Origin of the sequence: Paenibacillus litoralis (genome assembly GCF_046244365.1) — a bacterium.
In the GTDB taxonomy this organism is placed as follows: domain Bacteria; phylum Bacillota; class Bacilli; order Paenibacillales; family NBRC-103111; genus Paenibacillus_V.
Genome location: NZ_CP176395.1, coordinates 8,489,488 through 8,604,830 on the forward strand (window position 1 = coordinate 8,489,488; position 115,343 = coordinate 8,604,830).

The following is a 115,343-nucleotide window of genomic DNA, read 5'->3' on the forward strand; positions in this document are numbered from 1 at the left end:
GTCCCGCATCGATTATCCGGCCCGGTTCCCGCATACGCTGTCCGTCGGCGCTACGAACAAAAAAAGCCAGATCGCATCCTTCAGCAATAAAAGCAAATATATCGACATCTACGCGCCCGGCGAAAAGATCGTGTCGACCTGGCTCCGCGGCGAGTACCAGGAATTAAGCGGCACCTCGATGGCCACATCGCACGTATCGGGCGTCGTCGCCCTGCTCTTGTCCGCCAACCGCAAGCTGACGCCGCGCAAAATAAAGTCGATCATACGGCGAAACGCGTCGCGAATGACGTCCAAACGTCTCTCGTCCGACACGGGAGAGCTAAACGCCTACCGAAGCGTAAAATCGTCCCTTTAAACCGAGCGCCGGATAAGTCCGAGGCCGGTTTTTCCGGTTTCGCCGGATTTCTGGCCGCTCTTACGCTTCGAAAAGCGTCATCGTAAGCTTATAACGGCCGGCATGGTCGCCGCTCACGTATAGATCGTAGCTCCATTTCACGCTCGCCGGCGTTCCATCCAGATCCACCTGCAGCCGCTCCGTCTCCGTATGCAGCTCCATCATGCCTTGCGCGGTCTCGTAATAGCCGCGAAGCCGTTCCGACATCACGAACGTTTGCTCCGAGCGCGTATCGCCATGCCGAATGATCCGGATTTGCTTATGGTCAATCTTGACCGTCGTGACCGTTCGACCGAGTTCGCTTTCCTTTTCGTTATAGCGCAAAAAAACGCTCCCGGCTTTATCGTAACGGTCCGCCTTCACCCTCTGCTCGATCCGTTCGCCTCCGCTCTCGCTTACGATGAGAAGCTCTACCTGCCGTTTGTCTGTCATTACCGTTAACCGCCTTCCTCTTACCCGGCTTCCGTCATCCGGCCGCCCCTTGAATGGTTTCAAGTGTAGCGGAAGACTTGCCGCTTTTCAATGAATTCCGCTGAAATCCTGCCACCCGCTCCAAGGGACATGCTATAATACATAGCAAGGAAAAACGGCTTCGCCGTCTTTTGACGGCGCGTTTACCGAGAAGTCGAACCATCAGCATAGGATATACTTTCCGATATTTCAAAAGAAATGCCAGGCAAGGAGAAGCAAATGAACCGTAACACCTTCCCGCTGTTGACCGGCGCCGAGCGCAAGCTCCCGTTGTTCGTGACCAGCGTCGGCGGCTGGTACAACCAGGAGCGAATGCTCCGGGAAACCGGCTTTCCGGATTACCAATGGATTCAGACGCTGGGCGGCGAAGGCGTCCTGCATACCGATCACATGACCGCCGGCCTATCCAAAGGCCAAGGCATGCTGCTTATTCCGCACGAGCGCCACGAGTATTACGCGACCAAAGAGCCCTGGGAGGTCATGTGGGTGTCGTTCAACGGAAGCATGGCCAAAGAGCTGCTTGCTTCCTTGAGTTTTACGCATTCGCAAACGCTCTATGTGTCGCATCCCGACACGATTCTCAAAAAAATGCACGCCGCCCTCTCGCTGCTGGACGCGCATACGTCGCTCACCGGTTTCGAATGCTCCAGCCTCATGTATCAGATGCTGCTCGATCTTCACACTTACGCCTCCCCGCTCGAGGTCCGGACGAAACGGCAGCATTACGAGCAGCTATTTCCCGTGCTCAGCTATATCGAGAAGAACTTCCGGCAGCCGATATCGCTTGAAATGATCGCATCCCGGCTGCAATTGTCACCCCAATATACCTGCCACTTGTTCCAGCAGACGCTCGGCATGCGACCGTTCGAATATATCAACAAATTCCGCTTAAGCAAGGCGAAGGAGCTGCTGCTTGCCCAAATGGCGATGGACGTCAAAGAAGTCGCGCAGCATGTCGGGTATGAGCATGCCAGCTATTTTATCAAGCTGTTCAAACGGGAGGAAGGCGTCACGCCAAGCGCATTCCGCCGCATTCACCGCTAAAAGGCATGCAAGTTGGCTGAACGCTCTGGCCGACGGAAAAAGCGCCTGTCGCTGCTTCGATAAGCAGCGACAGGCGCTTTTTGGGTAATGGGAAATATCGCTTACTTGACCAGGTTACGTACAAAGCGCGGGAGCGCGAATGCCGCTTTATGCAGCTCCGGCGTGTAGTATTTCGTTTCGAGCTCCGGAATGGATGCTTCGTCCACTTGCAGCGGATCATGCGTTTTGCTGCCCATCGTGAACGTCCACAGGCCGCTTGGGTAAGTCGGGATGTTCGCCACATAAACGCGTACGATCGGGAAAATTTCTTTTACGTCGCGGTTCACGGTTTGGATCAAGTCCGCCTTGAACCACGGGTTGTCGGTTTGCGCAACGAAAATACCGTCTTCTTTAAGCGCTTCGTAAATGCCTTGATAGAACCCTTTGGAGAACAGCTCCACGGCTGGGCCTACCGGCTCGGTCGAATCGACCATGATGACGTCATACGTATTTTTATGGTCGTGAATGTGCATGTAACCGTCGTTAACGATGACTTCCACGCGCGGGTTATCCAGCTCGCCGGCAATTTCCGGCAAAAATTTCTTGGAATACTCGATCACTTTACCGTCGATTTCGACAAGAACCGCTTTTTTCACTTTAGGATGCTTCAGCACTTCGCGGATCACGCCGCCGTCGCCGCCGCCGACCACAAGAACGTATTCCGGGTTCGGGTGCGTAACAAGCGCAGGGTGGGCCACCATCTCGTGATAAACGAACTCGTCTTTTACCGTCGTCATGACCATGCCGTCAAGCACGAGCATCCGCCCGAACTCTTCCGTTTCGATCATCGCAAGATCCTGGAAATCCGTTTTCTCCGTCACCAGCGTTTGGCGAATTTTCGCCGTAATGCCGAACGTTTCCGTTTGTTTCTCCGTGTACCACAATTCCATCGTCCGCACCTCGTTTTCCAATGTATTTGTTGTCCGCGGCCGGGATTGGCCGATGGCCGTTATGCCGCAGAACCGTCATGCTTGCTCGTTGCCTCTTCACACCGGCTATCCGAAATCAAATAGGAAACCACCATTTGTATTATAGTAAATCACGTCAAAAAAGCAATATCGCCAAGCCTCTTCACAAAATATTTACTATTTTGGACGAACATGCGGTATAGCCGCGCAGCTCCGTTTCCATACTGGTAAAGAACCCCACAATGCGACGAACTCCAGTGCAGCGTATTCCGACTAACGTGCGGGGGAGCCCCGAAACCATAAAACATAAAGACAAAACCCGCATAGTGACGAGCAATCAGCGGAGAGGAGGCAGTCCCATGGCTACCAAAGACGAACCGAGAGCCAAGCGGCAAGCGAACGGCAGCGGTACCGCTAACGCTAACGCATCAAGAAGCGGAGGAAACGGCGGAAACGGAACAAAAGGCTCACGCCGTCCCCGCGGTAAATGGAAATCCGCATTTTCCTTTCTATTCTCCTGCTTTGTCATCGGCGGGTTCGGCATCCTGCTGGGACTGCTGTACCTTCGCTCCCAGGCGCTGCCTGCGGTAAGCGTCAGTCAAACGTCGCAGATCTATGATGCGCAGGGCAAACTCATCGGCGCCATGAACGGCGGGGAAAACCGCCAGGTCATCGCTCTCAAGGACGTGTCGTCAAACTTTTTGAAGGCGATTCTTGCGGTGGAGGACCACCGGTTCTACGAGCATGTCGGCTTCGATCCGAAAGGGATGGCGCGCGCTGCGGTGACCAACCTCAAGACGCTGTCGAAGGAGCAAGGAGCCAGCACGATCACGCAGCAGCTTGCGCGCAACCTGTATTTGAACCACGACCGGACTTGGTCCCGTAAATTCAAAGAGCTGATGTTTGCCGTCCAGCTCGAAATGCAGCTGAGCAAGGATCAGATATTGGAGCAGTATGTCAATCAGATTTACTTCGGCCATTCCACTTACGGCGTGCAAGCGGCAGCCCAAATGTTTTACGGCAAAGACGCCAAAGATCTCGATCTGGCGGAGGCCGCTCTGTTGGCAGGCGTACCGAAGGGGCCGAAGTATTATTCGCCGTATTTGGACATGGACAACGCGAAGCAGCGGCAAAAAATCATTTTGGACGCGATGGCCGGCTACGGCGACATAACGTCGGCGCAAGCGAATGCGGCTTATGCCGAGCAGCTGACCATCGTCCCGCGCAAAACGGAACAGCCTACGGAGGCGCCCTATTTTCGCGATTACATCCGCACGCTTGTTACGCAGAAATACGATATCGACGAGAAAACGTTCGATTCCGGCGGCATCAAGATTTTCACGACACTCGATCTGAATGCGCAGAAGGCTGCCGAAGAAGCGATCGCCAAGCAGCTCGACAATACGAGCGGGCTGCAGGCCGCGCTGGTAGCGATCGATCCGCGCAACGGATATATCAAGGCGATGGTCGGCGGCAAAAATTATAACGAGAACCAGTTCAACCGCGTGTTCGCGAACAGCCGTCAGCCCGGCTCGGCCTTCAAGGCGATCGTTTATTTAGCCGCCCTGCAGAATGGGTTCACGCCGGTTTCCCGGTATAAAAGCGAGCCGACCTCCTTCCCGTACGACAACAACAGGCAGACGTATACGCCCAACAACTTCGGCAACAAGTTCTTCGGCGAAATCGATATGCGGACGGCCATTTCGAAATCGGACAACATTTATGCCGTGCATACGCTGATGGACGTCGGGCCGGACAAGGTGATCGAGATGGCGCGCAAAATGGGCATCACTAGCCCGCTCGAAGCGGTTCCATCCCTTGCGCTCGGCACGTCGCCGGTCAGTCCGTTCGAGATGGCTTCCGCTTTCGGGACGATCGCCAATCAGGGCATCCGCGTCGAGCCGACCGCCATTCTGCGCATCGAGGATTCGCGCGGCCGCCTGCTCATTCAGACGTCGCCGAGCGAGCAGCGCGTATCCGCTCCGGCCTACACGTACGTGCTGACCGGCCTGATGGAGAGCGTCTTCGAGGAAGGCGGGACAGGCTTCCGCGTTTCCGACGTCATGAAGCGGCCGGTGGCCGGCAAGTCCGGGACGACGGACAGCGACGCTTGGATGGTCGGCTTTACGCCCGAGCTGTCGACCGCGGTATGGGTCGGCTACGACCGCGACCGCAACATCAGTACGCTCGAGCAGTACAAGGCGGCTCCGATATTCGCGGAATTTACGGAACGGACGCTCGAGGCGATCCCGCCGAAGCTGTTCCCGATGCCCGACGGCGTAACCAATACGTATATCGACCCGGTCACCGGGAAGCTGGCCAACGACGCCTGCCCGAACTCCCGCCTGGAAACGTTCGTTACCGGCACGGAGCCGACGGAATATTGCGCCGAATCGAAGACGGGCAGCCAGCCGGAGCCGCCGGACGGAGGCAAGCAGAAGAAGTCGTGGTGGAACGATCTGAAGCGTTGGTGGAATGAGTGACGGAACTCGTCGCGTAATCATGCAACCTATCGGCATCGAGAGGATTGTCCCTTCTTTCATTAAAAAGGGCGGTCCTCTTTGGCGTCTATTGTGGTTTCCACTATTCCCTTTGAAGTTCAACCGCTAAATAGAAAACGAATCCTTCCTCCCCGAAGCGCGTATTATGCTTAAGGACAATTCAGAGAGGATGAGCCGGATGGACAATCTTCAATCGGCGGCATTGCCGGAGACACGGGAAGCCTTGCAGAAGGAGCTGCAAGCGGTTGAAGCGTGGGAGCGAGACCAAAAGGATTTGTGGTTTTGGGAAAAGCTCGGCCGTTTGCCGTTCATGCTTCTGGACAAGGTGACACCGAAATTTCTGCAGGACAAAATCGGTCAGGCGATCGACGAGGTCGGCAGCTATGTCCAGACGGGCGGGCAATATTTAATTTCCGAGCGGACCGTGCTCCAGGAACTGAGCAGCCGGAGCGCACAAGCTGCGGGGGTGCAGCGCGTAGATACGGTCGAGGAAGCGTCCAGGCTGCCCCTGTCCGTCATGGACGCCGGAGCCGACGAGTTTGCCGGGGCGCGCGCGAAGCTTGCCGCCGTGCAAGGGGCCACCACGGGAATCGGCGGTATTTTTACACTGGCGATCGACATCCCGGCGCTGCTCGGTCTATCGCTGAAGGTGCTCCAGGAAATCGCGCTGTGCTATGGCTATAACCCGAAGGATCAGAAGGAACGGATGTTCGTCGTCCTTTGTCTCCAATTCGCTTCCTCGGATATTGTCGGAAAACGGGCGATTCTGGAGAAGCTGGCTTCATTCGACAGCGAACAAAAGCAGCATCAAGCATTCGCGCAGCTGCAAGGCTGGCGTGAGGTTGTGGCGACATATAGAGACAATTTCGGCTGGAAAAAGCTGTTCCAGATGGTGCCGATCGCCGGCATGCTGTTCGGCGCCTTCCTAAATAAAGGCACGCTGCAGGACGTTGCGGAGGCGGGCAAAATGCTATACCGCAAACGCCGCATCATGGCGCGTTTGAACGAAGAAACGGCGTAGAAGTTTCCGCTGCAAGAACGCAAAAAAGCAGACGCGAGGTCTGCTTTTTTGCTGTCCTAGTATATTGCTTCAATATACTTCACCTAGTATACATCGACCTCAGAACGCTTCACAACTACTGACACAGAATCGCCACATTTGCCGGCGGGGCTGTTCGACCGGCCGATTTTCCGAGAAACTGGTTGGTTCTACCCGGGGAGTTTTTAGTGTATGGCGCTGCGCGGGTTTATGATCGGATATTTGCCCCCAACCCATCCGCCCATAAGCAAAAACCTCCGTATGGCAAGGAGCTTTCCGGATAGACGATCGGATCGGATATAAACGCACATTTTGGCCGCAGCGTACATTCATCCAAGCCATAGCCGGATATCCCCATACTATAGGGGTGTAAAGATTCACTACTTGCACGACTCCAGCCAGCACGCTACCCGAGCTCGGTATGTACCATCCGTTAGCGAAAGGGGGTGGAACCGAATGAATCAACGAATCGACAAACGAACGGTAAACCAGATGATCGGAAAACACATTTATGCCGTCAGAAAAGACGGATCGACCGTTTCCGGCAAACTCGTCCGCCTGAGCGGCAATCGGCTTGTCCTCAAAGCGCACGACGATAATAAAGTAAGAACAAGCGCGATTATCCCCCTCGTCCTATTCGATCTGCTCGCCATCGGCACGCTGGGCGCCTGGGGCGGCGGGTTTGGCGGCGGCTGCGGCATAGGAGGTTGCGGCCCGTATGCCGGACAGGGACCGGGCTTTGACCCTTACGCAGCCGGACCGGTCGGTTATCCGGGACCCGGACAATACCCGCAACCTGGACCGTATCCAGGACCCGGAGCAGGCGGCGGAGGCTATTTCTGGTAGGCAACGCGCAAGGCGGACTCCAGGTTCGCTGCCCGCAAGCAAACCCGTAGCCGCATAAGGAAAACTCACCCTTGCTATTGTCTGGAGAAAGGCCCGGCATTTCCTGTCCGGGCCTTAGGGCATTAACAGAATGATCAAGGGATTGGGCTGTTTTCCTTGCTTTACCGCCCTTTCTACAGCAGGAAAATCCCGGCATACGGCCAATCGCAGCTGTGCTATAATGATGTCTTGATAGCCCTACCAACTACAAGGATAAACGCCTGCCGGCGTCTTATGACGCCGTGCGTTTACCGGAGAAATATAAGCGCTTATCGTGTGAAACATATAAATTCATATATTTTAAGAAACGGGTGAACCCCTTGTCGCCAGAGCTTCGCAAAATGTTGATCATGAACTTCGTTTCGGCGATTATTTTCATCTATATCGGCATTTTCGTTAACTTGTACATATGGGAAGCGAACAAGAGCATTTTCGAAGTATCCTGGTACAACTTGGTTTTGTTCACCTGCTGGGGCATATCTTATGCGCTCGGAGCCAATTTGCTTTGGCGGTATACGATTCGGCTGCTCCTCGCGCTATCGGCAGGCTGCGGAGCGATCGCCTTCCTCCTGCTCACTTACCTGACGCTGGACAATCGTCTGATCTGGATAGCGCTAATCGGCCTGCCGGTCGGCTTTATGTGGGGCTTCTTCGCATCGGCTCAGAACTTGAGTATCGCCTTCTTCGGCAAAGGCAACGATGTTGCGGTCTATTTCGCTACGGCGAGCATCATCTCGCAGACGCTGTCTATGCTCGTACCGATACTATCCGCGCAGGTCATCGAATGGTTCGGCTACGGGGGCTCGTTTACGATGATGTTCGCCTTCCTTATCGTCATGCTGGCCTATTCCTCCCTCATGCCGCGCCTATCGCTGCCGGCCGCAAGCATTGCCGAAGGCGGGTTCTGGCTGCAGATGAAAGCAAGCCGCGTATTCTGGGAGCCCGGCTCGAAATGGCTCGTATTGGCGATTTTGGTAGCCGGCATTTTTCTGCAATTCCAAAACCTGTTCGCTCTGCTGTTCACCTTCACCGTAACGCAAAGCAAGCTCTTGATTGCCTTGCTTAACGCACTGTATACCATTTCCTCCCTGCTGGGACTGCTTATGTACAAACGGATCAAATGGAGCGAAAACACCTTCCTGTGGATCGGCGTATCGCTTCTGTCGGCCGGGTTCCTGATGGCCATGTTCCCGCTGAAACCGGTGCTGATCGCCTCTAATCTGCTCACCACGCTCGGCATGTTTTTCTTCGGCACGGTGTGGAACGCGCAGCAGTTCCGTTGTATCCGGCACTACACCCCGGGACGTCAGGCGACGTTCCTTGTTTGGCGGGAAGTTCTGCTCTGCGTGACGCGATGCCTAATGCTGGTAACCATACTCTCGTTGGACGATCTGAAAGGCGGCTTGTTTTACACCTTAATCGCGATTACGCTGGCCAGCCTGCTGTCCATCCCCGTGTTCCAAACCAAAGCCTCCAAGGAAGCGGCGCGCATCCAGCAGCCAAGCGGGATCGGTCCATCCCTGTAAGGATAAACGCCTACCGGCGTCTTTTGACGCTGGCGTTTACCGTAGGTGGAGAGCCGTATCCGAGGATATACTTTCCGATACACTAAACTTAAGAAAACCCCGGCTCAGACGGTATAAGCGTCTGAGCCGGGGTTTTCCTTTGCCGATCTGACTAACGCAGCGTGTGAAGAAACAAGGTAGCGTTCAAATAGCGGCGCGCAAGTGAATTGAAGAACGAGGTTTGCACGCTGACAAGCGCGATAACGAGCATGTTGCGCAGCGCCTCTTTTTGGTCGGAAGGCAATGCCGACATGGCATCGACATACGCATCGGTTTTTTGCCGGATCATCTGCTCCATGAGGATATCGTGATTGCGCAAGCTGCCCTTGTCATGACCGCGAACGTCCAGCAGCTGATCGTTGTTCTCGTCCAATTCTTCGAATAGCGAGGAATACGTCCAGAACAATTGGACCGGAAGCATCAGATCGTCGGTATCGTCTTCCGGGCTCCGGAAAATGATATGGAACATCTTGCGGATCGATTCGAAATCCAAGTTGGATTTGAGATCTTCGACGATAAACAGCATGGCCGCCTGCTCGATCGAATATTTTTTGCCGGCTTTCGGGGATCCCAAAAATTCTTTGAAGTCCCGTTTCACCCAGTTCTGAACCGACGTAATCGAGAAGTTCGTATATTCGATTTGATTGCCGAGCGAAACGATTTCCGATAGGGAAAAGCCGTCAACGCGCTGCTGCTTGATCATTTTCTCAAATACAGGCGGAAGTGCCGTCGACAGGAAAGCGAGCAGGGAACCCCCTTTGGCCATGTCGCCCTTATGGGTGCGGATCCAAGCTTCCTGCAATACGGCAAGCGGCGCCAACTCATGCTTGCCCTGCAAAGCTAGCAATAACGAAGCGGCTTCTCGCCGGGTTAACGTAAAGGTCTCCAACCGTACCACCTCTTGCACATACAAGTTCTTTTGAACTTATCATAAAACCGGAGCAGGCCGTTGTCAAAGGAGAATCTTACAGAAGCCAAGCTCGTTTGACGCAGAAGCAACGATAACAAGATCCCGCCAGCCGTCTTTCTCCTGGAAGACCGTGCGTTTGCCAAGAAATCGACCAATCCGCGGAGCCTTGGCTTTCTGAGATTTGCAAAACGGCGCCATACGAGCAAATGAGCACATATTCGACCCATATCGAACATTGCAGCTCAATTATTAAGGTCTTATAATGAGTTCATATGAACTTATCAAAAGAAAATACGCTTCACACAGAGGGAAGGTTGTTATGGCTTTAAATTTAGTGCTAGTTGCATTTCTTATCGTATTGACCGCTTTTTTCGTCGCTACGGAATTTGCCATCATTCGGCTTCGCTCCAGCCGGGTTGACCAGCTCGTCATGGAGGGCCGCAAGAACGCGATCGCCGTTCAGAAGGTAACAAGCAATTTGGACGGGTATTTGTCCGCCTGCCAGCTGGGTATTACGATCACCGCTCTCGGCTTGGGCTGGCTCGGGGAACCGACGGTCGAGAAAATTCTTCATCCGCTGTTTGCGACTTTGGGATTAAGCGATGACATCGGCAGCTTCTTGTCCTTCATCATTGCTTTCATTAGTATTACCTATCTTCACGTTGTACTCGGCGAGCTGGCGCCCAAGACGCTGGCTATTCAGAAAGCGGAAGCGATCAGCTTTTTGACGGCCAGGCCCATTATGATTTTCTATAAAATCATGTATCCTTTTATATGGGTGCTGAACGGCTCCGCAAACGCCTTGATCAAAGCTTTCGGTCTGAAGCCGGCCAAAGAAAGCGAGGAAGCCCACTCCGAGGAGGAAATCCGGATCATTTTATCGGAGAGCCTTGAGAGCGGTAAAATCAATACAACGGAGTACGGATATGTGAGCCGGATTTTCGCATTCGACGAGCTGCTGGCCCGGGAAATCATGATACCGCGTACGGATATGGTCTGCTTGTATACGGAAAACACGCTTGAGCAGAACCTCGCGATCATCAAGCAGGAGCAGTACACCCGTTTCCCCGTCGTTACCGGAAGCAAGGACAATATCGCAGGCTACATTAATACGAAGCAGTTTTTTCTGAGATACGACAACAATGCGGACTTCGACCTCCAATCCATCCTGCAGCCCGCCATCATGGTGCCTGATGTGACGCCGGTTAAGCAGCTGCTCAAACAGCTTCAGCACGAACAGGTCCATATTGCGATCTTGGTCGACGAATACGGCGGAACGGCCGGTCTCGTAACGATCGAGGACATTCTGGAGGAAATCGTGGGAGAAATCCGCGACGAGTTCGATGCTAACGAGCGGAAGGAAATCGAGCAGCTCGACGATCGGTTGGTTGTAGACGGTATGGCCATGCTGAGCGAAGTGAACGATTTGCTCAATGCCGACCTAGACAGCGAAGACATCGATTCGATCGGCGGATGGCTGTACAGCAAAGCGCCCGACTTGAAGGTCGGACAAAAATTCGAGTTCGGGGATCTCGTCTTCGTCGTTAAAGAGCGCGAGAAAAACCGGATTCGCAAAATCGAAGTGTTCCAACTGGCCGAACGGTAATTCCTCATGCTCCTTCATTAAATAGTAAGAACATGCCGCTGCCGGCCCACGTTCAAACGGAATAAGTACGCGCACACGCAAAAGGCTCCCTGGTCGGGGAGCCTTTTGTTCGCTTATCGTTTTCGGTTGAGCTCGAAGAGCGGCCTGCTGCAGAGTGCGTATGCGCCAGGTCCGTGCATAGCCGACGATAGGGACTTCCAACCTTTACAGAGCCTGCTGAGCCGCTTCCGAGCGCGCCCACCATTCGGCATTGTGTCCGGTCAGCGCCTGCTTGAGCGCCGCCTTCTCCGCGTCGTCAAGCCCTTCCACAAGGATTTGGCGTTTCATCGCCTTATCCATCCGGTTTACGTGATCGGCAAGAATTTTCCAGCCGCGCCGTGCCTCCGAGTCGATCAGCATTTCACATGCCGCCAGCCCCGCATAATAAGCGCCTTCCTCCGTCCGGTCGACCGCCACCCAAACGATCCAGCATTTGCGTCCGTTCGGTACGTCTTCCTTGTTGGGCGAAAACTTGATGCCCTTCTCGATCTTGCTCTTCGCATGAAGCGTGCCTTCGTCTAAATACGCTTCGCCGCCGTCGATAATGATGCCCGAAACGTTGCTAAGATCGATCGCCCCGGCGCCGAATCCTTTATGATTCACTTTGCTGCTGACGATATTCAAAGCGGGAAGCTTTTTCCCTTTGTCTTGTCCTTCCATCGTTCCCACCGTCCATTTTCGAGATATGTGACGCCCCAAAAAGCATTGTCCACTTTTTTCTCTATTTTAGCTAATATTTGTCCCAATGCAAACATATACATGCTGTAGATGCTTGTCAACGGGGTGAATAATCGTATGAAACCATTTCCAGCAAACCGATCCGTCCTGTGGATCGCCGCGGTTCTGCTCGTTTGCGGCCTGACGCTAACCGTGCACGCCCTGCTGTTTCCGAAACAGACGGGACAACCCATAGCGGTAACCTCCCTGAACGAGCCTAACGGAGGGAACGCCATCCCGCTTGAGCCGCCGAAAACCCCGGAGAAAAAGACAGAAACGCCGCTCAGCAACCGCATCGTCGAATACCACCTGTCCGCCGCCCTGCAGCCCGACACCAAAACGCTGCTCGGAGCGCAAACCGTCACCTGGGAAAATCCAGGAAAAAAGCCGGTTAGCGAGCTTTATTTTCACCTGTATCCGAATGCCTTCGAATCCAAAAAAACAACCTTCAACCGCGAATCGGGGGGCAAGCTGCGCGACACCGAAATGAGAGGCGACACGATCGGCTCCATGAGCATCCAGTCGATCATCAATCAGCAAGGCATGGACTTACTATCCCGCATCAGCTACGTACAGCCCGACGACGGCAACCCGAACGACCGCACCCTGATGAAGCTGGAGCTGCCGCAAACCGTCGGCCCTGGACAGAAGGTGACGCTAACGATGAAGTACACCGTCGACCTTCCTTATGTATATGCCCGAATGGGCTATGCCGACAACGATTTCTATATGATCGGCCAATGGTTCCCCAAGGTGGCCGTCTATGAGCCTGCCGGCACGCGAGGACGCGAGGAAGAAGGCTGGAACATTCATCAGTATCACGGCAATTCGGAGTTTTACGCGAACTTCGGCATTTTTGACGTCAAGCTTAAGGTCCCTTCCGCTTTCATGGTCGCCGCAACCGGCTTTCCGACCAAACCGGCCACTGAAGATAAGGGCTACAAAACGTATTCGTTCTATGCCGACGACGTGCATGACTTTGCCTGGGCGGCTTCCCCGAACTTCAAATATTACGAGGAGCCTTTCTCGAGCCCCGACCTGCCCGGCGTGAGAATTAAGCTGTATCTCGATCCGAAGCACGAGCCCTACAAAAACCGTTACATGCTGGCGGCCAAAAAAGCGCTCTCCCGCTATAGCGAATGGTACGGCACTTATCCGTACTCGACCCTTTCGATCGTCGTGCCTCCGGAAGGCGGAAACGGCGCGGGGGGCATGGAATATCCGAACTTGATCACCGCCTGGGGAGCCTCCGACGCCAAGCCGGATCTGGAGCTCGAGCGCGTCGTCGTTCATGAAATCGGTCATCAGTTCTTCTACGGCATGGTCGCCTCCAACGAGTTCGAGGAAGCTTGGCTGGACGAAGGCTTCACTTCCTACGCCGAAGACAAGCTGATGGAAAAGGAATACGGCGTAAGATCGAACCTGCCGCTCGAAGGCAGCTATATGACGGCCCCCGCTCCGCTGAAGAAAAATGCATGGGACTACGGCCCGCACGGCCAGTACGCCGATAATGTCTACACCCGTTCCAAGCTGGTGCTGAGCGCAATGGAGAAGGAAGTCGGGGCGAGCACGATGAACAAAATCATGCGTACTTACTTCAGCCGATGGAAATTCAAACATCCGTCGACGCAGGATTTTCAGAAAACAGTTGAAGACGTCACCAAACGCAAGTGGGACGACTTCTTCAATCAATACGTCTACGGCGGCATGATGATCGACTATTCCGTGGAGAGCATCCGTACCCGCAAAGCCGAGCAGCAAGGGCAAACCGTCTACGAGAGCGAAGTGCTGATCCGCAAGCGGGGCGCGCAGCATGACGCCGTGCCGATCCGCTTCCATTTTAGCGACGGCACGAAGCTCGACAAGACGTGGAACAGCGACGGCACCGAAACGCTGTATAAGCTCAGCCACAGCGCGCCGGTCGACTGGGTCATGATCGACCCCGACCGCAACCTTATTCTCGAGAACAAACACATGAACAACTTTATGAAAGCGGAAGTCGATCCGAAATGGAACGCGCGCTGGAACATCGGCGTCGACAAAATATTGGAGACCTTGTTCGGATGGGTCGCCTGGTGAGGTGAATCGGATGATTCGATACGTGAAGGAAGGCTGGACGGAGGCGTGGCGGCAGCCGTTCGTCCTGCTGACGATGTTTGTTTACCGGTTCGCTTGGGGCTTCGCGCTCTTCTCCCTCGCCCGTTCCGTCGTGCTGCCCCTTCTGCACCGGTACCCGGGCAAGACGATTTCGGAGTCGCAGGTTCAGCTGTTCTATGCGGAGGGGCAATTTCAGCTGCTCAAAACGGACATCGCCCACTCCTACCTTTGGCTGCTGCTCGGTCTGCTTATTGCCCGCATGGCGCTTACGCCTCTGCTGAACGCCGCCGTCTACTATTCGATCGCCCGACCTGAAGAAAATGCCGGCTACCGTTTTTTTAAAGGGATCAAGAAGCTTGGCTTGCCGTTTATCGGCTACTATACGCTGCGCATAGCGCTGACGCTCGGTCCTCTTGCTTTGCTCCTTCCGAAGGTCAAAGGCATCGTGGCGCACGGCGGCAGCTATGAAGGGATTCTGAAGGAACTGCTGCCGTATGGAGTCGCCGCCTTTCTGTACGGCGCTTTGATTCATCTTTTGTTCGTCTTCCTCCAGCTTGGCCGGGCCGAGGAGCGCCCGATGGGAGCGTCGCTCGGCACCCTGTTCCGCTCCTTTCTCCTAATGATCGGCGTAGCCCTTGTATTGTTTCTCATCACTTTGCTCATCTCCAGCATCGTCGTCTTCGCATCGCTCATGTGGGCCGGACTATGGGCGCTCATCCTGTACCAGGTTTATAGGTTCGTACAGACGCTGTTCGATCTGTGGGGAATCACCTCCCAGCATCGGCTGTACGTGGAGAAAAGCGACTATTGAACGATCCCCGTGACCGCAAGCGCAAAGAATGAATAAAACCTCCAAACCGCCGAGAATGAATGCGGGCTTGGAGGTTTTTTCAGCATGCAGCCGGGTTTATTTACGGTATAGAAAATAGTTGACCTCAAGCGGCACTTCGATCGACACGAACCGCAGCGACGCGCTTCCGCTTGCCTCAAAGCGGAATGAAGATTCCGCATTCGCAGCGGTCAAGACCGCGAAGTCTGCGTATTGCAAAGGCTCGGCCCGCAGCCCCGACTGCTCCTGTACGCCGCCTTCGCCCTCGACGACGAGCAGTGCGACGGCCCGGCCCTTAGGCACCTCGTACCTGTGCATGCTCCCCGGATCCAGCGTCACATCGAGCATGATCGGCGCCGTAATCAGCGAGACCGGGGCGCCTTCGCCGATGATCGTTTTCACCTTAACGCCATCCTCATTACGCGCCGGAAACTGCTCGTGCTCGAATTGACGGTAGGTCGGCTCCAGCTTATTCGCCTCAACGAGATTCGGCTCGAACCAAATCTGGAACAGCTCCGCATCCTTCTCCAGCTTCTCGGCGTGATGCACGCCGCTGCCCGCCTGCATCACTTGCGCGCCTCCGGCGGAAACCTGCTGCGAGTTCCCGAGGGAATCGCTGTGCACCCCCGTACCTTTGAGCACGTACGAAACGATTTCGAACCCCGAATGCGGATGGGGAGGGATTTCGAACGTTTCGTTCGCCTTAGCCCACGCCCAGTAAAACAGCGGTCCTACGCGCTTTACGGCCCCCTCTTCGCGAGGGAACGCGATCGGCTTGCGCTCGCTGATTTCTCCGTTTTGGCCGAACTGCCCTCTCCCCTGCTGCTCCGTTCCGTAAATCGTTACTCCCATTTTAAATTCCTCCTTTGATTAGGTTGTCCAATACGTCCGCTTATCCCGCAGGAAAGCCTCGTTTATGTTGCCAGTCAAAAAATCTCAAAATTAAGATAATGACGTTGCGGCGGGCACCAGTAAGCTACTTGTAAGTCTCCTGTGCCGCTTTGCCCAGCTTCTTGAGCAGCCGCACCGCTTGCTTCTTCTCTTCCGGGTTTAGCCCGCTTACCGCTTGCCGGATCGCCTCCGTATGCGACGGAAACAGCTCTTGTATGAGCTTACGGCCATTGTCCGTCAGCTCCGCATAAATGACGCGACGGTCATTCGGATAAGGAACCCGATTCAACAGCTTCTTTCTCACGAGCTTATCGACCACATACGTGATGTTTCCGCTCGAAATTAATATTTTCTCTCCGATCTGCTGAAGCGGCTGCGGTCCTTTATGATAAACCAGTTCAAGCACGCCGAATTCCGTCGGATTAAGACCGTGCCTGCGAATATGACGGGTTGAATGGGCTTCCGCCCAAATGTGCGCCCGGGACAGCACTATATACAGCTCGAGCGATTCGTCCTTCCCCTCGTCGACATGTGCCATTGCTTCTTCCCTCCGATCGACCAGCGCGATTGAATTATCTTAACATTAAGATAATCGAACGCTGCTATTTTGTCAAACGCTGCCGAGTATTCGGCTTTATCCGGCCGTTCGACAAAATTCTCGGTTATTTTTAAAAAAGATGATGTTTTTTTAAAGAAAACTTAAGAAACCGGCAGGATTTTCATCCCGGATAGCGAATTCATAACGTCGGCAAGAAAAAAAAGGAAAGATGCCGAATTCCCTGATCGGGAAACGGGGGAACCAATACTGGGTGAATTGATCTCGAAAGCAAGGGATCATAGGGTACCTTCAACCGAACCCTCAGCTAACCTCGTAGGCAACGGAAGGAGTTTCGTTTTGAAGAAAGCTGTCGTATTTGTCGTTAGTATCGTCATGTTTCTGAGCTTCATGGCAAGCAGCGTCTCTGCGGAAACCCCGCTGAACGAAGCAGTGGACGAATTGATTGGAACCCCTTACAAATATGCGGGGATGTCGGAAAAGGGCTTTGACTGCTCCGGCTTTACCAGCTATTTGTTCGCCAAGTTCAACATCGATCTGCCTCACAGCTCGAAGTCCCAAAACACGGAGGGCTTCTGGGTCGACAAGAAGGATCTCCGCGCAGGAGATCTGGTGTTCTTTAACACCGACGGCAAAGGGATTTCCCATGTCGGCGTCTACCTCGGGGATGGCATTTTCGCTCATTCCGCAACCGGAGACGGCGTCATCAAAACGAAATTGTCCGATTCGTATTACGCGAAGCGGTACGTTTCGGCCCGCCGCGTGATGTGGGACGATCTTTACAATCAGTTGACCACGGACGCGAAATAAGTAAAAGCAAGCGAAAGTATAAGTATTGCCTTATCCGAGTACATACTTATATGTCGCGAAAAAGACCTTCCGGACTCATGTCCGGGAGGTCTTTTTCCGTCCCCTATTTGGATCTTAGCCAGTTATACCGCTTGAATAACCGGCCAGTGCAGCTCGACGCCCTCGGCGGCGAGCAGCCGCTGGAAGTCGGCAAGCAAAGTCGCATCGTTGCGCACCTGGCGGGGCTCTACTTGATTAAGCATGCAGAACACGGCCAGATAGCCGGCTGCTTCCCCGATGTTCCATTCCACCGGATGAAGCCGGTAGCATCCGTTCGTCAGATGGGTCGTCCCGATATTTTTGCAAGCCGGCAGCAGGTTGTTCATCCGTACCGGGATTAAGCTGCCGAGCGGAATTTGGAACGGGTAGGTCGAGCTGTCGATATACGACTGCATGCCGGTGCTCGGATGCAAGTCCATCCGATAGCAGCCGATGCCGATCGTATCCGCGAACGGCATCGCGCCTTGGTCGCCGCGGCAAGGCGCCGTAATATGCTGCTCCAGCACCGTGAACTCGGCACGGATCCGGCGAGATTCGCGGATGTATGCCGCCTTTGCCAGCCCGTCCTCCGTGCCGACTACGTCTTTGCGCAGCCTTAAGCCCGGGTAACCGAGCTTGCCGTCCGGCCGGGGCGCTTCCGTCTGCATCCAATAGAAGAACGAAAGGCTTAGCTGTCTCGCCCCTTCCAGGTGACGCTGCCGCTCCTCTTCACTGACGTCGATGACCGGGCCGAGCCAGTAATCGTGCATAATCCAGTTAACTAGCGTAATATCGCTGGCATAAGTGCCCGGAGCGAAGTTCGATTTGTCGATAATGCGCCGGTACCGCCACAGATCAGGAACGCCTTGCTGCGGCATAATCGAGTAGAGCGTCGGCTCCAGCGTAATATAGTGCGGAACAAGCATGCCCAACTGCTTGCCCGGCCAAAAATCGGCCTGGTAATCGCGCCAGAACGCATAGTCCCGCGGCTTTTCGATCGTGTGGTCTTCACCTTCGATATAATCCATGGCAAAACAGTGCGTAATCGCCTGCATATCGGTAGGATCGGCATCTCCCGTCAACGCGTGCGGCTCGCCGGTTTCCCGCTGCGATTCGGAACCCGTTACATATTCCGTGCCCGTCATCGGGAGCAAGTCGCCGCATTCGGTCGCGTCCAAAAAATAAGGCGCCGTCAGTACCGTCTCGCCGCCGGTATCGGTATGGCGAACCGTAACGGAACGGACGCGATCGCCGTCGGTCTCCGCAGCAACCGGTACGCAGTTGAGCAGCACGACAAGCTTGCCGCTATGCACATAGGGCGCCAGCATATCCTGCAGTACGGCTAAGGCGGTACGCGGCTCGTGGCATAAGCGGCTGACGTTCCCGTTGCCGGGATTCAGGTTCCGGTTGGCGCGCGCTTCCGGCGTAAGCGGCATTGTGCGCCTGTAGAAATCGCGCACGCCGTCGCGGAATTGCCGGTAAGTACGCGTACAGCCGAATTGCTCGATCCATCTGTGCTCGTCGGGCGGCACCGCTTGACTGGTCAGCTGCCCGCCGATCCAATCGGTTTCTTCGGTCATCACGACCGTCTTGCCCAATCTCGCTGCAGCTAACGCTGCGGCGCAACCGCCCGTTCCCCCTCCGATAATCACCACATCGCTCTTCCGTTCCCGCTTCATCCGTCTCCATCCCTTCAACCTTCATTTGTTCCGTCAAGTTACGTTTTTGTTTCAAATCTCAGAAAGTATAAACTCCGCTGATTGTTCGATTTCTCGGTAAACGTCTGGCACCAAAGTAGACCGAAGGGCGCTTATCCTTGGTAAATAAACGAACGATACTTCTTGATAAGATTCGACAACCCCTACATTGACATCCAATTTACCATCATTTTATAATGAGTTAATCAATGCTTCTAGTTTAGTTTTAGTTACGTTTTTATTAACTTTTACTTTACTTACGTTTATGAAAAATCCATACCGTAAATAAGGAGACCGGCCATGCCGCGAAAAAAAACGATTAAGCTGGATGATTTGGCGGAGGAGCTCGGGCTGACGGCGCATACCGTCTCCAAAGCGCTGAGAGGGCTGCCCGGAATGTCCGAGGAGACGCGCCGGGTCGTGCGCGAGCATGCGGCCAAACGCGGGTACTATACCAAAGAACAGAAACAAGCCGCCTCGCTTGAGGGGGTGCCGTTATATGCCGGAAAGCCTTACCGCTTTCTGTTTATCGTACCGACGGAGCAGCTCAAGCAATCGTATATTCACCACCTGCTGCTGCAGGGACTGCAGGAAAGGCTGGCCGAAGTCGGCCACACCGCGACCATGCTGTTTCTGCCGGACAGCGTGCAGACCGACCAGCAATTCGCCGCTTGGATGGAGCAGCACGACCTTTCTTATGCGGACGGCATCTTCATGACGCCGAACACGCCGCTTCTTGCCGAGAAAAAGCTGCTTGAGCTGCCCATGCCGCGTATCCTGCTCAACTTCCCGCCGCCCGGCGCCCCGATCGACAGCATCGTTTGGGACGTATACGATACGACGGTGCTGGCTGTGAATCATTTGCTGGCGAACGGCCACAAACGCATCATGTACATCGGGAACGTCACGCAAACCCGCGGCTACAGGCTCCGCTGGCAAGCGTTCGTCGAAGCGATGGGGCAAGCGGGACTCGGCGTCAACCCGGACGATCATCTGCTGCTCGGAAACGTCCATGCCGAAGAGCTCACGGCCCTGTTTCTCGACAAGCGCCAACGCATGCTGCCGACAGCCCTGATCTGCGCCAGCGATCTCGACTTGTCTTGGCTGTATTACGCCTACGGCACGTTACAACAGCGCATTCCGGCGGACTGCTCGCTCGTCAGTTTGGCCGTTTCGCCGCTGCCGTCCGACGTCACGCGCCCGGCCTTCTTGATCAAAGAATGCGGCCATCGCGCTGCAGACAGAATGCTATGGCGGATCGCCAACCCGCATGCTCCCTATGAGCAGGTCAGGCTGATCAGCCGGCTGCTCGAAGGCTCGACGGTCGCTCCGCTCAAGCAGCCCGGCGTCGATTCCTAGCCCGGAAGCAGCCGAGCCGAAGTTCCGCATACACGCATTTTTTTACAAACCGACAATCATACCGTTAAAGGAGCCTACACCATGACCCAGATCGTATACCTGCCTCTTGACGAAAGACCTTGCAACTTGCAGTATCCGCAGCACTTGGCCGATATGACCGACCTTCAGCTGAGCGTTCCGGACACCGCCCTGCTTGGCGACAAAAAAAAGCCGGCTGACGTTCCCGCCCTGCATGCATGGCTGCGGAACGCCGTAACCGGCGCGGATTATTTGATCGCTTCGATCGATATGCTGATCTACGGAGGGATCGTCCCTTCCCGCCTGCATGCCCTTACGTTCGAGGAATGCGTGGAGCGGCTCGATCTCCTTCGCGCGATCAAAGCGCAATACCCCGGCATCCGCATCCATGCGTTCAATCTCATCATGCGCGTGCCGAGCATGAGCACGAGCGAGGAAGAACCGGATTATTACGCCGATTACGGCTCCGACATCTTTAAATACGGCTGGCTGACCGACAAGGCAGAGCGGGGGGAACTGGCCGGGGAAGATCAAGCCGAGCTGGACGCGCTTATCCGCCATATTCCGGAGGACGTCCTGAACGATTTCGTCAGCCGCCGCGCGGTGAATGCCAAAGTAAACCGCTATGTCATCGCTCTGATGGAAGAAGGCGTGATCGATAACCTGATCATTCCGCTCGACGACAATTCGCAGTACGGCTTTTCCCCTAAAGAACAGCGCGCGCTGATCGTAAGCGTACAGGAAGCCAATCTGTTTGACCGGATCATGATTTACCCGGGAGCCGACGAAATCGGCTGCATCCTATTCACGAAAGTGTTCTGCGAGGTCAAACAATATATACCGGAAGTATTCGTCCGCTATTCGTCGACGACCGGCCCGCTCATGAAGCCTAAATACGAGGACCGCAGCCTGCAGGAAAGCATCAAGTCGCATTTGACTGCGGCAGGAGCTGTCATGGCCGACAATTCCGTCGAAACCGACGTCGTGCTGATGGTCAACGCCCCTCCCGCGGAGCAGCGGCTCATGTCCGAGCAAGGCCCGTTCGCCAATCGAAGCCGGGCTTACTTCTCGGAGATCCACTACCGGGAATTCAGCGAAGCGATCAAGCATTATTTGCGCAAGGGCAAGCTCGTGGGACTGGGCGACGTCGCCATCTGCAACGGCTCCGACGTCGTGCTGCTGAACCTGCTCGGCAAGCTCGGCTTGCTCGATCAATTGACGGCTTACGCCGGCTGGAATACGTCGGGCAATACGCTGGGTACCGTCATTTCGCACTTGATCGTCGTTTCCTATTACGAGCGCCATGCCGAAGAAGCGGACAAAGCCAAGGCTCATGCGGTAAGCCGGGCTTACTACTACAAACGCCTGATCGAGGACTGGGGCTACATGTCGATCATTCGCCAGGAAACGGTTCGCGAGGTGCTTCCGGCACTGGGCGCCAGCTACTACAACCTGTACCATGTCCGCGAAGAGCTTTACCGCATTTTGACCGACAAGCTGAACACCTTTGCCGCCGAGAAGATCGGCGCCGTGCGGGAAGGAACGCTTACGGTGGAGAACGTCTTCCTGCCGTGGAAGCGGATGTTCGAGGTCGGATTCGACGTCAAAATCGGGCAATAGCAGCAGAAGCTATCCTCCCCTCTTCACGCTCTTGCCATTTACAAGGAACGTACGTTCGCTTATAATGGTGAAATAAGGAAATGATATGCGGAGGGATAGCCTTGGAGCCGATCAAGCCTATATTCATGAAGAAAGATGCTTTCTTGCTAGTGGGCGTGGACAAGTACACCGATACCGGGTTTGCAGCCATCGAGGAGGCATGGATGGATTTCCAGGCCCGCGCCCAGGACATTCGCAACCGGGTAAACGAGCACGCCTGCTACGGATTCGAAGACTACACCCGCGGCTTCGCATGGCCGCAGGGCGCACCGCTCCCGCACTATCATTACATCGCGGCGGCCCAGGTCAGCAGTCTGGAGGACATCCCGGAAGGATTGTTCGGGCGCTCGGTTCCTGCAGCGACTTATGCCGTCTTTACCCGGCGCATGCCGCTCTCCGAATTGCACAAAGCGTTCCGGTACGTCTACGACGAGTGGCTCCCGCAATCGGGCTACGAGATCGATCCGGCTGTCGGCGCGGACTTCGAATACTATCCCGAGCCCGTTGCCGATCATGAGCATGCGCTTATCGAGATCTATTTGCCTATTGTTCCGAAAGCATAAAGAAACCTATTCCTACAAATGCAAAAGCGGCAATCTCACGATGAGAATGCCGCTTTCTTCGCGTTTACTTGCGAGCTAAAAAGGCTTTGTTCCCGGTACTTTACGTGTTCCAGGGAGCCTTCAACCCAACTGGCCGCTCAACGCTTAATTTCGATAGCCGCCGTTTACCCACTTAGCCAGATCCGTAACGATTTCCTTAGAAACGTTGGCGCTCTGCCCATATTCGGCGCCGACCGACACCCCGTCGTATTCCGTCAGCAGATGGTTCACCTTCGGATACGATTTCAGTTGAACGTCTTTACGGCCTTGCAGCGCCTGCTTCCAGCCGTCGAACTGCTTCATCGATACCTGCCAATCGTTCTCTCCTTGCGCAATGAACAGCGGACGGCTTTGGCTCTTTGCCGATTCGGCAGGCGAGTAGCCTTTTTGCTCGAACCACCAGTACGGCTGAGGTAGCGGAAACGCGGCCGGCATGCGTTCAACCGTGTTCTGCGGATCGTTAATCATCTGGGCGATCCCGGTCCAAAACGCGGCAGACTGTTCTACCTGCCCGGTAGGAAGACCCAGCTCTTTCATCCGCTTCACAAGCAGCTCCTGCTGATCGATGAGCGTATCCGAATAGCGCATGCTCGGGCCGGCCAATATGGCCGCTCCGGCAATGGTCCCCGCCGTATCGAGCTCGATCATTTTGGGAACCGCCATCCCGCCCTGGCTATGACCCGCAATAAATATTCGGGACGGATCGACTCCCTTCGTCCCCTTCAGCAACTTCACCGCCTTCAGGGCGTCGTCAACGGTTTCCCGCTGCAGCGTCGGCTTCGGATCGAGCGCGAACTTCAGGTTATGCTCTTTCGTTATTTTCTCGTAGCGCAGAACGGCAATGCCTTCGCCGGCTAAACCGACCGCCAAGTCGCGGAAAGGCTTGGCCCCGCCTATGGATGAATCCCTGTCATGCGGACCCGACCCATGCACAAGCACGACAGCGGGAAAAGGACCTTCGCCGGCCGGCATCGTAAGCGTCCCCGGTAAAGCGAAAGGACCTTCGCCTACCGCCACCTCTTGCTCCCTATATTTCGCGGCATCGTCATACGACGGCTTCATGTAAGCGGACGGCGGCTGTGCAGGGGCAAAGCTGAAATCGTCGATAAGGCCCGTTTTATCAAAACGGATCGCTACCTCGACGGGGATGCTCGTTCCCTGATAGAGGAAAGTTACATTATGATGGACGCCGTTCCCTTCATAGGCAACTGAAAGGCGTTCGCCGAGCGGTCCCGCCTGCTGCTCCGCCGCTTTCCAAATCTGCTCCAGCACCGGACCGGGTAAAGCCGCCTTCAGATTCGCCCCTAACGCCGAGTAGGCCTCGGTAAAGCTCCCGGCCGCAAGCTTTGCGATAAAAGTGGCTGCCTTAGCCACTGCCTCGCTATGAGCTCTTGTTTTCAGCGTATCGCCCCCTGCTCGTCCAGCCTGCAGCTGCTGAAGCAACGCGGCAGGAACGACCGTTTTCTCGTTCACGATTTCAATCGGCTCTCCCAACGAAATCCCCTTCCCGTTTAAGACCGCCTGTGCGCTTCCTATCGTTAAGACCAGCATACTATTTCCATACGTCGCAGTAACCGTTCCGGTTTGTCCGTCCCATTCCACAACCCCGCCCGCCTTCTCGACGGCATCGCGAATCGCGATTCGCTCCGAAACGGACATTTCCGCTGCTGAAGCCAGGCTCGCACTCCCGCCTGCGTAAGGCATCGTCATAGCCGCCGTCAGCAATACGGCCATTGCGGTTTGCTTAGCTATTTTTTTCATCCGCTTTCCACTCCTTTTGGTTATCTCGCGAATAATACGAATCAAGCGGCCAAATCGTTCGAAAACTTAAGAAATAAACATAAAACATTTTCCAGATTAGGCTCGTCTGTAACGAAGAGTTCTTGCCGCAGGCTCAAGAGAAGTACGCCAATAACGCAGCCAAGCTGCCCAAGAGAGGAGACGTACGGTATGAACAAAACCGTTAGCATGCTGATGCTGTGCGCCAATATCGGATTACTCGTGACCGGTCAAATTCTGTTTAAGTGGGGCTTGCAAAAAGCCGGCGGCTTCCAGTTGCAAAAAATCGCAACCTCGTTCCCGATTATAAGCGGACTGATTCTGTACGGAGTCGCTACGATCCTCTGGTTTGCCGTCCTGACCCGAATGCCGCTAAGCGTCGCATACCCGCTGCAAAGCACGGCTTACGTGCTCGGCATGCTCGCCGCATGGCTTGTCTTCCGGGAAGTCGTTACGCCGACGCAATGGGCGGGGATGGGCGTTATTCTGGTAGGCGTATATTTGATCGCGAAATAAAAAAGCGCCGAGGCGGATTTGCTCCTGCCTGACGCTTCTTGGTCATAAACCGCAAATGCCATTGCTTGCCACCCCTACGTTCCTGCGGCTAGTAGCTGATCAGCGCCGCCATCAGAAGGCCTGTCGCAATGCTCAGCCTGGACGTGAAAATGCCGACCGAAACGTTACCGGCCGGAATTTCCTTCACAACTTTAAACGGCGTAACAAGCTCGAACAAATAGAACACGATCACCTGAAATGCCGTGCCGAGCAGGCCCCAAATGATCAGATCCACAATACCGAGCGAATGGTACACGGCCGAAGCGAGCACCAGCGCAAGCCCGATAATTTTACCGCCCAGATCGTTGGCCACCGCTTTGGCCGCCATCGCCTTCTGTTGATCCGCACCGTTCGCGCCTTCGCGGATGATTTGAAATTCCTTGTACGGGGTCGTCACCATAAACATAAAGAAGCCGAAGCCGAGCAGCGGCACCGTCACCCCCAAATAGGTAAGAAAGTTCAAAATGTTATCCCATTGCATAGCCCTATATCCTCCTCTAATCGTTTTCCTATCCAGACGGCGACGCGAAAAAGGATAGGCACGCTACCCTTCCACGGAAACCGGCACATAACATGACAAATTGCCTGTAATCGCGCCGCCGACGCGGGCGACCACGGCGGACGGCTTGCCGCCTATGAGAAACTGCCCCCATAGCAGCTTGCCTTCATACGGACCGGAAACCGTTTCCACGCGCAGCGTTTCCAGTTCGACCAGCTGCTGGTACACCATCGGCTGCTCCCAATAAAATTCTTCGCCGTCCCTGGCGATCGTCTCGCCATCCGGACCGAACAACGTCACGCCGCCGCCTTCGCGGCCCAAAATCGGTTTGCTTACATAAGCGGCTTTGCCTTCAAACCGGTTCTCCAAATAAGTAGGAAGCATGTATCGTTCGATTGCGCGATGCTCCGCCTCGGTGAAAAATTCCCGGTCCTCGTGCAGCGTCCAAATGAGCGCCTGCAGCGATTTCGTCTGCGCCAGAAAAGCCGACGGCGGATTGATCGTCGCCAGTCTCCCCCTCGCAATCAAATCGAGCGCGTGAGCCCCTGTCGGGTATCCGTCGGTATCCGCGTCCTCCGCAAGCTTCTCGATCGCATGCAGCCGGTACAGCACATCGATCGGCTCGTGACGGCCGTCCTCCATGAGCACATGAAGACGGTCCTCGAAGACGCGCAGCTCCGAAAGAGGCACGAACGAAGCCGGAAGGCCGTACCGCTCAAGCAAGTAACGGGTCGTCGACGCATCCTCCTCGTGCCAGTCCAGCGCGCTGAACACGACGCGGTCGGTGGCGTATCCTTCCCTGCCGTAGGCGTCGACCGCTTCCCTCAGCGCTCTGCGCAAGTGATCGTCCATGCCTTCGTTCGGATCGCTGAGGCCGTAGTAGCGGCACACCTCGCCGTTCACATAGTAAGCTTCCACGATGCCGGTCGGCGTGTCGCTGTTGAATTCGAGCATTTTGACGCCATCCTTCGTGCACGCCAGATCGAACCTGCCGATCACCGTCGGCCATTCCGGCTGTACGGTCAGTCTGACCGCAGCGAGCGCCTGCTCCGGAACGCCAAGCCCCAGCAGCAGCTCGTCATCGGCCTGGCGAACGACCTCTACGGCGCGCTGAAATACCTCGCCCAGCCGCTCGGCCGCTTCGGACATCACCTTCAGCTTCCCTGCGGATACACGATGCACGTCGGCGAGCGCATACTCTTCGTCATACATATAATCCCATGTAAAAATGCCTTTGTCGCGAATGCCCTTATATAGCTGCGCACGCCGCTGCGTGTAATTCATGCTTTCCCTCCTTCAACCGGTTTCCTGCCATAGAGCTTATTGCCTGCCTTAGCTGCTGCTAGAGCCGCTAGAGCTGCCTATGCCGCCCTTCGAACCGGATGAAACGCTGTTCGAGCTCCCGCCCTTCGTCGTGAAGCTGCCGGAACCCGGCGAGGTGGTCACCGAGCTGCCCGAACCCGAGGTCGAGCTGCCGCTCGAGCCCGTCCCGGTACCGCTGGACGTTACGCCGTTCCCGCCGACTACCGTGCCCGAAGGCTTGCTGCCGCGGACATAATAGTAGCGGCCGCCGGATGAACCGGAGCTGCCTCCCGCATAGCTGCCGTCATCGTCGCAGTAACCGTCTTTATTGTCGTCGTAGCATCTGTTTTTGTTGTTCGTACAGCCTACGGAGCCGACCGTAAGCGCGGTCGTCAAGAACATCGCGGCCAGCAGCTTCGTTTTGTTCATCCCGGTTCCGGCTGCCGCCCGTTTCCCTTCATTACGCTCATCCATTCGCTCCCACCTCCCGCACATACACGGCATACCGCTTGCGGTCCTCGTCAATTTCCGTAGACGATTTCTCCCATTCCTTCCCGTCCGCATAAACGTAGTGGCTGTTCAGCTGCAGCAGCGCCTCCCGTTCGTCTTCAAAATCGCGGATGTCCAATACGGGATAATGGATCGCCTCGTCCGTAAATTTGCGGATTTCCACGCGGACCCCGCGCCAATCCGGGCGCTGTACTTGAACGGCCTCGTAAGCGTGCTCCTCTTCCGCCTTTTTGACATAGATGACATACAACTCGCGTTTCTCCATCGAGCATGACGTTTTCTCGTATACCTGCTGCTCCTTCACGAAATAATCGCAAGAAAAGCGCAGCGCGATTTCGCCTAGACCGATACGGTCATATTCATACAACAAGGGAAATTGCTCACCCTCATCCAAAACCCGGTACTCCAAACGTGCCATAACGGCATTCCCTCCCGTGCATCAAGTATGACCTTTTATACGAACATGGCGTAAAGAAGTTCCTAATTCATCGAGGAAATTGTCGGAGGAGAGCGGTAATGGCTAGTGGATTTGCGCTATAATGGGTTTAACTGGGCTATATATTCGGTTTAAGGAGGCGTTCCGATGAAATGCCGGATTCGCGAGATGAACGAAGCGGACGGCCTCGCCATTTGCGGCTGGCGTTACGAGCCGCCCTACGATATTTATGCGTGGGAGCCTTGGGAGATGATGGTCGCGGGAGGCAAAGAGTTCGCCGATCCGGAAATCCGGAAGGCGCAATATGCGTCTGTCGACGATGAGGGAGGAGAGCTGATCGGGTTTGCGCAGTTTTTCCCTCTAGTCGGCGTTACCCGGCTGGGATTGGGGCTGCGTCCCGACCGGTGCGGGCAAGGCCGCGGCTTGGCCTTCGTGCAAGAGATCGTCGCGGAAGCGAAAAGGCGGACGCCGGATCACGAGATCGATCTGGAAGTGCTGGTCTGGAACGACCGCGCGCGCAAGGTGTACGAGAAAGCCGGCTTCCGCATAACCGACACCTACGAACGCGGAACGCCGACGGGCACGGCGGAGTTTCACTGCATGGTTTACGGCGCATAACAAGGAAGGCCGATCGAGCGTTATTTGGACGATTCCACACTGCCGCTTTTGGGCTTGAACGGATTCCGCTTCCACTGTACAACAAGTTGAACGAACAGCCGCACGAAAATTTCTGCGCGCACGGCTATGGCCATGGTCAGCATCAGCCCGGACAAGGAGCCGAGTACGGAAAGCGGGACCGTCAGCACGTCGGCCGGATGAGCGAAAAAAGGCACGAAAGACACCGCCACGATCGGAGCCGCGTTAATGCGCAGCTTCTGAATGAAGATGACCGCCATAAGAGCCGTTATGAAAAAAGACAGCATGCCGGGGGACAGCGCATATAAGGCGTTCCCTATCGTAACGGCGACGACGGCGCCTGCGACGATTTTGACCATGTCCTTGAGCGGGCGGGAAAGAAACAAAAACCCGAACGCCCCGAGGGTCGGATAAAAAACCATGCGGAGCTCATCCATTTGATGCGACAACCCGTACAGCAGAGCCAGATAGAGACATAAAACGATCGAGCGGACGACCATAGAGGCATGTTCCTTTTCATAGTCATAGGATGAATTCCGGATAAACGGTTTTTATTTTACGCTTGAGCCTATTTGGAGTCAATGGTTTTTCTTGCATGTACGCGATAAATCGATGAAAGCAAAGGAGCGCATACCATGCCTACAAACGGACAACCGACATTTGCCGATCTCTACTTGCAGCAAGTTCTGAACGATTTTCAAGGCATCAAAAAGCTAGGTGACAAAGCAATGGCCCAGTTGGACGATGCGGGAATCAATTATAAGCCGGATCCCGAAGCCAACAGCATTGCCGTCATCGTCAAGCATATGCACGGGAACATGTTGTCGAGATGGACCGATTTCTTGACGACCGACGGCGAGAAGCCGACGCGGCAGCGGGACGAGGAGTTTGAAGGAGAGCTGCCGGGTCTCGCGGAGCTCCTTCGGCTGTGGGAGGAAGGCTGGGCGCTCGTCCTGTCTACCCTAGAAGAATTGACGGAAGCCGACGTACTTCGCACGGTAACGATTCGCGGCGAGCCGCATTCGGTCATGCAGGCGATTCAGCGGCAAGTGAGCCATTACGGCTACCATGTCGGGCAAATCGTGTATGCGGCTAAGCTGATCCGCAGCAGCGAATGGAATACCCTCAGCATTCCAAAAAGGAAGCCGTCGGCCCAATAGCTTTCAGGTCCTCAGGTTTCCAGCCTACAGCCTATTCCTATGACGCGTCTATTCAAAAAATCCCGATCGGGTCGCTGACTCGGCCGGGATTTTCATTTGACGAAGCTTACGCCTCCGGGTGCCTGACCGGGACGCCATTCAGCAGCAGACGCTGCTCCTCGATGCGGGCAAGCCGTTTGTGGACTTGTTCCTCGTCCGGCCTGCCGGCCAGCACTCTCTCGTAAAGCGCCTTAGCCTGTGCTGGCTTGCCGGCGAAACGCGCCGCCTCGGCAAGCAAATAATCCGCTTGCCAGCCCGCACTATCCGAGCTGGCCTCCACAGCTCCCCGGTAAGAAGGAAATATTTCCTTCGCCCTGCGCAGACGGGATTCCGCCAGCCGGATTTGCCGGTACGCCTGCTTCAGTTCGATTTGCGCCAGCATCACCAGCGCATCCGGGAAATCCGGGCTGTCTTCGAGCGCTCGTCGGCACGCCTCCTCCGCCGCTTCCAGCTCCCCCGCTTGCAGATGAACCGATGCCAGCAGAAGGCGAACCTCGACGAGCCGGCTAAAGGAAGCGGCATTCGCCGCTTTCTCCTCGGCTGCCCGCAGCGACGTCAGGCCTTTCTCCCTTTCTCCCGAAGCCAGAATCTCTCTGCCGTAAAAAAACAGCCACGCCGGGTTATCCGGCTCCTCCCGGAGCATCATTTCAAGAAGACGAATATTGCGGGCGAGCTTGTTTTTCCGCTGCATAACGGACGGCTCGTAACCGTCGTGGTCAAAACGGATCAGTAACGGCTTGCGAATCGCCATAAGCGAGTCCGCATCATCCCCTCCGCCGATCTGCTCGTGCACGCGGCCCCGATAGCGAAGTCCCCGGTTCATCGGGAACATGCGGCTTTTGTTGTACATAAGCGTCTCGGTGCCGTTTATCCGCTCCCGTATGCCTGCGCTCACTATGACGGCTTGCTCAATCCGGTCAAACAGACCGGCAGCCGTACGAATATTTGCGGCATCCTCCTGCCATAGCGATTCATCCGCATCCACCCATATCACCCAGTCGCTCTCGATATGAGGCAATCCGGCGTTCCGAGCCGCGGCAAAATCGTCGCACCAATCGAACGAAACGAGCTTTGCGCCGGGAAACGAGGCAACCGCTTCACGCGTCCCGTCCGTCGAACCGCAATCGACGACTACGATTTCGTCTACCGCCCCCTGTAGACTGTTCAAGCACCGCTCGATGCAGCGGATCTCATCCTTCGCCAAAATCGCGGCGGCCACCGTCACCCGCGGCACATCCAGCAGCACCTCGATATCGATGCGCATATCGCCGGCAGGCGCTTGGCCGACAGCGGCCTTGGCGTCATCGGTCCACGCGGCGTGAGGGTCAAGCAGCCTGGCCCGATCGAACGCAAGTCCCGCCATCCCGCCGTATCCCCGGTGAAGCAGTGCCTCGCCGAGAAACACCCAGCACTGGGCATCAAGCGGAAATTCCCGCAGAAGCGCTCCGGCGGACCGTTCCGCCCCAGCGAAATCCCGTTCCTGCAAAAGCTTCTTGATCGCCGCATAAGTTGGAACCGTCATAGCGTTCCCCTCCTCGTCTTGAACAAAAAGCGGCCAACGCAATGGTTGGCCGCCGAAAGGCCGGTTTGCGCGGCCGCAGCATTTTGTTTAGACCCCGGCAGGTCCTTCGCCTTCTCCTTCGGGATCATAGTTAGCTGGGTATCCGATCCAGGGAAGCAAGTATCGCATATCCCTGCGATCGTAGACGCCGTCCTTCGTTATGTCTTTGTCGGACAGCGGCAAATTGCCGAATTTCGCAATATCGTTGATCCGGATTAGGCCGTCTTTGATCAATTCACCTTCAACGCCGGTCTCGTACTGATCGAGGCGCTCGAGCAGCGCTACGAGATCCGCAATCAGGAAGGCTTCGGATATGCTGTTCACCTTGCCGTCTTCGCCAAGCGTGTAGAGCAGGTATTCGCCGTCGGGAATTTCTGCAGGGAGTGTTATATAGTCAGGCCACCAGCCCGTTTCGTTATCCTTGGTTATTTCATAGGTTGCATATGGGCTCGGGCCGACCTGCCCTTTGGCTACCGCGGAGGTTCCCAGGTAGACGTTGGCCGTCACGCTGTCGCCCGTCTCAGGTACGATATGGAATTCCAGCACTTCGCCCTTGCCTTTAATCGGAACGCCCTCGCCGCCTAAACCGATGCTCGGTTCGATCGTCAGGTTGAACGTAATATCCGGAGCATAAACGCCTCTGTCGTCCCACGCTCTTACGGTTACTGGAATAGATGAAGCGGCTTTCTTCGGCTCAATGTACAGCATATGTTTCTCTTCGTTGTAGTCGATCGTTGCCTTGTCGCCGTTCTCCCCTAGTTCAAGCCTATAGCTAAGTTTATCGCCTTGATTCTGACCCGGGCCGATATCGAAATCGGTGAAGTAGTCGCTCATATCGAGCGGCATCGCGAATCCGAAGGAATCGACGATCAAATCGGGAAATACCGCATCCGTTCGCACCGGCTCCTGGTTAGCCGTTACGACGATCTTAACCTCGGCGGAGGCGGCTTCCGTCGATCCGAAAGGAGTATCCCCGCGATAATCGTTGTCCCTCGCCCCTAACGTAACGGTTGCGGTGCCGGAAACCCCATCCCACAGGCTTACGTTCAATCTGGGAAGCCCGATATGAGAATCGCTGCTGCTCATAGAGTAGGACGAGATGACCCCTGCCGAGCCGTACCCGCTAACGCTAGAAATATACGGGGTTATATATTCGTCGTCCTCGTCCGCGAAAACCCCGTCCAAAGGAATGGACAGAGCGGCGCCGCTTCGCACATTGTACTCAGGCACATCGTTTACTTTAACTGGTGAAGCCGCCGTCTTCACGGAGAAAAACTCGGAATAGGTCGCTTCGCTTACGCTCGTTTTCCCCATAATCCGATACTGCCCCGGCCGCACGCCCGGATTTACGTCCGGTTTCACATACAAATACGCGCTTCCGGTTACCGTAGTCGATATGCCCAGCCAATCCGAAGTTAGAAGATTTCCGGCGTCATCGAACAGGCTGTAGGCGAACGGCCGGTTTGAGGAATCATAGAAATACGTATCGAGCGATATTTCCAGCGGCGTCTTGCCCTTGGCGGAAATAATCGTACCCGGACCAAATGTATTCGTAACCTCCGCGGCCGAAGCCTGTACCGCCCCTGCTGCCGGCGATAACGCCAGCATCGCAGCCATGGCGCCGGCCGTCCTTCTGGCCGAAAACCGTTCCAGTTTCATCTCGCTTCGTTTCATCGTGCTTCGTTCTCCCCTTCCGAATCGCGCGTTGCTGATCTATTCGTCTATCTAGTAAATTTCCCCGTCCGGTCAATTGGCGTTCCCCGCATGGAAAACGGCCCAGAATATGGGCTTTTCTAGCTATAATTTTAGCATAACCGGGGGTTGAACACTATCGTTTCTTACTAGATTCGACGCCGGAAGTCGAAACGTCCCGGGTCGTGACGAGAGATCCGTATCGAGGGATTCGGGCGGCCGCCGCATTTCTTCAAGGGCGCTTCACTGCGATAGGCAAAACAATCCCAAATCTGGTATTATGTAAGGATAGCCTTTTTACGTTCGTGTATATTTCGGAATGGCCGGCCAACCGGCCTTATCATACGCGATTAACGGCTCCGCGCCCCTTGCAAGGCGGGCTGTCCGTTCATCCTGGGAGGAGCGAAACGACCGATGCTCAAGCTAAAGCTTCCCGCAAACCGAATCACCTACATGGCCGATGAAATCCGGTCGCGCTTTGACCCGGGCATTTTGGAACGGGGCTGGCTTTATTATCATAAGGGCCGGGTCAAGGAGCTGGAGCTGGAAGGCGGCACGGAGCTGCGCGCCCGCGTACGCGCGGCGGAATCCTACCGCGTAACCATCGATCTGGATTCGTTTGCGCGAAGTACCTGCGAATGCCCGGCCGACGGCTGGTGCCAGCACATCGCGGCAGTCTTCTTTCAAGCTTACGAGCCGCACGGCCGGCCTGAGCTTCTGCTCCGTCAGATGCAGCTCGCCATACAAACACGCGCGCGCAACAGCAAAACGGCCGCCGCCAAAGCACGGAAGGAACAAGAACGTCCGCCGGCCGTCGAGCCGGGGAGCGGTCCGGGAGAATGGCACCGTTTCTTCGAGCAGCGCTTCTACGGCTATTCGCTAAATAGCCCGCAAGCAGTCGAGGAATTTTACGACATGGCCGTCCCTTCGCTGGAGAAGCTGGCCGAGGGTTGGGATCCGCGTTTGAAGATCCTCTACTCCCTGCACGTGCTGCTGTTCGTGCTCCGCAAGGTGGAGCAGCTTCACGAGGATAGCCAATCGACGTATCTTTCTTATTACGTCGGCGTCGGCAGCGCCACCGTATCGGAGCGCTGCCGCGGGACGCTGGCCGAGCTGCTTGCAATAAACGATCCGTCGCCCATCCGGACCGCGTATCCGAAGCATTGGAAGGAAACGGTCGCATTCGCGGCGGAAACGATGCTGACCGGCAAAGCCGGACCGATCGACTGGCTGGACGTGTACCGTCTGCTCTGGTGGCGCTGGTTCGACGATACCGCCGTTGACGGAACCGGCGTCCGCGAGGAACGCACCCGGCTTACCGGCCTGCTCAGCCGATCCGGTTCGACGCCCCGCCGCAAGGATATTTTGCTGCTCGCGCTTGCGCATTTCGATCTGATGGCGGGCGACGACGAACAGGCGATGCGCCGGCTCGAAGCCCTGCACGCCAAGAAGGTCGGCGACTTCCGCGTCGTGCTGCAGCATTTGGCGAACGGCGAGGCATGGAACAGGCTCGTGACGTGGCTGCGCTGGATGCTCCCGGAAACCGCCAAGGCGCGGCAGGACGAATTCGTCATGATTTGCGGGTTTTGGCAAGCGGCGGCGCCGCATTTGGCATCGGACGAAGAATGGGTGCGCGTCATGCTGTCCCTGCTCCCGCGGAGCTATCCGTTCTACGCCGGGTATTTGATGCATTCCGGACGGGTGAAGCAGTGGGTCGATTTGCAGCTGTCGCTCGGCGTGCTGCCGAACCGGCTGAACGCGATCGATCTGAAGACGGTGGAGAACGAGGACACGGCGCTGCTGCTGCCTCTCTATCACCAAGCGGTCGAGCGTTCGATTTTGGAGAAGAACCGCACCTCCTACAAGACCGCCGTGAAGCTGCTCCGCAAGCTTCATGCCATCTATAAGAAACTGAAGAGGCTGGACCGCTGGGAGGACTATCTCCAGCAGCTGGCCGTCAAATATTCGCGGCTGCGCGCCTTCCAAGAGGAACTGAAGAAAGGGAAGTGGCTCACATGATCGCATCGTCCGCCGTTACCGTCACTTGCTCTTGGCTGCCTTCGGGCGCGCTGTTCCTGTGGGGAGCACGCAGCCCGCACAGCTCGGTCGACCCGCTCGAATTCAAGCATCAGCTCTTCGCTTGGCACGAGGAATCGTTCTACGGGACGTTCATCGATACGGCCGAGCATCTCAATAAAGAAGGGGTCATCCTTCCAGCCTCCCTCGCTCTCGACTATTTCTGCGAGACGGTGCAGCTTCAGCACGCTTCCTTCCGCTGGAGCCCCGAGCTGGAGGCGCTGCGCAAGCTGGCTCCGGCTGTCCGTCAAGCGCTGGAGGAAGGCCGCTGCATGCCCGATTTCGAAAAGTGGAAAAAAGGCGCGATCGGCTGGAAGCTCGACCTGCCGGACGACGACGGCTCGGCAGAGGGGACGGTAGCGAAGGAGTGGATGAATACGCTCCTGACGGAATGGGCCCGCAAGCAGCCAGCCTTCCGCGATGCGCTGGCGCGTCTGGAGCAGGCGCATCCGCAGCTCCGCGAAGGCAGCCTCGCGAGCGGCCTGTGGCTCGACGAAGAGGATTGGCTGGTCGCGATCGGCTGGAAACGGGATTCCAGCCCGTTCCGCACCTGCCTGCAGCTTGTCGAGCCGGAGGAAGGCCGCGAATGGCGCCTGCAGGTTCTCCTGCAGGACCGCCGCAACGCGGCTGTGCTGCTCGCGTGCAGCCCGCAGGGCATGCCTACGGGCGATGTCAGCCTGCCGGAAGACTGGCAGGACGACATCGCCCGCGTAGGCAAGGATGTGCAGCGCTGGCTGCACATCCTGCCCTGGCTGCGCGAGCCCGGCGAGCCCGGGCGGATGCGCGAGGAAATCTCCCACGACGAAGCGTGGGAGTTTCTGGCGCATGGCAGCCTGCGGCTCGCGGAAGCGGGCAGTACGGTGTTCCTGCCCGCCTGGTGGGAGCGCGTCAGCCAGCTCAAGCCGCGGCTGCGCGCCAAGATCAAATCGCCGGCCGGCGCTGCCGGCGAATCGATGTTCGGCATCGGCCAGCTGATGCAGTTCGACTGGCGGCTCGCCGTCGGGGACATGGAGCTGACCGAAGCCGAGTTCATTCAGCTGATCGAAGAGAAACGCAAGCTTGTCCGCTTCCGCGGCCGCTGGATTCAGCTTGATCCGCGCCAGCTTGCACAGATCGAACAAGCGATCAAGAAAGTGAAGAAGAAGAAGGGACTGTCGCTGCGCGACGTCCTCGAGCTGCATTTGCTTGGAACGGCGGACGCCGAGCAGGCCGCCCAAGACGCGGGCGATCCCCGCTTCGACGAAGATAGCGGAGAACGGCTGGAGATGGAGGTCGAGCTGAACGGCCATCTGCTGCGGCTGATCGACCAGTTGAAAGAGCAATCGTCAATTCCTCGCATCGTCCCGCCCGCGCAGTTTCGCGGCGAGCTGCGGCCTTATCAGCTGGACGGCGTTTCTTGGATGATGTTTCTGCGGCGCTTCGGACTCGGCGGCTGCCTGGCCGACGATATGGGCCTTGGCAAGACGATCCAATGGATTACGTATCTGCTCGCCATAAAACACGAGCGCCTTGCCGCCAGCTCCAGCTTGCAGGACGGCGAAGCACAGCCGTCTCTGCTCATTTGCCCGACCTCCGTGCTCGGCAACTGGCAAAAGGAGCTGCAGCGTTTCGCCCCCGAGCTGCAGGTGCATTTGCATTACGGTCCTAATCGGCTCAAGGGAGACGCTTTTACCCAAGCCGTTATGCAGGCCGATCTGGTTATGACGTCTTATACGCTTGCGCATCTCGACGAGCAGGAGCTGACTCAGACATCCTGGAACTCGATCTGTCTAGATGAAGCGCAGAACATCAAGAACGCCTATACCAAGCAAGCTGCCGCCGTGCGCAAGCTGGACGGCTACCATCGCATCGCTCTGACCGGGACGCCGATCGAAAACCGGCTGACCGAGCTGTGGTCGATCATGGACTTTCTCAATCCCGGCTACCTCGGGACGCTGCGGGAGTTTTCCGCACGGTATGCGCTGCAGATCGAGAAATCGAAGGATACCGCGGCCATCGCGAAAGTGCAGCAGCTGATTCGCCCGTTTATGCTTCGCCGGGTCAAGAAGGATCCGGCTATACAGCTCGATCTGCCGGATAAATACGAAAGCAAATCATTCGTTTCGCTAACGCCGGAGCAGGCTTCGTTGTACGAAAACTACATCCAGGATATGTTCTCACGCATCGACCGCTCTTCCGCCATGGAACGGCGCGGACTCATCCTGACGGCCCTGACGAAGCTGAAGCAGGTGTGCAATCATCCGGCGATGCTGCTCAAGGAAGGAACCCGCGCCAATTGGCGCGAGCGCTCCAACAAGCTGGAACGAGTCATCGATATGGTGAGCGAGCTGCGTCAGGAAGGCGACAAGTGTCTCATTTTCACGCAATTCGTGGAAACCGGCCACATGCTCCAATCGGTGCTTGCGGAGGAGTTGAAGGAACCGGTGCTCTTTCTGCACGGCGGTACGCCAAAAGCGTCCCGCGACCGGATGATCGAGGAGTTTCAGAGCGGTCAGGCCGCAGCTTCCGCTTCACCGAACGTACCGGCGAACGCGAACGACGCTCCGGCGGCGGACTATGGCGTGTTCGTGCTTTCCCTGAAAGCCGGGGGAACCGGCCTAAACTTGACGGCCGCCAACCATGTTTTCCACTTCGACCGCTGGTGGAACCCCGCCGTCGAGAATCAAGCAACGGACCGCGCATTCCGGATCGGACAGACCCGGCATGTGCAGGTGCATAAATTCGTGACGCTGGGCACGCTGGAGGAACGCATCGACGAAATGATCGAACGCAAACAAAGCCTGAGCCAACAAATCGTCGGCAGCGGCGAGAACTGGATTACCGAGCTGTCCACCGCCGAGCTGCGCGATATTTTCGCCCTTCGCCGCGATTGGGTCGAATCCGATTGACGGAAACAAGCAAGTCGCAGAGGCGGCTTGCTTTTTTTTATCCCGCCATGATGCATGTATAGTTTGTTTCTGCCAAATCATACTAGAGGCAACCGTCAAATCCGCTAATGCCAGCGTTAAAGGAGGATTCATGGGCACCTTTTGGGAAATCGTTCTCCGAACTATTGCCGCTTTCGTATTGATTTTGGCCATTGCACGTTTACTCGGCAAGCAGACCGTTGCTCAAATGACCTTCCACGACTTCGTCGTGACGATCACGCTGGGCGCCATTGCCGCAAACCTCGCCTTCAATACCGCATTTCACATGTGGCGCTTGCTGCTTTGCCTCCTTCTATTCAGCGCGATCGCCTATTCGCTCTCCCACCTCTCCCTGAAAAGCCGGTCGGCCCGCAAATGGATATCGGGCAAGCCGACGATCGTGATCGAGAACGGCAAGATACTGGAGCAAAATCTGCGTAAGCTTAAGCTTACTCTGGATACGCTGAGTCAGGAGCTGCGGGAAAAAGATATTTTCAACCTGGAAGAAGTGGAGTATGCCGTATTGGAGCTGAACGGAAGGTTTTCCGTGCTCAAGAAGCCGGAATACCGGCAAGTCATTCGCAAAGACCTGGCGATCCGGACGCCGGGCAAAGAGCGCTTTCCGGTGGAACTGATCATGGACGGAACCGTCATCGAGGAAAATGTGGCCCAGCATCCCCGAAAGGGCGAGGAATGGCTGACACGGGAGCTGGGTAAGCGGAATCTGCGCGTTACGGACATTTGCTACGCCGTCATAGGTACGAACGGAAAACTGTTCATCGACACGTACGAAGATCATATCAAAAAGCCGATCGACAAGGAGTAACCTTGCGTTCGGCTTTTTGACGCGGGATCAGCTGCGCCCGAACCGCTCCGGCAGCAAGCCTTTCAGCTCCGCTTCGGATAAGTCGCGCCATTGCCCGATCTTTAGAGCGCCCAGCTTAACATTGATAATTCTGACCCGCTGCAGGCGGCGCACGTTGTACCCGAATGCTGCGCACATGCGGCGGATTTGCCTGTTCAGTCCCTGTGTCAGTACGATCCGGAATACCCGTTCGCCCGTCTGGGTAACCTTACAACGCTTCGTCACCTCGCCCAAAATTCGGACGCCGTTCGCCATCCCATCCAGAAAAGCGGCGGTAAGCGGCCGGTCGACGGTAACGATGTACTCTTTCTCATGATTGTTCTCGGAGCGTAAGATCTCGTTGACGATATCCCCATTGTTCGTGAGCAGAATAAGCCCTTCCGAATCCTTATCCAGCCGCCCGATCGGGAAGATGCGCTCCGTGTGGCCTACGAAGTCTACGATATTCCCTTTAATATGCTGCTCCGTCGTACACGTAATGCCGACCGGCTTATTTAACGCGATGTACACGTGCTTGGTTTTGTTCCCGATCGGCTTGCCGTTTACCCTCACGTCGTCGCCTTCCGCCACTTGGCTGCCGAGTCCGGCGCGGACGCCGTTTATCGTCACTTTGCCTTCCTCGACCCATTTGTCCGCCTCGCGGCGGGAGCATACGCCCGTCTCGCTTATATATTTATTGATTCTCATCATTGTGTGCGATCACCCGCATCTATCTTCTCATTTCCGCCGCCCGATGTCCAATCGCAGGACGTGCATACGCCGTCACTCTTGCGCCGAATCCCTACGGAGAGTATCCAACGTATGAAGACGGCACTGTAACGTAGGCGACCGCCTGCGCTGCATGAACGAACAGCCTACAGCTTCGTGTCGTCGATTGCGCCAAGACTCCGCTCGATGTGTCCGATCACCGATTCCACGCAGCCGTCCTCGAACGGCGAGCGCAGCCCCGCTTCCTTGGCCAGCTCCGTAAACGGCTTACTGCCGCCCAGCTTGCACAGGTGAAGGTAGTCGGCCCATGCCGCCTGCCGGTCCTCAGCCGCCCGCTTCCAGAACTGGAGCGCGCAAATTTGCGCCAGCGTATAGTCGATATAGTAGAACGGCGCGCTGAAAATATGCCCTTGCTGGTGCCAAAAGCCGCCGCGCTCCAAATAATCGTTGTCCTCGTAATCGCGGTGAGGCAAATACTTGCGCTCGATATCCCGCCATGCTTGCTTCCGTTCGGCCGGCGTCACTTCCGGGTTCTCATAGACGAAGTGCTGGAATTCATCGACGGATACCCCGTACGGAATGAACAACAGCGCATCGCTCAAATGGGTAAACCGGTATTTGTCCGCATCCTCCTTAAAGAACAGCTCCGCCCACGGCCACGCGAAAAATTCCATGCTCATCGAGTGAATCTCGCAGGCCTCCAGCGTCGGTCCGTAATATTCCGGCACCTCGAAGTCGCGGCTCAAATACATTTGGAACGCATGGCCGATTTCGTGCGTCAGGACGTCTACATCCCCTGTCGTTCCGTTGAAATTCGCGAAAATATACGGCGAACGGTAATCCGGGAAATACGTGCAGTAACCGCCGCCCGCTTTTCCTTTTTTGCTGGCGAGATCCATCAGCTCATGCTCTTGCATATAGCGGAAGAACGAGGATGTCTCCGGCGACATTTCGTCATACATCCGTGTCGCCCGATCGACGATCCAATCGAGATCCCCCTTCGGTTTGGCGTTGCCGCTCGCGAACACGTACTTGTCGTCGTAATAACGGATCCGGTCTACGCCGATTCTTGCGCGCTGCCGCTCCTTCAGCTTGGAAGCTACCGGCACGATGTGCACCTTCACCTGGTCGCGGAAGTTGGCCACCTTAGCCGCATCGTAGCCGATTCTCTCCATCCTGGCGTAGCCGAGCTCGACAAAATTGCGGTAACCCAGCTTCCGGGCGATCGACGTACGCACCTTGACCAGTTGATCGTAGATGCCGTCCAGCTCTTCCTCATGCTCGCGGAAAAAGCCGTATCTCGCCTCTCCCGCCTGCCTGCGTACCTCGCGGTCGGACGATTGCATGAACGGCACGAGCTGCGAAAGCGTTCTTTCCTCGCCCTGGAACGGGATTTTGGCCGAAGCAATCAGTCTCGTATAGTCGCTGGACAGCTTATTCTCCTGCTGCAGCTCCGCCATCACCTCAGGCGAGAACGTACGCAGCGCCAAGTCGGCAAGGCTGAACAGCTGCGTTCCCCATTTGGCTTCCAGATCCCGGCGGAACGGCGAACGGACAAGCACTTCGTACAACCGCGTCGTCATGCCTTGCACGACAGGCTGCGCCTCATCGTCGAATTCTTGCTCCGCCTTATAGAACGGATCGTTCGTATCGACCGTATGACGGACACCGGCGATAGACGCCATCGTCCGGTATTCGCCCCGCAGCTTGTTGATCGCCGCCAGCGCTTCCATCTGCGTCTCCGCCGTCTCCGCCTGCTCCAGCTTGCTTAACCATGCATTGAATTGTTCCTCCAGCTTGGCCATATCCGGCCTCCGGTACGAAAACTCGCTGAATTTCATCCCTCGATCGCTCCTCCCGAATCCTAGTAACATTCCTTCTCGGCTTGCGGCACTTCCATTCTACTAACGTCGCGCACCGTTTTCGCAGCACCTTTTCTATTCTTATAGAAGCGGCTTCGCGTCAACTGTATTTTACCACGTTGCGGACGGCAACCCAAAAGCCTTGTCTACACTAGCAGTACTCCGCGAAACACTGATAGATAAAGGTGGAATTTCCGAGAATCTAGTTGTTTGGCTAGTACCTCTTAAATAAGGGATACGTATATATAAAGTACAAAGCACCACCAATGATAACCGAAAGGGGAACAATCAAATGGCAGGACACAGCTATCTGAAGTCCATGGTAGGCAAAGAGTTTAAAGTGAACAGAGGAGGGCACGACGCAGTCTGGGGGAAATTGATAGACGTCAAGAACGACTTTCTGGTTCTGGATACCGGCGAAGGCAACGGCATTTGCTACTTCAACCTGAAACACATCAAGAGCTTCAATGAAGTCATCGGCGGCCAAAACGGTCAAAACGGCAACAACAATGGCAATGCCAACAGCAAAATCACGTACAGCAGCAGCCCTGAATATGTGCATGCCAGCAAATTTTCCGAAGTTCTCGAAAAACTGCGCCCGAACGTCGTCACGATCAACCGCGGCGGCCCTGAGAAAATCGAAGGCGTACTGACCGACGCCAATGAAGATTATATGATCGTCGTCGTCAACAAAGACATCATCCGCATCCCGACTTACCACGTCAAATCCATCTCGCTCTATACCGGCAATAACGACAAAAACGACGGTAACGGCAACGCCAACGCGAACAACAAAAACGACAAGAACGACAAGAATGACAAGAATGACAAGAACGACAAAAACAAAAACAAGTCCGGCGGCAAAAACGACAAGTCCGGCAGAAACCGCCGCGGCAACACGAGAGACTACGACCGCAGCGGCCGTAGCGACGAGCGCAGCGAACGCAGCGAACGCCGCGGACGCAGACGCAACGTTTACAGCGGACGTACGCGCACCACTTACGGCGGGCGTAAGCAAGCCAGAACGCGCGTTGCCGGCAAAAGCACGGCTAAAGTCCGGGCGAACGTTCGCGCCAAGTAACCCTTCCCGTTCTCTATGCACCGATAAGGGAGGGATAACCTATGATACTGCTGCCGTATCTCATTTCGATTCTCGCAGGCTTCATGCTCTATATGCTGCTTAAACCTCAAACGAACCCGCCAGCCGAATTCGTCGAAACGAACGAAGCACCCGATTCCTCCAACCTTCCTTTCCGTCACAAAGCGAGCTCCAATGCTTGATCAGCAACTTCTTCGCCGGCTTTACGGTCGCCCTGCCGGGATTCGTATTCCTATGACGGTCCCGCAGCGCAACCGAGCCGATACCGACCGCATTCCTAGCCGCATCGCTTCCCGCGGCCGGTATCGTCCCGCCGGCAGTCCTAAGCCGCCATGCAGGAATCGCTTCGGGGACGGCCATCCCTCTTGCAGCGGCGATCGTCACGTCGGCGGGCTTGAAAACACCGGCATGGCCCGGTGGTCGGCTTGGAAGCTCATCCGCTTAGCCAAAGGCTCCGGCGTTCGGTTATACGTTTCGACCAGCCTGCTATGCTTCTTGACTGTCCTTGCTCTCAGTAGCGGCGGAGGTATGGCGGTTGCGGCATCGATATTCATTCAAGATCGCAGCCGTGCTGTCTTACCGCCCCGTCAAAAAATTTCTTCTCTCCTGTCAGATGCGCCGGCGGCTTCTGCCTCCGGCGTCCCTGTCGGGGTAAGTGTATGACTTTTCGCAAGACTGCTTGGCTTGTAAGGCTGGACTACGCTTTTCCATTGACTATCCGGAAGGGAGGCAGCCGATATTGAATGGCATTCGAAATTTCCTAGGTAAGCATATCGACGTGAACATATCCGGGAAAGGCGTGATTACCGGGTTGCTAATCGACCTTGGCAGCGACATTATGGTCATTCACGACGGGTTCCACTATTTGTACATCCCACTCGTGCATATCCAAAGCGTGAAGCTGAGCACGACCGATCTCACGATTTCCGAACTGCCCGAGCAGCCGATCGAGAACCATGCGGAGCCCATTTCCTACCGCAAAATGCTCGTTAACGCCAAAGGGCTTTTTCTGGAAATATACACATCCGGCGGTCACTCGATTCATGGTTACTTGACAGGCATCATGAACGACTATTTCGTGTTCTACTCGCCCGTTTATCATACGGTTTTCATTTCCATGAACCATTTGAAATATTTGATCCCGTATCAGCAGGACATGACTCCTTACTCGCTCAATCAGGAGTATTTCCCGGTCAAACCTTCCAATATTACGCTAGCCCGGACGTTCGAGCAGCAAATCAAGAAGCTGGAAGGGAAATTCGTCGTTCTAGACATGGATGAACATCCTCGCAAAATCGGGCTTCTCAAAAGCTTCGAGGACCTGCAGCTCGAGCTCGTTACGGCTAACGGCGAGACGTTCTATTGGAATATGCACCATATCAAAACGGTTCATCTCCCCTAAGACTAATCACGCCGGCATATCTCTGTCTCCAACCTGCGGTTCCTCCGCGGCGATGGAGGCTTTTTTGCGCTTCCGAGAGTACCGCCTTTTAGCATCTTCTGGAACCGGAGGTTACCGAAAATCGGGATTTTATAAAAACGGCCGATTTGGCACATGTTAGAAATGGTTGTCACTATCTCAAAAGGAGGCCGTCAACATGGAAAACCGCACGCATGAAGGAAACTACGAAGGCACTCGCAATATGAAGCCGAAAAATCAGGATATGGCATTCGTCAACGATACGATCGATCAAGCCAAAAGCACGACGAATCCGGTAGGCGCCGTCACGAAAGAAGGGCACGACAAAACGGCGCAATAGCCCGGTTTCCGGCCCCCGCCTTGGCCAAAGCAGGCGAGCGTCTTCAAAAAAGAACCCGGCTGACGGTCAGCCGGGTTTCTTGATTTTGCAGGACTACGGCTTGTTAACAACCGCGAGGGATGCAATCTGCTGCATATGATGCTCGTCATGCCAGGCGAAGTCGGCGATATATTCGATCACGACGAATTTGCAGTCGACCGCGGCATAAGCCGTACCATACTGCTCCTCCGGAATGGCTCTCAAGTGACCGACGATTGCCCGACGAACCTCGGTTGCTTCTTCCAGCAGCTCGTTTCGGCTCTTGGTTGTGCCGTACGCAGCCGCTTCCCTGTTAAATTGTTCGAAATCCAGATTCGCGAGCGTCAGCGGCTCCCCGTTACGCGCTCTGGCAACGGCGGTCTCCATATAATACCGGTCCCACAGCATCATGTGGCTGACGATATCCCGCGGCGCCCACTTGCCCTCCCCGATCGGCGTCGTCCATGTGCGCTCGTCCATCCCGTGCAGCGATTCCGCAAAAGCGATCCACTTCTCCATCGATTGAACCAGCTGCTCTTTGTTTGACATAAGCTCTCCTCCAAAACGGTATTTTATAAGAACATATGTTTGTAATTCGCGTTTGCCGGTCAAATCCCTGCTCGCTATAGAAAAAAATAAAAACCGCCGCAGTCAGCCTGCGGCGGTGTCGAGGACAACTATGCTATTGACGGTAAAACTGACCCAGCGCCGCAAGCAACGGCACATAGCCGGTTTCGTACAGCTTGCGGTAAGCCTCGTGGCGCTCTCCGTCCGCATCGATACGGGAGGAACCGGACGTGCGAACCGCCTTCACCGCTTCGTCCGGCGACCCGTAGACGCCGCAGCCGATGCCTGCGGCCATGGCAGCCCCGAGCAGCGTCGCCTCTTCGATCGGCGGCACCTCCAGCGCGCAGTTCAGCACGTCGGCCTTCACCTGCAGCCATTGCCGGTTGCGCGTTCCGCCGCCTACGACGAGCAGCTTGTCGATCGGACTGCCGGCAATCTCTTCCGCGGAGCTGCGGATTAACTGCAGCTGGTACGCGGTCCCTTCCAGCACCGCCTTGATCAGCTCGCCCTTGCCCTGCTTGCCGGTGAAGCCGATGAACGCCGCCTTGGCGCGCGGGTTGGGTGACGGGGCTCCGCTGCCCGACAAGTATGGATAATAAAGAATACCGGTAGGACCCGGTTTTACGGCGTCAAGCAGCCTGATCAGCTGCTCGTAGCTCATCGGTTCCTCGCCGAATTGGGCCCGCAGCCATTCGACGGAACCTCCTGAGGCGGAATTGCCGCCCATCCAGAAATGGCGGTTCGGCACGACATAGCAGCCGTAGGACAACCCGGAATCAAACTGCTTACGGGTCAGCGGCCGCTCCTCCAGCGTACCGACTAGCGTCTCCGCCGTCCCCATCGAGTCGTAAACGACGCCCGGCTCGATCGAGCCGACGGCAAGGGCTGCGATGACGTGATCATGGCCGGCAACCGCTACCGGCGTCCCCTGCGCAAGTCCTGTTGCAGCGGCTGCCGCAGCCGTGACGTCCCCTGCCCTAGCACCGCTCGGCAGCGCCTGGGGAAAGAGCGATTCGTCCAGTCCGAAATGGGCGAGCCATTCTTGGTTCCAGCTCTTTTGGTCGATGCGGAACGCCAATGTCCGCGCCGCCAGCGAATAGTCGATCGCCATGCTGCCAGAAAGCCTGTACGCGATGTAGCTGGACGCCGAAAGCCACGTGACCGGACCCTTCAGCGCCTCCGGAAACCGGTCGCGAATCCACAGCAGCTTGGCGAGCCCCATTTTGAAGCTGTTGCGAAGCCCCGTTTGCTGAAATAAATCGAACGGATCCGACTCTTGCCCGATCCGGTCGGCTTGCGCCTGCGAGCACGTATCGAACCAAGGCATGAACGGGGACCGGGCTTGTCCGGTTTCCCGGTCGACAAGAAGTCCGCTCTCCGCCATGCTTGTAATGCCTATTGCCGCAACCCGAGGCTCTCCGGCCTGCAGGAGTACCGTCCGGATTGCAGAAGCGATGCTTTCCCACATTTCCTCCGGATCGTAGTAGGCATACCCGTCACTGTGCGTGTGGGTCACCGTTCTGCGGCTTTCGATCGCAACCGCCTTCCCGTCTTCCGTATACAACCCGGCCTTGCTGTTCGTCGTGCCGATATCAATGCCTAGAAGCATGGCTTCATACATCTCCTTTAAGGGGCTTTCTGTCTTTATGTAAACGTGTGCAATTCTACTTCCCAGCTACTTTGCTTCGCTGCTATCGCCTCGGGCCCGCACATTCTCAACCAAACACCATCGGAGACATGACCGCCTCCGGCCGAACGGCTCCGGCTTGAGAGGGTACCCTCCGCATAGCTGCGCTTCTGACCATTTTAGCAAAACCTTCCGTAGAAAAAAAGACGCCCGCTCGGTTTAACCAAGCAAGCGCCCTTGAACCTAACCCTTTCTCGTTCGAATCAATAGCATTGGAATTCGTCAATTTGACGGAGATCGACGCCGAAATATTGCCACCAGAAGCCGTTCCAGCGGAAGCCCGAAGCCGAACGATGACTGACATTCGTCAGGAAGGCCCAATATTGATCTCCGTTACGCTGCCAAATGTAGACGAAACGGAACGTACATGGCCGGATCGAGCCGGGACTTACGGCAAACGCGCTAGGGCCCTGAGACTTTACCGGTTTCGTCGGCGTAATATTGGGCGGCGGCGATTGCGGCATTCCCGCTTGGCCCGGTCCGCCCGGCATGCCCGGGCCTCCGCCGGGGAATCCGGGTCCGCCCGGCATCCCTGGGCCGCCGCCGGGGAATCCCGGTCCGCCCGGCATCCCTGGGCCGCCGCCGGGGAATCCCGGTCCGCCCGGCATCCCTGGGCCGCCGCCGGGAAATCCGGGTCCGCCTGGCATCCCTGGGCCGCCGCCGGGAAATCCGGGTCCGCCCGGCATGCCCGGGCTTCCGCCGGGGAACATACCGCCGCCGGGAAATAGCCCGCCGAATATGCGTCCGTCTTCGGTCGTGCCCGGCACCACCCAGTAATAATTAGATGGTATTTGTCTATACATATACATATTTTTAATCCCCTTTATCCGGTATTTGGCCCGCATCGCTTTCCGGCGTGTGGGCGATTTCATCAACAGTATATGTGACATCCGCCCGAAGTTTATGGGCGAATGCCCGTTTTACGGAAAAAGATCGGTTCCCTTTTGCCTTCATCCGCTTATATTGATACTATAGGGGCATACAGGGCGCCCAACGGGGCGCCGTAAACCCAAACCATGACATCTGTACGATTAAAGGAGGGCCCGCTTTGGTTACCATTAAAACAAAAGAGCAAATCGCTCGCATGAAGCAAGCCGGCCAAATTCTCGCCGACATTCATAAAGAAATCCGCCGGATGATCAAACCAGGCGTAACGACCTGGGAAATCGACCAATTCGCCGAATCCTACATGCGCAGCCACGGCGCTACGCCGGAGCAAATCGGCTACCGGGGCTACGAATACGCTACGTGCGCTTCCATTAACGATGTCATCTGCCATGGCTTTCCGAAGCGCGAGCCTCTGCAGAACGGCGATATCGTCAAAATCGACATGGTCGTCAACCTGAACGGCTGGCTGGCCGACTCGGCTTGGTGCTACGCGGTCGGAACCGTCTCCAAGGAAGCGGAAAACCTGATGGCCACGACCAAAGAGGCGCTGTACCGGGGAATCGCGCAAGCGAGACCGGGCAACCGAATCGGCGATATTTCGCATGCAATCCAGTCGTTCGCGGAAGAACGCGGGTATTCGGTGGTGCGCGATTTTACCGGGCATGCGATCGGGCAGACGATTCACGAGGACCCTCATGTTCCCCACTACGGCCCTCCGGGACGCGGACTTCGGCTTAAGGAAGGCATGGTCATCACGATCGAACCGATGATCAACACCGGGGCGTACGGTACGCAGATCGACGCCGACGGCTGGACGGCCCGCACGATCGACGGAGGCTTGTCCTGCCAGTATGAGCACACGGTTGCGATTACGGCCGACGGCCCCTATATTTTGACGGATCAAGACGAGTAACCGCGTCATTAAGGTCCGCTAATTATGGTATAATCGTTGAAAAACGCGCATACCTGCTACGAAAGGAAACGTCTATGCTCCGGTTCGGTCATCTTCCCCTAATTCGTTCCTACGTCTCCGTTTCCCCTAAGCTCTCGGGTGCGGAGGCTTCCAAACAGCATAAAGCCGAGCCGTACGTCGTCATCGAAAGCGATCCGCCTTACGTGCTTACCGCAAACGAATTTGCCGCGGCAGCGGAGGAGGCCGGTCAACGACCGGTGATCGAAGCCTTGGAAAAAGCCGCGATCGCCCCCTCCTCCGTCTTAACCGCGGAAGAGCTGTCGTCCGCTGACCCCGACTGGGCCCGGCCTCTGCTGATCCGCCGCGAAGCGGGCGGCGGCTGGGACGGCATCGTCACCGCCGCCGAACTGGCTCCGCGGCTGATCAAGGAACACAAACAGCTGTGGGCCTATTTCATGACGCTTGCGGAGACGGTCGGCGATGCGGTTACAGCCGTGGACAAATTCGGCAAGGTGCTCTGCTGGAACACGGCGGCGGAGCAGACGTACGATATCAAGCGCGAGCAGATCGTCGGACAAACGATCGGCGAGCATTTCGAAGCGGAATCGATCATGCTCTACCGGATTTTGGACGAAGGGCGCACGGTCCGGCAGGTGTACCACCAGCCGACGGCGGACAAGCACGTGCTTATTAACGCCTCGCCGATTGTCGAAGCGAATGAAATTATCGGCGGCATCGCCACCGAGCACGACATTACGCGGGTTGTCCGCTTGAATAAGGAGCTGTACGAGGCTCCCTTATGGCTTGAACATGAGCGCCCGGTCGACCTGTTCATGAGCGTGGACGGCATGCAGCCGGCGATCAAGCAGGCGCTTAAGGTCGCCTCCACTGACAGCGCGGTGCTGCTTATCGGGGAGCATGGCTCGGAGAACGAGCTGCTCGCCCAGGCCGTACACGATGCCAGCGCCAGGCAGAACGGGCCGTTCCTCTCCGTCAATTGTGGAGCGTTCCCTGCCGGCATTCTGGAGACCGAGCTGTTCGGCTACCAGAGCGGCGCCTTTACCGGCGCCGAGCCGGAAGCGAGACCCGGCAAGCTGGAGCAAGCCGGCGGCGGCACCTTGTTCATTGACGAAATCGACGAGCTGCCCGCAGAGCTTCAGGTAAAGCTGCTGCAAACGATCGAGCAGGGCTCCTTCACCCGCCCCGGCTTCCCTGAGCCTATTCGGGTAAACGCCCGGATTATCGCCTCTGCGGCACCCGTCTTATATGACAAATGGAAGCAGGGCATTTTCAAAAGCTCGCTCTACTACAAATTAAGCGCCGTCAGCATTACGATTCCGCCGCTCCGCGAGCGTACGGAAGACATCCCGCAGCTTGTTCAGTTTTTCCTGCGGCAATTCAGCGCCAAATACCAGAAGCCGCTGCCAAGGCTGGATACGCCGGTTATGTCGGCGCTTATGAACTATGACTGGCCGGGCAACGTACGCGAGCTGCAGCAAGTGGCCGAGCGTTTCGTCCTGCTGCAGCAGGACAACGGAACGGTCCGTCTCGAAGACGTGCCAAAGGAAATGCTCGCCGATACCGGCGAAGACGCGGTCGAAGATGCGGGCACGGACATGCTTCTGAAAGCCCGCGTGTCCGAGGAGCAGGAAGCGGCCATGATCGAGGAAGCGCTGCGCAAAACATACGGCAATAAAAGCGCCGCAGCCAAGCTGCTCGGCATTTCCCGGGCGACGCTCTATAACAAAATGCGGGAGTACGGCTTGGGGTAAGAAGCTTGTAGGAGCGGCGGCAAGCAGCCGGAATAACGGATATATGAGGCTCTGGATGAGTGAAACTTAGCGGATTTTAGAGGCGCTATTTTGAAGTGTTCTCTGCATGAGCGAGGCTTAACGGATTTTCGCGGCGTTATTTGTATTCGTTCAGCCCTATGCAGGCGGCAATATCTTGTATAAGGCCCTCTCAGTCCGCTAATATCCCCATCTTCTGCGGAATCGATCTTTTAGCGCCTCGAAAATCCGTTATTGCAACAGAGGGCGCCCGCTACAAGGCATGTTGACTTCCTATGGAAATCGGTTCTACATGATTGACAAATAAACCTCCAATCCGCTTACACATGATAGCGGATTCGGAGGTTTATTCGTTCATTATGGAAAACTGTCCGTTGATTGCAGTCTCGGAACAGAGCGCCTCAACCCTTTTAGACAGTTTTCTCTGTATTAGAAGCCCCTGACGTCGCCTAATTCCCTTGTTTCAGTTAATCGAGGGAATTAGCGGCCTCTAGGGGCTCTTAATCCCGGCGATCCAGCAAGTTTCGGCTATTTCGCCGGAGATAAGAGTCTTTTGCGTCGCCTAATTCCCTCGTTTCCGGTTAATCGAGGAAATTAGCAGTCTCCAGGGGCTCTTAATCCCGGCGATCCAGCCAGTTTCGGCTATATCGCCGAGATAATCCGGGCGAGTTGACTGGCGGCGGCCATAGCCATAGACGGCTATCATTTCCGCCGCCGTATCACGTCCGCGGTTACGAACAGGCGGCCCCCCTCTTCGCCCCTGCTTACAACGTTACAGGGAGCTTCCCCTCTGCCGCAATCTTGCCGGTCAACACCTTGGCGGCGCTTTGCAGCGCCAGGGGCCTCGACTCGTAGGCAGCCAAATACGTGGAAACGTCCGGGAACCGGCGCAAATCGTAAGGAATCCGCAATGCGACGACGACGAGCTTTTTGCCGAGAGCATGCACGGCTTGAACCAGCTCGGCTTGCGCAGGGTTCAGCGATGCGTTGTAGGTACCGATGACAATCTGTGCGTACTCGGGCGACTGGGCACGTTCAAGCGTATTCGCCAGGCGGCTCGACGCTTCGGCAACCGGGATGACAACTTCCTCGGCGTCAACCCCTTCAACCGAAAGCGCATTGCCGAGCGTCGTCTTGATCGCGATCGCCTCGTCGACGAAGGAGGACACAGCCGCTTCGAAGCTGATGACGAGCGTCTTTACCGCAGCCAGCGGAAGCAGTCCTTGCTCGTCTTTGACAAGCGTGATGCTGGCTTCGCTGATGCGGCGAGCAACCTCGCGGTGCTCGGCGCTGCCGATCTGCGCAAACGGCAAGTAACCGTCCTTGCCGTCCGATGGCGGGCCGCCCGCAAGCAAGCCGCGTTTTTGCTTCAGCGCAAGCAGCCGCATGACCGATTCGTCGATACGCGCTTCACTAATGCGTCCGGATTCCACCGCTTCCACGAGCGCTTCGATCGCTCCCGCCTGCAGATCGAACCGATGGCTGATCAGAACGGTATCGGCCCCCGCTTCAACGGCCATTACTGCAGCCCGAACCGTACCGTAATGGTCGGAGATCGCCTGCATCTCCATACAGTCCGTCATGATGACACCTTCGTAGCCGAGCTCCTGCCGGAGCAGGCCGGTAAGTACGGCATGCGACAACGTAGCAGGCAGCTTCTGCGATTCGAATGCCGGAAAGTAAATATGCGACGACATGATCGCATCGACGCCTCCCGCGATCGCACGGCGGAACGGCGCAAGCTCGACTTGCTCGATTCGCTCCCTGCTATGCGTGATGGTCGGCAGGTCCAGATGGGAATCGACATTCGTGTCCCCGTGCCCCGGAAAATGCTTCGCCGTAGCAACCACATCCGCTTCCTGATAGCCGCGGATCGCCGCTATGCCGAAACGGCCGACTTCTTCCGGAGATTCTCCGAATGAGCGGACTCCGATAACCGGATTGTCCGGGTTGACGTTCACATCGAGCACCGGAGCGAAGTTCAAGTTAATGCCCAGAGCCCTCAGCTCCCGTCCCGAAACGTATGCGGAGCGGTACGCCGAATCCGCCGAGCCGCCCGCGGCAATCGCCATATTGCCGGGCATCAGCGCCACACCCTCCGTGATGCGGGCCACCATGCCTCCCTCCTGGTCGATGGAGATCCAAAGCGGCAGCGTGCCCGCATGGACGGCCGATTTCTGCAGCCGCTCGTTTAAGGACGCCACCTGATCTAGCGATCCGATGTTGCGGGCAAACAGGATGACGCCGCCCAGGTGGTGCTTCTCGATCAGCTCCGTAATCGACTCATTCGGCTCCAAACCTTCAAAGCCCGCTTGTATCATTTGTCCGATTTTTTGCCGCAAGCTCATGGCTGCGATTCGTTCCGCCAGTTCCTTCATGTTGTCTCCCTTCCGTATCTACGTTTGCGTCCTATTCTATCTCTCGCTGAAACGCAGTATTGCCTCATTTCAGTTATCCCGATGACGGGACCCTAAAAATCGTTATATACCCTCATTATACAAGTTGTGAAATTTTAAAATCAATATTTTATATTTTTATGAAATAATATTTCAAACATCATGCATAAGACTTGTCCCCGAAAGATTCTTTCTCAGACAATATAGTCGCAATTTGCCTGAACGAATCCATATTCCACGCAAAGAAAAAAGGACCGCCCCACAGCCATTTAAGACCTGTTGGGACAGTCCCCTGTAAGAAAATTACAATTTGCGCGAAGTCAGCTTAGCCTGCGTAAAGAGGAGCAGGTAGTCATGGCCGCCCGCTTTCGAATCGGTGCCCGACATGTTGAATCCGCCGAACGGATGCACGCCGACAAGCGCGCCCGTACATTTGCGGTTAATGTACAAGTTACCGCAATGCACGGTCTCCAGCGCTTCTTCGATCCGCTCTTCAACCGCAGAGAAGAAGGCGCCCGTCAAACCGAACTCGGTATCGTTAAACATGTCGATCGCTTGCTTCCAGTCCTTCGCTTTGGCGATCGCAAGCACCGGCCCGAAAATTTCTTCCTGCATAATGCGCGCTTTCCCGTCCACATCGGCGATGACAGTCGGCTGAATATAGTAGCCGTTGCCTTCCGCTTTGCCTCCGCCTACGAGCAAACGGCCTTCCGTTTTGCCGATCTCGATGTAGTTCAGAATGCGTTCGTACGACGTTTTGTCGACGACAGGTCCGATCGGATAGTTTTGCTCCGGCAGGCCGACAACCAGCTTGCTAGCCAGCGCGGCAACCTTTTCGACCACTTCGTCGTAGACCGACTCGACGATAATGGCACGGGAGCCGGCGGAACACTTCTGCCCTTGGAAGCCGAAGGCCGAAGCGACGATCGCCGAAGCAGCCGCATCCAAGTCCGCCGTTTCGTCCACGACGATGCCGTCTTTACCGCCCATTTCCGCTACGAGACGTTTGATCCAAATTTGCCCTTCCGACGTTTGCGCCGCAAGACGGTTGATATGCAGGCCGACTTCCTTCGAGCCCGTAAAGCTGATAAAACGCGTTTTGGGGTGCAGCGTCAAGTAGTCGCCCACTTCCGCGCCGCTTCCCGGAATGAAGTTCAATACGCCGTCCGGCAAGCCGATTTCTTCCATCAGCTCGACGAACTTGTGCGCGATAACCGGTGTTGTCGAAGCCGGCTTCAGCACGACCGTATTGCCGGACACGATAGCCGCAGTCGTCATGCCGACGCAGATCGCAAGCGGGAAGTTCCAAGGCGGAATCACCACGCCGACGCCAAGCGGGATATACGTAAGACGGTTGTCCTCGCCTTCCAGCTTCACTAGCGGCTGATGAATCGACGTCTCGCTTAAGCGAATCATTTCACGGGCATAATACTCCATGAAATCGATCGCTTCCGCCGTATCGGCGTCCGCTTCCGCATAGTTTTTACCGGCTTCGAATACCATCCATGCAGAAAACTCGTGTTTGCGCTCGCGCATCCGTTTAGCGGCCTCGAACAGGAATTCCGCGCGTTCGCGCGCAGGAACCTTTTTCCACGTCTCGAATGTCGCCACTGCGGTTTGCATCGCTTTCTCAGCCAGTTCTTTGCTCGCTTTGCTGACGGTACCGATCGTTTGGTCGATATTTCCCGGGTTGATCGACACGATTTTGTCCTCGGTCACGATTTTCTCCGAACCGATGTGCAGCGGGTAATCTTTGCCCAGCTCGCTTTTTACTTTAGCCAGCGCCGTTTCCATCGCTTGCTTGTTTTCCGGCAGGTTGAAGTTCGTGAACGGTTCGGTTACGAAAGGCGCGATAGTCGTTTTCAATTGTGTCATGGGAGTCTCCCCTTTAAGCGTATTTTTGAATCGAAAAGGAACGATTGATTATTTAAACATGTTTTTGAGCACGAACCATACGTTAGCCGGCCGTTCGGCCAGTCTGCGCATGAAATAGCCGAACCAATCGATGCCGTAAGGCACATAAACCCGCACGCGGTAACCCTCGTCTACAAGACGCTTCTGCAAATCGACGCAGATCCCGAACAGCATTTGGAATTCGAATTGATCGTTCGAAATGCCTTTTTCCTTGATGAACGCCTTCATATCTGTAATGACCGTTTCGTCATGGGTGGCGATCGCCGCATAATTGCCGTCCAGCAAATGTTGTTTAATGATGGCACGGAAATTGGCGTCGACGTCCTTTTTCTCCGGGAACGCTACTTCGGGGGATTCCTTGTAGGCTCCCTTCACCAAGCGGAGGTTAAGACGCATGTCTTTCAGATCGTTGATATCCTGCATCGTTCTGTACAAATAAGCTTGAACGACGATCCCGACATTATCGTATTCCCGGCGCAGCTCGCGAAGAATATCGAACGAGATTTGACAGTGCGCGAAATCCTCCATATCGATCCGCACAAAGTTGCCGTATTGCTTGGCCCGATCCAAAATGCGGCGCATGTTGTTCATGCAAAGCTCGCGGCTGATATCGAGCCCGAGCGACGTCATTTTGAGCGAGAGGTTCGAAGTAACGCCTGCCTGATGAATCGCATCCAGCGTCCTCAAGCACATGTCGGCGGATTCGTTCGCTTCCTCTTCGGTAAATACAAACTCGCCCAGGTGGTCAAGCGTGACTACCTTGCCTTCACGGTTCAGCTCGCGTACCGCATCGATCGCTTTCTGAATCGTTTCCCCCGCCACGAAGCGGCCCGCGCCAAACCGAAGTCCGTATTTTTTGGCCATTTTGTTAGCCGAACGGCTTTTGGCGAGCGATTGAAACATATTGCGCATAACCATTTCCATGTGGGTCGACCTCCATGATGTGCTCATCACGTTTTACAATAGTGTATTATTTTATACATAACGCACAGCATTTGTGCTATGGCCAGCTTCATCCGTTTCTGCATCTCTCGCCTAACCGTCTTTGACACGGCGCGATCCGCTGCGCGGAGAGCTTTATCCGTCTTTTATGAGCTTATTATACATTCAATTTACACACTTGTATATATATTATACATTTTTGTTTAATGTGTGTTTATTGGCAAAAGAGTCGAACCATGAAGCGGACCCGAAAAAGCAAAAAAACCGCGTCTTCCGAAGAAGATCGCGGTGCAACTGCAAAGCTATTATAGCAGTTCATACGGCCGCAATGGCGCAGTATGCTGTACCGTCTCGTTAAATCGAATGTGATCGATCACGTAAGGAACCCCGAACTGCAGCCTGAAAAACGCCTCCGAGTCGGCACTCCCCGCTTCGTATCCGAACGGGTTTTCGCTTGCCGTCGTATAGAAATAGTACCGCCCGTTCGCCGATCCGAGCAAAGAATAAGGAATTTCCTCCTCGCCCCCCCATTGCCTTAGCTCATCTTCGGTGTAAACATAAACCTCGGCCAGCATCCCCCGTTCGCCGGAAGGCGCTTTATAGGAAACGGTAATTTGTCTTTCCTTCTCCGTTACTTCAATCTTACCTCTCCAATAGGCGGGAAAATAAAACGTCACCCTTTGCGTCTCGCTGGCATATTGAAGCTCGCGGTCTTGGGTATCCGGCACGTCCTTGCCGGCAAATACGAGGCTGCCCGATATGTCGGTCATCTCCCTTTTCGCCGGGACTCCCTTCTCGTATACATCCACCGCACTGTCTCCGTTCTTGAACGTAGTGCGGACGCTTCGGCCCTCCCACAGCCTGCCGTCCACATATACGCCTTGCTCGATGACTCTCCCTTTGCGGTAGGTAGCCCCTTCCCCGTTCTTCAGGTCGTCCTTCCACTTTCCTTGAAACAGAAGGGAACCGTCCCCATCCAGCAGGCTGCCGCTTCCGGATTGCCTGCCGCCGGCAAACGCTCCCGTATATTTCGAACCGTCCTGCAAATAGCGAACGCCTTCGCCTTCCGGCGCGTTATCCGCAAAGTTCCCGGCATACAAGAGGGAGCCGTCCTTTACCCGGTACAAAAAGCCGTATCCGTTCAGCCGGCCGTTCTTCAGTTCGCCGTCATACAGCTTTACGCCGTCCGCGTACAGCTTCCCTTGCCCGTTCCATACGCCGTTCCCGAGCGTTTCGCCTTCGTATTTGAGCTTTGTCTTGTCGAGCAGCTGCTCGCGTATGTATGCCGACAGAGGGGTATAGATGTACACGGCCTGCTGCAGACCGCTCCATACGACGACCCGTCCGGTCGCCTCCCCGATCAGCCGCAGCGGCACGAACGTATAGCCGTCGATCAGACGGGGCGCAATCTCGAGCTGCTTGGCCACGCCGTCGATTAAAGCCGTCCTGTTCCCCACGGTCAATTGAAAAAGAGGGCTCCCTCTCCACGATCCGCTGACCGTTTGGGAATCCCCGTCCCAGCCGATGTCGAGGCCGAGCTTCTCCATAATGGGCCGTACCTGTACAAGCGTCGTTCCGTCGATCAGAACGGGCTGCACGTCGAAGTCCAACGAATGACCGTCTATCGAGACGACGATCCGATCCGCCGCCATCGTCTGTATAGGCACGCACCAAATCAGCACCAATGCCAGAAAAACCATTTTTGCCGCAAGCCTGCTTCGCCGCATCCCGTCTCACCTCGGGCGTTATCGATTATTCTCATTCTACAGTAGGACAAGCGGAATGGAAAGCGCTGTCGTTCCTTGTCAGAACAAGTCCAGCTGCCTAGGTCCGAGTTCCTCGTCGCCGATCCCGAGCATCGCCATCAGCTGTTTGGCATTGGCGGCCGCGTCTCCCCCGGAATTATTGTTGAAAATAACGTTTATTTCCCCGGTTTGCTCCTGCAGCCGCTCCAGCCTTTCCTTCCACTCCAGAAGCTCCCGCTCGCTGTAGCGGTACAAGTACCGGACCTCGCGCCAGCTATGCCGCTCCCGCCCGTCGCTATTCCAGCCGCTTTCGTTCCGGCCGTGAAACCGCACGATCGTAAGCTTCTTGTCCGTCGCCTGCAATACCGTCGGAATGGATCCGATTCCGGCCTGGGGCTCGTCGCAAATGCTGTGAATCCAGCCTTCGCGCTCCATAAAGGAAAGCGTTCTGCCTTCCATGTCCGGCGTGAACCAAGTCCGGTTGCGAAACTCTAGCGCTACCGGCAATCCTTCCATCAGCATCTTCGCCTCGCGCAGCTCGTTCACATGCTCGCGGGTGCAATCGAACCAGGGCGGGAATTGAAACAGTACCGCTTTAAGTTTCCCCGCCGCAACGACCGGCTGAATCGATTCGCAGAACGCTTGGAACATCGCTTCCTTGCTCTCGAACGGATGGGTGGGCTGCGCTCCCCGCAAATGCCCCGTCATCCCTTGATACGCCTTGAATACGAAGCCGAACCGGGCGGGCGTCTCCGCGACCCACTTCTCCGCATTGCGGACAGGCTGTACGGCATAGAACGAACTGTCCACCTCGACGACCGGAAAATGACCGGCATACGTTTTCAGCTTGTCCCGGCTTGACGAGCCGTCCGTATATAAATCCGCGTGGTCTCCCCACCCGGCTAGTCCGATCCGTATCACCCGAATCCCCCTCTTTATGCCAAGCGGCCCGTGACTCCGCCGCCTTCCTTTCGTCACTTTACGAACATTTTACCACAAGCCGTCCCGAACCCCGAACCCCGAGCAAGGCCGTTTGCGACAAATTCACACAAAGTTCGTAATACCCCGACTTAGCTAGAAGGTTTTTCCATTATAATAAGCAAAACGCGTATAACGTATTCGATATACTCCAATCTTCATCATTTGCAGCTGCCGCAGGAGGACATGCCTATGAGTACATTACGGTCATTCCGCTTTACCAATACGATTCGCTTTAAGCTGCTTGCCGCTTGCTTGTTTCTATTAATCGTTCCGATTCTCGTCGTCGGTACGGTCAGCTACGACGCTTCAAAGAAGGAGTCCGACGCCTTAATCGAGAAAAACATCCGCAATAACGTCCAATTTGCCGTCGAGCTGGCAAACTCGTTCACCGAATCGGTCCGCAATGGGACGATGAAGGAGGAAGACGCGCAAGAACGGGTCAAATCCCTGCTGCTCGGGCCAAAACAGGACGGCAAACGTCCGATCAACGCCAACATCGATCTCGGACCTAACGGCTACTTCTACGTGCTCGACCAGAAAGGCGTTCTTCTCGCGCACCCGCTTCTCGAAGGACAGAACATATGGGACAAGAAGTCGTCGGACGGTACATACTACATTCAAGAGATCATCGACCACGCCGTGCATGACGGAGGCGGCTTCACTTACTACAAGTGGCCGCTCCCCAATTCCGAGACGGAAGAGATGAAAGTCGTTTACGGCGCCTACTTTGCCGAGTGGGAGTGGGTCATTGCCGCAGGCTCCTACATGATCGATTACAACGCCGGACAAACGCATATTTTCAAGGTGATTATTCTTACGCTCGCAGCCTGCGTGGCAGTCGGGTTTCTGTTCTCGCTGCTGTTCGCCAGACATATCGCCCGCCCGTTGGTCCGGGTAACCGCAGAGACCCGCCGCATCGCGGATGGCGACTTGACCGAGACGGAGCTCCGCATTCGCAACAATGACGAAATTGGCCGGCTTGCCGGCATGTTCGGGCAAATGCGCGGCAGCCTCCGGCAGCTCGTGAACCAAATCGGCGGAAGCTCCGATCAGGTTTCCGGCAGAACGGCCCGCTTGTCCGCCTCCATCCAAGAAATCACGCAAGCGTCGAATCAGATCGCTTCCTCCATTCACGACATTTCCGCCGCCACGCATACGCAGGCGTCGAATGTAGAGGAAAGCGCCAATGCCATGGAAGAAATGGCGGCAGGCATTCAGCGTATAGCGGAGACGTCCTCATCCGCTCTCGAGGTATCGGAAAGTACGGCTCGCGAAGCGGAGCAAGGACAGCAGCAGATCAAGCTGTCCATCCGTCAAATGGATGCGCTGCGCACGACGGTAAACGATCTGGCCGGCGTCATTCGCCTGCTCGACGACCGCTCGCATCAAATCGGCGATATCGTGCAGGCCATAACGGAAATCGCCGACCAGACTAACCTGCTGGCGCTTAACGCCGCGATCGAAGCGGCTCGGGCAGGCGAGTCCGGCAAAGGATTCGCAGTCGTCGCGACGGAGGTCCGGAAGCTGGCCGAGCGTTCGAGCCAATCCGCCCAGCAGGTGGCCGAGCTGATCGCCGTGATACAGGACAATATCTCTTTCGCCGTCAAGGAGATGGCCCGGAGCGATCAGGAGGTCAACACCGGCGTAGAGTCCGTAACGAATTCGGGGATTGCTTTCGAGCATATTCTCCTAGCGACGAAGCAGGTCGTCGAGCATATTCAGGAAGCCTCCGCCGCTTCGGAACAAATGTCGGCCAGCGCTCAGCAGGTCGCCGCTTCGCTGCAGGATATGCGTAAAATGGCCGGCGAATCGGCCTCTGCTGCGCAGACGATTTCCGGCTTCACGGAGGAACAGCTCGCCGCGATGGAAGAGGTCGAATCGGCCTCCAAAGCGATAAGCGGCATGGCTCTGGAGCTGCAGCAGGCGGCTCACCGGTTCAAGCTGTAGCGTATTTTATAAAGGCCGTACCGCGGAGAAAGACTTCTCTGCGGTACGGCCTTTGTTTTTATTGGTGCACGACCAAACCCAAAATACTCCCCTAGCTATCCGCCTTCCTGGCGGCCTCCTCTTCCTCGATCAGCGCCCTCCGCGCTTTGGAAAGCTCGGGCTGCTCTTTGAACGGTTCCGCATTCATGTCCTCCTGCGCCTCCGCTTCAGCCGCTCCCCCGACGAAATATCCCGCCTGCGGCTGCTTGCTCATCCATCTGCTGTTGATATACGTAATCGCCAAGGAAATGACGCCGAGCGCGAACAGCACGATGACCTTGTAAATCGTGTCCTCTCCGGCCAGGTCGAAGAGCAGCGTTTTGGCCGCCATCAGAATCAACACCGCCGAACCGAACACCCGAAACACCCTCTGCTTGCTGTAAGCTCCCCACAAAAACAGCAGAAGTGCATAAATACCCCAAGTCACCGATAACGTAAGCGCCAAATCGAATACCCGGTCCACGCGATACTCTTCGAACACGTTGGAAACCTGCACCGTCAGCAGTCCCCCGACGATCAAATGGCTCAGCACCGCGTACAGATTCGCAAGCAGCGGGTTGTTCCAGCCGCCGCCGCTCATTTTCACCTTCGTGGCGAAATAGAAGCCTAGTCCGGCAAGCACCGCCCAAGCCATGGCCCCCCAGTTCAAAAAGGGAATATACACACCGAACCATTCTCCGCGAGGCGTATCCCATGTCACGACCATCCAATAACAGCCCACGAAGAACCAAACGAGGACGGAAGCCAGCTTGAGGGCGTCGATCCGCTTTTTTTGACCGGCCGCTATGAGCAGCACCGCGACCAGCCCCCAGAAATAAACGCTGAGCAGCGGCTTGATCTCCAGCCCTTTGCCAATCTGCGAGCCGGCCAGCAGCAGCAGGAACAAGCCGCCGAACGATTTGGTCAGCACCGGCATGCTGTATGCGTCTCGGGTTACCCGATAGACGACATACGCTAGCGCCACATAAGACAGCCCCATAACCGCGAGCGGGTAAGCAAACGGCAGGTATCCGTCCAGCAGCGCAACTGTCCATAAGCCGTATATAACGGCATTCGCGAAGCCGAGATACAAGTTAAGCCCATCGAACTTCTTGCCGCCCCGCCAGGACGACAGCACGAAGCCTAGCAGGTAGAATACATAAGCGGCGGTTGCGTAGCGGAACGGCATGCTCCAGATCCGGCTCACATCCGGCTCAAAATGCACGTAGTAGACGACATACAGCAGCCACGTTCCGGCAAACGCCAGCAGCCGAAGCTCCGTCCAGCTCTGGCGGATACTCAGGAAGAAGAAGGCCGTATTCAAAACGAGCAGATACAGGAACAGCGTAAATACCTGATCGCTCTCCGAGCGCAGCACCAACGGGGCAACAAGCGAGCCTAAGAGCACGATATTAATCAGCGTGCGAAGCCCAAACCGGTATGCAGCCCAGGCAAGCAGCACCGTTACCGCCATCATGCACAAAAACACCGTCATGGCATCCCACAGCGCATCATAAATACCGGCAAACGTAAACGTCGCGTACACGATCGCCGATCCCAAGCCGCATACAATCTCGCCCGCCAGCCGGGCGCGCCCGATCGCCAGCTTCATGCCGAGGGCGGCAAGTCCGGCACCTACAATAAGCCCCAACCCGATTTTCAGTTCTTCCGTGAACCAGTATTGATCGAACGTAAATTTAAACAAATACACGAATGCACTGATGATAAAAAGCGCACCGAGCAGCGATGTCCAATGCTTCCGAACCAAGTCGTTCATCGATAAGCCTCCTCGAGATCCTTCGCTTCGGTATGCCCTAACTCCGGGCGCTAGCCGTCAGCGATATAAGGACCAGGTCTTATCTTCCATTTTACGGATTGCCTCGGAATGCATAAGTACTAACTTTTTCTAGTACTACAGGGCTCGGCAAGCTTACAAAGCGGGACGGCAGCGAGCCAGATCGCCCTTGCATTTAAGCAGCGCCAGCTTGCAAGTCGCCAAATCCTTTGTGCATTCCGCCAATATCGTCTGCGATTTGGCAAGCGCCGTACGCAGATCCGTCAGCTGCGTATCGAGCTGCAGCGCCTGCGCATCGAGCTTCTTGAGCTTTCTTCCGCACGCCTCGACGGAACGCCTGCAGCTTGCCGTACGCTCCGGAAGAGTTGCAAGCCTTCTCAGGCATTTGCTTAACCGATCCTTTTTGCCGATTGGCGTAACAGTCCCGGGTGTTCGGCGGCTCCACTTCGAACGCGCCGACTCCTCCTTTCCGATTCTCGCCAGCCGGTTTAAGAAAGCGACATTCGGCATGCGATCACATCCGATTTGCATTTCGACAGCTCGAACACGCACAGCTCGAGTTCCTCGCGGCACAAATTAATTTGCGCCTCCGTCCGCGCGAGCTCGGCTTCCAGCTGGGCAAGCTGCGCCTTACGCAGCCGGTTTTGGTCGGCTTTAAGACGTGCGGCCTCCCTGCAGGCTTTCAACTCCCCTCTGCATTTCATGAGCTCCGTGCGCTTGACGGCCAGTTCCGTCTCGCATTTATTCAAGCGTTCCTGATAAGTCGCCGGGTCTAACGGGCTGAGCGCCGACAATCGTAATCTGCGCACCTTCATCCCCTCGCCTTTTTTTCATATATAGTACTCTTGGGTCTTCCCCCATGCTCTCGGCGTTTATCACTACGAGTGGGAAACCGTTCGCTTTAAGAAAACGGGTGATTTCCGAATATCCGTTTATAGCCGCCAAAGCAACTTTTTGGGGAGGGCCGGCGTCCAATACATAAGGAAAAATATGATCGATTAGGGGGCGAAAATGGGACGGTTTATCAAACTAGTCGCGCTTGCCATGGTTGCGGACGTTTTCTTGTCGGCGCTGATCGGGATTGGCGTGTACGCCGGCTTTTCCGTTTACCCGTTCGCGGCGCCGGTCGGGCAATCGGCGGACAGCTTTTCCTTCCATATGACGATTCCGTTATGGATGCCTTCCATCCAGGACGTCAAGACGCCGCTCACCTTTCTGCAGGCTTCTTCCGGGGCGAACATGGTTTGGACGGTTATCGGCTCCCTTCTGGCTGCGGTCGTTCTCAGCTTCATACGGGGCATGTATTTAGGAGGCATGAACGGCTTGCTGCATAACAAGTCCGTCTCCCTGTGGAGCTGCGGATGTTACTATTTCAACCGGATGCTTGGCTGGACTTTGATTTATGCTTTAATAACCGGGATAGCTATGCTGGCGGCGGCCGCTTTGGGGCCGTTAGGTTTTCTGCTGCTGCTCCTATTGTTCTTCTATTCCTTGACACCCTATATCATCGTGCTGCTGGACATCGGGCTAGGAGAAGCGATCTCCCGTTCGCCCGGCATCTTTCGGCTTTACTTCACGCGGCTGTTAGGGCTCGCCTTGTTAGCCGCCGTGCTTACCCTTTGTGTAAGCTTCATGAATACCGCTGCCGAGCCGTACCGCTATTTCTTTGTCATGCTGTTCTACAGTGCCGTCGGATCGGCGCTGATTCGGGAGCTCATGAGCCGTTTAGCCATGCTGCTGAAAAAAGACCGGGCTGCGCTTCCGCCGACTCCCGTTCCTGTCGCGAAAGAATCTAGGCTGGGCATGACAGGCGGCTATATGCTCCTGCCCGTTCTCCCGCTGCTCGGCATCGCTTTCGCTTCGGGCTACCATTTGCAGGCTCTGGATTGGGGAGTCAAACAAAGCCGGACGGGGATTTCGTTCGGCAACGGATTTTCGGACGCTTTCTATGCATCGGATCAGCAGTATACTTCTTATATCTGGGATCAGCAATCGTATCGCTTAGAGATCTCTCTGCCCGACTTGTCTGACGGAGATGGGCCCGACGAAATACGCGGCTTCGGCCAAATCCGATGGAATGTAGATCAAGACGTGATTACGAGGCTCGGCCAAAATTCGACCCAGCACAGAATTGTGCCTACTTTAGTGAAAGATACGTTCTACTACCGCCTCAAACGAGAGCAAAGCGATGACGGCTCCTTCTACTACTCCAGCAGGCATGGCGTGGTCGGCACCCTGCCCTCAGGCCGGAAGCAGCGGGAGCCCTTGTCCGTGGTCATGACCGTATCGGGAGACGGAAGCAGCGTATTTCTGCTGCAGCATCCGGCGCGCTTCGAGCCTTGGCAGGTTTACCGGGTATCTCCGGACGGCTCGTTCCTGATCCCGAAAACCAATCAGGTCAATCCGAACGATTTCCACTACTACTGGTTTGCCAACAATCTGCAGAAAGAAGAGATGTTCCGCTTTCTACAGGATAAGAACGCCCAGAACGGTTTCTTCAAGAAGGAGCGCCTCTACGTGCTGCTGGCTGCCGCGCTTCAGGAAGCGGACGGGGAAATGGTCAAACGGCTGCTGGACGCGATGCGAGGGGGCGAAGCAACCGTAAACGCCCCTTCTTGGGACGCGCAGCAGTGGACCGCTCAGCTTCGGGATCGGTATGCCGGTACGGATGTTCAGGGGATGCTTCCTTATATAACGAAGGCAGGCGAGCAAGGAGGCCATGAGGCGGAGCGGCTCTCCGCCCAGGACGGCAACGAACAGTTCCGGATTCGTGTGGCGTTTCCCGATGGAGCGGCAGCGATAACCTATACCGAGAGCAACCATCTTCTGAAGCAGCTCAGCGTCGAAATGGAAGGCAGGCATTGATGAACAGGAGGCTATTGCCTTGAATATTTCCATCGTCATCCTACTCGCCTTGATTCTTACTTCGGGCTTCGCTAATGAACCTGCATACGATGCATCCGACAGGAGCGGCCGTTCCGTGCCGATTCCTTCCTTCCGGCCCTCCGCGGTCGGTGACCCGTCTAAGCCTGCTCCCCCGCCAAACGAGCCGGAACAACCCGAAGTGCCGCAGCTGAAGCCTTCCGAGTATGGCGAACCTACGGGCAAATGGTTCCGTAAGAGCAGCGGAAACGAAGACCCTTTTAGCCATTTACCTCAAAAAGAAACGAATGAAACGGCTGGGGAGGGCTCCATCCGGTTCACGGTACTCCCTGTTCACCATCCGGGGACGGAGCTTCAGGTTCGGGTCGATCAAGCTCCCCCCGCACATTTGAAAATGCGTCTTCAGCTGACGAAGCGCGGTACGGACTTCCAGCGAACGGCTCTTCTGAAGGAACGTACACTGACAAAGAATGCGCTCTGGAAATTGAACTTGTTTCCCGAACGTTTACCGGATGAGGATGACTCTATCTATGTGGTAAGCGCCGAGCTGCTGGGAGAGGATGGAACGGTAGAGGATACGGCAACAAGGACGATCGTCGTCCCGAAAGACCCGAAGCAAAGCAGCCCCGAGCTGACCTTAAACGCCGGACTGTTCATCGGCAGTAGCGAATACAAACCAGGCGATGAATTGATTATGACGGTCAAAAATGCGGGGTCTACCACCCTAGTGACAGGGAAATATTATCAGATCGAAAAATTGGACACGGGCAAATGGCGGAAAATAACATTCGATGCACTCTTTGATGCGATAGCCATTTATGTTAAGCCGGGGACTCTATATGTGCATTCCGTTCACCTTCCCGATCTCGAGGAAGGACGTTATCGGATCGTCAAAACGATTCAAGTGAAAGATACATCCATGAACGTCGCATTGGCAGGAGTTTACCGTTCGGAAATAATCTGGCTATATAAGTTGAACTAATAGATAAGGGAGACAGAATGAAATGGAGAAAGGGAATTGCCTTGCAGCGAGTTTTGGCTTTGCGTTTCTCCCTTCCGAAGGCCCATCCAATGAGAGAAACGCAAAACAAGATGTTTGAAGCGGCAAGGCAATCCCTTTCGGAATGAAATGGACTCCCCATTCATTGGTTCAACTTATATAGAACGAAAAAGGCTGTCGTTATATGAGCGGAACCGAATGTGCCCGTCCCATAAAGACAAACAAAGAAGCCTCCAAAACCACTATCAAAGTGGCAATGGAAGCTTCTTTTTCTGTGAATTCAGCAGTCGAAGCATGCCCCAAACCTCATAATTCCCGAATCAATGTACTTCCTGCATTCCCGTATTGGCTCTCACCATGATTTCATCGTACTTCTTATCATCCCGTTTGGTGGAGAGCAAGGTGCCGACGAAGGCTCCTGCAAACCCTAGCGGGATGGATATAATGCCCGGGTTGGTAAGGGAAATGAGCGGCGTACCCACGAAAATCGCCTTGCCGGCCACCGGATCCCATACGTTCGGGCTGATCATGACCAGCGCCAAAGCGCCGATCAAGCCGACAAGCATGCCTGTCACGGCTCCAGCCGTATTGAAGCGCCGCCAAAACACGGTGAACACGAGCACCGGCAGATTGGCGCTTGCCGCAACGGCGAATGCCAGCGCAACCAGGAAAGCTACGTTCATCTTCTGGGCGAACAGCGCCAGCACAATGGAAATGAGCGCCACGCCGACGGATGCCAGCTTCGCGGACCGAACCTGCTCCTTCTCCGACGCCTTCCCCTTACGGACGATGTGGCCGTAGAAATCATGGGCGAATGCCGAAGCTGCGGATAAGACGAGGCCTGCAACTACGGCAAGAATCGTTGCAAAGGCCACAGCCGAAACGAATGCGAACAGGAAGTCCCCGCCGAGCGTTTTGGCAAGAAGAGGTGCCGCCATATTGCCTGCCGCATTCGCATTTATGATGACATCGTTGCCGACGAATGCAGCCGCTCCAAAACCTAGGAACACCGTCATCACATAAAACAGCCCGATAATCCATGTCGCGACAACAACCGACTTTCTGGCGGTTTGGGCATCTTTCACGGTAAAGAAACGAATGAGGATATGCGGAAGCCCCGCCGTGCCTAAAACAAGCGCCAGATTGAGCGATATCGTATCCAGCCCGTTCTTGAACTTGTTCCCCGGATTCAGGAACGCTTCCTTGAGGGGCGTTGCGGTACGCATCTGCTCGAACATATGAAAGATATTGAAATCGAATTTAGCGAATACGATCAAAGAAATGATGAATGTACCCGCCAGCAGCAGGACGCATTTAATAATTTGCACCCAGCTCGTCGCCGTCATCCCGCCGAACACCACATAAACCGTCATAAGGAGGCCGACGATCAGTACGGAGGTCGTATAGTCCAGTCCGAGGAGCAGCTTGATCAGCGCTCCCGCTCCGACCAATTGGGCGATCATATAGAAGATCGAGATCGTAATCGAATTCAGCGCGGCGACCCCCCGCACCTTCTTGTCGTCGAACCGTGCCGCGATCATATCCGCCATCGTATATTTACCCAAATTGCGCAGCGGCTCGGCAATCAAATAGAGCACGACGAGATAAGCGACAAGAAAGCCGATGCTGTAGAAGAACCCGTCAAAACCATAGAGCGCCACCATCCCGGCTATTCCCAAGAAGGAAGCCGCAGACATATAATCGCCGGCGATGGCAAGCCCGTTCTGCCAGCCGGTCAAGCCGCCTCCGGCCGTATAGAACTCGCTGGCCGTTTTCGTCTTCCTAGCCGCATAATACGTGATGACAAGCGTCCCCGCTACGATGGCCAGAAATAATAGAAATGCCGTGTTCATCGATTATCCCGCCTTTCGTTCGCTTGGTTTCGATTCCGCCTTAATTTGCTCCGACAACGCATCGAACTCGGCCGCTTTACGCGAATATAACGAGCATAGCACCCAGGTCATGACGAACTGCGCAAAAGCAAACACCCACGCCCATGTAATCGAGCCTATTGCATTCTCATTCAGCACCTTCGTGTACGAAGTCATAATCGGAAGGATGAAATAAAACACCAAGAAGAAAATAGCCATCGGTAAAATAAACCGCTTTTTCTTTGCCATCAGCCTCTGGAATAATTCAGATTTCACGATGTCGCTGTAAGGAGTCTGCCCGGATTGTTCCTTCATCATTTCCCTCCTAAACGATCTAATCCATTTCGATAGCACCACTTTGTAAGCGCTTAATTATAGTAGCACGAGTGCTCCGATTCCATGCGATTCTCGGCGCGAAATGTCATAAATCGTTCCTCAATCTCAAAAAAACAAGCCCGAACCGCCGTTCAGGCTTGTCTACTTGCCTTCCAGCCGTTTGATCAGCCCCTTGGCCGCCACCCGCGACAAAGGAATCCGGCTGCGCTTGGCGTCCTTCAGGATGACGTTATAAGCACCGTTAAACCAAGGCTCGATTTCGTCGATGAAGTCGAGGTTGACCAGATAGCTGCGATGGGTTCGAAAAAAAGAATGCCCGATCAGCTTTTCCTCCAGCTCTTGAAGCGTCTGTCTCGTCGTATGCGTCTGCCCGCCCTCCAGATGAATCAGCGTCAGTTTCTCTTCTTTAACGGCATAGCCGATTCTCGCCGGATCGACAACGACCATGCGGCTGCCGTCATCTACCAATAATTTCGGTTTGTTTGCAAATAAGGAGGTTTTGATGGCAGGCGCTTGCGCGGGCACCGCTGCATAAACGGACGGCTTCACGGTATCGCCAGGTGCTGCCCGCATTTTGCGGATCCGTTGCAGGGTTTGTCGAAGACGCTCCTCGTCATACGGCTTCAACAAATAATCGGCCGCTTCAAGCTTGAACGCTTCTACGGCGTATTGCTCGTAAGCCGTTGCAAAGACAATAAAGGGTCTCGGATCGAGGTTCATCAGACTCTTCGCAGCCTGCACCCCATCCAGCCCCGGCATATGGATATCCAGAAAGATTGCATCCGGCTTGTGCGCATCCGCCAGCTCGAGCAGCTCCACACCGTTCGTTGCGGCCGGAAGAAGCTCGACATCCCGCTCCTGAGACAGCAAGTAAATGAGCTCTTCGCGCGCCAACCTTTCATCCTCGGCAATCATAACCTTCATTCGCAGCTTCACACCTTTCGTCTGGATAAGGGATCGTACACTCCATGCGGGCACCCCCGCCCGGAGGATTGGTGAATATCAAGCCTGCCTCCGGCCCAAGCAGGCTGGTCAACCGGCGATTGACGTTATAGATCCCTAAACCTGTACTTTCGCTGCCTGTTACCGGCGTTTGCCCTAATGTTTCCAATAGGCTGATCGGAAATCCGTTCCCGTTATCGCTGACTGCGATATGAACCCCGTTCTCTCTCCGCCGCAGCAAAACGTGAATCTCGCCTCTGTCCGTCCTCCCCTTAAAACCGTGATGAATACAGTTCTCCACCAGAGGCTGAAGCGTGGACGGCGGGATGACAGCGCCCTCCAATCCGGGTTCGCATTGGCAATCGACATACAGCTGATCCTCAAACCGAATGTTGACGATACCAAGGTAGGTTTGCAAATGCTCGAGTTCCTTGTACAGCGGGACGAGCGGCGATTGGGTCATCGTTAAGTTCATCCGCATGTAATTCCCTAGCTGTACCGTGACTCGCCTGGCTTCTTCCGGCTTGACGCGAATCAACGTGACGATGGCATTCAGCGTATTGAACAAAAAGTGCGGATTGATTTGCGCCTGCAGCGCCTTTAGTTCCGCATCCTTCATCAAGCTCCTCAGCTGCTCGGCCATCGCGATATCCAGCTGATTGGAAATCAGTTTGCTCAGCCCTTTGGCAAAAGCCTCCTCCACCGGGCGGATCTGACGTACGCTCGGGTAGTACAGTTTCATGAGCCCGGCAACTTGTCCGCCGCTTCGGAACGGCACGATGATGGCTGCGCCGATGGCGGGGTGATGCGGTTGAATTTGCTCTTTCTTGGCGGCGATTTGAATGTCGCCGGTTTGAATGGCCAGCCGGGACAGCTCCGTAACCATGAGCTCGCCTTGAACGTGCCGCGTCGTGCCAAGCCCCACGTAAGCTAAGATTTTTTCCGTATCCGTTACGGCTACAGCTGCGGCGCCAAGCTCCCGGCGTAAAATATTGGCTGTCGCTTCGGCCGTCTCGAAGGTCAAGCCCCGTTTCAAATAGGGTAGCGCCATCTCCGCAATGTGAAGCGCCCGCTGCGTCTCCGATGCCGCCGCCCTCTCTTCTTCCTTCATGGCAGCCAGAATCATGGCGACGAAAATACCGACGCCGATACTGTTGGCCGCCACCATCGGAATCCCTATCAAGTCGACCGCGCGAATCGCGGAAGACGATGATTCGTTGACGATGAGAATGACGCCCATCTGCAGAATCGGCGCGAAGAGGCTGATAAATAAAGCCTTCACCGGGGCAATCACTCTTTCTTCCGCGAAAAAACGAGCCACCAGCCCTGCAAGAAGCCCTATGATCGGCGTAGAGAACGCATCGGCGGTACCTGTGAGGCCGCCCAGCCAGTAAGCGTGAATACCGGAAATTAGGCCTGCGCCCGTTCCGACGGCAACCCCTCCGAGCAGACCCGCCATCATTACGCCGATCAGCGCGGAATCCGCCATTGCCTCATAAGGCTGCAGGGAAACCGCAAGAAAGGAGGAATCGAATCCGTTCTCCGTCGTAACTACCCCTGCGTAGGTACCTGCGATACTAATCAAGCCGAAGAATAGGGAAAACGTAATCCCCGTTCGCCAGTCCAGCCGCCGGTCAAGCAAATACCGAAACTGAGGGATTCGCGTAAGGATGAACGTAATCAATAGCAGGATGCCCATCCGCTCAATAAGCAGCAAAGTTAATTGCTCCACCGGCTTTCCTCCCCCTGCTTCCATCTTGCTTATTGCATGTAAAACCATTATAACCAGAAGATTATTTTTGACCAGACATCCGTATGTAAACTTCGCATCGTTTCAAGGATCGCTCGAAGGATCGCCTTATGCCTCCCGTCACCCAGGTTGATTTTATAGACGACGTGAAAGACTGCTAAATCCGCCCGACAGTCCATTTTTTGAAAATTAAACGACGCAAAAGACCCCTAATTCGTCATAATCACTGAAAATCGGTTACTTTCATAAGTTTAAGAGCCTTTGGGGTCTTCTATATTACCCGAAAACGGATTATTCCAAGAAATAAGAGACGTTTGCGTCTTCTAACTCACGGTCGCCAGTAGCCCTGGTCGGCGCTGGACGTCACTGGCTAGAAAATGCGTACCGCTAAGCTCGGGCTCGGGCTATGGCTGCGCACTACGGGCTACCGGCCACGGGCTACTGGCTGCGAGCTACCGGCTGCAGCTACGGCCACGGGCTACCGGCTCGTCACCAGCACGAAAAAAGCTCCGCGTCGCGAGACCGGAGCTTCCCTCTATTTATCTTTCTCGTCGAAAAAACCCATGTCGCGGGCTTTCTTCGCCGCGTCCTTGCTGCTGCCGCCGCCAAGCTTCTTGAGGACGTTACCGACATGCACCTTGATGGTGCGGATGGAAAGGACGAGCTTGTTGGCTATGTCCGTCTGCGTATAACCGCGGTCGATCATCTCCAATACTTGCAGCTCCGCCGGCGTAATTTTGTCGCGCACCTCTTTGACCTGCACTTGCCGCTCAAACTGCTTCAGCCGCTTAAATTCCTCGCGCATTTGCTCGGCGACCGATGCGTGTATCGAAGAGCGGTTCAGATAGGCGCCGCGGATCGACGCCGGAATTTCGGCGAAATCCGATTTTACGACATAGTCCGTCGCGCCAGCCTGGAAGGCGCTGAACACGACGTCGTTCTCTCGCAGCGAGCTGAGCATGATCACTTTGGCCGTGCACGTTCGGCATACTTCCTCCGTCAGCCAAATCCCCTCCATGCTGCTGGCCAGCATAATGTCCATCAGCACGATGTCGGGCTCATGCCCGCGAATGGCCGCAAGCGCATCTTCAGCCGTACTGGCTTGCGCAACGACTGCAATATCCGGCTCCTTCGCCAAATAGGCGGCGAGTCCGCGCAGCCAATCCGGATCATCCTCGACGATCAGCACCCGTACGGGTTCCATGCGACCCTCTCCTTCTCTTGGTGAAATAGAGAGAAACCGCCGTTCCCCTCCCCGGCTCGCTGTCGATTTCCAGCTTGCCGCCGTGTTTGTTCATGACATTATAGCAATAGGCGAGCCCGAGGCCGAAATTGAGCCGCCCCCCGCCGCCTTTTGTCGAATAGAAAGGCTCCAATACCTGCTTCTGATGCCGCTTGTCAATGCCGGGACCGGTGTCCCGCACTTCGATGACGGCGTGCTTTTTGGTTTCATACAGGCGCAGCAGCAGCGACCCGTCCTTCGGCATGGCTTCGGCCGCGTTCATGATCAGATTATTGATCGTTTCCGCGATCTGCGCGCGGTCAAGCGAAAGCTCGACCTCGTCCTTCAGCTCGGTCCTGACTTCCAAATGGCGTATATACGGCTCCAACTGCTCAAGCAGCTCGCGGATCATCTCCGCAGGCCGGTGAAGGCCGATGGAGAGGGCCAAATCCTGCGTCTGCTCGTGAACGCGCGAGATCATCTCTTGAATATGCCGGGACGCGTTCTGGATCACCTTAATATCCGCCGCCAGCTCCGTCTGGTTCGTTTCCGATGCGTAAGCCGCGATTTTTTCGGAGAACAGCTTCATTTTGCCCACGTCGTTCTTGATGGCATGATTAAGGATCGACGTACCCGAGGTAATGGCCCGGATCGTCACGTCCAGACGTTTTTTCTCGATCAGGAATTGAATGCCCATGAAGCCGTATTTGAAAATGGCAACCAGAAACAAAAGCACTGCGTACGCGATAATCCACGTGTTATAGCGCCACATTTCCCGGAAACCGAGAAGCGGCAGCACGTAATTCATGACGGCGCAGAAGACGACGGTCGGTACGACGATCAGAATGACGAGCATATGATTGCGGCGCAGCGAACGCGTCGGCTCCCGCTTGAACATTACGAGCAGCGAGCCCGCCGCTACGTAAGGAAGCGCCCAAAGCGCCGCGACCGGGTAGCTGACCGGATGAATCGGCTTGACGAACAGGAGCATGGCCGCGATCGGAAGGAGCAGAGCCGGAACCGAATAGCCCATCCACGGCCGGGCTGCGGCAGGCGTATTGTAGCATAGGGCAAACAAGGCGAATGAATATGGCATGCCGTAGTATTGCATCAGCGAAGATAAGATTCGCAAGCCGTCCAGCAGCTTTTGCACGGTGGCGTTAGCGCCTTGTTCGATTGCGTAGGGCAATATCGAATCGCCGATCACCGCCGAGAGCGCACCGGATCCGCCGCAGAACGCTACCGCGCTCAACCACCGGATCGAGCTTTTGCGCGGATCCGACAGGAGCAGCACGACGCCGATCAGCCATAAAGCGATCCATACGAACAGCATGCTTCTTTCCTCCGTTATCGTGAGGGTGGCTTTGCTTTAGTATAGCATGCGCGTCTCTCTTACACACCCCCGCGAATATCTCTGCTCACGCCGAAGCGGAGCCGCTCCCCATTGAGGAACCGCTCCGCTTTTGCTTTGCCGGGCTATCATTAGAACAGCTCATCCGTTCCATCGTGCGCAAAGTGACGGCTATGTCGTGACCCCTCTTGCCGTGCTCTGATGCCGCAGTGTGCCGTTTTCAAACCGAAGGATACCCCTTCCCCATAGTACGTTAACCGGCTATGGCCGCAGGAAGGCATTCAACCTTAAGCCATGCCGAACGCCAGCACGAGCACATAACCGAGACCCGCTAGCAGCAGTGAGCCGATTAAAGAGGCTGCGAACGGTCTTGCACCCAGTCTGCGAAACGCCGCCGCATCGACATTCAAACCCAGACCGGCCATAGCCGACGCAATAAGCATATAGGCCGCCACAACGATCAGATCGGCTGCGCGCTGCGGCACCACATCGAGCGAATGCAGCCCGCTCACCGCCAAAAAACCGAAAATAAACCAAGGGATCGGGAGCGAGCGGAGAAATCCGCTGCGCTCGGCGGCATGTTCTTCCGAAGAGGAGGAATGGCCGTCCGCGGATAGCGCAACCCGCTTTCTCCGTTCCTTCCGCTGCGCCCAAACACCTATCAACACGGCAACCGGGACAAGCATGGCCACCCTCGTCAGCTTCACGACGACTGCGGTATCGACCGCCTCGCCTCCTCCCGGAGCGGCAGCCGCAATCGCATGAGCGATTTCATGCAGCGTCCCCCCGGCAAACACCCCGTACCCGTAAGGCGACAAGCCGAGCACCGGGTATAGGAACGTGTAGGCAAGCGTAAACATCGTCCCCAGCACGGCGATCGTGGCGGCCGCGACGGCCGTTTCCTCATCCGTCGCCTTCAATTGAGGCGATACGGCGACTACCGCCGCCGCTCCGCAAATCGCGGTCCCGCATGCCGTCAGCATGCCCAGACGTGAATCAACGCCCAGCAAGCGCGCAAGCAGATAAACGACCCCCAGCGCAAAAGCGATGTTGATTGCGGCGATCGCTGCCGCCTTCGGACCCGCCCCGGCGATGTCGCTCCAGTTAAGCCGCATGCCGAGTAAAATGATGCCGAGGCGCAAAAGCTTTTTGCTGGAAAACGCGATGCCGGGTGCCGCTTTTACAGGTACGCCGACGGAAGCCCGCCAAACCATACCCAATACAATAGCCAGTACCAGTTGGCCCATTATCGTCAAATAAGGCAGGGAAGCCAGCAGCTTGGCGATGACGGCCAGACCGACCGTTAACGCAAGCCCAAGCGTAATGCCGTTTGTAGGAATGCGGCTCCAAGCCGTTTTCCGCGACGGCGCCGTCTGCGGACCTTTCAAGGAAGCTGCAGGCTGAGAAAAAATAGTTCGGTGGAGCCGGTTGTCCGGTATCCGTTTCATGATGAAGGTCTCCTTTACAGCTGATATGGCTGCATGCATGCGTGGCTAGCATCGTTTACAGCTTCAACTATAAAGGGCCGGCTCCGGTTTGTGAAATTCCGATCCGTTATGAAAACGATCAATGTTCCTTATGCGGTCTTTTGCTGTCCAGCCGCCGCACCGCCGGCATTCCTGCGCAGAAGGAAAACGAGAGGGATGCATAGAATCATAATAACGGTCGCCAGCATATACACATCGTTCACTCCAAGCGTAAAGGATTGAAGCGCAATGACGGGCTGGCTGCCTCCTGATGCGGCAAGCTCCGCGCTATGCGTAGCCATTCTGGATGCAAGCATCGAAGAGAACAAGCCGATTGAGAACGAAGCGATAACTTGCCGAACCCAGTTGTTGATGGACGAGGCTTGCCCGGACAGTGTCCGAGGTACACTCATCATGCCCGCATTGCTTGCAGGCATCGTCGAAAGCGAAATGCCGATGTTGCGGACCGACATCCAGAACATGACATAGCCGTGGGACACGTCAACCGTGAGTCGTCCCATTTCGTATGTGCCTAAGGCAATTAGCGCAACGCCCGCCAGGATAAGCCAGAACGGACCGACCTTTACGTATAGCTTGCCCGTTATCGGCATCATGATCGCCATGACCATCGAGGACGGCAGCAAAATCAGCCCGGCCTCAAGAGGCGACGCATGCTGAATCGTTTGCAGGAACAGCGGAGTCAGAAAGCTGCCTGCGTACAGGCCGACCGTTATGATGCTGCTGAGCACCAGGCTTGTCGAATAACGCGCGTTGTGCAGAACGCGCAGCTGCAGCAGGGGCTGCTCGATCCGAAGCTGGCGCCGGATGAACACAACGAGCGCCAGCAGTCCGAATCCGGCCAAACCAAGCAGCCGAGCGGACGTCCATCCCCAGTTATGCCCTTCGCTGAAGGCGACGAGCAGCGAAAGACTGCCTACGACGACCGTAACAAGCCCGAAAGCGTCGAACGATTTCGGCACGTTCAATTTATAATAAGGCACAAGCCACAAGACGATAAGGATCGCGACGATTCCGATCGGCACGTTCATCAGGAACAGCCACTGCCAGTTGAACGTCTCGATGAGCCATCCGCTCAAGGTAGGTCCGATCGCCGGAGCCAGCATGGCCGAAAGCGACCAGAGGCTCATCGCGAATGGTTGCCTTTCCCGCGGGATAACCTGATAAATGATCGTCATCGTCGCAGGCATTACCAGCCCGCTGAACGAACCTTGAAGCATACGGAATACGATCAAGGATCGGGCATCCCACGCAAAGGCGCACAAGCCCGAAAAAAGCGTAAAGCCGATCAGCGCAAAAACATACAGCCTTTTATAACTGAACCGGTCGCCGAAATAACCTACCAGAGGGGCCACCGTCCCCGTCATCAGCATAAAGCCCGTCATCGTCCATTGAATGGTGCTGAGAGGACTTTCAAAATGGTCCATGAGCATGGGAATCGCTACATTGACCGTCGTGTTCGCCAGAACGGCAAGGAAGGTTCCGAAAAAAATAGCGATCATGACCGGCCAAAATCGTATGGTTTGCTGCTGCTCATCCGGCTTCATAGCTCATCCCCCTTTTATGTTGAAACGCGTTCGGATTTCTGCATCGCGCATTTGCTCATATGTATGAATTTACATATACTTATAGCACGCAACCTAGCATACTGCCATTCTTATTAGATGTCAAAGTATACATATGGAGGATTTTACATTGAATACACTTTCATTCGGACTTCTTTGCATGCTTTCCCGGGGCTCCTACTCGGGATATGATCTGATGCTGAAGCTCCAGCCGTTCTGGCAAGCCAAGCACAGCCAGATTTATCCGCTGCTGGCCAAGCTGGACAAGGAAGGCTACGTCGAGCACATCAAAATCGAGCAGTCCGACAAGCCGGACAAAAAAGTATACTCCCTTACGGACAAAGGCCGGGAAGCGCTGATCGAATGGGTGCCGGAGCCGGCCGACGAGCCGCCTACGACGCGCGACGAAATCAATCTAAAAGCCTACGCCATGTGGATGGTCAGCGATATGGATACCCTGCGGCATCTGTTCGAAGCGAAAGCCGCCCATCACCGCGACAAGCTGGTTTATTACGATAGCCTGCTCAATCAAGTAAAGCTGGAGAGCGGTGAAAGCTTGGAGGAGGTCGATTCGAAAAACTTCGGCAGATATATTTTGATCCGGAAGGCGATCGCCATGGCTAAAACCCACATTGACTGGTGCGAATGGGTGCTGTCTTTCTTCGACCGGCATAGGAGCCGCGAGGGGGGATAGGGGATAGGGTCTTGCCAGGGCGCAGGCGGCGAACTTCCGCCTCCGCCGACGGTAACGATGACGTCCGCGGCCTGCTTCTTCAGCTTTTCTGGCCCGACCTTTCGAACAATCCGAGGCCACGGTAACCTCGCAGCCGCAGCTGCTAAGGTAACTATGGTACCCGGTAGCTTAGATAACTACGTTTGCCTCCACTATGTGACGCAGATGCCGAAATGGTTAAGCGAATTTTTCGAGGAACCTCCGGTTTCGTTCGCCGTACTAGTTGCGAATATCGCCATTGGTTTACTTTCTCGCTGCTCCTCCGCGGATCCGCACGTTGAACGAATGAAACACTAAATGGAATGATTCCAGTAATTTTTGCTTTTAAAAAATTGATCAGTAATGAACTGGAATTTCTCCATCTAATTCGACCTTAACTTGCGCATAAACGGTATTTATAACCTAAATAACTGGAGTTTTTCCATTAAGATTGCTATAAATCAATAAACGCGGCGTTTTTAGCTGGAGTTTTTCCATTTGGTAAGTATGTTGCTTATGCCTGCAGCAGAGACGATACTCCTGAGAAACCGAACCATCGGGTCGTGAACGGTACCTATCTCCCCTCGATATCTTGTTCGTCGCGGCACCACTGCCATGGAAACGAGCCCCCTATCCCGGAAGGACAACTAGCTCAAGCCTATATTCCGCAGCTTCGCACAGAAAAAAGACCTCCATCCCTTGGCTGAAGGGGATTGGAGGTCTTTTCGCCGTCCGGCAATGGCCGGGCTGCCGTTACTGCGCTGCGTCCCGCTTTGCGAGATCGGTCAACGCCCGCAGCGCGATATCGATCTCGCGCTCGACCGCCTGCGTGACGACATCCGTATGCGGATCGTACTCCGCCGCCAAATCGCTGTCGGCGAAGCCGTCGATCGCTACAATCGCGCCCGCGCGGGCGCCCCGCAACGATGCGACGACGTACAGCGCCGCAATTTCCATCTCGACGGCCAGTACGCCGGCCTTCTTGTATTTCTTATGCGGCAGCTCTTCCACGCCCGCAAAAAACACGTCGTAGCAAACGGTAATCCCTTTGCGCACGACGCCTGACGCGTCTGACGCCGCTTGCGCGAGCGCATCCACAACCGCGCCGTCCGCCACCGCCGGGAAGCCGACCGGCACCAGCTGGCGCGTCAGCCCTTCCTCTCGCGCAGCCGCCGTGCTGATGACGAGGCTGCCGGACGGAATGTCCTCATGGTACGAGCCGGCCGTCCCGACGCGAATCAGCGTCTTCACGCCGGCGCGGATCAGCTCCTCGAAGCAGACCGCCGCTCCCGGCGAACCGACGCCATGGCTAACGACGGCAATACGCACGCCGTCGTACTCGCCGACGAAAGTGCGGTACTCCCTGGCGAATGCAAGCTCCTTAGCGTCGCTCAGCTTGGCCGCAATCGCCTGCGCGCGACGCGGGTCCCCGCATACGATCGCATAAGCGGGCATATCTTCGGAATGTATTTGTAAAATCGGTAAGTACATCGATTTCGTTCTCCTTTTCCTTCCGTTTTCGGATGACTGAAACGTTCATTGCCGCTAGGTTATTTTCCGCAAACAGGCGGTTTTCCGCCGACGATTCCATGCAATTAGGAGCCTTTAGCGTCGCCTAATCCGCACGTTTTGCCGTTTGCAGAGAATTAGCAGTCTTCAACGTCTCTTAATACCCACATCCAACCGCTTTCCCGCCAATTCCATGCAATTAAGAGCCTTTAGCGTCGCCTAATCTGCACGTTTCCACCATTTTCAGGAGATTAGCAGTCTCTAACGTCTTCTAATTCGTCCCTCACCGGCCTCCGGAGAAGGACTCATTACAGCACCCGCATATGCTGCTACTGCGACTGCAGCTCGTCCCTCTCCGTCCATCCGCCAGACAGGAGCGCACCTTGCCTTGCCTTGCCTTGCCTTGCCCTGCCTTGCCTGCCTTGCCTTGCCCTGCCTTGCCCTGCCTTGCCTTGCCCTGCCTTGCCTGCCTTGCCTTGCCCTGCCTTGCCCTGCCTTGCCCTGCCTTGCCTTGCCTTGCCCTGCCTTGCCCTGCCTTGCCCTGCCTTGCCTTGCCCTGCCTTGCCTTGCCTTGCCCTGCCCTGCCCTGCCCTGCCCTGCCTTGCCTTGCCATGCCCTGCCTTGCCATGCCCTGCCCTGCCCTGCCTTGCCTTGCCTTGCCTTGTCCTGCCCTGCCCTGCCTTGCCCTACCCTACCCTACCTTACCTTGCCGGCCGCTTCGCCAGCGTATCCTTTAGCGCGAGCTGCCGCTCGTTTTTTGCGCTTCGGCCAAGTAGCCCTTGTCTTTAAAGAAGAATAGCGAAGCGAGCGTTACGACGTAAGGAATCATCATCGTAAACTGCGTCGGAATCGATAACCCCTGCAACCGGATACTGATGGCATCCATGAAGCCGAACAAGAGGCTCGCTCCCATCGTACCGACCGGACTCGACTGGCCGAGCATCATCGCGACGAGGGCAATGAAGCCGCGCCCCGACGTCATCCCCTCGGAGAACATCGTCACCTGACCCAGCGACAGCTGAGCGCCCGCAAGTCCGCATAGCGCGCCGCAAGCCAGAATCGCGCCGTACTGATAGCGGCGGATACCGATGCCCATGCTTTTGGCCGCGATGCCGTTCTCGCCCACCGCCAGCAGCCGGAATCCGGCAATCGTCTTGAACAGGAACAAATGCAGTCCCAGCACGATGACGAACGTCAAATAAACGAGCGGAGAATGTCCTGACAGAACGCCCCCGAGCCACGGGATATCCTGAATGAGCGGAATGTCCCATTTGGGCAGTCCGACCATGTTCTTATCGTAATACGTGCCTTTTACATGAAAAATGGCCCTTAAGCAGAAGGTCGTCAAGCCGAGCGCCAAAAAGTTCAGCGAAATCCCGACGACGATCGGATTCGCCTGCAGATGGATGCTGACGTAGCCGAACAGAAGCGAAAATACCATGACGCACAGCACGGCAAAAAGCACGGCGAACGCCACATTGCCCGTCAAATAATTGCCGAGTATCCCCGAGAATGCCCCGACCAGCACCATGCCCTCCAGGCCTACGTTAAACACGCCGGCTCTGGCGCATAGCGCGCCGCCAAGAGCAGCCAGCAAAATCGGCGTCACCATCCGGATGGTCGAATTAAACAGCGCGATATCAAACAGCTGATCCACGGTCGTTCCTCGCTTTCCTCCGTTTGATGAACGAATAACCGAATTTGGCCGATACGAAAACGACGATGACGGCCTGAATAACGCTGGCGATCTCCAGCGGGACCTCCGTGTTCCGCTCCACGCCCATCGCTCCCGTCTGCAAGGCGGCCAGCAAAATGGACGCCAATCCCGCGCCGATCGGGTTGGAATTGGCGAGCAGCGCCGCCATCAGGCCCGACCAGGCGTACCCCGGCGTCACAAGCGCGCCGTCCAGGTAGCGGTACTGCATGCCGAGCACCTCGACCGTACCGGCTAATCCGGCAAGGCCGCCGCTGATCAGCATGCCCGCAAGCATGACCGGGACGCGGCGAACGCCGCCGTAAGAGGCAAACTGGCCGTTGCTCCCCGTCATCGTCAGATTGTAGCCGAAGACGGTTCTCCGTACGATCCAGAACAACAAGACGACGGCCACCGCCGCGAACAGGAAGCCCGCATGCAGGCTGGAACCGCTAAACAGCTTCGGCAGCCACGCCCCCTTCTCGATCATCGGGGTTTGCGCCAGCGCGGCCGAGCCGCTCGAATCCTTAAACGGCTTCGCCACCAGATAGCCGGCAAAATAAATCGCTACGTAGTTTAGCAGCAGGGTCGAAATGAGCAAATTAATTTTGTACTTGGCGTCCAGCCAGCCTGCGAATGCCGCCCATAAGCCGCCTGCCGCAACTCCTGCGAGGATCGCCGCAATCAGCTTAAGCCAGCCCGGACCCGGCATATACAGAGCCGTTAAAGCGGCGGATACGGCGCCCAGCACCATTTGGCCCTCCGCTCCCATATTGAAAAAGCCCGCGCGAAACGCCATGGACAGCCCCAGTGCGATCAGCATGATCGGAGTCGCGCGCGTCAGCGTGTTCGTTACGTAGTAGAAGCTGCCGAACGCGCCCTTCCACATTTCGGCGTACGTTTCGCCGACCGACGCCCCGACCAGCAGCACGGCGACCGCGCCCACCAGCAGACCGAACAAGAGCGCCATGACGGGATGCAGCAGCGATGAGGCCCATTCTTTGCGCTTATTCATGCTTTCTATTCCCTCCAGCCATGAGCAGACTGATGGCTTCTTCGGTCGCCTCATGACCGTCAAGCTCACCGGCAATACGTCCTTCGTACATGACGAGAATACGGTCGGACAGTTTCATTACTTCGGAAAGCTCGGACGAGACGAGCAAAATCGCTCCCCCCGCGGCCCTCTTATCGAGCAGCTGCTTATGGATGAACTCCATCGCCCCGATATCGACTCCCCGCGTCGGCTCCGCCGCGATCAGGAACGGCGTTTCTTGCGCCAGCTCCCTCGCCACGATCAGCTTTTGCAGGTTGCCGCCGGACAAATTTTGCGCTTTTTCCTGAACGGAAGCCGTTTTGACGCTGAATTTCTCGATCCATCCCGCAACTACGCTTTGCATGCGTTTCTTCTCCAGCACGCCCGATCGGCTAAGTTTGCGCTGATGGCCCATCAGTCCGTTCTCCACGAGCGTCCGGTCTTTGGCCGTCCCCCACTGGTAGCGGTCCTCCGGGATGTGGGCGAGCCCCGCCTCGCGGATCGCCCCGGGCAGCCGGTTCGTAACGTCGACGCCGTTCAGCGCAACGCTTCCTTCATCGGCCCGGCGAAGGCCGCATAGGCTCTGAATGAGCTCGGTTTGCCCGTTGCCGGATACGCCGGCGATGCCGACGATCTCTCCCTGCGCCACCTCAAAGCTGACGTCGCCGACAACCGGATTCCCTTTCTCTCCCCGCACGGTTAGCTTGCCGACCCGCAGCGCGGCCGAACCCCTATCCTGCCTGCTTTTATTCCATGCCGCCAGCTCGCGGCCGACCATGAGACGGGACAGCTCCTCCACATTCGTTTCCGTCTTGTCGAGTACCCCGGTCACCTGTCCGCCGCGAAGCACCGTGATCCGGTCGGCGACCTCCATGACCTCATGCAGCTTGTGCGTAATCAAAATAATGCTCTTCCCTTGTCCGGCCAAACGGCGGATCGCCGCCAGCAGCTCCTTGACCTCCAGCGGCGTCAACACCGCTGTGGGCTCGTCCAGCACGATCATGTCCGCGCCCTGATGCAGCACCTTCAGGATTTCCACCCGCTGCTGCGCCCCGAGCGAACAATCCCCAGCCTTTCGGTTCGGCTCGACCGGTATGCCGTAAGTTCGGCTAAGCTCGTTGACCCGCTCCACCGCTTTGCGCCGGTCGAACCAAGCGCCCTTGACCGGCTCGGAGCCGATCACGACGTTCTCCGCCACGGTGAAGCTCGGAAACAGCATAAAGTGCTGATGCACCATGCCGATTCCGCTCGCGATGGCCTCGCGCGGCGTGCCGAACGCCACTTCCTTGCCGCGAATCCGGATCGCGCCCGACGTCGGCTGCTCCATCCCGTACAGAATGCGCATAAGCGTCGTTTTGCCGGCGCCGTTCTCCCCGACGATCGCGTGCACTTCGCCTTCCCTCAGCGTAAAATCGACCGCCTTGTTGGCGGTCAGTTCTCCGTACGTTTTCGTTATTTGCTCCATCTGCAGCAGCATGGCCGGTTCCCCTCCGCATGGTTTGAGAATGAGGAAACCGACTGCCGCAACGGCGGCAGCCGGTTTGTGTATCTGCGATACAGATTACTTTTGAGCGAGCGGGTTTTGCAGAACCAGCTTGCCCGAAACGATCTGGTCGTTCAGTTCCTTCACCTTGTTGATCGTCTCTTGGCTGATGAACGGGTTCAGCTTCGTTGCCGTTTCATGCGTGACGAACGGCAGGCCTACGCCCTTTTCCTTCAAGCCGTAGTCGATCGCACCCGGTTTATATGTCCCTTTGACGAATTCCTTGATCGTCTCGTAAGCCGCAACGTCCGTGCTTTTGATTTGGGACATGACGATGTGGTCCGGATCTTTGCTCGTATGGTCCATATCTTGGCCGGACGTGAAGAAGTTTTTCTCCTTGGCCGCCTCGAACACGCCGAAATCTCCCGCAGCCGATGCGCCGATGATGAAGTCTGCGCCTTGTCCGAATTGCAGAAGGGCCAGCTCCTTCGCTTTCACCGGATCAGTGAAACCGCCTACGTAGTTGAGGAGGAACTTCGCGTTCGGATTCGTTGCCTTCAAGCCTTGCTCGAAAGGAACCGTCCATTTCTTAATGAGCGGAATATCCGCCGCCGCTACCATGCCGACGGTGTTTTTCTTGGTCGACAGGCCGGCAAGTGCGCCTAGCAAGTAAGAAGACTCATATTCGCGGAACGATACGCTGCGAACGTTCGGCAGGTCGACGACCGTATCGATGATCGTGAACGCTTGCTTCGGATTTTCGGCAGCCAGCTTCTTCAGGGCGTCTTCCGCTTGGAAGGTCGCCGTAATGATCAGATCGTATTTATCCGCAATCGCCGCGCGCAGGTTTTGCTCGAATGCGTTCGGATCGGTCGATTCGATCGTTTTCGTTTTGACGTTAAACTCCTTGCCCGCCTTCTTGACGCCTTCATCCATCAGCTGGAAGAACGGGTTGACGCCGATTTTCTCCGGCAGTACGAGCACGACCTTCTTGTCCGATTGCGGAGCGGCGGAACCGCCTGCGCTCGGCGAAGGGCTGCTTGCGTTATCTTTCTCTTTGCCGCTTGAACCGCAGCCCGCAAGGACGAGGACGAATGCGACAACCAGTAATAGTACTTTTTTCATAGTAAAAACTCCCCTCTTGACTTTTCTTCTTTAAATCCTATCGGATAACTATGGATTCGTCAACCTGCTTTTGCTATTTTGATTGCAACCTGTCGCAAATTGGCGTTCAATGTCGATCCATGTCGACAAGTAATCATTATACTAAAAATCACGAATGATTTCCAAGCTATTATCCGTAAATGTTCGTGACAAAAAAAGGACAAGACGGTCATTCCGCCCTGTCCTTCGTGCAGATCCGTTACTGCCTTATCCCTGTTTCGCTTTCTCCAGCGCTTGCGCGAAGACATTGGGCGGCTGTGCGCCGCTTAGCGCAAACTTATTGTTCAAAATAAAGAACGGCACGCCGGTAATCCCGACTTCTTTGGCGAACGCCAGATCCTTCTCCACCCTAGGCAGCTTCTCTTTGCTTTCAAGCTGTTGTCTAGCCGATTCTTTATCAAGTCCGAACGATTCGCCGATCTCGAGCAGTACATTTATATCGCCGATATCCCGTCCGTCCTCGAAATACGCCTGATAAATGGCCTCCACGAGCTCCGCCTGCTTCTCCTCCGGCACCAGATTATACAGTTGATGCGAAAGCAGCGTGTTCGGCATGTATTCCACCTTAGAGAAATCGAAGTTCACTCCCGCCGCTTTACCTGCTTGCTCTACTTGACCGAATATCCGGTTTATGTCCGAGCCAGCCGCGCCGAACTTCTTCGTCATCGTTTCGCGGAAAGGCAGGCCTTCCACCGGCGTGCCCGGATCGAGCTGAAACGCGTGGTAACGAATCTCCACCGGCTCCCCTTGCCACTCCTTCAGTGCTTCCTGCAGATTTTGCTTGCCAATCCGGCACCACGGACATACCGTATCCTGATAAATATCGATGATCATCAGCGATCGCTCCTTTACACTAGGCAGTCTTCACCCGTCGCCTCTTCATGAGCCGAAATCGCCGGCACAGCAAACCGCGGGCAGCTCCCCTTATCTTACCGTTTACGCAGACGTTCCTCAAGCGACCGGCGCAGCCGGCCCGGTACTAGAAAAATTTCGTACTGGTCGAAAGCGCTTTTTCCTTTACAATGGAAAATAGGCAAACAATCCCGATCGGCAGAGGCCGCAAGGGCTCAACCTGGAAGCCATGCTTCCCGTGGGGATAGTTGCCCAGGAGGAACCCTCATGCAAACGACAAGAAACGTCAAAATCATCGGAACCGGCATTTACTTGCCGAAACGACAAATAACTGCGGACGAGGTCGACCGGATGATCGGCACCGCCCCCGGCTGGGTGCTGCGCAAATCGGACGTAGCCGTCCGCTACTTCGCAGAAGATGAAACCGCCGCTCAAATGGGCGCTTATGCGGTAAAGAATGCTTTGAACGACGCCGGGCTTGCGTTCGCGGACATCGATTGTCTCGTCTGCACCAGCGGCACCATGGAGCAGCCGATTCCGTGCACGGCCGCGCTCATCCAGAAAGCCCTCGGAGAAAGCGAGTCCGGCACGCCGGCCTTCGATATCAATTCCACCTGTCTCAGCTTCGTCGTCGGGCTCGACACGATGTCCTATCTCGTCCATGCCGGGCGCTATCGCCGCATCGTTCTCGTGGCTACGGAAATCGCATCGCGCGGGCTGAACTGGAACGACAAGGAAAGCGCCGCCCTCTTCGGCGACGGCGCGGCGGCGGTCGTCATCGAACGCAGCGGCGAAGAGGACCGCTCCCGAATCGTCCATGCCGCCCTCCATACGGTCAGCAAGGGCGCTCACATGTCCGAAATCCGGGGCGGCGGCAGCAAGCTGCCCGCGCGCTCGTTTCGCGAGGACAACAAACAGGACTTTCTTTTCCATATGGACGGGCACGCGATTTTTAAGCTGGCTTCCAAAATACTTCCCGGCTTCACCGGCTCGCTGCTGGAGCAAGCCGGCTGCCGGATGGCCGACATCAAGCTGGTCATTCCGCATCAGGGCAGCGCTATGGCGATGCGGCTGCTGAGCCGAAAATTGGGCATTGCGGAAGAGCAACTGATGTATATAACGCCCGAGTACGGCAACACGATTGCCGCCTCGATTCCGATGGGACTCCACGAAGCGGCCAAGCAAGGGCGAATAGGCCGAGGCGACCGGGTGATGCTGCTCGGCACGTCCGCCGGCGTATCCGTAGGAGGGCTTATTTTTGACTACTGATGCCCGAACCGTACTGCTTACCGGAGGCAGAGCGCCGGTTACGCTCGACCTGGCGCGGCAGCTTGCCTCAGCCGGCCATCGCGTCATCGTTGCGGACAGCATGCCGAACAACTTGGCCGGCGCTTCCAAGCATACGGCGGCCAGCTACGCGGTACCGCCTCCGAATCGGGAGCCCGCCGCTTATATCGAAGCGCTGGAACGCATCGTCAGGAAAGAGCGCGTCGACCTGCTTATTCCGATGTGCGAGGAAATTTTCTATGTTTCGCAGGGACTGGATCGGCTGAGCGCCTATTGCCGCGTTTTTGCCGAGCCCATCGAGAAGCTGCGCGCGCTGCATTCCAAATGGGCGTTCATCCGGCAAACGGCCGAGTGGGGCTTTACGGTACCGCGGACACGGCTGCTTACCGGACGGCACGAGCTGGAAGCGCTCCTGCAAGCCGCCGAAGCGGAGGCAAAAGACAGCGGCTTGGGCGTAAACAGGTATGCGGCGGACGGCCGCCCGCAGGAGCGTTTGCTCCCGCTGGTGCTGAAGCCCGTGTATTCGCGGTTCGCTGCGAACGTCATCGTGCTGGAAGCCGGCGATTTGCGGAAGCAGGGCTGGCAGGCGCTCGCCGGCAGGCTTGACGTCTCGGCCGCCCGCCCTTGGGTCGCACAGCAGTTCGTGGGCGGCCGGCAAGTTTGCACCTACAGCGTCGCCCGGGAAGGCGCCGTCGCCGCTCATGCCGCCTACGGGGCCGATTTCACGGCGGGGCGCGGCGCATGCATCAGCTTCCGGCCCCTCGATATGCCTGCGGTCGCCGATTGGGTCGAAAGGTTCGTGCGGCAAGCCCGTTTTACCGGGCAAATCGCTTTCGACTTTATCGTCGATGGCGATGGCGGCATCTGGCCGCTGGAATGCAATCCCCGCGCCACAAGCGGCATCCATCTGTTCCGGGCCAGGGATCGGCTCGACCGGGCGTTTATGCAGACCGGCCCTGACCCTGCAACAGACGTTGAGCTGCGGCAGACACGCCTAAACGGCGGCGAAGCGATCGTACCGCAGCAAGACAGCCGCTCCATGATCGGCCTTGCGATGCTGAGCTATGGGCTTGCATCGGTCCGTTCGCGGAGAAGGCTGGGGGAATGGGCGCGGACATTCGGCCAAGCCAGCGATGTCGTGCTCCGTCTGAGCGACCCGCTTCCTTTTCTGGAACAGTTTCGAACGCTATGGTCGACTTGGCGGGAAAGCCGGAAACAAGGCGTTACCATGCTGAGCGCATCCACGATGGATATCGAATGGAATGGGGATTGACCAATGAAAGCACTCGTAACCGGCGCAACCGGCTTCCTCGGCGGCGCGCTCGCCAGGCGTCTGGCCGGCATGGGCTGGGAAGTCACGGCAGCCGGCCGCAACAAAGCGGAGGGCGCCCTTCTGGCCAAGCAAGGCATACGCTTCCAGCCGCTCGATTTACAGGATGAGGATGCCGTTATCCGCGCTTGCCGGGATCAAGACTATGTATTTCACAGCGGGGCGCTTTCTTCGCCTTGGGGACGTTACGCCGACTTTTACGAAAGCAATGTGCTCGGCACGCGGCACATCGCCGCCGGCTGCATGAAGCATGCTGTGAATCGGCTTATCTATGTATCGACGCCAAGCATCTATTTCGATTTTACCGACCGGCTGGCAATCGCCGAGGACGCCGCGCTTCCCGCAAAGCCGGTTAATCCGTACGCAGCGACCAAGCTTCTGGCCGAACGGGAAATTGAGCGCTTCCGGAAGCTCGGACTGGCAGCGATTACTTTACGGCCGCGTGCTCTATTCGGCCCCGGTGACCGGACGATTCTCCCTAGGCTGCTGGAGGCGAACGAGCGCGGTCGCGTTCCGCTGATCGGCGGAGGGAAAGCGGTGCTCGATCTTACCTACGTCGACAATGCGGTGGATGCGCTGCTTTTATGCGTATCCGCTCCCGAATCCGCATTAGGCAAAGCCTACAATATTACGAATGGGGAGTCCGTCTCCTTGATCGAGGTCCTTCAGCGGCTGTTCGGGAAGCTCGGGCAGCCCCTGCGCGCGAAGCCGATCCCGTATCGGGCCGCATATGCGCTGGCCGGCTTGATGGAGCTTGCCGCCCGGCTGAAGGGCTCCGGCCGGGAGCCGCTGCTGACCCGCTACACCGTCGGCGTGCTCGCCAAAAGCCAAACGCTCGACATCGCCGCCGCCAAGCGGGAGCTCGGCTACGAGCCGAAGGTTAGCATTGCCGAAGGAATAGATGCCTTTGCCGATTGGTGGCGAAGCACGCGTAAAGCATAGCTCCCTATACGGAGCCCTGCAGTCGCCAGACATACGCACGAAAGGAGCAGTTAGATCCCACATGAAGCGCATACCGGTTACCTTACGGCTTCTAACCGCAGGCTATTGCACGCATAGCGAAAGGCTGACCCTGCGCGGCGGATCGCTCCGGTCATGCCGGTTTCCCGCCGGCTTCGCCTGCATCCAGCACCCGGAGCTCGGACCCGTCTTGTTCGATACCGGCTACTCGGAACGCTTTTTTGCGGAAACGGCAGCCTTTCCTTATTCGCTATACGCGCGCGTTACGCCCGTCTTCTTCAAGCCGGAGGAGAGCGCGGCGAGCCGTTTGCTTGCGCTTGGCATACAGCCGGCCGATGTCAGGCACATCGTCCTGTCCCATTTCCACGCCGATCACCTCGGCGGCTTGCAGGATTTCCCGAATGCGGCGTTTCACTACCTGCAGAAGGCTTACGATGCGGTCAAAGGCCGCCGGGGGTTCTCCGCCGTTAGAGCCGCTTTCCTTCCGGGGCTGCTGCCGCCGGATTTCGAGCGGCGCTCGCAGCCGTTCGACGAGCGGCAAACCGTACGGCTGCCGGACGGCTACCCGTTCGACAGGGGGCTCGACGTGTTCGGGGACGGCAGCATAGTCGCCGTCGATTTGCCGGGCCATGCCCACGGGCAGATCGGCATCCTTCTCGCAACGGAGCGCCACGATTATTTGCTGTGCGCCGATGCCGTCTGGTCGAGCAAAGCATACCGGGAGAACCGTCCGCCACACCCGCTCGCAGGCCTGATTATGGCAAGCCGCAGCGAATTCCGGGACACCTTCGGCCGCCTGCGTCTGCTCCATGAGCGTCACCCGCAATTGCGCATCGTGCCGTCGCATTGCAGCGAAGCCTTGGAAGCTTACGCGGCAGGAGGTGGCCCGTTATGATCGGCAAGCTGATGATTTTATGGCATTATCTTCGCGCCAAATACCGGTTTCGCTTCATGAGCCGGGAAAGGCTCGCGGCCTGGCAGCGCAAAAAAGTGATGCGGCATCTAACGTTCGTCCGCAGCCGTTCTCCTTTCTACCGCGAACGCTGGGGGCAGACGCCTCTTTCGGAATGGGAGCGTCTGCCGATGATTGACAAGACGCTGATGATGGAGCGGTTCGACACATTGAACACGCTCGGCATTCGCAAAGACGAAGCGTTCCGCATTGCGCTGAAGGCGGAGAGCAGCCGCGATTTCAGCCCGACGATCGGCGGCGTGACGATCGGCCTTTCTTCGGGAACGTCGGGCAACCGCGGCCTCTTCCTCGTGAGCGCGCGGGAGCGATTCGCCTGGGTCGGCAGCGTGACGGCCAAGGTGCTGCCGCGATCGCTGCTGCACCGGGAACGTATCGCCTTCTTCCTGCGGGCGAACAGTAATTTATACGGCAGCGTGAACAGCGGACGGCTCCGGTTTGCCTTCTATGACCTGCTTGACCCGCTCGACGCACACGTCGACAGACTGAACGGCTTCAAGCCTACGCTGCTCGTCGCTCCCCCTTCGGTACTCCGGTTTTTGGCGGACGCGAAGCGCGAGGGACGGCTTGACATCGATCCGCTCAAAATCGTTTCCGTCGCCGAAACGCTGGACCCGCTGGATAAGAGGTATATCGAGGAAGCCTTCGGCCAAATCGCCCACCAGATTTACCAGTGCACGGAAGGCTTTCTCGCCTCCACCTGCCCGCATGGCACGCTGCATTTAAACGAGGATATCGTAGTCATCCAGAAGGAATATTTGGATGAGAAGCTGCGCAAGTTCGTGCCGGTCATTACCGACTTTTCGCGCAGCGCTCAGCCGATCGTGCGATACCGGCTGAACGACATTTTAACGGAGGCGGCTGCGCCCTGCCCTTGCGGCTCCCCGTTTACGGCAATCGAGCGCATCGAAGGCAGGTGCGACGACATGGTCTATGCGCCGTCGTCAGCCAAACCGGGACAGCTTACGCCCGTTTTTCCGGATTTTCTGACACGCGCGGTTATTGCTGCCGCTCCCGAGGTGAAACAGTACCGGATCGTCCAGCTTGCGCCCGACCGGATCGACGTCTTTTTGCTCGCCGACAACGCGGAGAAGGAGCAAGCGCAAAGATCCGTCGCACGTTCCCTCGAGTCGCTGTTTCGGCAAATGGCATGCATCCCCCCGGCTATCCGCTTCGGCAAGTACGAGCATACGCCCGGTCCTGCCAAGCTCCGCAGGGTGGAAAGGAGATTTGCGCTTGAAGCCTTTCATCGCGCTGTATGACAAACATACGATCGGCAGCCTGCCATGGCCGGAAACGGAGGACGGCGAATACGCACGGCGATATTTGGAGCCGCTTGTCAAGCAGGGGCCGAACGCTTTTATCGCCAATGCGGATACGTCCTATCGCGTGCTGCTGGTGGACGATATCGTGCTGCCGGTAAGCGTGAACGAGCGCGAATACGAAAATACGTATGTATGTTCGCCTTACACGCATTACGTTACGTATGCGAAGCAGGAGCTCGTCATGCTGAACGCTCCTTTGCTGGAAGCTGCGCTAAAGCCGGTTATCGCGGCCGCCGGCCTGTTCCTGAAAGCGTGCCGGATTAACCGGGTCGTCCATGTGAACAACTGGCTGCTGTCCACCAACCTGTACCCCGCCCTTTCGGACAAGCAGCTCGCAGCGGCGACGCATTACCTGACATCGGCTTTCCCCGGACATGCCATCGTGTTCCGTTCGGTTAACGGCTGCACCGACAAAGCGCTTCCCGCGATATTCCGAAGACTGAACTATACACCTGTCGCAAGCCGCCAGGTATATATGCTGGATCCGGCCTGCCTTCCGTCAAAAGCGCGCTGGCTGCTCAAGCGGGACTATGCGCTGCTCGCCAAAAACGGCTACGCCGCCGTTCCTGCGGAGGAGCTTTCGCATGGGGACATCCCGCGCATGCGGGAGCTGTATAATGACTTATACTTAGGCAAATATTCGGCGGACAACCCGCAATTGACCGAAAATTTCTTCCGTCTGGCGCTTGACCGGCGCATCCTGCAGGTGACGGCTCTCCGCCATTCGGAGTCGGGGCGCATCGATGCCGTGCTCGGGTACTTTCACCGGAACGGCGTCATGACGACTCCGGTATTCGGGTACGATACGAAGCTGCCCGTCGAGACCGGCTTGTACCGCATGCTCTCGGCCCTGCTCGTTCGAAGCGCCGCCGAAAGCGGCCGCATGCTGAACGAAAGCTCCGGAGCCGCGCAGTTCAAGCGAAACCGCGGAGCCGTCGCGCAAATGGAGTACAGTGCCGTCTATACCCGGCATTTGCCGCTTTACCGGCGCCTCGGCTGGCGGTTCTTGGCCGGAATCGCGAACGGCCTCGGCGTGCCGCTAATGCGCAAAAAGAAACTGTAACGGTACATACAGCCTATTTTGCTCTCTACCACTCGATGAATAAGGAGAAATGCCTATGAACGGGGTCTCTTCCCCGCTCCCGGTCGCCATCGTTACCGGCGCGTCCAGCGGCTTCGGCTTGCTGACTGCGACTGCCTTAGCGAAGGAAGGCTTTCGGGTGATCGCGACCGTTCGCGAGCCCGGACGCGAAGCGGCGCTCATGGAGGAAGCCGAACGCGCAGGCGTTGCCGGGCGGATCGAATGCCTCCCGCTTGACGTAACCGATCATGCAGGAGTCTTGCACGTCGCCGCGACGGTCTTTTCCCGATTCGGGAGAATCGATGTCCTCGTCAACAATGCCGGCTTCGCCCTTGGGGGCTTTGCGGAGGAAGTGCCGATAGCCGAATGGCGCAGACAGTTCGAAACCAATTTTTTCGGTCTGGTCGCGATGACCCAAGCGGTGCTTCCTCATATGAGGGAACAAAAGCATGGGACGATCGTAAACGTCAGCAGCGTCAGCGGACTCGCGGGCTTGCCCGGCTATGCGCCCTACGCCGCGTCCAAATTCGCCGTCGAAGGCTTCAGCGAATCGCTTCGCCTCGAAACGGCGGATTTTGGCGTCAAGGTCGTCCTCGTCGAGCCGGGGGCATACCGTACCGCCATCTGGGCCAAGGGCTTCGCGCAAATCAACCGGCCGCATGACTCGCCTTACCGCGCCAAGCTTGACCGCATCTTGGCCTATTCCCGCCGGACCGCGGAGACGGCCCCCGATCCCCGGGAAGTTGCGGATGCGATCGTCGAAATCGCCCTTGCCCGCTCCCCTAAGCTGCGTTACCCGCTTGGCCGGGGCTCCCGGATGCTGCGGCTCGCAAAAGCCGTCGTCCCGTGGAAATGGTACGAACGGGCGGTCCTTCGGATGCTCCGATAGATGCCGAGAACATGCATGACCCTATCTATATAACTTGGAGGTATGAACTATGCCCGCATTCGAAGCAAGACGAACCGAAGTGATCGAGAAAGCGGCCAACGCCGCATGGAGACTGCCTTTCCTGCCAAGCGGCTTATGGTTTCACGGAGATATGCGCGACAATCTTTACTACGCGCTGCATCTGTACCTCGCATCGTGCCGCGAGGATGTGCGCCTGCATGCCGGGCGCCTCCAAGCCCGCGAGCTGGCGGAAACGACGCTCCTTCGCCTGCTCCGCCTGCAGCAGCGGAACCCGGAGGCCCCGCTGTACGGCCATTGGCCGCTGGCGCTCGGCGGCGATCCCGACAATGCTCCGCCGCACCCGCTGCCTGTAGAGCTGGTCGGCAACCTGCTCGCCTTGTTCGCCATTAACTATAAGAACATTCTTTCCGATGCCCTTGCGCAAGAGCTCCACGAGGCGCTGTCTCATGTGTATCGCAGCAAGCTTTATGCGGAAGGGCCCGTACAGTTCCATCACCACGATGCCAAACGCTGCAATTTGCAGCTGATGCTAGCCGTCTATTTCGGCGATGCCGATCTGCATGCCGATGCCGTGCGCAATCTGGAAGCCATCCGCAGTCACGTTGCCGCGAACGGGTTTCACGAATATGGGGCGCTCCCCTGGTTCTGGCACTGGGTACAAGCGTTCACATGCTCATGGGAGGTAAGCCGGGATCCGGAAGCCAAGCGGATTACGGAGGGAATGCTCGCGTGGCTGTGGGACTACCGCGCCCGCTGCTATTTGCAAGGCGCCTGGATCGGTCCTCATTCCCGCGTCCTGCCGCATGATACGCCGTCCGACCGGAACGCGCTGTTCGATTACGTGCAATTCGGCGATTTCGGGTTTCCGGCCGATATCGCGCGGCTGGAAGGCGTGGGGCTGTTCACCTACCGGGTATCGCCGGAAACGGTGCTGCTGGCCAAAAGCGGTGAACCGGCAGAATGGAAGTCGCTGCTGCCGCAGCCCCCGGGCAGCGCCTCCGCTCCCCTGTATCAATACATATACCGTACCGCGAATTACGCGGTTGGCGGCGTGCTCGAATATGCAGAGGAATATCTAAACGAGCAGCACCGCTGGGACGTCACGTTCCCGGCGCGCGCGGGAGGCACGGCGAATCAAGCGTTTTTCTTCCATCCCGGCAAGGGCTACCAGCCCGGAGGCGCCCGCCAGGCAAGCCGGCACAGCGAGGTGCTACTCCAGCGCAGCGTTGCGGCGGCTTTATACCCTTTGCCGGAAGACGCCGATCCGACCGTCGTCGGCTTTTTGCCTCACGGCGTCTGGTCCGTCAGCGACCGGCTGTGGGTCGGGGACATCGGCTCCTCCTATTTAGCCGTCCACTTGAGCCGCAAGCCTGTCGCAAGCATAGACAATACCGGGATCGCCATGACGCTCCACGGGCGGGATAACGGCGTCGTGCTCGAAGCCATCGGCAAACAAGAGGCGGAGGAGCTGCTCCAACATCATGCGGAGGAGTCCGCCTTGTCAGCGTCAAATGCTTCAGACGGCCCCAAAGATACGCTTTACCTGCTTGCAGACCTTCTGGCAAGCCGCCCGCCGCAGTTCGAAGCCGGTGCCGCCGTGACGTACCTGTCGCTCGCCGGAGAGCGTCTCAGGCTGCATATCAACCCGGACGGAAGCATCCTTCGGACTGTAAACGACGAGGAATTAACCTGGTAACGCTTGATTACCTAAAACCTAGGATATACCGTTTCGCCCGTTCGCACACGCTGCGTAACGGGCGTTTTTTATTGCAGCCGGCAGGAACTGATAGATATTTCCTCCCCTCGATTCCTCTCTGCCCTATAGTGGGACAGCCGCTTTTCCGCTATACTGATTGCTGGGATAACCCAAACTACCTGCCGGGAGAGATCGCATCATGGACCAACCAGAGCCGCTAATCCTACTATTTCTAATCATCGCCGGTTTTGTCGCGGCTTTTATCGATTCCGCCGTCGGAGGAGGCGGGCTCATTTCGCTCCCTGCCCTGCTGCTGACGGGCCTTCCGCCAAGCATCGCGCTCGGCACGAACAAGCTGTCCGCCACCATGTCTTCCCTCACTAGCTCGATCTCGTTCTTCGTATCCGGCAAAGTGGACGGACGTCTCGCGGCCGGCTTATTCCCTCTGGCGCTGATCGGCTCGGTGCTAGGCGCCTATACGGTACACTTCATTCCGTCGGCCTTTCTGAAGCCGATGGTTATCGTGCTGCTTATCGTGATGACGGTGTATACGTTTCTCAAAAAAAACTGGGGTGCGGACGCCCGGAACAAGAAGCTGACGACGGCCGCTCTCGCTGCCGTGACGGCGGGGACGGCGGTCATCGGCTTTTACGACGGCTTTTTCGGTCCCGGCACAGGTTCATTTCTTATTTTTATGTTTCTGTTCGCCGGCTTTGATTTCGTCCGCGCGTCAGGCGCGTCCAAAGTGCTTAATCTGGGAAGCAATTTCGGAAGCCTCGCTACCTTCTTCTATTTGGGGGCGGTCAACTGGCATTATGGCATCCCAATGGGCATCGCGATGATTGCCGGGGCACTGACCGGATCCCAAGTAGCCATCCGTAAGGGCTCCGCCTACGTTAAACCGCTTTTTCTTATCGTGACTACGGTCCTGATCGGCAAACAGCTATGGGATCTTCTTACGTAAGACGACACGCTGGGCACCGCACATTATCAAGCATAGTCAGATATCACCTAGCATTCCAAAAAAAAGCCGTTACACCATGAAGGGTAACGGCTTTTTACTGCGATGGAATAACGAACGAACAGTCGGTGCAAGCTCGAAGATGTTCCAGTGGAAATAGCGGACTTTCGGGGCTTAATTGTACATTTTATACAAGCGATGCGGGAAATAACGGATTTCAAGGGAACTATTCCGCTACTTCTGCCCGCCAGCTTATGCAAAACGCCCTAATAAGACCTTTGTAATCCGTTAATTTTCGGTCAGCCTTCATTTCGGGGGGCATAACGCCCTGAAAATCCGCTACCTCCGGTTTTTGGCTTCCTGGTGATCCCGTCTTGTTCAAAATGGTGCTAGGGCTCTGTTGGATGGTTATTCCGTTGTTTCTGCAGTCAGGCGCCTAAATCTCTTTCCTCTGGAAATACGTCAGTCCGGAAACGAAGAACAGCGCAAAGCTGCCGCAGATGACGAAGAGAAGCGTCTCGAATGAGACGTTGAATGCGCCGAAGCTGTCCTCCGAGGAAGGCAGCATGGCAAGCATCGGCTGCGCCCAAGGGTAGTACGGCCCGTATGTGGTCGAGTTGGCGACGAGTATGTTCGGCAGCGTGAAAATCACGTTCAATGCCAGCGGTGCGGCGAAGCTCGCCCACGCAACCGAAACGGTCAACTGCAGCGCCGCCAGCGGCAGCGTCGCGACCAAGCCGCCGAGCATGCCCTTCAGCAATAGTTCCCACGGCACGGCGCTCTCGATTCCTTTGAGTGAGCCTACGGCCAGCAGGCCGGCGCCGAAGAGGAGCTGCGTAACCGCCAGCAGCATGACGACGAGCGTCAGCTTCGCCACGAACAGCTGCGTCCGCGAAACCGGCAGCGCAAGCACTTGCTTCCAGCCGCCTCCCCCATGCTCGTAGCGGCAAATAAACGCAGCGAAAATACCGGTCAGCAAAGGCAGAAACAGCAGCGCATGCGTAACGCCCATATAGCTGAACAAGAGCAGCCAATCTCCCCCTTTGCCCGCCTCCGCTTCCATTCGGGCAGCGAACCCTATCAACGAAGCCAGCAGAGGGCTGACAAAAATAAGCAGCCATATGTTCGACTTGCGCAATTTCAGCCATTCCGAACGGAGTACCCTTACGAAGGTTCCCATGCTACTTCACGTCCCTTCGCGTAAAATCGGCGAGCCCCGCAGCCAGCAACGCCAAGCCGATGCCGGCGCCAAGCCGTACGAAATCATCCGTATTCTCGCCTTGCAGCAGCGGCCATTTCCAGAGCAGCCAATCGGGCAGCGCCGGGGCAAACAAGGTCAGTACCGTGCCGAGTATGCCAACGGTCAGCGGAATTGCTTGATTCCGCATCGTAACGGACAGCCAGAGCTGCAGAGCCAGCACCGGCATCGAGGCAATAAGCGGCAAAAAGCTCGTTTTTGCAAGCTCGCCGTACGGGAAATCCGTCCCGAAGCCGAGCGCCCAGCCGAGGAGCATCGTACCGCCGGCTAGCAGCGAGCACGATACGAGCAGCAGCAGCAGGCTTAACAAGAACTTCCCGGCGAAGACGGTTTTGCGGGACACCGGAAGCGCAAGCAACTGCTTCCATGCGTTCATGTGATGCTCGACGCCGGCGATCATCGAAGTCACGATCGTAATGCCAAGCAGCAGCGAGGGTACCGCTAGAAACTGTATATTTCCGAGCAGCCCTTTCCACAGGTCGGCTGCATATTGCTTCGTCAAGTAATCGTAGCGCAAGCCGAAATTGACCGCTTGCAGCGCAACTACCCCGAACGGCCCGAGAAACGCGAGCCCCCAAATCATCTTCCGGCGAATTTTGAGCAAATCCGCCGCCAGCACCCGCGCGATCATAGACTGTTCCCTCCTCCGACCAGCTCGAGGAACAGATCTTCGAGCGACTGCTTGATCTCCTCCACCCGGTAAACCGAGTGGCGGGCATGGACGAGATTCTCGACAATGCCGGCCACTTGATCGTCATGCATGCTGTCGAGCAGCAGCACATCGTCCTGCCGGACGGCAAAGCAGCCGCTGGCCGCCGCGATCCGCAGCGCCTTGTCGGGCTCGGATACGGCGATGCGGATTTTGCTGTTCGCGCGCTTCCGCAGCGCTTCGATCGTATCCTCGAAAATCATCGTACCGTTATGGATAATGCCGACACGGGTAGCCATTTGTTCGACTTCGCTCAGCAAATGGCTGGACACCAGTACGGTAATCCCGTGCTCTTTCGGCATTTGCTTGATCAGCTCGCGGATTTCCAGAATGCCGGCCGGATCGAGTCCGTTGGTCGGCTCGTCCAGAACGAGCAGCTCCGGATTGCCGAGCAGCGCCGCCGCGATGCCGAGCCGCTGCTTCATCCCGAGGGAATAGCCTTTGACCGGCCGCTTCGCTTCCTTCGTCAGCCGAACGACGGCCAGCACTTCATCGATGCGCGATTTGGGCACATCCAGGATGCGGCGAATCGCCTCCAGGTTTTCGATTGCGGTCAAGTGTCCGTAGTAAGACGGATATTCCACAAGCGAGCCGACCTTGCGGAGAATGGCCAGCTTTTCCTTCTTCAGTTCTTTGCCGAACATCCGGATCGTGCCGTTCGACGGACGGATCAGTCCGAGCAGCATGCGGATCGTCGTCGTTTTGCCCGCACCGTTCGGCCCTAGGAAGCCGTATATATCGCCTTTGCGGATTTGCAGGTTGACATTGTCCACAGCCTTGCGCACCCGGTATTCCTTCGTTAATCCTCTCGTTTCAATAACCCAATCATTCATCGCTAATCACCCCGTCACTAATCGTAACGGGGCGAGGTTAAAACGAGGGTACCGTTTTGTTTAAATTCCGTTTAATTTTTGGGATACAGGGTAATGGCAACGCCTTCCGGCGCATTGACGATTTCCCACTGCAGCTGCATGTCCTTCACCATCATCGAAACGATCGTCAGGCCGATTCCGGCTCCCTTGCCTTCCGAGACGGCATGCATACCCGGCCCCTTGTCGGCGATCACGATAGCCGTCCGCCCTTCCTTAGCTTCCGTTCGGATGCCGATATAACGCCCTGTCCGGGCATGCCGGACGACGTTCTGGAACAGATTATCCAGTATCCGCGTAAACCATGCGGGATCGACGCTCCAGAGCAGCTCCCCTTCCTCCGGCAAGTCGACGTCTACCTCGAAGCCTTCCTTCTCAAATACGGGGTACCAGCCTGCAGCCGAAGCTCGAATGAGGCGGAAGACGTCCGTTTGTTTGCGGTCCAGCGGGTATTTCCCCGCTGAAAGCAGCGTGTACGATAACAGATTCTCGATCAGTTGGCCCAAATAATCGGTTTTGTCGGCAATCAGCGCAACCGAAGCCTTCCCTTTATCGGATATCGGCTCCTGTCCCAGCGAATAGGCGTGCCCGCGAATCATCGTCAGCGGAGTGCGCAGATCGTGGGACAGATTGGCGATCAGCTGCTTGCGCAGCTTCTCCTCTTCCGCTTCTCGGGTTCGGCTTGACAGCAGCTCGCTCACCATCCGGTTGAACGCCCCCTCCAGCTGCCCGATCTCGTCCTTCTTGCTTACGGCGAGCGGCAGCGGGATGCCGGTGTCGTCCGTGCTCGTCATCGCCTCCTGGAGACGAACCAGCCGCTTGCGGATCCGGTAAAAAAATAGCCACGACACGAAAATAAACAGTACGAACATGGCCCCGACGATCGACACGAAGTACATGCTGTTGAACTCCGCACGCTGCCCTTTAAAGAGCTCCCGCGGGAGCCGGACGGCCATGAAGCCCTGCCGGGGATCTTGCCCAATAAAGGCGACTACGGTAAAGGGGTCGCCGCCATAGCCCTTTTTCATGAACGCGATGCTGTCGGCAGCCGTCCACTGTGCAGGAAGCTCCGGCTGCTCCGGCAGTGCAAGTCTGGTTCGCCCGCTCCCATCCACCCAGAACAGGCTGGCCTCCGGGTACCGCTCCTTGAGGGCGCGCAGCTTCTCGTCAATGGCGGCTGACGGCGCATCCTTCAGGCCTTCCGCCTCGCGATGCCACAGCTTCTCCACGTCCGAGGCGCTTCCGTACGAATTTTCTTCCCGGTCCTGTTTACCTAGCGCTGCGGCAAGCTCAGGCGAGTAATACAGAATTGTGGCTACCGGAAACACGAACGGCCACAGCAGCAGAGCCGACAAAATAATCAGCAGATAGCGGGCGAGCAGCGAATGCCGGAATTTCATAGCTTCACCCTGTACCCGATACCGCGTATCGTCTCGACGACCTCCGGATTACCCGGATCGCGCTCGAGCTTTTCGCGAAGATGGCGGATATGGACCATCAGCGTTTTATCCCCTTCGAGATAAGGCTCTCCCCAGACCGCTTCGTAGATCTGCTCTTTGGTCATAATCTGATTCGGATGGCGCAGCATGAACGAGAAAATATGAAACTGCTTCCCCGTCAGCACGATCTCCTCCTCCGTCCGCGAATCGACGATCCGGTTCTCCTCCGGGTACACGCGGAGATGGTGGAGCGCTATCAGCGCCGGCGACAGCTTCTCGAATCTTCGCAGCAGCACCTCCACGCGAGCGGCCAGCTCATCGGGATGAAACGGCTTCGTCACGTAATCGTCGGCAAAATACAGCCCTTGCAGCTTGTCCTCGATCGACGTCCGGGCCGAAAGCATCAGGATCGGCGTTTGGGGAAACTCTTTTTTGAGCCGTTGTCCGACCGAAAAACCGTCCAACCCCGGCAGCATAACGTCCAGCACAACCAGATCGCAGCCGTCCATATGGGCCATCGCCTTTTCGCCGGAGGTCAGCCAGTTCACGTCATAGCCCCGTTCGAGCAAAAAATCGTTCACCCATGTCCCGATTTCGCGGTCGTCCTCGATATATAGCACATGTTTTTTCATCGGATTCTCACCCAGCCTTAAAGAGACTGCACCCGGTTCCCCGCAGGCAGTCTCTCTTCTTATTTGGACGCCCCGCCCGTACCGGCAGCCGGCTCCTCCGGACGGAACTTGAAGCTTCTCGCGATATACAGAAACGGTGTCGACGCCACCGAAACGACAAACTTGATCAAATACGTCGTCAGCGCGATTTGCAGCCAAATGTCCAGCGGGTAATTGGCATCCCCGGCAAAGGCGATCGTGCAAAAAATAAGCGTATCGACAAGCTGGCTCACGCCGGTGCTGCCGTTGTTTCGTATCCATAGCTGATTCGGCTTCGGGAACAGCTTTTTGAGCAGCGTATAAATTTTGACATCCAGGAACTGGCTGACGAAGTAGGCCGCCAAACTGCCCAGCGCAAGCCGCGGCATCATCCCGAAAATGGTTTCCAGCGAAGACTGCGCGAAATCCGCCTCCTGAGGCTTGAATACCAGCGCCATCTGCATGATGATCGTCGACATAATGAGAGCGAAGAAGCCGAACCAGACCGCCTTTTTGGCTTCTTTCTCGCCGTACTTCTCGTTCAGCAGATCGCTCGTGAGAAAAATGGTGCCGTACATCGTATTGCCCAGCGTCATCACAAGGCCGGCCATCTCGATCGTCTTCGTCACCTGAATGTTGGCAAGCAGCGTCGCTATCCCTACCCACGCATATAGCCCGCTTTTCCCGAACATCCGGTAGCAGGCCAGGAAAAGCGAGAAATTGACGAGGGCAAACAGCACGCCCCACATAACGTTGAACATGATTGAATTCCTCCTAGTTTTGATAACGCGGGAGTTTGCGAACCGCGGCCCGGTATGCGGGCATATCGGGTATTACTATACACTACAACGCCCCGCGCTGTCAGCCCGCATTTTCCGTCCCCCAAACAGCTAAAATAATCCCTCCGGGGGCTGACCGACACCGCCTTTAATTGATAATCTTTCTCAGTGAATAACAGAATGGAGGACATCCTACATGAAGCCGTATTTACGAAATACATTGACCTTGTTTCTCGTTTCGCTTTTGCTGCTCGCTACTGCATGCGGAACCGGTTCCGAAGGAAATGGATCGGGCGCCGAAAGCGTCAAGAAGGAAACGCCCGGGCCGACGCGGACCGTCAAAAGTCTTAAAGGAGATATCCAGGTTCCCTCGTCGCCCAAACGCGTCATCGGCTTGTCCGTCGTCTACCCGGAATTTCTCTCCGCGCTAGGCGTAACGCCCGTAGCTATCCAAAATTATCATCAGGATTTCCCTTCCTACCTGAAAACCCCTTTCAAGAACACCCTCAAAATGGGGATCGGGGAAACGCCTAATTTTGAAGCTATCTTGAGCGCCGCACCCGATTTGATTATCGCGCCGGTCTGGTGGGCCGATAAGGTATACGATCAGCTTTCCAAAATCGCGCCTACCGTGCTTCTCCCCGAACGTGAAGATTGGCGGGACGAACTCCGGGATATCGGGGAAGCGCTGGATAAGAAAGATATAGCGGACAAAGCGATCGCCGACTACGAAAAGCAAACCGCCGACGCCAAGCGGAAGCTGCACGAAGCGGCCGGGAACGATACGGTCATGTATATGATGGTCATGTCTAAGGAGCTGGTCGTTTACGGAGAAAATCAGTCCAGGGGCGCGTTTCTCCATAAGGAGCTGGACCTGAAGCCCGTTAGCGGCTTTCCGAAAAATGAATTGAGCGTCTCGATTTCGCTGGAGAAGCTTCCCGAGTATAACCCCGACCATATTATTTTACAGTTGGACGACAGCAACGACAAAGAAGCGCAAAAGAAATATCAGGAGCTGCAGGAAAGCGCCGTATGGAAAAATTTAAAGGCTGTCCAAAACAAGCGGGTTTATTTCATGGACGGAATAGAATGGTTCAGCGTCGGCATGTCGCTTCTTGCAAACCGCAACGCCATTGACGACGTCCTGCAAGCGTTCCAGACCAAAAAACAGTAGCGGGAGGAATCCAGCATGACTATTGCCCTTACAATCCGGGAGAGACGGTCCATCCATACGTTTCGAAAGGACCCGGTTCCACGGGAGTTGATAACCGAGCTGCTGAACGACGCGGTATGGGCCCCCAATCACGGACTGCGCGAGCCTTGGCGTTTCATCTATGCGGATGGCGAAGGAAAAGGGCGATTGGTAGACGGATTGTTCGAACTCTATGAAAAAAACGGGGAATTAAACGGGATGGCGCCGGAGCAAAAGGAGAAATTTAAGCGGTCAACGCTTGACGTGCCCGCTTACTTATTGGTCGTTATGAAGGAAGACCCCCGCCCCGACATATGGGAAGAAGATTTCGCGGCAGTCGCCTGCCTCATTCAGAACTTTCAATTGCTAGGCTGGGAAAAGGGGCTGGGGATGCTGTGGAATACCGGATCGCTTCTGTACATGCCGCCGTTTCGCCGCATGGCGGGCGTGGAACCCGGAGAGAAGATAGCCGGCATTCTATCCATCGGCTATTTCGATAAAGCGCCGAAGGCTCGACCGCGAACACCCGCAGAGGAACGGCTTACGTTCCTGTAACCGATCGCGCGCCTGCTGACATATCCAGCGGCCATCCGAGGGGAGCGCATTGCCATCTCGCCCGACCATCCCTTACAATAAGAACAACTGCTCATTGAAATCCATTCTCAACACGGATAGGCTTTAACGGATGACTTCCGATTCAAGTGCGTAACCTGCCCCGCGGCAGTCGTCCGTTCCGGTAAATGGCATCAGGGCAAGTTCATGTGTTTTGGAAGGTGGCCGCTTCGCAAAGATGGAGAGCATGGGGTCGTACGACGAATTTCACAGCTTGTTTGGAAATTTTTTTTGCGCATCTGAAGCTGGCGCCCGAACCCGACGGATATGTCGACCGGGTAACGCTTCCCGAGAAGCTCGGCAAAGGTACCGTACAACGCGTTAAGTTGCGGCCAGGGATGGAAATCATCGTGGCGGACTTTCGTTTACGTCCGGTTTCCCCTGATACGGCTGAGTCTGACACGAACGCCGATGACATCGCCTATATCAAAAGCGGAATCGGCCATATGCCCACGCCTGGAACGCGGCTCGGGCTCTCGCATGATCTGTGCCATCTTGCCTTCACGCAATCGATCGATGAAAGCGGGTTTTCCGGACGGAGCGAACGCGTTCTGTTCATCGAAATCAGCATGAATGCCGACATCTTTCTCGACTATATGCGAAACGAAGATACGGATAAAATGGAACATGTTCAACGCTTGCTCGGCAAAAACGGAAGCTTCCTCGCCACTCGAGACGGCATCGACGCCTCCTCTCAGCTTACGATCCGGCAAATGCTGGAGCGATGGAACAAGCAAACCATGCGGAAGATGTACTTAGAAAGCAAATGCATCGAGTTGGTCGCCATCAACGTGCATGAGCATATGTTTATGCAGCCCAGCTTAGCCGCATCGTTCGCCCTGCGCAAAAGCGACGTGGAAAAGCTTTATCACGCCAAAGACATCCTTCTCGAGCATATGGAATGCCCGCCATCGCTAAAGCAGCTTTCCAAAATGGCCGGACTCAACGACTATAAGCTGAAGGCCGGCTTCAAAAAGGTGTTCGGCACAACGGTATACGGCCTGCTGCGGGAGAAACGTCTCGAGCAGGCCAAGCTGCTCCTGGAGCAGGAGCAGCTGAATGTAGGCGAGGCTGCGTGCGCGGTAGGCTACGCGAATCCGAGCCATTTTGCGCAAGCCTTTAAGGAAAAGTACGGGGTAAACCCTAGCGAGGTGATCCCCTTCGATCTCGGAAGCCGGTGATTGCCTTGCCTCAGCCAGCGCCGGATTGCCGTCCCGGCAGGACCGCTTTCATACGCATAAATACAGCATACACGCCGTAGCTCTGCAAAATAAACACGCACGGCATGATATCGAACCGGTACCTCGTCTGAATTTCGATCACGATATGCAGCGAGGCATAGCCGAGCAGCAGCAGGAGAAAGAGCTGCGCCTTCGTTTCTCCGGTCTTCGCGAATAAGAGCGCCGCCATTGCGATAAGCCCGGACGCGAGCAGGAAGAACATGAGGACCCGTTCCCCCTTGATCAACTGCTCCTTCAAATAAGGCCGCTCGATCTCCCACATGCTCCAAGTGGGCGCCGAATCTTCTCTTCCCCACAGGAAGGCGAACTTATCGGCGAACAGGCTTACCACCTGTCCCTTGTCGGCCATCCTCTCCTTCAGGAGCGCCAGTTCTGCGGCGTTTCGTTCCTCACCTAGCGCATATTTGATCACGTACTGGTCGTCATCGTACGACCATCCGCCCGTCGTCTCTTGATTGAGGCCGACCATGAACTTCCAATACGGCTCCTGGCTCGACAGCGGGAGCGTCGTCACACCGGCTTGAATCAGCGAGTAGCTGGCGATTTGCTGTACAAGCATATACACCGCGATGACGCCAAGCGTCCGGCTTGCGGCGCCCAGGCTCCTTCCTTTATGCCAGGGAAACAGCTTGAACAGAACGACATACGCAAGCAAGCCGATCAGGAAAAAGCTCCCCAGCGGACGCATCAGATTGGCCACGCCGAAGCATAGTCCGATGAACAGCCACCCCGTCTTGTTAGCGAGTCCCTTGCGGACGATTAAGTACAGCCCGAGAAAGAAGAAAAACGTCGAAATATGCTGGTTGGTCAGCACCGAGCACATGATAATATTCGGAACGTACAGCGCATAGAGCAGCGATGCCGCCCTCCCGCTAAAACGGTTGAACGCTTGCGCAGCCGCGGCGTAAACCACAATGGCGGTTCCGACGCTAAACGCGATATTAAAAGCCTTCAGTACCAGTAAAGAATCGCCGAACAGGTTGACGATAAGCGCCTGGTACATCGTAAACCCGAGCTGGTACACCCAGCGCGAGAAATACTCGTTTCCCCCGAACGAGATGTCCCCGTTTGCCGCCTGAACGGCAGCCGTGTGCATATCCAGAAAGTCCGATACCGGCTGCGTATCGATCGTCATAACCCATACGATCCGTACGCCTGCTGCCAGAACGACAAGCAAGCCTATATACAGCCAATCCGGCACATATTTCGTAAGCACATGCGACAAAGCGATAAGCAAAATCAGCGTAACGGCGGCGATAAGCGCGGGAAGCCAATCGTTCCCGATATAGGTTGCCGTATTCCGGTAAGCCGGAACGAGCGTCAATGCGAAGAAAACGAGCCCTGCGCCGATCAATAGCTTGCCGATTATCGCGTTACCCTTTCCCGTTTCCTCCATTTGCCCCTACCTTTCCCCAGCGAAATCCAACCGATCGTCAAACATGGAATGTCAGGAGAAAAATAACAAATTACCGAGCTTCTTGCAACCTTTTCTTTTGCCGGTCATAGCAATGTAAGCGGAAACTGTGACCGTAGTCACGCCGTAAGGCATGACCGAAACAATGACCTTTCCCACTACGTGACATGACTTTCGAGGCGTACACTGAAAAGGCGTGGAAAAGAGGTGGCAGTCGCAATGGCGCAGGAAGTCGTAGCGCAATGGTTGGTCGAATTCGGTTATCCTTGTTTGTTTTTGCTTCAGGCGCTCGGCGTTGTCGGGCTGCCGGTACCTGACGAATTGCTCATGGCGTTTGCCGGCTACTTGGCATATAAAGAACAGTTATCCTATTTCGCGGTCGCTCTGACCGCTTTCTTGGGCAGTATGTGCGGAACGTCGATCAGCTACTGGATCGGCGCCAAATGCGGTCTTCCGCTAATCGAGCGGTGGGGCCGCTTCGTCGGCTTCACGCCGGAACGGCATCGGCGGATGTCGGGCTGGTTCGAGAAAATCGGCAAGCTCGCGATTCCGCTCGGTTATTTCATTCCGGGCGTCCGGCACATGACCGCCTATGCGGCAGGCATGAGCAGGTGGACCTTCCGTCACTTTATTTCCTATGCCCTGCCAGGAGCTATAGGCTGGGTTTTATTATTTACGGGTCTAGGCTACGTTCTCGGAGACCGGTGGAGCCGGATTTTCCTGCATTTGAACAGGAATGTGATCCTGATCGCCGCAGCGATGCTGACGGCGGGACTGGCATGGTTTCTCGTCCGCCGGTATATGGCGGCTAAATCCGAAAGAGGGGAACATTGACATGGAGATGATTACGCATTGGTTCGAGCAGTACGGCTACGGCGTTCTTTTCTTCGGACTGCTCTTGGAGTATATCGCGCTGCCCTTTCCCGGCGAGCTGGTAATGGGGTATTCCGGTTTCCTTGTCTACAACGGACAAATGAGCCTGATCCTCAGTCTGGCGCTCGCCTGGCTCGGCACTTCGCTGGGGATGACCGTAACTTATGTAATCGGTCATAAGCTCGGCTATCCTTTTTTCGAGAAATACGGCCACCGCTTTCTATTAAGTCCCCGGAAGCTGGAAAAGACGTCGAAATGGTTCGAGAAATACGGCAGCAAGCTGCTGTTTTTCGCATTCTTCATTCCCGGCGTCCGGCATTTTACCGGATATTTATCCGGCGTTCTGAACATTAAATTCCGTACCTTCGCTCTATACTGCTATACCGGCGCATTGTTCTGGGTGGTCGTCTTCGTAGGGGGCGGCGCGATGCTCGGAACCAAGTGGGAGCTTATCCACGATTGGGCGGCAAAATATGCCGTGGCCATCATCATCGCGTTGATCGCCCTTGCCGCCGCATGGCTGCTCTATCGGCTGCTCACTCTTCGCGACAACCGGATCGTGCGCATCATCCGCCAGCGGAGCCACTGGTTCGTGCATACGAAGGCCGGCGTGCGCATGCTGATTTCGCTTGTGGCCCTCACCTCGATCCTCCTGTCGTCGATCGTCATTTTGCTGCTGGAATTTCCGAAGCCCTGACCTTCCCCCTATAGCGTACCCATCAGAGACAGTACCCATGGCACGGCGATCAGAGCGGCGACCGCAGCCACGATCATGGAAACGCTCGAGATTGCCCCGGACACGGAGCCGATCTCGAACGCCTTCGACGTCCCGGCACCATGCGCGCTCGTGCCGAGCAGCACCCCTTTGGCTACGTCGCTCCGGATATGGCACAGCCGGATGACAAGCGGGCCGATCATAGCCCCAAGCAAGCCCGTCATCATGACGAACACGGCCGTCATCGCCGGAATGCCGCCGATCGTTTGCGACACGTCCATCGCAATAGGCGTCGTTACGGAACGCGGAACGAGGCTGTAAGCAAGCGGCGTTTCCAGATGAAGCAGATCCGCCAGCCAAACGCCGGAAACGATTGCCGCCGCCGACCCCGCAAGCACTCCGGCCACAATCTCTCCAGCGTGCTTCCGAAGCAGAGCCGAATGCTTAATTAATGGCACGGCAAACGCAATGGTCGCCGGCTGAAGCATATCCGACAAGAAGTGAGCGCCGGATGCGTAGGATTCGTAAGACGTTCGCGTCCAGAGCAAAACCGCGACAAGCAGCGCCGGCGTTATGATCAGCGGCGAAAACAGCAGGATCGGCTTAGCGAGGTATAGCCTTTTGGCCATCATATAGATCGCTATCGTTGCCGCAAAAGCCAAACATGCGGTCATCATCGGCTGTTCCCTCCCCTTCGATTGGCCATCCGCTCCGCGACCGCTCCCGTACAAACCATAACAATCACCGTCCCGAGGACGATCACCAGCAAAATACGCAACCCCTCATGCAGCAGCAGGCTGCGGTACGCGATCAAGCCGACGGAAGGCGGGATGAAAAAGAGCAGCAGCTCCGCAAGCAGCCAAGCTGCACCCGACTCGATCCAGGATAGTTGTACGACTTTGGTCTCGAGCAGCGCATAAAGGACGATCATGCCGAGTATGCTTCCGGGAAGCGGTAGATGCAGCAGAGCGGACAACTTGTTCATCAGTATCGAGAACAGCATGAGTAGCACGACCTGCGGCACGGTTTTCCACCCGAATTTCACGGCAATCCACTCCCCCTTCTGCTCTACGGCGCATCCTGAAGCCTGAACCTTCAATAAACCAAAGTGTATATGATACAATTCAATAGGTAAAATACATAAATTGAATGTTGTTCATTCCAATTGTCTATGCATCGGGGGCCAACGAGATGGATATCCGCCATTTGCAATATTTCGTAGAGGTGGCTAGGCATAGAAGCTTTACGAAAGCAGCGCAGTCGCTATACGTCACCCAGCCAACGATCAGCAAAATGATCCGCAATCTCGAAGAGGAGATGGGGATCGTGCTGTTCGAGCGTATCGGCAAGCAGGTGGCGTTGACCGATGCCGGCAGCATGCTTCTCCCGGAGGCGCAAGCGATGGTAGCCTCGTTCGGGCAGATGACGTCTCATATGGACGATCTGACGGGGTTCCGTAAAGGCCGCATCCGTATCGGCCTTCCGCCGATGGTCGGCGCCAGCTTTTTCCCGAGCGTGCTCGGGCAATTCCGCAGCCGCTACCCGGGGATTGCGCTGCAGCTGTACGAATACGGCGCCAAAAAAGTGGAAGCCGACGTCGAGTCGGGCGAGCTTGATATCGGCGTCGTGCTGCTGCCGACCCATGAAGACATCTTCGATTATTATCCGATCGCCAAGCAGAAGCTGATGCTCGTCGTTCATCCTTCGCACCCGCTGGCAGAGCGGCAGCAGGCCTCTTTGCGCGAGTTAAAGGACGAGCCGTTCCTGCTTTTCAGCGAGGATTTCGCCCTGCATGACCGCATTATCGCCGAGTGCGAGCGGTCCGGCTACGAGCCGAACGTGCTGTACAAAAGCTCCCAGTGGGACTTTATCGGCGAAATGGCGGCCGTCGGCCTCGGCATCGCCCTGCTACCGGAGCTCATATGCGCCGAGCTCAATCCTGCAAGGATCCGGATCGTCCCGCTCGCCGATCCGGTCATCCCTTGGCATCCGGCCATGATCTGGCGCAAAGACCGCTACGTCCCGCTTGCCGCGCGCGAGTGGATCCGGTTTACGCAGACGGTGCTTCAAGCAGACTGAGCCGTACTGGGAGTGCTCGTGCTGGGAGTGCCGGGAGTGCCGGTATCTCGGGGCAGGGCCTCGATTCGGCTGTTCACGGCGGGCTGGTGAGCTGCGTGCGGCCAGTCACGGTGCGGGGCGGCGGGTTGCGGAAGGCAATCGCGGTGCGGTGCAGCGGGTTGCAGGGCCAGTCACGGCGGGGCGCCCAATGGGCTCGGCAGTCACGGCGATCTCCAACGCCGATATAGACGACGCTAGAGACTCCTATTTCGTTCCATTCCCCCGTTTTCCTCCGTTTAGACGACGCTGGAGACTCCTATTTCGTTGCCATCTCCCCAGATCGCGGTTAACGCGTCGATTAGACGACTCTGAAGACTCCTATTTCGTTCCATTCCCCCGTTTTCCGCCGTTTAGACGACGTCAAAGGCTTCTATTTCGTTCCCGCCTACCCGGATCGGCGGAATGCCCTGTCTTCTCCTGTTCCCCGACTCTCGCCTGCTCTGCGCGACCCTTTCGACTTAGCGAGAGACGAACGCCGGAACCCCCTCGACTTTTCGTTTATACACCAAAAAAACGCAAGCAGGTGACGTCATCGTCTCCTACTTGCGTCAATTACACGGCGCTTCGCACGCCGTTTTCTTTGTCGCCCTTTTCCTGCCCAGCTTGACTCACAGGCTCTTCTCCTGCCAATTTCCGCTTGTCTCTCGAACCCTGATCCGAGCCAAGGCTCTCCTTCGCACTCGGGCCCTGCTCTCTGCCAAAGTCCTTCTTCGCGCTCGGACTCTTCTCCCTGCCAATTCCCGTACGACTCTCGGACTCTTCGTCCCCTATGACACGCCAGCCCCTGCTCCCTGCCCAAAAGCCGGGAGCAGACCCGCGCTGCAAGCGAGCACCCTAGCCAACCTCTTGCCGCAAGCCGCCGCCCGTAAACTGGCTGTTGTACAGGTCGGCGTAGAAGCCGCCCTTCGCCAACAGTTCTTCGTGCGTCCCCTTCTCGATGACGGTGCCGTGATTCATGACGAGTATGAGATCGGCGTCGCGGATCGTCGAGAGCCGGTGCGCGATGACGAAGCTCGTTCTGCCCTGCATCATATCGTTCATCGCCTTCTGGATGTATATTTCCGTCCGCGTATCGACGCTGCTCGTCGCTTCGTCGAGAATGAGGATAGCCGGATCGGCCAGAATCGCGCGAGCGATCGTCAGCAGCTGCTTTTGCCCCTGCGAGATGTTGGATGCCTCCTCGTTCAGCACCGTGTCGTACCCTTCCGGCAGCGTCCGGATAAAATGATCGGCATGGGCCGCTTTGGCCGCCTGCACGATGTCTTCTTCCGTCGCGTCTGTTCGGCCGTAGCCGATGTTGTCGCGGATCGTGCCGTTGAACAACCACGTATCCTGCAGCACCATGCCGAACAAGCTGCGCAGATTGCCGCGCTTCATGTCCCGGATATCGACGCCGTCGATTGTGATGCTGCCTCCGCCGATTTCGTAGAAGCGCATCAGCAGGTTGATCAGCGTCGTTTTGCCCGCTCCGGTCGGGCCTACGATGGCGATCGTTTGACCCGGCTGCACGTCGATGTTCATAGCTTCGATCAGCATGGCATCCTCCTTGTACCCGAACCGGACGTCGCGGAAACGGACCTCGCCCTTCGGCGACTTGAGCGTCTTCGCTTCCTTGGCCTCCGTTACCTCTTCCTTCTCGTCCAACAGCTCGAACACCCGCTCCGCGGAGGCTAGCGTCGACTGAATGATATTGGCGATGTTGGCCGTTTGGGTAATCGGCATCGAGAACTGCCGCGCATACTGGATGAACGCTTGAATGTCCCCGATATCGATCGCCTTCTTCGTCACCAGCAAGCCCCCGACCACGCAAATGAGCACATAGCCGATATTATTGATAAAGCCCATCAGCGGCATAATAATACCGGAAATATACTGCGCCCTCCAGCTGGAATGATACAGCTCCTCGTTAATGCCGTTGAAGGTGTCGACCGATTTCTGCTCATGACCGAACGCTTTAACGATCTTGTGGCCGGTGTACATTTCCTCGACATGCCCGTTAAGCCGCCCCAGATGCTTCTGCTGCCCCATAAAATGCTTCTGCGACCGCTTCGCGATCGCCTTGATGACGAGAAAGCTAAGCGGCAGCGTGAGGATGAGAATAAGCGTCATCAGCGGGCTAATGGTCAGCATCATGACGATGACGCCGATGAGGGTTACCACGGATGTGATGAGCTGGGTTAAGCTCTGCTGAAGCGTGCTGCCGATATTGTCGACGTCGTTTACCGCCCGGCTTAAGATTTCCCCGTGCGTTCGGGAATCGAAATACGAGAGCGGCAAACGGGCGATTTTAGCGTTCACTTCCTTGCGCAAATCATAAACCGTCCGCTGCGCGACGCCGGCCATCAAATATTGCTGCACATAGCCGAACAGCGCGCTCAAAATATACAACCCGCCCAAGAACAAAACGATTTGCCATATATAGCTGAAGTCGATCTCCGCCCCCGGCACCCCTTGAGCCTTCGCCATAATGCCTTCGAACAGCTTGGTTGTGGCCTTTCCCATAATCTTAGGGCTGAGGATAACGAACACCGTGCTTAGAATAGCCGTCAAAAATACGGCAAACAGCTGATAGCGATGCGGCTTCAAATACCCGATCAGCCGCTTGAGCGAGCCCTTGAAGTCTTTGGCCTTCTGTCCCGGCATGCCCATGGCCATACCTCCCGGTCCCCGCCCGAAAGGCATTCCCGGCATAGGCCCTCCTCGGCCCGGTCCATCTTCTTGTTTCGGCCCTTTGCGATGTTCGCTCATGCGATTTCCTCCTCTGACAGCTGGGAATAGACGATTTCCCGGTATACGCCGCAGCCTTCCATCAGCTCCCGGTGGGTGCCGATACCTGCGATCTGTCCTTCGTCCAGCACGATGATCCGGTCCGCACCCATTACCGTGCTGACGCGCTGAGCGACGATGAGCACGGTTGAGTCCAAAGTCTCCGCCTTAAGGGCCGCGCGCAGTTTCGCGTCCGTCTTGAAATCGAGCGCCGAGAAGCTGTCGTCAAACAAATAAATTTCCGGCCTTCTGACCAAAGCCCGCGCAATGGAAAGCCGCTGCTTCTGTCCGCCCGACACGTTCGCGCCCCCTTGGGCGATGGCAGAATCGAACCCTTCCTTCATTTCCCCGATAAACTCGGACGCTTGAGCGACGGCCGCCGCGTGACGCACCTCCTCATCGGTAGCATCCTCTTTGCCGTACCTAATGTTGTCTGTAATCGTACCGGTGAACAAAACCGCCTTCTGCGGAACGAGTCCGATTTTGCTCCGAAGATGCTCCTGCGACAGTTCCCGCACATCCACCCCGTCAATCAAGATGGAACCGCCGTTCACATCGTAAAATCGCGGAATGAGGCTGATCAGCGTCGACTTGCCCGAGCCGGTGCCGCCGATAATCGCCGTAGTCTCGCCGGGGTTCGCGCTGAACGTAATGCCCGATATGGCCGGCGCTTCCGCTCCCGGATAGCTGAACGTTACGTCGCGAAACTCGATGTAGCCTTTCTTCCCGTCGGCCCGCTTAGCCTGCTTGGGATCCTTGATGTCCGGCGCCATGTTCAGCACCTCGTTGATCCGGACTGCAGACGCGGAGGCCCGCGGCACCATAACGAACATCATCGACACCATGATGAGCGAGAACATGATCTGCATCGCATACTGGAGGAAGGCCATCAAATCCCCAACCTGCATATGCTCGCCGCTAATGCGCAGACCGCCGTACCAGATGATCGCGATCGAAGCGAAGTTCATAATCAGCATCATCAAGGGCATCAAGGTGCCCATGATTTTATTTACCTTGATCGCCGTATCCGTCAAGTCGGCGTTCGCTTCGTCGAACCGTTTCTTCTCATGATCGATCCGGTTGAATGACCGGATAACACGGATGCCGGTAAGCGCTTCGCGAAGCACAAGATTCAGCTTATCGAGCTTTACCTGCATGATTTTGAACAAGGGAACGCCCTTCAGCGCCACCCCGACGATCGCAGCAACAAGCACGGGAATGACGACAACGAGAACCAGCGACAGCTTGGCGTCCTTCGAGACGGCCATAATAATGCCGCCAATGCACATCATCGGTGCCATGACCATCATCCGCAGCATCATCACGAGCACCTGCTGCACCTGCGTCACGTCGTTCGTCGTCCTGGTGATGAGCGAGGCCGTTCCGATTTTATCGAATTCCTGCAGCGAAAAATGCTCGACGTGCGTGAATATTTTGTTGCGGACGATTTTGCCGAAGCCGGCGGAAACTTTCGACGAAACATAGCTGGCCAAAACCGAAAAGACCGTACCTGCGGCAGCGACAAGCAGCATAAAACCGCCGATTTTCCAAATGTACGGCAGGTCTTCTTTAATAACCCCCGTATCCACGATGTCCGCCATTAGCGTGGGCAAATACAGCTCCGACAGCGATTGGAGCAAAACTAGCCCCAACACTAACGCCACCGCCCACCGGTACGGCTTTAAAAACCGGAAAAGCTTTATCAAGCGCGATCAACTCCATTCGTATTGTCATGCTCTATCAGCTACTATAACCGACTTTTTTAAACGGAATGTAAACGGAGCCGTTCAGGCTCCATCAAGTTGTTCCACGTGGAGCAACTGCGCTTTTCTACCTTCAGCTTGTACTCGCATTCCTCTCCTACCATTGGTGCCCTCCGCTTCAATTGACAATGATTATCATTATTCATTAAAATGGTAGCATTCATCCTTTTTCTAGTAGGAGCGCTGACCATGTATATCGAAATGCTGACCATTATCGTCAAAGAAGGGTTTTCCGGTACCGTAGCAAGCCGTTTCAGCCAAGAAGCCGCCGTGGAAAAGGCTCCGGGCTTCGTCGACCTGAGCGTTCTCGTGAAGAAAGCAAGAAAAGGCGAAGAAGAGATCGTCGTCATGATCCGCTGGGAGTCCGAGGAACGCTGGAAGGAATGGGAGCTAAGCGAGCCGCATCTCGAAGGCCACCGAAAAGAACGCGAGCACGGTAAGCCGGACTTCGTGCTTAGCTCTAAAAGCAGCGTCTACGAAGTCAAAGCCGTTAAGCTGCCTTAAACGATACCGGACGCGGCTAAGGCGTCTATGGCAACCTCGTACCACATAACAGGCTTCATAGCCGTAAGCCATAACTTCCGCCGCATAACAGCCAAAGAAGAACGAATAAAGCCTCCACCGCCTTGTTAGCGGATTGGAGGCTTCGTTTTGCGGAAGCGGGGTTTGGACTAAACGTGCGGGATAATCGGCAACACAGGCATGACGCCTGTTTCTGTCTTAAATAACAGACTCTCGAGGAGTTATACGAACGATCGAGCGGCAATGAGCATTAGCGGATTAGGAGGCACTTATCCGAAAACATGTCCCGCACATAGGCTGGAACGATTCGAATAACGCCTCCTATAATCCGCCGAGCTCGCAATTCTTTCGGCAGCCGTTTCATTATACCGCCCCCAAAATCCGTTTATTTTACCTTTTGGGTTGAAGATGCCTCTGCCCCGTGCCGCACGTATATATTGCCTTCCCGATCAATGATCGATCCCTGTGCGAAATCCCGGCTGGGCCGGTCATAACGGGCATTCAGGATCACTCCTCCCCCCTTTACGAGCAAGCATTTTTCGTCCGATGTGTGAAAGTCCCTGCTATCCGTGTACAATAGAGGGGAAGAGACTTCCGGCCATACCGGAGACGAAAGCTTGAGGTGGACGAGTTGGACCAGGAGCCGCAAACCGCTCCGCAGGAACGGGCAATCGACGAAACCAATCATAAACGATGCGTGCTGTGCCAAGAGCTCAAGCCGCTTTCCCATTATTTGCGCAGAACGGGCAGACGGTCGGGCAAGCTGTCCCGCCGGGGGACATGCCGGTCATGCCGCAAAGGAACCGGGCAGACGGCAGCTTTACCTGACCGCGAACCATCCGACGCCATTCCCGCTGCAGCTCCGGCCCAGGCCCTGCCGCTGGAAATCGCGCTGGATACCGCTCCCCCAGGGCCGCCCAAAATCCGGATCAAGCGGCCGCTGCCTGCACCCCCGCCAAAGCCGGAAGGTCCCGACGCCTCCGTCCTCCGCTTAACCCGCAATGGTATTATCCGAATGCGGGGCAGAACGGACAAAGGCCGCGGCTGGCAGCAGGAAACGGATTTGGAAACAGCCGTGACGCTCGTAAGGGAGCATGCCGCCGTCGTCGTCAATCCGCATACGATTCGCCGTATATACAGCAATAAGAAATTCCGGCGGTACATTTTGAACCGGGACCAGTACACCTGCCATTTTTGCGGAGAATACGGCGATACGATCGACCATATTTTGCCTCGCGCCAAAGGCGGCCATACGACTCCCGTCAATTGCGTCTGTGCCTGCAACGAGTGCAACCAGAGCAAAGCGGACCGCAGCCTCGACGAATTTATGGGATCGGACGAGTAATGTTCGAC

Annotated in this window: 99 protein-coding genes and 1 riboswitch (1 of these 100 running past the window's edge); of the genes, 46 read left to right on the forward strand and 53 right to left on the reverse strand. The window is 56.3% G+C overall.

Features of this window, described 5'->3' with window-relative positions:
- Nucleotides 1–355, forward strand: the 3' end of a protein-coding gene (locus ACKGJP_RS35830; RefSeq protein WP_409343464.1) for a S8 family peptidase. Its footprint begins 797 nt before the window's first position; only the last 355 of its 1,152 coding nucleotides appear in the window; its start codon lies beyond the left edge, outside the window; its stop codon occupies nt 353–355.
- Between the two features lie 60 nt (nt 356–415).
- On the opposite strand, the gene ACKGJP_RS35835 is transcribed toward ACKGJP_RS35830, so the two are convergent.
- Nucleotides 416–826, reverse strand: coding sequence for a DUF1934 domain-containing protein (locus ACKGJP_RS35835; RefSeq protein WP_409343465.1), 411 nt, complete (start codon nt 824–826; stop codon nt 416–418).
- A 258-nt stretch (nt 827–1,084) separates the two neighbouring features.
- Here ACKGJP_RS35835 and ACKGJP_RS35840 point away from each other — a divergent pair, with 258 nt between their 5' ends.
- Entirely contained in the window at nt 1,085–1,909 is an 825-nt protein-coding gene (locus tag ACKGJP_RS35840; protein WP_409343466.1) for an AraC family transcriptional regulator, read from the forward strand.
- A gap of 101 nt (nt 1,910–2,010) precedes the next feature.
- Here the strand turns inward: ACKGJP_RS35840 and speE are convergent, their stop codons facing one another.
- Nucleotides 2,011–2,838, reverse strand: a complete 828-nt coding sequence (speE, locus tag ACKGJP_RS35845) for a polyamine aminopropyltransferase (RefSeq protein ID WP_409343467.1) — start codon at nt 2,836–2,838, stop codon at nt 2,011–2,013.
- 377 nt (nt 2,839–3,215) lie between these two features.
- Between speE and ACKGJP_RS35850 the strand changes: the two genes are divergently transcribed.
- From ACKGJP_RS35850 to ACKGJP_RS35865, 4 genes are all read left to right on the forward strand, one after another.
- A complete protein-coding gene (locus tag ACKGJP_RS35850; RefSeq protein WP_409343468.1) occupies nt 3,216–5,339 on the forward strand; it encodes a transglycosylase domain-containing protein in 2,124 nt (707 codons plus the stop codon).
- 187 nt (nt 5,340–5,526) lie between these two features.
- Nucleotides 5,527–6,378 carry an EcsC family protein gene (locus ACKGJP_RS35855; RefSeq protein WP_409347347.1) on the forward strand — a complete coding sequence of 284 codons (852 nt, stop codon included), beginning with the start codon at nt 5,527–5,529 and terminating at the stop codon, nt 6,376–6,378.
- A 474-nt stretch (nt 6,379–6,852) separates the two neighbouring features.
- The gene (locus tag ACKGJP_RS35860; RefSeq protein ID WP_409343469.1) at nt 6,853–7,242 is read left to right on the forward strand and encodes a hypothetical protein; all 390 of its coding nucleotides are present in this window, start codon (nt 6,853–6,855) and stop codon (nt 7,240–7,242) included.
- Nucleotides 7,243–7,622: 380 nt separating this feature from the next.
- Entirely contained in the window at nt 7,623–8,807 is a 1,185-nt protein-coding gene (locus tag ACKGJP_RS35865) for an MFS transporter (protein ID WP_409343470.1), read from the forward strand.
- A 151-nt stretch (nt 8,808–8,958) separates the two neighbouring features.
- Here the strand turns inward: ACKGJP_RS35865 and ACKGJP_RS35870 are convergent, their stop codons facing one another.
- A complete protein-coding gene (locus ACKGJP_RS35870; RefSeq protein ID WP_409343471.1) occupies nt 8,959–9,735 on the reverse strand; it encodes a DUF1836 domain-containing protein in 777 nt (258 codons plus the stop codon).
- Nucleotides 9,736–10,075: 340 nt separating this feature from the next.
- Here ACKGJP_RS35870 and ACKGJP_RS35875 point away from each other — a divergent pair, with 340 nt between their 5' ends.
- Entirely contained in the window at nt 10,076–11,362 is a 1,287-nt protein-coding gene (locus ACKGJP_RS35875) for a hemolysin family protein (protein WP_409343472.1), read from the forward strand.
- Nucleotides 11,363–11,566: 204 nt separating this feature from the next.
- On the opposite strand, the gene ACKGJP_RS35880 is transcribed toward ACKGJP_RS35875, so the two are convergent.
- Nucleotides 11,567–12,061, reverse strand: a complete 495-nt coding sequence (locus ACKGJP_RS35880) for a YwhD family protein (protein WP_409343473.1) — start codon at nt 12,059–12,061, stop codon at nt 11,567–11,569.
- 135 nt (nt 12,062–12,196) lie between these two features.
- Here ACKGJP_RS35880 and ACKGJP_RS35885 point away from each other — a divergent pair, with 135 nt between their 5' ends.
- Both ACKGJP_RS35885 and ACKGJP_RS35890 read left to right on the forward strand, forming a co-directional pair.
- The gene (locus ACKGJP_RS35885) at nt 12,197–14,197 is read left to right on the forward strand and encodes a M1 family metallopeptidase (protein WP_409343474.1); all 2,001 of its coding nucleotides are present in this window, start codon (nt 12,197–12,199) and stop codon (nt 14,195–14,197) included.
- 10 nt (nt 14,198–14,207) lie between these two features.
- Nucleotides 14,208–15,026: a hypothetical protein gene (locus tag ACKGJP_RS35890; RefSeq protein ID WP_409343475.1), complete on the forward strand. Its 819-nt coding sequence runs from the start codon at nt 14,208–14,210 to the stop codon at nt 15,024–15,026.
- A 96-nt stretch (nt 15,027–15,122) separates the two neighbouring features.
- Here the strand turns inward: ACKGJP_RS35890 and ACKGJP_RS35895 are convergent, their stop codons facing one another.
- Nucleotides 15,123–15,896 (reverse strand): pirin family protein, encoded by a 774-nt coding sequence (locus ACKGJP_RS35895; protein ID WP_409343476.1) that lies wholly within the window; start codon nt 15,894–15,896, stop codon nt 15,123–15,125.
- 124 nt (nt 15,897–16,020) lie between these two features.
- Entirely contained in the window at nt 16,021–16,473 is a 453-nt protein-coding gene (locus ACKGJP_RS35900) for a MarR family winged helix-turn-helix transcriptional regulator (protein WP_409343477.1), read from the reverse strand.
- A gap of 220 nt (nt 16,474–16,693) precedes the next feature.
- A riboswitch (cyclic di-AMP (ydaO/yuaA leader) is annotated at nt 16,694–16,828 on the forward strand.
- Nucleotides 16,829–16,830: 2 nt separating this feature from the next.
- Between ACKGJP_RS35900 and ACKGJP_RS35905 the strand changes: the two genes are divergently transcribed.
- Complete coding sequence (locus ACKGJP_RS35905) at nt 16,831–17,301, forward strand: C40 family peptidase (protein ID WP_409343478.1); 471 nt, start codon at nt 16,831–16,833, stop codon at nt 17,299–17,301.
- A 122-nt stretch (nt 17,302–17,423) separates the two neighbouring features.
- On the opposite strand, the gene ACKGJP_RS35910 is transcribed toward ACKGJP_RS35905, so the two are convergent.
- Nucleotides 17,424–18,998, reverse strand: coding sequence for an FAD-dependent oxidoreductase (locus tag ACKGJP_RS35910; protein ID WP_409343479.1), 1,575 nt, complete (start codon nt 18,996–18,998; stop codon nt 17,424–17,426).
- A gap of 318 nt (nt 18,999–19,316) precedes the next feature.
- Here ACKGJP_RS35910 and ACKGJP_RS35915 point away from each other — a divergent pair, with 318 nt between their 5' ends.
- The 3 genes from ACKGJP_RS35915 to ACKGJP_RS35925 all read left to right on the forward strand — a co-directional run bounded on the left by ACKGJP_RS35915 (nt 19,317) and on the right by ACKGJP_RS35925 (nt 22,615).
- Nucleotides 19,317–20,375 carry a LacI family DNA-binding transcriptional regulator gene (locus ACKGJP_RS35915; protein WP_409343480.1) on the forward strand — a complete coding sequence of 353 codons (1,059 nt, stop codon included), beginning with the start codon at nt 19,317–19,319 and terminating at the stop codon, nt 20,373–20,375.
- An 81-nt stretch (nt 20,376–20,456) separates the two neighbouring features.
- Nucleotides 20,457–22,013: a DUF4127 family protein gene (locus tag ACKGJP_RS35920; RefSeq protein ID WP_409343481.1), complete on the forward strand. Its 1,557-nt coding sequence runs from the start codon at nt 20,457–20,459 to the stop codon at nt 22,011–22,013.
- Between the two features lie 101 nt (nt 22,014–22,114).
- Nucleotides 22,115–22,615: a GyrI-like domain-containing protein gene (locus ACKGJP_RS35925; RefSeq protein WP_409343482.1), complete on the forward strand. Its 501-nt coding sequence runs from the start codon at nt 22,115–22,117 to the stop codon at nt 22,613–22,615.
- Nucleotides 22,616–22,759: 144 nt separating this feature from the next.
- Here ACKGJP_RS35925 and ACKGJP_RS35930 read toward each other — a convergent pair whose 3' ends face one another.
- Nucleotides 22,760–24,415, reverse strand: coding sequence for a stalk domain-containing protein (locus ACKGJP_RS35930; RefSeq protein ID WP_409343483.1), 1,656 nt, complete (start codon nt 24,413–24,415; stop codon nt 22,760–22,762).
- Between the two features lie 189 nt (nt 24,416–24,604).
- Here ACKGJP_RS35930 and ACKGJP_RS35935 point away from each other — a divergent pair, with 189 nt between their 5' ends.
- A complete protein-coding gene (locus ACKGJP_RS35935) occupies nt 24,605–24,949 on the forward strand; it encodes an EamA family transporter (protein ID WP_409343484.1) in 345 nt (114 codons plus the stop codon).
- Nucleotides 24,950–25,037: 88 nt separating this feature from the next.
- Here the strand turns inward: ACKGJP_RS35935 and ACKGJP_RS35940 are convergent, their stop codons facing one another.
- The 4 genes from ACKGJP_RS35940 to ACKGJP_RS35955 all read right to left on the reverse strand — a co-directional run bounded on the left by ACKGJP_RS35940 (nt 25,038) and on the right by ACKGJP_RS35955 (nt 27,717).
- Entirely contained in the window at nt 25,038–25,469 is a 432-nt protein-coding gene (locus tag ACKGJP_RS35940; protein ID WP_409343485.1) for a DUF350 domain-containing protein, read from the reverse strand.
- A gap of 63 nt (nt 25,470–25,532) precedes the next feature.
- Entirely contained in the window at nt 25,533–26,771 is a 1,239-nt protein-coding gene (locus ACKGJP_RS35945; protein WP_409343486.1) for a glutathionylspermidine synthase family protein, read from the reverse strand.
- 48 nt (nt 26,772–26,819) lie between these two features.
- Nucleotides 26,820–27,263 (reverse strand): hypothetical protein, encoded by a 444-nt coding sequence (locus ACKGJP_RS35950; RefSeq protein ID WP_409343487.1) that lies wholly within the window; start codon nt 27,261–27,263, stop codon nt 26,820–26,822.
- Complete coding sequence (locus ACKGJP_RS35955) at nt 27,256–27,717, reverse strand: hypothetical protein (RefSeq protein WP_409343488.1); 462 nt, start codon at nt 27,715–27,717, stop codon at nt 27,256–27,258. Before ACKGJP_RS35955 ends, ACKGJP_RS35950 begins: the two co-directional genes overlap by 8 nt.
- Before the next feature lie 165 nt (nt 27,718–27,882).
- On the opposite strand from ACKGJP_RS35955, the gene ACKGJP_RS35960 reads away from it, so the two are divergent.
- Nucleotides 27,883–28,353 carry a GNAT family N-acetyltransferase gene (locus tag ACKGJP_RS35960; protein ID WP_409343489.1) on the forward strand — a complete coding sequence of 157 codons (471 nt, stop codon included), beginning with the start codon at nt 27,883–27,885 and terminating at the stop codon, nt 28,351–28,353.
- A gap of 20 nt (nt 28,354–28,373) precedes the next feature.
- Here the strand turns inward: ACKGJP_RS35960 and ACKGJP_RS35965 are convergent, their stop codons facing one another.
- Nucleotides 28,374–28,871, reverse strand: a complete 498-nt coding sequence (locus ACKGJP_RS35965) for a hypothetical protein (protein ID WP_409343490.1) — start codon at nt 28,869–28,871, stop codon at nt 28,374–28,376.
- A 135-nt stretch (nt 28,872–29,006) separates the two neighbouring features.
- On the opposite strand from ACKGJP_RS35965, the gene ACKGJP_RS35970 reads away from it, so the two are divergent.
- Entirely contained in the window at nt 29,007–29,531 is a 525-nt protein-coding gene (locus ACKGJP_RS35970) for a DinB family protein (protein ID WP_409343491.1), read from the forward strand.
- 106 nt (nt 29,532–29,637) lie between these two features.
- On the opposite strand, the gene ACKGJP_RS35975 is transcribed toward ACKGJP_RS35970, so the two are convergent.
- Entirely contained in the window at nt 29,638–31,092 is a 1,455-nt protein-coding gene (locus ACKGJP_RS35975) for a glycosyltransferase (RefSeq protein ID WP_409343492.1), read from the reverse strand.
- Nucleotides 31,093–31,179: 87 nt separating this feature from the next.
- Entirely contained in the window at nt 31,180–32,805 is a 1,626-nt protein-coding gene (locus ACKGJP_RS35980) for a hypothetical protein (protein ID WP_409343493.1), read from the reverse strand.
- A 432-nt stretch (nt 32,806–33,237) separates the two neighbouring features.
- Here ACKGJP_RS35980 and ACKGJP_RS35985 point away from each other — a divergent pair, with 432 nt between their 5' ends.
- The 3 genes from ACKGJP_RS35985 to ACKGJP_RS35995 all read left to right on the forward strand — a co-directional run bounded on the left by ACKGJP_RS35985 (nt 33,238) and on the right by ACKGJP_RS35995 (nt 38,631).
- Nucleotides 33,238–34,842 carry an SWIM zinc finger domain-containing protein gene (locus ACKGJP_RS35985; RefSeq protein ID WP_409343494.1) on the forward strand — a complete coding sequence of 535 codons (1,605 nt, stop codon included), beginning with the start codon at nt 33,238–33,240 and terminating at the stop codon, nt 34,840–34,842.
- Nucleotides 34,839–37,787: a DEAD/DEAH box helicase gene (locus ACKGJP_RS35990; RefSeq protein WP_409343495.1), complete on the forward strand. Its 2,949-nt coding sequence runs from the start codon at nt 34,839–34,841 to the stop codon at nt 37,785–37,787. Before ACKGJP_RS35985 ends, ACKGJP_RS35990 begins: the two co-directional genes overlap by 4 nt.
- Before the next feature lie 130 nt (nt 37,788–37,917).
- Nucleotides 37,918–38,631 (forward strand): DUF421 domain-containing protein, encoded by a 714-nt coding sequence (locus tag ACKGJP_RS35995; protein WP_409343496.1) that lies wholly within the window; start codon nt 37,918–37,920, stop codon nt 38,629–38,631.
- 27 nt (nt 38,632–38,658) lie between these two features.
- Here ACKGJP_RS35995 and rluF read toward each other — a convergent pair whose 3' ends face one another.
- Nucleotides 38,659–39,357, reverse strand: a complete 699-nt coding sequence (gene rluF / locus ACKGJP_RS36000; RefSeq protein ID WP_409347348.1) for a 23S rRNA pseudouridine(2604) synthase RluF — start codon at nt 39,355–39,357, stop codon at nt 38,659–38,661.
- 167 nt (nt 39,358–39,524) lie between these two features.
- Entirely contained in the window at nt 39,525–41,219 is a 1,695-nt protein-coding gene (locus ACKGJP_RS36005; protein ID WP_409343497.1) for a M3 family oligoendopeptidase, read from the reverse strand.
- Between the two features lie 313 nt (nt 41,220–41,532).
- Here ACKGJP_RS36005 and ACKGJP_RS36010 point away from each other — a divergent pair, with 313 nt between their 5' ends.
- The 4 genes from ACKGJP_RS36010 (at nt 41,533) to ACKGJP_RS36025 (ending at nt 44,099) form a co-directional block, all read left to right on the forward strand.
- On the forward strand, nt 41,533–42,321 hold the full coding sequence (locus ACKGJP_RS36010) for a hypothetical protein (RefSeq protein ID WP_409343498.1): 789 nt from the start codon (nt 41,533–41,535) through the stop codon (nt 42,319–42,321).
- A 41-nt stretch (nt 42,322–42,362) separates the two neighbouring features.
- Nucleotides 42,363–42,521, forward strand: coding sequence for a hypothetical protein (locus tag ACKGJP_RS36015; RefSeq protein ID WP_409343499.1), 159 nt, complete (start codon nt 42,363–42,365; stop codon nt 42,519–42,521).
- A 557-nt stretch (nt 42,522–43,078) separates the two neighbouring features.
- Nucleotides 43,079–43,741: a DUF2642 domain-containing protein gene (locus ACKGJP_RS36020; RefSeq protein ID WP_409343500.1), complete on the forward strand. Its 663-nt coding sequence runs from the start codon at nt 43,079–43,081 to the stop codon at nt 43,739–43,741.
- A 196-nt stretch (nt 43,742–43,937) separates the two neighbouring features.
- Nucleotides 43,938–44,099, forward strand: coding sequence for a hypothetical protein (locus ACKGJP_RS36025; RefSeq protein ID WP_409343501.1), 162 nt, complete (start codon nt 43,938–43,940; stop codon nt 44,097–44,099).
- 93 nt (nt 44,100–44,192) lie between these two features.
- Here the strand turns inward: ACKGJP_RS36025 and ACKGJP_RS36030 are convergent, their stop codons facing one another.
- From ACKGJP_RS36030 to ACKGJP_RS36040, 3 genes are all read right to left on the reverse strand, one after another.
- The gene (locus ACKGJP_RS36030) at nt 44,193–44,666 is read right to left on the reverse strand and encodes a DinB family protein (RefSeq protein ID WP_409343502.1); all 474 of its coding nucleotides are present in this window, start codon (nt 44,664–44,666) and stop codon (nt 44,193–44,195) included.
- A 133-nt stretch (nt 44,667–44,799) separates the two neighbouring features.
- Nucleotides 44,800–46,293 carry an FGGY-family carbohydrate kinase gene (locus tag ACKGJP_RS36035; protein ID WP_409343503.1) on the reverse strand — a complete coding sequence of 498 codons (1,494 nt, stop codon included), beginning with the start codon at nt 46,291–46,293 and terminating at the stop codon, nt 44,800–44,802.
- Nucleotides 46,294–46,574: 281 nt separating this feature from the next.
- Nucleotides 46,575–47,180 carry a hypothetical protein gene (locus tag ACKGJP_RS36040; RefSeq protein ID WP_409343504.1) on the reverse strand — a complete coding sequence of 202 codons (606 nt, stop codon included), beginning with the start codon at nt 47,178–47,180 and terminating at the stop codon, nt 46,575–46,577.
- Nucleotides 47,181–47,419: 239 nt separating this feature from the next.
- Here ACKGJP_RS36040 and map point away from each other — a divergent pair, with 239 nt between their 5' ends.
- Nucleotides 47,420–48,172, forward strand: coding sequence for a type I methionyl aminopeptidase (map, locus tag ACKGJP_RS36045; protein WP_409343505.1), 753 nt, complete (start codon nt 47,420–47,422; stop codon nt 48,170–48,172).
- A 74-nt stretch (nt 48,173–48,246) separates the two neighbouring features.
- Entirely contained in the window at nt 48,247–49,944 is a 1,698-nt protein-coding gene (locus ACKGJP_RS36050; RefSeq protein WP_409343506.1) for a sigma-54 interaction domain-containing protein, read from the forward strand.
- A 782-nt stretch (nt 49,945–50,726) separates the two neighbouring features.
- Here the strand turns inward: ACKGJP_RS36050 and nagZ are convergent.
- From nagZ to ACKGJP_RS36075, 5 genes are all read right to left on the reverse strand, one after another.
- Complete coding sequence (gene nagZ / locus ACKGJP_RS36055) at nt 50,727–52,340, reverse strand: beta-N-acetylhexosaminidase (RefSeq protein ID WP_409343507.1); 1,614 nt, start codon at nt 52,338–52,340, stop codon at nt 50,727–50,729.
- A gap of 321 nt (nt 52,341–52,661) precedes the next feature.
- The gene (gene pruA / locus ACKGJP_RS36060; RefSeq protein ID WP_409343508.1) at nt 52,662–54,233 is read right to left on the reverse strand and encodes an L-glutamate gamma-semialdehyde dehydrogenase; all 1,572 of its coding nucleotides are present in this window, start codon (nt 54,231–54,233) and stop codon (nt 52,662–52,664) included.
- 48 nt (nt 54,234–54,281) lie between these two features.
- On the reverse strand, nt 54,282–55,196 hold the full coding sequence (locus ACKGJP_RS36065; RefSeq protein ID WP_409343509.1) for a proline dehydrogenase family protein: 915 nt from the start codon (nt 55,194–55,196) through the stop codon (nt 54,282–54,284).
- Between the two features lie 323 nt (nt 55,197–55,519).
- Nucleotides 55,520–56,941 (reverse strand): stalk domain-containing protein, encoded by a 1,422-nt coding sequence (locus ACKGJP_RS36070; protein ID WP_409343510.1) that lies wholly within the window; start codon nt 56,939–56,941, stop codon nt 55,520–55,522.
- A gap of 78 nt (nt 56,942–57,019) precedes the next feature.
- Nucleotides 57,020–57,880 (reverse strand): DUF72 domain-containing protein, encoded by an 861-nt coding sequence (locus ACKGJP_RS36075; RefSeq protein ID WP_409343511.1) that lies wholly within the window; start codon nt 57,878–57,880, stop codon nt 57,020–57,022.
- Nucleotides 57,881–58,129: 249 nt separating this feature from the next.
- Between ACKGJP_RS36075 and ACKGJP_RS36080 the strand changes: the two genes are divergently transcribed.
- Nucleotides 58,130–59,887, forward strand: coding sequence for a methyl-accepting chemotaxis protein (locus tag ACKGJP_RS36080; RefSeq protein ID WP_409343512.1), 1,758 nt, complete (start codon nt 58,130–58,132; stop codon nt 59,885–59,887).
- Between the two features lie 91 nt (nt 59,888–59,978).
- Here the strand turns inward: ACKGJP_RS36080 and ACKGJP_RS36085 are convergent, their stop codons facing one another.
- From ACKGJP_RS36085 to ACKGJP_RS36095, 3 genes are all read right to left on the reverse strand, one after another.
- Nucleotides 59,979–61,682, reverse strand: a complete 1,704-nt coding sequence (locus tag ACKGJP_RS36085) for a DUF2339 domain-containing protein (RefSeq protein ID WP_409343513.1) — start codon at nt 61,680–61,682, stop codon at nt 59,979–59,981.
- 153 nt (nt 61,683–61,835) lie between these two features.
- Nucleotides 61,836–62,210, reverse strand: a complete 375-nt coding sequence (locus tag ACKGJP_RS36090) for a hypothetical protein (protein ID WP_409343514.1) — start codon at nt 62,208–62,210, stop codon at nt 61,836–61,838.
- The gene (locus ACKGJP_RS36095) at nt 62,189–62,509 is read right to left on the reverse strand and encodes a hypothetical protein (protein WP_409343515.1); all 321 of its coding nucleotides are present in this window, start codon (nt 62,507–62,509) and stop codon (nt 62,189–62,191) included. Before ACKGJP_RS36095 ends, ACKGJP_RS36090 begins: the two co-directional genes overlap by 22 nt.
- 202 nt (nt 62,510–62,711) lie before the next feature.
- Between ACKGJP_RS36095 and ACKGJP_RS36100 the strand changes: the two genes are divergently transcribed.
- Both ACKGJP_RS36100 and ACKGJP_RS36105 read left to right on the forward strand, forming a co-directional pair.
- Nucleotides 62,712–64,565 (forward strand): hypothetical protein, encoded by a 1,854-nt coding sequence (locus ACKGJP_RS36100; RefSeq protein WP_409343516.1) that lies wholly within the window; start codon nt 62,712–62,714, stop codon nt 64,563–64,565.
- A 19-nt stretch (nt 64,566–64,584) separates the two neighbouring features.
- Complete coding sequence (locus tag ACKGJP_RS36105; RefSeq protein ID WP_409343517.1) at nt 64,585–65,565, forward strand: immunoglobulin-like domain-containing protein; 981 nt, start codon at nt 64,585–64,587, stop codon at nt 65,563–65,565.
- Nucleotides 65,566–65,903: 338 nt separating this feature from the next.
- Here ACKGJP_RS36105 and ACKGJP_RS36110 read toward each other — a convergent pair whose 3' ends face one another.
- The 8 genes from ACKGJP_RS36110 to ACKGJP_RS36145 all read right to left on the reverse strand — a co-directional run bounded on the left by ACKGJP_RS36110 (nt 65,904) and on the right by ACKGJP_RS36145 (nt 76,086).
- Entirely contained in the window at nt 65,904–67,436 is a 1,533-nt protein-coding gene (locus ACKGJP_RS36110) for a cation acetate symporter (RefSeq protein WP_409343518.1), read from the reverse strand.
- Between the two features lie 3 nt (nt 67,437–67,439).
- Nucleotides 67,440–67,769 carry a DUF485 domain-containing protein gene (locus tag ACKGJP_RS36115; RefSeq protein WP_409343519.1) on the reverse strand — a complete coding sequence of 110 codons (330 nt, stop codon included), beginning with the start codon at nt 67,767–67,769 and terminating at the stop codon, nt 67,440–67,442.
- Nucleotides 67,770–67,931: 162 nt separating this feature from the next.
- Complete coding sequence (locus ACKGJP_RS36120; protein ID WP_409347349.1) at nt 67,932–68,720, reverse strand: LytR/AlgR family response regulator transcription factor; 789 nt, start codon at nt 68,718–68,720, stop codon at nt 67,932–67,934.
- Nucleotides 68,689–70,464 (reverse strand): LytS/YhcK type 5TM receptor domain-containing protein, encoded by a 1,776-nt coding sequence (locus tag ACKGJP_RS36125; RefSeq protein WP_409343520.1) that lies wholly within the window; start codon nt 70,462–70,464, stop codon nt 68,689–68,691. Before ACKGJP_RS36125 ends, ACKGJP_RS36120 begins: the two co-directional genes overlap by 32 nt.
- A gap of 553 nt (nt 70,465–71,017) precedes the next feature.
- Nucleotides 71,018–71,686: a response regulator gene (locus ACKGJP_RS36130; protein WP_409343521.1), complete on the reverse strand. Its 669-nt coding sequence runs from the start codon at nt 71,684–71,686 to the stop codon at nt 71,018–71,020.
- On the reverse strand, nt 71,652–73,037 hold the full coding sequence (locus ACKGJP_RS36135) for a sensor histidine kinase (RefSeq protein WP_409343522.1): 1,386 nt from the start codon (nt 73,035–73,037) through the stop codon (nt 71,652–71,654). Before ACKGJP_RS36135 ends, ACKGJP_RS36130 begins: the two co-directional genes overlap by 35 nt.
- 305 nt (nt 73,038–73,342) lie before the next feature.
- Nucleotides 73,343–74,503, reverse strand: coding sequence for a YeiH family protein (locus tag ACKGJP_RS36140; protein WP_409343523.1), 1,161 nt, complete (start codon nt 74,501–74,503; stop codon nt 73,343–73,345).
- 128 nt (nt 74,504–74,631) lie between these two features.
- A complete protein-coding gene (locus ACKGJP_RS36145; protein ID WP_409343524.1) occupies nt 74,632–76,086 on the reverse strand; it encodes a DHA2 family efflux MFS transporter permease subunit in 1,455 nt (484 codons plus the stop codon).
- Nucleotides 76,087–76,234: 148 nt separating this feature from the next.
- Here ACKGJP_RS36145 and ACKGJP_RS36150 point away from each other — a divergent pair, with 148 nt between their 5' ends.
- Nucleotides 76,235–76,798, forward strand: a complete 564-nt coding sequence (locus ACKGJP_RS36150) for a PadR family transcriptional regulator (protein ID WP_409343525.1) — start codon at nt 76,235–76,237, stop codon at nt 76,796–76,798.
- 771 nt (nt 76,799–77,569) lie between these two features.
- On the opposite strand, the gene ACKGJP_RS36155 is transcribed toward ACKGJP_RS36150, so the two are convergent.
- The 6 genes from ACKGJP_RS36155 to ACKGJP_RS36180 all read right to left on the reverse strand — a co-directional run bounded on the left by ACKGJP_RS36155 (nt 77,570) and on the right by ACKGJP_RS36180 (nt 84,532).
- The gene (locus ACKGJP_RS36155) at nt 77,570–78,307 is read right to left on the reverse strand and encodes a nucleoside phosphorylase (protein WP_409343526.1); all 738 of its coding nucleotides are present in this window, start codon (nt 78,305–78,307) and stop codon (nt 77,570–77,572) included.
- 751 nt (nt 78,308–79,058) lie between these two features.
- Nucleotides 79,059–79,982 carry an ABC transporter permease gene (locus ACKGJP_RS36160; protein ID WP_409343527.1) on the reverse strand — a complete coding sequence of 308 codons (924 nt, stop codon included), beginning with the start codon at nt 79,980–79,982 and terminating at the stop codon, nt 79,059–79,061.
- The gene (locus ACKGJP_RS36165; protein WP_409343528.1) at nt 79,966–81,033 is read right to left on the reverse strand and encodes an ABC transporter permease; all 1,068 of its coding nucleotides are present in this window, start codon (nt 81,031–81,033) and stop codon (nt 79,966–79,968) included. Before ACKGJP_RS36165 ends, ACKGJP_RS36160 begins: the two co-directional genes overlap by 17 nt.
- Entirely contained in the window at nt 81,026–82,528 is a 1,503-nt protein-coding gene (locus ACKGJP_RS36170) for an ABC transporter ATP-binding protein (protein ID WP_409343529.1), read from the reverse strand. The genes ACKGJP_RS36165 and ACKGJP_RS36170 overlap by 8 nt, the downstream gene beginning before the upstream one ends.
- An 84-nt stretch (nt 82,529–82,612) precedes the next feature.
- Nucleotides 82,613–83,659 (reverse strand): BMP family protein, encoded by a 1,047-nt coding sequence (locus ACKGJP_RS36175; protein WP_409343530.1) that lies wholly within the window; start codon nt 83,657–83,659, stop codon nt 82,613–82,615.
- Nucleotides 83,660–83,905: 246 nt separating this feature from the next.
- Entirely contained in the window at nt 83,906–84,532 is a 627-nt protein-coding gene (locus ACKGJP_RS36180; protein ID WP_409343531.1) for a DsbA family oxidoreductase, read from the reverse strand.
- Between the two features lie 285 nt (nt 84,533–84,817).
- Between ACKGJP_RS36180 and ACKGJP_RS36185 the strand changes: the two genes are divergently transcribed.
- The 9 genes from ACKGJP_RS36185 to ACKGJP_RS36225 all read left to right on the forward strand — a co-directional run bounded on the left by ACKGJP_RS36185 (nt 84,818) and on the right by ACKGJP_RS36225 (nt 95,073).
- On the forward strand, nt 84,818–85,819 hold the full coding sequence (locus ACKGJP_RS36185; protein ID WP_409343532.1) for a beta-ketoacyl-ACP synthase III: 1,002 nt from the start codon (nt 84,818–84,820) through the stop codon (nt 85,817–85,819).
- Complete coding sequence (locus ACKGJP_RS36190) at nt 85,809–87,110, forward strand: carbamoylphosphate synthase large subunit (protein WP_409343533.1); 1,302 nt, start codon at nt 85,809–85,811, stop codon at nt 87,108–87,110. The genes ACKGJP_RS36185 and ACKGJP_RS36190 overlap by 11 nt, the downstream gene beginning before the upstream one ends.
- Before the next feature lie 3 nt (nt 87,111–87,113).
- Nucleotides 87,114–88,109 (forward strand): NAD-dependent epimerase/dehydratase family protein, encoded by a 996-nt coding sequence (locus ACKGJP_RS36195; RefSeq protein WP_409343534.1) that lies wholly within the window; start codon nt 87,114–87,116, stop codon nt 88,107–88,109.
- Nucleotides 88,110–88,170: 61 nt separating this feature from the next.
- Nucleotides 88,171–89,022, forward strand: a complete 852-nt coding sequence (locus ACKGJP_RS36200) for an MBL fold metallo-hydrolase (RefSeq protein WP_409343535.1) — start codon at nt 88,171–88,173, stop codon at nt 89,020–89,022.
- Nucleotides 89,019–90,359: a F390 synthetase-related protein gene (locus ACKGJP_RS36205; RefSeq protein ID WP_409343536.1), complete on the forward strand. Its 1,341-nt coding sequence runs from the start codon at nt 89,019–89,021 to the stop codon at nt 90,357–90,359. Before ACKGJP_RS36200 ends, ACKGJP_RS36205 begins: the two co-directional genes overlap by 4 nt.
- The gene (locus tag ACKGJP_RS36210; protein ID WP_409343537.1) at nt 90,334–91,485 is read left to right on the forward strand and encodes a GNAT family N-acetyltransferase; all 1,152 of its coding nucleotides are present in this window, start codon (nt 90,334–90,336) and stop codon (nt 91,483–91,485) included. Before ACKGJP_RS36205 ends, ACKGJP_RS36210 begins: the two co-directional genes overlap by 26 nt.
- A gap of 55 nt (nt 91,486–91,540) precedes the next feature.
- Nucleotides 91,541–92,392, forward strand: a complete 852-nt coding sequence (locus tag ACKGJP_RS36215; RefSeq protein WP_409343538.1) for an SDR family oxidoreductase — start codon at nt 91,541–91,543, stop codon at nt 92,390–92,392.
- Nucleotides 92,393–92,441: 49 nt separating this feature from the next.
- Entirely contained in the window at nt 92,442–94,109 is a 1,668-nt protein-coding gene (locus tag ACKGJP_RS36220; protein ID WP_409343539.1) for a hypothetical protein, read from the forward strand.
- A gap of 199 nt (nt 94,110–94,308) precedes the next feature.
- Nucleotides 94,309–95,073, forward strand: a complete 765-nt coding sequence (locus ACKGJP_RS36225) for a sulfite exporter TauE/SafE family protein (RefSeq protein ID WP_409343540.1) — start codon at nt 94,309–94,311, stop codon at nt 95,071–95,073.
- 433 nt (nt 95,074–95,506) lie between these two features.
- Here the strand turns inward: ACKGJP_RS36225 and ACKGJP_RS36230 are convergent, their stop codons facing one another.
- From ACKGJP_RS36230 to ACKGJP_RS36255, 6 genes are all read right to left on the reverse strand, one after another.
- A complete protein-coding gene (locus ACKGJP_RS36230; RefSeq protein ID WP_409343541.1) occupies nt 95,507–96,250 on the reverse strand; it encodes an ABC transporter permease in 744 nt (247 codons plus the stop codon).
- Between the two features lies 1 nt (nt 96,251).
- The gene (locus tag ACKGJP_RS36235; RefSeq protein ID WP_409343542.1) at nt 96,252–96,959 is read right to left on the reverse strand and encodes an ABC transporter permease; all 708 of its coding nucleotides are present in this window, start codon (nt 96,957–96,959) and stop codon (nt 96,252–96,254) included.
- Nucleotides 96,956–97,870, reverse strand: coding sequence for an ABC transporter ATP-binding protein (locus ACKGJP_RS36240; protein WP_409343543.1), 915 nt, complete (start codon nt 97,868–97,870; stop codon nt 96,956–96,958). Before ACKGJP_RS36240 ends, ACKGJP_RS36235 begins: the two co-directional genes overlap by 4 nt.
- Nucleotides 97,871–97,941: 71 nt before the next feature.
- Nucleotides 97,942–99,306, reverse strand: coding sequence for a histidine kinase dimerization/phospho-acceptor domain-containing protein (locus tag ACKGJP_RS36245; protein WP_409343544.1), 1,365 nt, complete (start codon nt 99,304–99,306; stop codon nt 97,942–97,944).
- Entirely contained in the window at nt 99,303–99,977 is a 675-nt protein-coding gene (locus tag ACKGJP_RS36250; RefSeq protein WP_409343545.1) for a response regulator transcription factor, read from the reverse strand. Before ACKGJP_RS36250 ends, ACKGJP_RS36245 begins: the two co-directional genes overlap by 4 nt.
- A gap of 59 nt (nt 99,978–100,036) precedes the next feature.
- Nucleotides 100,037–100,756: a queuosine precursor transporter gene (locus ACKGJP_RS36255; RefSeq protein WP_409343546.1), complete on the reverse strand. Its 720-nt coding sequence runs from the start codon at nt 100,754–100,756 to the stop codon at nt 100,037–100,039.
- 214 nt (nt 100,757–100,970) lie between these two features.
- On the opposite strand from ACKGJP_RS36255, the gene ACKGJP_RS36260 reads away from it, so the two are divergent.
- From ACKGJP_RS36260 to ACKGJP_RS36270, 3 genes are all read left to right on the forward strand, one after another.
- Complete coding sequence (locus ACKGJP_RS36260; RefSeq protein ID WP_409343547.1) at nt 100,971–101,948, forward strand: iron-siderophore ABC transporter substrate-binding protein; 978 nt, start codon at nt 100,971–100,973, stop codon at nt 101,946–101,948.
- A gap of 15 nt (nt 101,949–101,963) precedes the next feature.
- On the forward strand, nt 101,964–102,521 hold the full coding sequence (locus ACKGJP_RS36265) for a nitroreductase (protein ID WP_409343548.1): 558 nt from the start codon (nt 101,964–101,966) through the stop codon (nt 102,519–102,521).
- 206 nt (nt 102,522–102,727) lie between these two features.
- Entirely contained in the window at nt 102,728–103,759 is a 1,032-nt protein-coding gene (locus ACKGJP_RS36270; RefSeq protein WP_409343549.1) for a helix-turn-helix transcriptional regulator, read from the forward strand.
- A gap of 10 nt (nt 103,760–103,769) precedes the next feature.
- Here the strand turns inward: ACKGJP_RS36270 and ACKGJP_RS36275 are convergent, their stop codons facing one another.
- On the reverse strand, nt 103,770–105,215 hold the full coding sequence (locus ACKGJP_RS36275) for an ArnT family glycosyltransferase (RefSeq protein WP_409343550.1): 1,446 nt from the start codon (nt 105,213–105,215) through the stop codon (nt 103,770–103,772).
- A gap of 237 nt (nt 105,216–105,452) precedes the next feature.
- Between ACKGJP_RS36275 and ACKGJP_RS36280 the strand changes: the two genes are divergently transcribed.
- Complete coding sequence (locus ACKGJP_RS36280) at nt 105,453–106,067, forward strand: DedA family protein (RefSeq protein WP_409343551.1); 615 nt, start codon at nt 105,453–105,455, stop codon at nt 106,065–106,067.
- Between the two features lies 1 nt (nt 106,068).
- Nucleotides 106,069–106,803: a DedA family protein gene (locus ACKGJP_RS36285; RefSeq protein ID WP_409343552.1), complete on the forward strand. Its 735-nt coding sequence runs from the start codon at nt 106,069–106,071 to the stop codon at nt 106,801–106,803.
- Nucleotides 106,804–106,811: 8 nt separating this feature from the next.
- On the opposite strand, the gene ACKGJP_RS36290 is transcribed toward ACKGJP_RS36285, so the two are convergent.
- A complete protein-coding gene (locus ACKGJP_RS36290) occupies nt 106,812–107,495 on the reverse strand; it encodes an LrgB family protein (RefSeq protein ID WP_409347350.1) in 684 nt (227 codons plus the stop codon).
- Entirely contained in the window at nt 107,495–107,866 is a 372-nt protein-coding gene (locus tag ACKGJP_RS36295; protein WP_409343553.1) for a CidA/LrgA family holin-like protein, read from the reverse strand. Before ACKGJP_RS36295 ends, ACKGJP_RS36290 begins: the two co-directional genes overlap by 1 nt.
- Nucleotides 107,867–108,012: 146 nt before the next feature.
- Between ACKGJP_RS36295 and ACKGJP_RS36300 the strand changes: the two genes are divergently transcribed.
- Nucleotides 108,013–108,900, forward strand: coding sequence for a LysR substrate-binding domain-containing protein (locus ACKGJP_RS36300; protein WP_409343554.1), 888 nt, complete (start codon nt 108,013–108,015; stop codon nt 108,898–108,900).
- A gap of 873 nt (nt 108,901–109,773) precedes the next feature.
- Here the strand turns inward: ACKGJP_RS36300 and ACKGJP_RS36305 are convergent.
- The gene (locus ACKGJP_RS36305; RefSeq protein ID WP_409343555.1) at nt 109,774–111,687 is read right to left on the reverse strand and encodes an ABC transporter ATP-binding protein; all 1,914 of its coding nucleotides are present in this window, start codon (nt 111,685–111,687) and stop codon (nt 109,774–109,776) included.
- Nucleotides 111,684–113,411: an ABC transporter ATP-binding protein gene (locus ACKGJP_RS36310; RefSeq protein ID WP_409343556.1), complete on the reverse strand. Its 1,728-nt coding sequence runs from the start codon at nt 113,409–113,411 to the stop codon at nt 111,684–111,686. Before ACKGJP_RS36310 ends, ACKGJP_RS36305 begins: the two co-directional genes overlap by 4 nt.
- Nucleotides 113,412–113,657: 246 nt before the next feature.
- On the opposite strand from ACKGJP_RS36310, the gene ACKGJP_RS36315 reads away from it, so the two are divergent.
- Together ACKGJP_RS36315 and ACKGJP_RS36320 are read left to right on the forward strand one after the other, a co-directional pair.
- A complete protein-coding gene (locus ACKGJP_RS36315) occupies nt 113,658–113,972 on the forward strand; it encodes an antibiotic biosynthesis monooxygenase family protein (RefSeq protein ID WP_409343557.1) in 315 nt (104 codons plus the stop codon).
- 688 nt (nt 113,973–114,660) lie between these two features.
- Nucleotides 114,661–115,335, forward strand: coding sequence for an HNH endonuclease (locus ACKGJP_RS36320; protein ID WP_409347351.1), 675 nt, complete (start codon nt 114,661–114,663; stop codon nt 115,333–115,335).
- The last annotated feature ends 8 nt before the right edge of the window (nt 115,336–115,343 follow it).

Excerpts from the sequence above, each read along its gene's own strand:
- ACKGJP_RS35835 (WP_409343465.1), bottom strand. The coding sequence starts at position 826 with ATGACAGACAAACGGCAGGTAGAGCTTCTCATCGTAAGCGAGAGCGGA.
- ACKGJP_RS35840 (WP_409343466.1), top strand. The coding sequence starts at position 1,085 with ATGAACCGTAACACCTTCCCGCTGTTGACCGGCGCCGAGCGCAAGCTC.
- speE (WP_409343467.1), bottom strand. The coding sequence starts at position 2,838 with ATGGAATTGTGGTACACGGAGAAACAAACGGAAACGTTCGGCATTACG.
- ACKGJP_RS35850 (WP_409343468.1), top strand. The coding sequence starts at position 3,216 with ATGGCTACCAAAGACGAACCGAGAGCCAAGCGGCAAGCGAACGGCAGC.
- ACKGJP_RS35855 (WP_409347347.1), top strand. The coding sequence starts at position 5,527 with ATGAGCCGGATGGACAATCTTCAATCGGCGGCATTGCCGGAGACACGG.
- ACKGJP_RS35860 (WP_409343469.1), top strand. The coding sequence starts at position 6,853 with ATGAATCAACGAATCGACAAACGAACGGTAAACCAGATGATCGGAAAA.
- ACKGJP_RS35865 (WP_409343470.1), top strand. The coding sequence starts at position 7,623 with ATGTTGATCATGAACTTCGTTTCGGCGATTATTTTCATCTATATCGGC.
- ACKGJP_RS35875 (WP_409343472.1), top strand. The coding sequence starts at position 10,076 with ATGGCTTTAAATTTAGTGCTAGTTGCATTTCTTATCGTATTGACCGCT.
- ACKGJP_RS35880 (WP_409343473.1), bottom strand. The coding sequence starts at position 12,061 with ATGGAAGGACAAGACAAAGGGAAAAAGCTTCCCGCTTTGAATATCGTC.
- ACKGJP_RS35885 (WP_409343474.1), top strand. The coding sequence starts at position 12,197 with ATGAAACCATTTCCAGCAAACCGATCCGTCCTGTGGATCGCCGCGGTT.
- ACKGJP_RS35890 (WP_409343475.1), top strand. The coding sequence starts at position 14,208 with ATGATTCGATACGTGAAGGAAGGCTGGACGGAGGCGTGGCGGCAGCCG.
- ACKGJP_RS35895 (WP_409343476.1), bottom strand. The coding sequence starts at position 15,896 with ATGGGAGTAACGATTTACGGAACGGAGCAGCAGGGGAGAGGGCAGTTC.
- ACKGJP_RS35900 (WP_409343477.1), bottom strand. The coding sequence starts at position 16,473 with ATGGCACATGTCGACGAGGGGAAGGACGAATCGCTCGAGCTGTATATA.
- ACKGJP_RS35910 (WP_409343479.1), bottom strand. The coding sequence starts at position 18,998 with ATGAAGCGGGAACGGAAGAGCGATGTGGTGATTATCGGAGGGGGAACG.
- ACKGJP_RS35915 (WP_409343480.1), top strand. The coding sequence starts at position 19,317 with ATGCCGCGAAAAAAAACGATTAAGCTGGATGATTTGGCGGAGGAGCTC.
- ACKGJP_RS35920 (WP_409343481.1), top strand. The coding sequence starts at position 20,457 with ATGACCCAGATCGTATACCTGCCTCTTGACGAAAGACCTTGCAACTTG.
- ACKGJP_RS35930 (WP_409343483.1), bottom strand. The coding sequence starts at position 24,415 with ATGAAAAAAATAGCTAAGCAAACCGCAATGGCCGTATTGCTGACGGCG.
- ACKGJP_RS35935 (WP_409343484.1), top strand. The coding sequence starts at position 24,605 with ATGAACAAAACCGTTAGCATGCTGATGCTGTGCGCCAATATCGGATTA.
- ACKGJP_RS35940 (WP_409343485.1), bottom strand. The coding sequence starts at position 25,469 with ATGCAATGGGATAACATTTTGAACTTTCTTACCTATTTGGGGGTGACG.
- ACKGJP_RS35945 (WP_409343486.1), bottom strand. The coding sequence starts at position 26,771 with ATGAATTACACGCAGCGGCGTGCGCAGCTATATAAGGGCATTCGCGAC.
- ACKGJP_RS35950 (WP_409343487.1), bottom strand. The coding sequence starts at position 27,263 with ATGGATGAGCGTAATGAAGGGAAACGGGCGGCAGCCGGAACCGGGATG.
- ACKGJP_RS35955 (WP_409343488.1), bottom strand. The coding sequence starts at position 27,717 with ATGGCACGTTTGGAGTACCGGGTTTTGGATGAGGGTGAGCAATTTCCC.
- ACKGJP_RS35960 (WP_409343489.1), top strand. The coding sequence starts at position 27,883 with ATGAAATGCCGGATTCGCGAGATGAACGAAGCGGACGGCCTCGCCATT.
- ACKGJP_RS35965 (WP_409343490.1), bottom strand. The coding sequence starts at position 28,871 with ATGGTCGTCCGCTCGATCGTTTTATGTCTCTATCTGGCTCTGCTGTAC.
- ACKGJP_RS35970 (WP_409343491.1), top strand. The coding sequence starts at position 29,007 with ATGCCTACAAACGGACAACCGACATTTGCCGATCTCTACTTGCAGCAA.
- ACKGJP_RS35975 (WP_409343492.1), bottom strand. The coding sequence starts at position 31,092 with ATGACGGTTCCAACTTATGCGGCGATCAAGAAGCTTTTGCAGGAACGG.
- ACKGJP_RS35980 (WP_409343493.1), bottom strand. The coding sequence starts at position 32,805 with ATGAAACGAAGCGAGATGAAACTGGAACGGTTTTCGGCCAGAAGGACG.
- ACKGJP_RS35985 (WP_409343494.1), top strand. The coding sequence starts at position 33,238 with ATGCTCAAGCTAAAGCTTCCCGCAAACCGAATCACCTACATGGCCGAT.
- ACKGJP_RS35990 (WP_409343495.1), top strand. The coding sequence starts at position 34,839 with ATGATCGCATCGTCCGCCGTTACCGTCACTTGCTCTTGGCTGCCTTCG.
- ACKGJP_RS35995 (WP_409343496.1), top strand. The coding sequence starts at position 37,918 with ATGGGCACCTTTTGGGAAATCGTTCTCCGAACTATTGCCGCTTTCGTA.
- rluF (WP_409347348.1), bottom strand. The coding sequence starts at position 39,357 with ATGAGAATCAATAAATATATAAGCGAGACGGGCGTATGCTCCCGCCGC.
- ACKGJP_RS36005 (WP_409343497.1), bottom strand. The coding sequence starts at position 41,219 with ATGAAATTCAGCGAGTTTTCGTACCGGAGGCCGGATATGGCCAAGCTG.
- ACKGJP_RS36010 (WP_409343498.1), top strand. The coding sequence starts at position 41,533 with ATGGCAGGACACAGCTATCTGAAGTCCATGGTAGGCAAAGAGTTTAAA.
- ACKGJP_RS36015 (WP_409343499.1), top strand. The coding sequence starts at position 42,363 with ATGATACTGCTGCCGTATCTCATTTCGATTCTCGCAGGCTTCATGCTC.
- ACKGJP_RS36025 (WP_409343501.1), top strand. The coding sequence starts at position 43,938 with ATGGAAAACCGCACGCATGAAGGAAACTACGAAGGCACTCGCAATATG.
- ACKGJP_RS36030 (WP_409343502.1), bottom strand. The coding sequence starts at position 44,666 with ATGTCAAACAAAGAGCAGCTGGTTCAATCGATGGAGAAGTGGATCGCT.
- ACKGJP_RS36035 (WP_409343503.1), bottom strand. The coding sequence starts at position 46,293 with ATGCTTCTAGGCATTGATATCGGCACGACGAACAGCAAGGCCGGGTTG.
- ACKGJP_RS36040 (WP_409343504.1), bottom strand. The coding sequence starts at position 47,180 with ATGTATATGTATAGACAAATACCATCTAATTATTACTGGGTGGTGCCG.
- ACKGJP_RS36050 (WP_409343506.1), top strand. The coding sequence starts at position 48,247 with ATGCTCCGGTTCGGTCATCTTCCCCTAATTCGTTCCTACGTCTCCGTT.
- nagZ (WP_409343507.1), bottom strand. The coding sequence starts at position 52,340 with ATGAAGGAACTGGCGGAACGAATCGCAGCCATGAGCTTGCGGCAAAAA.
- pruA (WP_409343508.1), bottom strand. The coding sequence starts at position 54,233 with ATGACACAATTGAAAACGACTATCGCGCCTTTCGTAACCGAACCGTTC.
- ACKGJP_RS36065 (WP_409343509.1), bottom strand. The coding sequence starts at position 55,196 with ATGGAAATGGTTATGCGCAATATGTTTCAATCGCTCGCCAAAAGCCGT.
- ACKGJP_RS36070 (WP_409343510.1), bottom strand. The coding sequence starts at position 56,941 with ATGCGGCGAAGCAGGCTTGCGGCAAAAATGGTTTTTCTGGCATTGGTG.
- ACKGJP_RS36080 (WP_409343512.1), top strand. The coding sequence starts at position 58,130 with ATGAGTACATTACGGTCATTCCGCTTTACCAATACGATTCGCTTTAAG.
- ACKGJP_RS36085 (WP_409343513.1), bottom strand. The coding sequence starts at position 61,682 with ATGAACGACTTGGTTCGGAAGCATTGGACATCGCTGCTCGGTGCGCTT.
- ACKGJP_RS36090 (WP_409343514.1), bottom strand. The coding sequence starts at position 62,210 with ATGCCGAATGTCGCTTTCTTAAACCGGCTGGCGAGAATCGGAAAGGAG.
- ACKGJP_RS36100 (WP_409343516.1), top strand. The coding sequence starts at position 62,712 with ATGGGACGGTTTATCAAACTAGTCGCGCTTGCCATGGTTGCGGACGTT.
- ACKGJP_RS36110 (WP_409343518.1), bottom strand. The coding sequence starts at position 67,436 with ATGAACACGGCATTTCTATTATTTCTGGCCATCGTAGCGGGGACGCTT.
- ACKGJP_RS36115 (WP_409343519.1), bottom strand. The coding sequence starts at position 67,769 with ATGAAGGAACAATCCGGGCAGACTCCTTACAGCGACATCGTGAAATCT.
- ACKGJP_RS36130 (WP_409343521.1), bottom strand. The coding sequence starts at position 71,686 with ATGGAACCCGTACGGGTGCTGATCGTCGAGGATGATCCGGATTGGCTG.
- ACKGJP_RS36135 (WP_409343522.1), bottom strand. The coding sequence starts at position 73,037 with ATGCTGTTCGTATGGATCGCTTTATGGCTGATCGGCGTCGTGCTGCTC.
- ACKGJP_RS36140 (WP_409343523.1), bottom strand. The coding sequence starts at position 74,503 with ATGAAACGGATACCGGACAACCGGCTCCACCGAACTATTTTTTCTCAG.
- ACKGJP_RS36145 (WP_409343524.1), bottom strand. The coding sequence starts at position 76,086 with ATGAAGCCGGATGAGCAGCAGCAAACCATACGATTTTGGCCGGTCATG.
- ACKGJP_RS36155 (WP_409343526.1), bottom strand. The coding sequence starts at position 78,307 with ATGTACTTACCGATTTTACAAATACATTCCGAAGATATGCCCGCTTAT.
- ACKGJP_RS36165 (WP_409343528.1), bottom strand. The coding sequence starts at position 81,033 with ATGAATAAGCGCAAAGAATGGGCCTCATCGCTGCTGCATCCCGTCATG.
- ACKGJP_RS36170 (WP_409343529.1), bottom strand. The coding sequence starts at position 82,528 with ATGCTGCTGCAGATGGAGCAAATAACGAAAACGTACGGAGAACTGACC.
- ACKGJP_RS36175 (WP_409343530.1), bottom strand. The coding sequence starts at position 83,659 with ATGAAAAAAGTACTATTACTGGTTGTCGCATTCGTCCTCGTCCTTGCG.
- ACKGJP_RS36180 (WP_409343531.1), bottom strand. The coding sequence starts at position 84,532 with ATGATCATCGATATTTATCAGGATACGGTATGTCCGTGGTGCCGGATT.
- ACKGJP_RS36185 (WP_409343532.1), top strand. The coding sequence starts at position 84,818 with ATGCAAACGACAAGAAACGTCAAAATCATCGGAACCGGCATTTACTTG.
- ACKGJP_RS36195 (WP_409343534.1), top strand. The coding sequence starts at position 87,114 with ATGAAAGCACTCGTAACCGGCGCAACCGGCTTCCTCGGCGGCGCGCTC.
- ACKGJP_RS36200 (WP_409343535.1), top strand. The coding sequence starts at position 88,171 with ATGAAGCGCATACCGGTTACCTTACGGCTTCTAACCGCAGGCTATTGC.
- ACKGJP_RS36205 (WP_409343536.1), top strand. The coding sequence starts at position 89,019 with ATGATCGGCAAGCTGATGATTTTATGGCATTATCTTCGCGCCAAATAC.
- ACKGJP_RS36215 (WP_409343538.1), top strand. The coding sequence starts at position 91,541 with ATGAACGGGGTCTCTTCCCCGCTCCCGGTCGCCATCGTTACCGGCGCG.
- ACKGJP_RS36220 (WP_409343539.1), top strand. The coding sequence starts at position 92,442 with ATGCCCGCATTCGAAGCAAGACGAACCGAAGTGATCGAGAAAGCGGCC.
- ACKGJP_RS36225 (WP_409343540.1), top strand. The coding sequence starts at position 94,309 with ATGGACCAACCAGAGCCGCTAATCCTACTATTTCTAATCATCGCCGGT.
- ACKGJP_RS36230 (WP_409343541.1), bottom strand. The coding sequence starts at position 96,250 with ATGGGAACCTTCGTAAGGGTACTCCGTTCGGAATGGCTGAAATTGCGC.
- ACKGJP_RS36235 (WP_409343542.1), bottom strand. The coding sequence starts at position 96,959 with ATGATCGCGCGGGTGCTGGCGGCGGATTTGCTCAAAATTCGCCGGAAG.
- ACKGJP_RS36240 (WP_409343543.1), bottom strand. The coding sequence starts at position 97,870 with ATGAATGATTGGGTTATTGAAACGAGAGGATTAACGAAGGAATACCGG.
- ACKGJP_RS36245 (WP_409343544.1), bottom strand. The coding sequence starts at position 99,306 with ATGAAATTCCGGCATTCGCTGCTCGCCCGCTATCTGCTGATTATTTTG.
- ACKGJP_RS36250 (WP_409343545.1), bottom strand. The coding sequence starts at position 99,977 with ATGAAAAAACATGTGCTATATATCGAGGACGACCGCGAAATCGGGACA.
- ACKGJP_RS36255 (WP_409343546.1), bottom strand. The coding sequence starts at position 100,756 with ATGTTCAACGTTATGTGGGGCGTGCTGTTTGCCCTCGTCAATTTCTCG.
- ACKGJP_RS36260 (WP_409343547.1), top strand. The coding sequence starts at position 100,971 with ATGAAGCCGTATTTACGAAATACATTGACCTTGTTTCTCGTTTCGCTT.
- ACKGJP_RS36265 (WP_409343548.1), top strand. The coding sequence starts at position 101,964 with ATGACTATTGCCCTTACAATCCGGGAGAGACGGTCCATCCATACGTTT.
- ACKGJP_RS36275 (WP_409343550.1), bottom strand. The coding sequence starts at position 105,215 with ATGGAGGAAACGGGAAAGGGTAACGCGATAATCGGCAAGCTATTGATC.
- ACKGJP_RS36280 (WP_409343551.1), top strand. The coding sequence starts at position 105,453 with ATGGCGCAGGAAGTCGTAGCGCAATGGTTGGTCGAATTCGGTTATCCT.
- ACKGJP_RS36285 (WP_409343552.1), top strand. The coding sequence starts at position 106,069 with ATGGAGATGATTACGCATTGGTTCGAGCAGTACGGCTACGGCGTTCTT.
- ACKGJP_RS36290 (WP_409347350.1), bottom strand. The coding sequence starts at position 107,495 with ATGACCGCATGTTTGGCTTTTGCGGCAACGATAGCGATCTATATGATG.
- ACKGJP_RS36300 (WP_409343554.1), top strand. The coding sequence starts at position 108,013 with ATGGATATCCGCCATTTGCAATATTTCGTAGAGGTGGCTAGGCATAGA.
- ACKGJP_RS36305 (WP_409343555.1), bottom strand. The coding sequence starts at position 111,687 with ATGAGCGAACATCGCAAAGGGCCGAAACAAGAAGATGGACCGGGCCGA.
- ACKGJP_RS36315 (WP_409343557.1), top strand. The coding sequence starts at position 113,658 with ATGTATATCGAAATGCTGACCATTATCGTCAAAGAAGGGTTTTCCGGT.